Raw genomic sequence first — 114,484 nt, forward strand, 5'->3', positions numbered from 1 at the left:
GTGGACGGGGGTTCCCGGGTGTGGCCCGATAGGTGGACGGGCGTTGCCGGGTGTGGCCCCAGAGGTGGACGGGGGTTCCCGGGTTTGGCCCCGAAGGTGGACGGGCGTCGCCGGTTTCGGTCCGATAGGTGAGTAGGCGTCGGTTATGCCAGTTGGGACTCGATGCGGGCCGCGCTCGCTGCCAGTGCTTCGCCGACGGCGGCCTGGTCCTGTTCCCGGCGGATGTAGACGACGGCGATGGCCGCGGGCCGGCCGCCCGGTACATGGATGGGGGCGGCCAAGGAAGACAAACCGGCGATGACCTCGTCGTGGCTGGCCGCATAGCCGAGCCTGCGGGCCTCGACCGCTTCGGGCCGATACGGCAGGCCCGGCACGCGGGCTGCCCACTCTTCTTCGCTCATGGTGGACTGGATCGCGATGCCGGGTGCCCCGATATTCACAGGGTGGCGCGTGCCGGGATGCTGCGCGAGGGTTGCCGCGGAGTGGCGGGGCTCCACCGTGACCAGGGTGACGCAGTCCTGATGGTCCCACACCGCTACGAAGGCCGTCATGTTCAGGGCGTTGGCGAGCTGGGTCAGCTCCGGAAGGGCGGCCGTCTGGAGATCGCGGGAGACGCCGCGGGCCAGCACAGCAAGGCCGGGACCGGGCTGAACCCGGCCGGCGTCGTCGCGGACCAGGAGCGAGTGGTCTTCCAAGGTGCGCAGGATCCTGTACGCCACGGAGCGATGGACGCCTAGGGCGGCGGCGAGTTCTGCGATGGTCAACGGGCGCTCGGCAGCCGCCAGGATTTCCAGGGCCTGGATTCCGCGGGAGAGCGTCTGCGACGGCGAGACAGTCGCCTTCGTGTCCTGCAGGCTTTTCGCGGCGCTGGGAGACATCATGCGCTCCATCCTATGCTGGGGCCTGACGGCACTGTCCGGCTATCTTGTGCAATAGCACACAAAAGACTAGGGTTCTGTATGAGAATTTGTTGTTCAAATATAGAACAAGTTCAAATATAGAACAAATTTACGCACGGAACAATCTTCACCCAGGAATCCACGATGATCGCCAAGTCCGGCAAAGATGCGGGAACAGGCTCTCCCAGCCGAACCACGCGGCCGAGGGCCCATCATTTCCGCGGCAGCCTGGGCCGTTTTGCTACAGGTGTCGCCATCGTGACGTTCGACGGCGTCACCAAGCGCCACGGGATCACCGTCAATTCCTTCACTTCGGTATCGATGGAGCCTCCCCTGGTTCTCGTCAGCATTGCCCGCAACTCCAAGGCCCACGACGAGCTTGCGGAGCGGCCATTCACCGTCAATATTCTCGGCGCGGAGCAGCAGCAGCTCGCCCTGCACTTCGCGGGCCGTCCCGGACCCGAACCGCGGTGGGTTGAAGGCGACACGGCTCCGCGGCTCGCAGGCGTCCTCGCCTATTTCGAGTGCAAGCCGTGGGCGGCGTACGACGGCGGCGACCACACCCTGTACGTGGGCGAAGTGGTCGATTTCAACTATCGCAACGGCGATGCGCTCGCGTTCGCCAACAGTGCTTTCACCACTATCCCGGAAAGCCAATTGGGAATGGAGGACCTTCTATAGCCGCACGCCGTACCCGGCCGCGCGGCATCCATCACACGCAATGCCGTTTCAGCGCAACCATCATTGGAGACAGCCATGGGAATCCGGACCGGACAGCAATACCTGGACAAGCTCAACTCGATGAATCCCCACGTCCTCATCGACGGTGAAATGGTCACCGAAAAGATCGCCGACCACCCGTCCTTCAGGAACGTCGCCCGCACGTACGCGAAACTCTTCGACATGCAGCATGACCCGAAGTACGCGGACGCCCTCACCTACGAATCTCCGACCACCGGGGACCGCGTCAGTACTTCTTTCCTCGTTCCGCGGAGCAAGGAAGACTTGGAGCACCGGCATGCGGCGATCCGCACGTGGGCCGAGTATTCCCACGGATTCCTGGGCCGCACTGGCGACTACATGAACGGGGCCCTCACCGCGCTCGCAGCCGCGGAAAAGTGGTTCGCCCAGGCCGATCCGATGTTCGGCGAGAACATGCGCAGGTATTACGAGCATTGCCGGGAAAACGATCTGCTGGCCACCCACACCCTGATTCCGCCGCAGGTCAACCGCTCGGTGTCGGGCTCCGAACAGCTCGGCGGCCAGCTTTCGGCGAGGGTCGTGGAAGAGCGCGACGACGGCATCGTGGTCCAGGGCGCACGCATGCTTGCCACTATTGCGCCTATCGCCGACGAACTCCTGGTGTTCCCTTCGACCCTCCTCCGGTCGACGCCGGAAGACGCCCCGTACTCGTATGCGTTCGCCCTTCCCAATGACGCGCCGGGCATGCGCTACTTGTGCCGGACCTCCATGCACCACGGCGGAAGCACCCACGACGAACCACTTGCAAGCCGCTTCGAGGAGATGGACGCCGTCGTCGTTTTCGACCATGTGTTCGTCCCCAATGAGCGCATCTTCATGCTCGGCCACCCCGAGTTGTGCAACGCCTTCTATTCCGAGACCGGCGCCGGCGCCCTCATGACCCACCAGGTTGTCACACGGACCATCGCCAAGAGCGAGTTCTTCCTGGGCCTTGCCTCGGAGATCGCCGCTTCCATCGGGATCGACGGTTTCCAGCACATCCAGGAGGACATCGCGGAGCTGATCGAGACCGTCGAGATCGAAAAGGCCCTCATGGTGGCCGCGGAGGCCCAAGCCGCTCCCAGCCCGGACGGCGTGTTCCTGCCGCACTGGCCTACGTTGAACGCGGCCCGCAACTGGTATCCCAAGGTTGCCCAGCGCTTCCCGGCAATCATCCGCAAATTCTCGGCGTCAGGACTCATGGCCCTCCCCGGAGAGGCCGACGTGGCGAGCGAGGCGCTCCCGGACATCGAACTGTACCTGCAGGCGAAGGCCCTGACAGGTCCGGAGCGGATCCGCCTCTTCAAGCTGGCCTTCGATGCGAGTATTTCCTCGTTCGCAGGACGCCAGGCCCTCTACGAATACTTCTTCTTTGGTGACCCGGTCCGCATGGCCGGCGCTCTCGTGAACAGCTACGACCGCGAACCGGTCCGCGCCCGCGTGCGGGAATTCCTCGAACGCACGGACTGATGGGGGCGCTCCACGCGGAGATAACGACGGCGGCTTCCGCCGTCGTTGTCATATGTTGCGCGTGCATTGTCATCGTTTCGAGTGGTCGAAGGCATTGCAGGCGCGGCGGCCGGCGTGCTGATCTTGGTATAGAGACCGCTTGCCGTCCCCGATGACAAGGGAGATTGACCGAGTGAAATCAGGCCAAAGGATGATGCTCGCACTGTGCGCGATGTTGGGGCTTTCGGCCTGCGAGCCGTTGAACACATCGCAACCAACGGAATCCCCTTCACTCAAGACGCTCACATTGGCGTCGAACCTCGAGTGCCCCGACGCGTTTAGCGCAGACGCCGATCACCAGCCGGAACCTCCTGCATTGGACACGCCCCGAGCGCTAGGAGTCTCGGCGAGCTCCTGGGCCGGCAGCCCGCCGAGTTTTGCGTGGCCGATCACCGACGACCTGAACGGTTTCGCTGTCACCATCGCGGGCATCAAGTACGGCGGATGGAAAGCGCCTATCACCCTGGAGCCAGGGATTGGCGAGCGCATTGTGAGCATTGACGGGCCGGACGACGCTGTCCTCATGGTTGTCTCCAGCAGGGATTGGGGAACCAATCCTGCCTTCCAAGAGGGGAACCTGGGTGTCCACCGGTCCTACTCCGTCAAAGGGTGCCAGAATCGTCGAACACAGTTTCCGGGGATGATTCTTGTGCGCGGACCCGCCTGCGTTGTAATCAGGGTTAGCGACCCCCTGGCAGAGACAACATCCACCATTTCAGTGCCGATGTACGGGGGCGCATGCAACTGAGCTAAGGAAGGCGGCTTGGGTTTTGCAACTACCCCGTCCGCTCCAGAAGCCGCACGGCGTCGTCGTCAGTCAATTGTTCGAAGTGCTCGTAGAACGCGCCGACGGCGTGGAACTTGCCCGGTGTGTGGAGGCACATCATGAAATCGCACACGCGGCTGATGGACTCCTGCGCTTCGATAGATGACACGGGGACGGCGGCCACCACAGTCTCCGCGCCTCCCGCCCGGACCGCTTCGACGGCGGCACGCATGGTCGCTCCGGTGGCGAGTCCGTCGTCGATGAGCACAACGGTTTTGCCGGAGAGGTCGAAGCTGATGCCCGGGTAGGCCTTCACCCGCCGCAGGAGTTCTCCGCGCTCGCGGGCTTCCACGGCGTCGAGCGAAGCCTGGGTGATTCCATGCCGCAGCATGCGTTCGGCGAGCGGCCGGTTGACGATGCGGACAATCCTGCCGTTGGACCAGGCAAGGGCGCCGAACGCTGTTTCTTCGCGCCCCGGGATGCCGAGTTTACGCACCAGAATGGCGCCGTAGGGCTGGTGCAGTTCGCCGGCGGCAGCGGCCGCCACCGGGACTCCACCGCGGGCGAGGCCCAACAGGATGGTGTCCGGGCGTTGCCGGAGCTGCGGAAGCCCTGCTGCCACACGGCGTCCGGCGTCCGCACGGTCCTTGAAGCGCATGCCCATTCGTCCCACTTCCACCTTATCCAGAGCTGAATCAAGCCTACCTTCCTTGCCGGGACCGCTCGGCGCTGCCACGATGGGCCGTGTGAACAAGCCCATCGGTTACTGGACCAAACGCCTGGACGCCGCTTTGGAGGCGCATCTGGACCGTACTTTGGCGAGGTTGAAACTCAGCCGGAGGCAGTGGCAGACCCTCAATGTCCTGGCCGAGACACCCCTGAGTCCGGAGGACCTTGACGGAATACTCGACCCTTTTTGGGGTGGCGACAGGCGACGCCGCGAGAACGAACTCGGCGCTCTGGTCGGCCGCGGCATGATCATTATGGTGGACGACCGCATCACCCTCAGCGAACTGGGCCACGCAAAACATGCCGAAGCCCAACAGCTCGTTGAACAAGCCCGGCATGACCTCTCCATGGGGATTGGTATCGACGAATACGCCATGGCCGTCAGCGTGCTGGAGCGCATGACCCATAACGCGGAGCGGCTGGCCCGCTAACGCCGCCGAGCCGCCCCGAGCCGCCGCCGCAGCGCCGCCGAGCCGCTCCGCACCTAGACGCCGAGGAAAGCCACCGCGGCGTCCTTGAACGCCCTGCTCGTGATGGCGTTGCTGTGGTTCCGCCCCGGCACAATCAGCTGTTCCACCATGCCGCCGGCGCGGGAAGCGATCGAAGCGAGCTCCGGCATGGTGACCGCCCGCTCGTCCTTCTCGCCCGCCACCAGGAGCATAGGCATGCGGGGCACGGCTTCGGCGGGATCGAACGGTTCGCCCTTGACGGCTTCGATGAGCGACAAGAGCGCAAAAAGATCGTTGCTCGGCAAGAGCTGTGCCATCTTGAGCAACCCGGCCGTGGACTCGTCCTCAATCGGAGTCCCGTCCGCGAGGTAGCGCTGGGCTGCCTTGAGGTCAAATGATGCGAGGGGGTCTTCCTTGTTCGGGCCGCCCAGCACCAGCCGGTGCACGAGTTCGGGCTGGGTTGCACCGAATTCCCAAGCGAGCCGGGAGCCTAAGGAATAGCCGATGAGGTCGAGCCCGCTGGAGGGGTCACCGGCCCGCACTGGGCGAGCACCGGCGTCGGCGACTATCTGGAGCAGGTCCGCGCGGATCCGGCTGGGGGAGTAGGAGTCCAGATCCTCGGGCGAACTGCTCCGGCCGTGCCCCGGAAGGTCCACTGTGATGACGCGCCGGCCGGCGGACTTGAGGGTGGAAATCCAGCCTGTGTCGCCCCAATTGAGTTTGCTGGACGAGGAGAAACCGTGCAGCAGCAGGACAGGGCGCAGCTCCGCGTCGGTGCCTTCGGCAGGTTCATGGATCTCCACGAACAGGTGCGGATCTGTTCCTTCCACCGTGTGGATGTGCTCTTCCGTGTGCCTGCCGCTCATGGTGTCAGTCCTCATCAAGTACGGCGCTCAGGCGGACCCGGCGCTTCGGTGCGTCATCCTTGGGAACGGTGCCCACGATACCGGCAGTATTGTCCGGCACCTCGAACACCACCAGCGGCTCACCGACGTTGATGGTCTCGCCCGGCGCGCCGTGGATACGGATCACTTTACCCGCCTGCGGGCTAGGCAACTCGAGGGCGGATTTGCTCGTTTCCAGCTCCACGAGCGGCTGGTTCCGTTCAACCTGATCGCCGGGGGACACGAGCCAGTCCAGGACGGTCGCTTCGATGAGGCCTTCGCCAAGGTCGGGCAGGGGAAAGCTGATTTCAGCCACGTCGATACTCCAATACTCGTTGGATCCCCAGGAGGATGCGGTCAATGTTCGGAATGTACTCATCCTCCAGGTCGCCGGAGGGATAGGGCACGTCAAAACCGGTGACCCGTTCGACGGGCGCCTTGAGGGTGTCGAAGCAGCTTTGGGTGATCAGCTGGGCCACTTCGGCTCCCAGCCCCGAGGTCAGCGGAGCTTCGTGCACGACGACGGCGCGCCGCGTCTTTCCGACGGAAGCCGCCAGTGCCTCGGCGTCGATCGGCTTGAGCCAGCGCAGGTCGAGGACTTCGACGTCGATTCCGTCCTCAGCCGCGAGTTCGGCAACCTGCAGGCACCGGGCTACCATCGCACCCCAGGCGACGAGGGTCAGGTGGCGGCCCGGCCGGACAACGCGGGCGCCGGTGAGGGTGCCGCCGTCGGATGTTTCGACGTCGCCCTTCTGCCAGTAGCGCGACTTCGGTTCCATGAAGATCACCGGGTCCGGCCGCGAGGCCGCGTACTTGAGCAGGTGATAGGCGTCGTGCGGGTCCGACGGCGAAACAACCTTGAGGCCCGGAACGTGCGCGAAGAGCGCCTCAAGGCTTTCGCCGTGGTGTTCGGGCGCCCGGATGCCGCCGAAGCTGGGCACCCGGAGCGTGATGGGCATCGGCAACGTCCCGCGGCTGCGGTAGTTCATCCGGGCGATCTGGCACACGATCTGGTTGATGGCGGGATACGCGAAGCCATCGAACTGGACTTCCGGGATGGGGTGGAAACCCGCCATGGCCAGGCCCACCGACATGCCCAGGATGCCTGATTCCGCGAGCGGCGTGTCAAAGACCCGGGATTCGCCGTGCTTGGCCTGCAAGCCGTCGGTGATGCGGAAGACTCCGCCCAATCGGCCGCAGTCCTCGCCGAAGACAACCGTTTTTGGGTCGGTGGCGAGGATCTCGTCCAAGGCGCGGTTGAGTGCCTGCTGCATGGAAAGCCTGACGGGCCGGGTCCCGGCCACGGCCGCGGCTTCGAGGGTGGCGGTGGTGCTCTCAGACATGTTCGGACTCCTCTCGCCAACGGGTGGCCTGGTTTTCAAGGGCGGGGGTGGTTTCCTGGAAGACGAACTCGAACATTTCGTTGCCGGGCCGCGGGCCGAGGACTTCGATTCCGGCGCGGATGGCTTCTTCTTCCGCGCGGGCTTCCTGTTCGGCGGCCATGAAGAATGCCTCGTCGGCTGCGCCTTCTGCGAGCAGGCGCCGGCGGAGGCGCTCCAGCGGGTCCTCGCCGGCGTCGATGCGCTCCTCGTCGAGGCTCCGGTAGCGGCCGGGATCGTCGGCGGTGGAGTGCGGACCGCGGCGGTATGTCATGGCCTCGACCACCACCGGACCGTTTCCTGCGCGGCAGTGGGCGAGGGCGTCGCGGGTGGCCCTATAGACGGCGACCACATCGTTGCCGTCCACCTGGATACCCGGGATCCCGTACCCCACGGCTCGTGCGGCTACCGAACCGCCGGCCACTTGGCGCTCTGTAGGCACGGAAATCGCCCAGCCGTTGTTCTGGACGAAGAAGACAACGGGTGCTTTCATCACGGCGGCAAAGTTCATGGCTTCGTGGACATCGCCCTGTGAGGATGCGCCGTCGCCAAAGTAGCTGAGCGCCACTCCATGCCCGCCGCCCAGGGTCTGGCCGTGGGCCCACCCAACGGCGTGGAGCACCGAGCCTGCCACGACGGCCTGGATGGGCGCGAGGCGGCTTGCCACGGGGTCATACATTCCGCCGTGCCAGGTTGCCTTGTGGGTGGACATGTACGCCACCATGTCCACGCCCATGGTCCTGGCGACGCCCATCTCGCGGTACGTCGGAAAGGCGAAGTCGAGGGTCGTATCGAGGGCATAGGCGCTGCCGACCTGGGCCGCTTCCTGCCCGAGCTCCGGTGCGTAGCCGGGGATGATTCCCTGGCGCTGCCAGGCGACGGCTGCCGTATCGAGGTGGCGAACGGCAGCCATCAGGGAGTAGAGCTCCCTGAGCTGTCCGGGGGACAGGGGCGCGGCGCCGGCCGTGGCTACTGCGGGAAGAGATGAGTCCATGGACGTGACCGTAGTCACTGGGTGGAGCATCGGCAATCCGCCTATTCGCGGCTCGGCAAACTGCCAAGAACGGCCAGCGGAAGAGCGCGATCGCCTAGCAGTTTGTGCACCCTTCTCAGGCGTTTCGTGCGGCCTTGGCCTTCGCACCGATCCGGCAGGCCACGGCGATGCACGCGATCAACAGGAACGTACCGAGCAGTTGGACGGCGCTCTCGGGATTTGAGAAGCCCACGGCGAAGATCAGGCCAAGCAGGGCCAGTCCGAAGACCGTGAGGAAGGGGAACCCCTTCATCCGAAGCGGCAGTTCGGTTCCGTCGCGGTCCGCACGGCGGCGCAGGATCAACTGGGACACGAGTGCCGTTCCCCAGACCACGAGGCAGGTCGATCCGACGAGGTTGAGCAAGGCCGGCAGGACGTGCTCGGGGAAGAGCAGTTCCAGGATGGTCGCGATGAACCCGAAAGCAACGGAAACCCCGACGGCGGCCATGGGCACCTGGGCGCCGCGCAGCCGCGACAGGAAGGCAGGCGCTTCGCCGCGTTCGGACAAGGAGAAGACCATGCGCGAAGCGCCGTAGAGGTTCGCATTGAGCGCGGACAGCAAGGCTACGACGGCAACGAGGGTAATGGCCGCGCCGGCTCCCGGGATACCGGCAACGTCCAAGACGCCGGCGAACGGGGACTTCAAGCGGTCGGAGTCGGCGGGCAACACTGCGGCAATGACGAAGACCGAACCGATGTAGAAAACGAGGATGCGCCACACCACCGTGCGGATGGCTTTGCCGACGCTGTGCGCCGGATTCTCCGTCTCCGCCGCGGCCACGCTCACGATTTCGGTGCCGCCGAAGGCAAAGATCACCACAAAGAGCGCAGCCGCAATTCCGGACCAGCCGGACGGTGCAAAGTTGCCGCCCAGGTTGGCGAAGCCGGGGGAGGCAGCCGCGGGCAGCAAGCCGAACAGCAAGGCAACGCCGATGACGAGGAAAATGATGATGGCGGCGACCTTCAGGACGGCGAACCAGAACTCGAACTCACCGAAGTTCCGGACCCCCGCGAGGTTGATCGCGGTGAAGGCCACCATGAATGCCAAGGCCAACGCCCACACGGGAACCACAGGCCAGACGGAAAACAGCAGCCCTGCCGCCCCGAGCGCCTCCGCTGCGATGACCACCACCAACTGCAGCCACCACAGCCAGCCGACCGTGGACCCGGCCGTCTTGCCCATGGCCTTTTCCGCGTAGACCGAGAAGGCGCCGCTGTTCGGGTTGGCGGCCGCCATCTCGCCGAGCGCCCACATCACCACGATGATCAGGGTCCCCGCCACGAGGTAGGAGATGAGCACTGCAGGGCCGGCCGCGTGGATTCCGGCGCCCGAACCGAGGAAGAGTCCCGCGCCGATGGCGCTGCCCAAGCCCATCATGGTGAGCTGGCGCGGCTTCATCGAGTGGCCAAGGCCTCGCGAAGGAACGGCGGGTCGAACAGCGGTGGACTTCGTTGTCATTCGTGTCGCCTTCTCGTGGATGGGTTGTTCGCTGGTCCTCGTGGGACTTGTCGAATTTACCGCTTCCATCGGGAAGTGGCGAAAAACACTCGTGAGAGGATTGTTGCAAGTTGGAGCAGGAACTGGACATGGCGTAGCGATTTGTTCAGCTCATGGGATGAAGTAGGAAAAACTGATGGTTGTGGACGCGTTGGATGCCAAGATTGTCCGATTTTTCACCGACTCCCCGCGGGCGTCCGTCCTTGAGGCGTCCAGGGTCTTGAAGGTCGCCCGCGCCACGGTCCAGTCAAGGCTGGACCGGATGGCCGAGCGCGGGGTGGTTGCCCCCTGGGTCCCGCAGCCCGATCCTGCCGGCTTCGGCTATCCCGTGGTCGCCTTCTGCTCGCTCACCATCAACCAGGATCTGGGCCACGACGCCGTCGTCGAAGCCTTGGCGGCGATTCCGGAGCTCATTGAGGTCCACACCGTTTCCGGTAGTTCGGACCTGATGGTGCGGGTGGTGGGCAAGTCGAACTCGGACCTGCAGCGCGTGCTGGACAAACTCATTGCCACCAAAACCGTGCTCCGTTCGTCCTCGGTGATCGTGCTGAATACGCATTTCCAAGGGCGCACTTTGCCCCTCCTGGAAGCTGCGGCCAAGGAGAATGCCGGCTGAAACATTTGGACACCGTCCGCAGACAGTCGTACCATTAGTTTTAGTCACTTTGACTTTAACTAATTTCCTTACGGCAAAGAAGCGGGGTGAACACCGTGTACGCCAACTCCGCGAATGTCGCAGAGCGCAGGCTCGCCCCGCCGTCGTTGGCCATTTCCAACGTAATTTTCGCGCTCCGCCCCAGCGAAAGCTCCGGCCGTCCCACGCTGTGGCTGCCGCTCGTGCGTCGTATCCGCGAACCGTACAAAGGCATGTGGGCACTCCCCGGCGGTCCGCTCCAGCATGACGAATCGCTCCAGGATGCCGCCTCCCGGAACCTCCGTGACACCACGGGGCTGGCTCCGCAATACCTCGAGCAGCTGTATGCCTTCGGGGGCCTGCACCGGTCGCCTGCCCAGCGCGTGGTCTCGATTGTCTACTGGGCCCTCGTGCGGCCCACCGAGGCTGCCCTGGCCGACGAATCAGAGAACGTCCGGTGGTTCCGGGCCGACAAGCTCAGCGAATTGGCCTTCGACCACAACGCGATCGTGGACTACGCCCTGTGGCGGCTGCGCAACAAGATGGCATACGGGTCCATCGCCTACCACTTGCTGGGGGAGTTTTTCACCTTGGCACAGGTCCGCGAAGTTTACGAGGCTGTCCTGGACCGTCAGCTGGATCCGGCGAACTTCCGTCGGCAAATCAAGGGAACACCGGAAATCGAGGAGACCGGTGAATACCTCCAGGGCGGAAAACACCGCCCGCCCCGCCTCTACCGCTTCACCGGCACGCCCGGCCTCGGGCCAGACAACAGGAGTACACCATGAGCAGCGTCAATACGGCTATCCAGCTGATCACGCGGGAGGAAGCCGAAAGCGGCCGTTCCGCCGCAGGCTCGACGTGCAGCCCCGCCTTGGCCAAAGGCCCATGGGAGTACGACCTCGCCGAAGCGCTCGCCGGTGTCCCCGCATACGGCCCGGGTGCTTCCAGCTCCGATGCCGCGCCCCGGGCCACGCCCCGGCAGGGCCAGCTTCCCGAGGAATACAAGCTGGCCAGCGACGCCGAACTCGACGCCCGGATCCGCGCCGCCAAGGAGACCCTTGGCGACAGGGCCGTCATCCTGGGCCATTTCTACCAGCGCGACGAAGTGGTCCAGTACGCGGATTTCGTGGGCGACTCCTTCCAGCTCGCCAACGCCGCGCTGACCAAGCCCGACGCCGAAGCGATCATCTTCTGCGGCGTGCACTTCATGGCCGAGACGGCCGACATCCTGTCCAACGAGGAGCAGGCCGTGATCCTGCCGAACCTGGCCGCCGGTTGCTCCATGGCTGACATGGCGGACGAGGACTCGGTGGAGGAATGCTGGGAACAGCTCGAAGAGCTCTTCGGGACTACGCCTGATTCCGACGGGCGCGCCCCGGTCATCCCGGTGACCTACATGAACTCCTCCGCCGCGTTGAAGGCGTTCTGCGGACGCAACGGCGGCATCGTCTGCACGTCCTCGAACGCCAAGACGGTGCTCGAGTGGGCCTTCGAGCGCGGCCAGCGGGTGCTCTTCTTCCCCGACCAGCACCTTGGCCGCAACACGGCCAAGGCACTCGGCGTCCCGCTGGAGCAGATGCCCATGTGGAACCCGCGCAAGGAACTCGGCGGAAACGACGAACAGGCCCTGCTGGATTCCCGCGTCATCCTCTGGCACGGCTTCTGCTCCGTCCACAAGCGTTTCAACGTGGGCCAGATCGAGAAGGCGCGGGCTGAATACCCGGGCGTGAACGTCATTGTGCACCCCGAGTGCCCCATGGAGGTTGTTGACGCTGCAGACGGCGCAGGCTCCACCGACTTCATCAAGAAGGCCATCGCCGCCGCAACCGAGCCCACCACCTTCGCCATCGGCACCGAGATCAACATGGTGAACCGCTTGGCCGCGGAGAACCCGCAGCACACCATCTTCTGCCTCGACCCGGTGATCTGCCCGTGCTCCACGATGTACCGCATCCACCCCGGCTACCTCGCCTGGGTGCTTGAGGAACTGGTGGAAGGCCGTGTGGTCAACCGCATCACGGTGGATGACTCCGTCAAGGACAACGCCAAGATCGCCCTCGAACGCATGCTCGCAGCACGGCCGCTCTAGGCCGCGCCCCGTACCAACCAGTCGAATCGAACCTCATGAGCGCAGAACACATTCCCGGCGGCCCGCTGCCGCGGCGGCTCGTCGTCGTCGGAAGCGGCATCGCCGGCCTCTACTCCGCACTGCTGGCCGCCGAGTCGGGCGCAGAGGTGGTCCTGCTCAGCAAGGCCGCGCTGGCGGACAGCAATACCTTCTTCGCCCAAGGCGGGATTTCGGCGGTGCTCGAGGAACCGGCCCCCGGCGATACCGTCGCCGCGCACATCACCGACACCCTCAAGGCCGGCGCCGGCCACTGCAATGAGGAGGCCGTGCGGGTGCTGTGCACCGAGGCGCGCCTCGACATCAGGGGGCTGGAGCGTTTTGGTGTCCGTTTCGACGCGGACGACGACGGCGATCCCGCCTTGGGGCTCGAAGCCGCCCACTCTGCGCCGAGGATCCTGCACGCCGGCGGAGATGCTACCGGTGCCGGAGTCGCGAAGGCACTCATCCTGGCGGTCCTTGACGCCCAGGACGCCGGGAAAATCCAGGTGCTGGGTCATGCCCAGGCAACGTCCCTGATCCAGTCCGAGGGTCGGGTGACGGGCGTTGAATTCCTGCGGAATGGCCGCCTTGAGAGCGTATCCGGCGATGCCGTGCTGCTGGCCACCGGCGGGGCCGGGCAGCTGTTCGCCCAGACCACCAACCCCGCGGTAGCGACGGCTGACGGGCTCGCGCTCGCATGGCGGGCGGGCGCCGAACTCGCGGATCTGGAGTTCTTCCAATTCCATCCCACGAGCATGGTCTTCTCCGCTGCCGGAAAACCAGCTCCCTTCGGCGCCGATCCGCTCCTCATTTCCGAAGCCGTCCGCGGCGAAGGAGCCATCCTGGTGGACGCGAACGGCGAACGGTTCATGCCCCGTTACCACCCCGACGCCGAACTCGCTCCGCGCGATGTTGTCTCCCGCAGCATCGCCCTGCACCTTGCGGCACTGGGCGATCCCAACGGCCACGTCTTCCTTGACGCGCGCGTCGTGGAAACTGACAAGGGGCCGGGCTTCCTTGAGAAGCGCTTCCCGACCCTCAGCGCCCGGACCCGCGACGCCGGCGTCGACTGGACCCTTGAACCCGTTCCGGTTGCCCCTGCCGCCCACTATTGGATGGGCGGCGTAGTGACGGACCTCCACGGCCGGACCTCCGTGCCCGGGTTGCTCGCCGCCGGCGAAGTCGCGTGCACCGGAGTCCAGGGCGCCAACCGCTTGGCCAGCAACTCTTTGCTCGAAGGGCTGGTCTTTGGGCGGCGGGCTGTTGAAGGGTTCCTTGCTGACCCCACCACCGGGTCACCTTTGGGGTCGTCTGACGGCATCCCTCTGCGTGCTAACTCGGCCGCGGGCGGCCTCGCCTTTACGCACGCTGCCGGGACACCGTCAGACGGAAGTCACCTCACCCCGTGGCAGCCTCGGGCACTCACCCCCTGGCAGCCTGAACTGGTCCCTGAGCCCTTCTCGCGGGCTGCCCTTCGGCGGCTGATGACTGCCAAGGCAGGAGTTCTCCGCAGTGGTGTGTTGCTTCGGGAGGCGGCAGAGGCGCTCGGCGCGTGGGCCGACGTCGTGCTTCCTGAGGGTGTTCCTGATTCCGGGGATGCGCTGGTGCATGAAGATGCCAATCTGCTCCTCGCCGCGCAATTGCTGGTGCGGGCTGCGGGGGCGCGACGGGGGTCGCTCGGGGCGCATTACCGGAGCGACGCCGTCGCCGGAACCGACACAGAAGAGCCAAGCCAGAGATACACCATCCGCCGGAAAGCGAGCCTCGTCCATGACTAGCCTGACCCTCCCCGCAGCACCCGTCCGGGACATCCTGGAGCGCGCATTCGCGGAGGACGCGCCAAGCGGCGACATCACCTCGCAACTGCTCATTCCCGCCGAAGCGCGCGCCACCGCAGTGCTCAATGCCAGGGTCCCGGGGGTCTTCAGCGGCGGAACCGTGTTCCGTGACGCCATGCTGCTCGTCGACCCGGACACCGAAGTGGAGCTGCTGCTCGCCGACGGCGAAGCGTTCGACGCCGGTACGCACCTGGCGCGGGTCAGCGGCCGGGCCCGCTCTGTGCTGCTCGCCGAACGCGTCGGGCTCAACCTTGCCCAGCGGATGAGTGCCATTGCCACGAAGACGGCGGAGTTCGTCAAGCTGGTCGACGGCACCAAGGCCCGCATCACCGACACACGGAAAACAACCCCCGGCCTCCGGGTGCTGGAACGCTACGCGGTGCGCTGCGGGGGCGGAGCCAACCACCGCTACAGCTTGTCGGATGCCGTGCTGGCCAAGGACAACCACCTGGCTGTGATGACCGGTGGCGATTCCGCCAAGCTCACCGCACTGCTCAAAGCCGCCAAGGCGCAGCTGGGCCACACCACCCACTTCGAAGTGGAAGTGGACCGCGCGGAGCAGATCGAACCCGTGCTGGCGGCCGGCGTCGACACGATCATGCTGGACAACTTCTCCCTCGAGGAGCTCCGCGCCGGCGTGAAGCAGGTGGGCGGCCGCGCCGTCGTCGAGGCGAGCGGCAACGTCAATGTCAACACCGTGGCGGACATCGCCGCCGCGGGAGTCGACGTCATTTCGATCGGTGGACTCACCCACAGTGTCAACGCCCTGGACCTTGGCCTGGACGTGACGCTCGACGTGACACCGGGACCGTCCCTGGCCCTCGGCTGACGTCATGATTTTCCTCGACGCCGCGGCCACCACACCCGTCCGCAGGGAAGTCCTCGAAGCGATGTGGCCCTATCTGACGGGGGAGTTCGGCAATCCCTCGAGCCATCACAGCCTGGGGGAGGCGGCTGCGAACGCGTTGTCCGGGGCCCGCGCGTCGGTCGCGAAGGTCCTGGGTTGCCGGGCCGGGGAGATCACTTTCACGTCCGGGGGCACCGAGGCGGACAATCTGGCGGTGAAAGGAATCGCCCTTGCGAGGCGAGCTGCGGACCCAAGCCTGAATCGCATCGCCATCAGCGCTATCGAACACCCGGCCGTCGAAGAATCAGCGCTCTACCTGCGGCGGGTCCATGGGTTCGAGGTGGACGTGATCCCTGTGGACCGGGACGGCATGGTGACAGCCGGAGCGCTCAGGGCTGTGCTGGGTCCACGGACGGCACTCGTCAGCGTGATGTATGCGAACAACGAGATCGGTACTGTGCAGCCAGTGCGGGAACTCGCGGAAGTGGCCGCTGAACACGGCGTGCCGTTCCACACGGACGCCGTCCAGGCCGCCGGCTGGCTGCCGATCGGCGTCAAGGAACTGGGAGTGGACGCCCTGAGCATCTCGGGCCACAAGCTCGGCGCACCGAAGGGCAGTGGTGTCCTCTTTGCGAAGGGAAGGCTGCGTCTTGAGCCGTTGGTCCATGGCGGCGGTCAGGAGCGGGGCAGGCGCTCGGGAACCGAAAACGTGGCGGGAGCCGTCGCGCTGGCCACGGCGTTGACTCTTGCCCACGCCGGACAAGGCGGACTTGCCGGGCGAGTCTCCGAATTGCGGGATACCTTCATCCGCGCTGTCCAAGGGGCCGTGCCCGGTGCCATGTTGACCGGCCACCCCTCGCAGCGCTTGCCGTCCGTCGCGTCGTTTTGTTTCCCCGGCACCAGCGGAGAGTCGGTCTTGCTGGAGCTTGAGCGGCTAGGGGTGGTGTGCTCAAGCGGGTCTGCGTGCGCCGCGGGATCCGACGCCCCTTCGCCCGTCCTGGTGGCGTTGGGGATTGAGCCCGAGCTGGCCCACACCGCTGTCCGTTTCAGCTTCGACTCCACGGTGACGCCTGCGGAGCTGGAGCAAGCCGCCGAAGCCGTGGCTGCCGCCGTCGGGAGCGTCCGGGGGATCGGTCGCCGCTGACTGTCCCCATTCAACCGGCAGCCCCCATTCAACCGGCAGCGGGGAGTCAAACGTGGCGGGCCCGGCGGAAAATCCAGTGCCGCAGCATGGTGAACCGCACGGCCGTCGCGACGAATCCGGACAGCGTGGTGGTCCAGAGGTCTTCCTCAAGCGTGGCTTCGGGCCGTAACGCATGCAGCACGCCAAGGCTCCCGCCGGTGATGACCAATGCCACGCCGATCACGATCAATCCGTTCAGGTGGTCACGGGCTCTCTTCCGGTTGCCGCTGATCTTGAAGGTCAGCCGTCTATTCAGCGCGGTGTTCATGAGCGAAGTGATGATCAATGCTGCGGCGTTGGCTGGCTGGGGTCCCAGCCACGGCCGGAAAAGCGCGTACAGGGCCAGCGAGGTGACAGTGCAGATGATCCCGACGCCGGTGAAGCGGATGAGCTGCCTGACCACAGGAAAGCGAAGAATACCTTTGTGGCGCTTTCTTGTTATCGGCCTGGCAGGGGACGTCTGCCGCGTCTCAATTGTCGGCACGGCAGGAGGCTCCATGGCTCAAGCCTGTCACATCAAGCTGGGAAATTTCTCCCAGGACGCTTCGAGAACGGGGTTGCTGAGCTCTCCGATACCTTCAACACGGCAGGTCACAAGGTCTCCGGGCTCGATCCTGGCGCATTCGGCCGGGAAGCCCGTGAGGACCAGGTCTCCCGGGTGCAGGGTCATGAACGAGGTGAGGTAGACAAGGATCTCGTCCACTTTCCATCCGAGGTCGGCGGTGCTGGCTGTCCGCAATTCCGTGCCGTTGTGCACGATACCGATCGAAAGGTCGCTGTCGTCGAGGTCAGTGACGATCCACGGTCCCGCGGGGGTGAACGTGTCCTGGCTTTTCGCGCTGATCCACAGTTCGTCGGTCTTCTGCAGGTCCCGCGCCGAGACGTCGTTGCCGATCGTGAAACCGAGGATGGCGTGGCGCGCGTTCTCGAGCGTGAGCCCGCGGACCTTGCGCCCGACGACGACCGTAAGTTCCGCTTCCGGGTCCACGTGTCCGACATCGGAGGCGAGCTCGATGGCGTCGCCGGGGCCGATCACGCTCGTGGCTGCCTTGTGGAAAGCCTGCGCGGGAAGGTCCCGGCCCCGCTGCCCGGTGTTGTGGGCCATGCCGAACACATTGGCGGGGACGGACGGCGCCAGGAACGTGAACGCATCTTCGGAGACCTCGGACCCCGTAACCCAGCCCGGCCGCTCCGGGCTGCCGCCGTTTGCCGGCGAGCCGGGGAACGGGCTGTCCACCACCGTCCAGTTCCTGCCTTCAGCTGAAGCGAAGTCGACTGCGTCGTTCGCGACAAAGAACTGTTCATGCGGAGAGGCGGGGGAGAGCGGCCGGACGCGGGCGATCCGGCGTGCACGTGAGGAAGTCATGAAGACATCCTACGTCCTTGAACCGCTTCGGCGGCCCGGGTAGGCCTGCAGGGCCAGTGCGCGGGGTCAGGAGGGCAGGTAGAGCTCTCCCACGGGGATATCCGCGGCCAGTCGGTTCGCAGGCCCGGCCAAGGGGCAAGCCCAGGCCTCGTTGTAAGCGCATGACGGGTTGTAGGCGAAATTGAAGTCGAGTACGAACTCCTTTTGCCCGGATCCCCGAAGGCCGTGGAAGGCTCCCTTGATGGTGTCCAGCAAGTAGCGGCCGGCACCGTAGCTTCCGCCGGGCTTGCCGGCAGTGGCATCGCGGAAAGGCACGAAAATGCCGCCGCCGTAGCTGCGCAGGCGCCACACTGCCAGTGAGCCAAGCTCGTCAAGGTCGAAGGTGCCGAGGCGGACAAAGGGCACCACGCCGTCGGTTCCGGTCTGGACATTCATCTCCTGGCCTGCGCCCTCGGGCGAGAGGGAGGCATAACGGCGAAACCGGGCATCGTAGTCGGCGGTGCGCAAGCCCGAAAAGGTCTGCTTGCTTGCCGGAGTCAAGGCCGAGGCCGGGTGGGTTCCGAACATGCGGTCCCGTTCCTGCCGCCAATAGACATGGGCTTGGAAGGGGTCGTCGACGGCGATCTTGCGGACATTGTCGTACAAGGCAAACGTGCGCAAACGCCAGTCCGCGATGTCCAGCGCGGAGATGTCAGCGACGCTGTTTTCGTCCTCATCAAACTGATCGGGAGCCATGGGTCCAGCCTAGTCCCTACCCTGCGGACCGGGCGGCCCGACGTGCGTCGGTGGCTTAGAACCGGCGAAACGCCGATCCGATCCAAGGGGCAGCGGCTTGCGCCGTTAGGCTGGTGCGCATGAGAGCAAAGCGGATCCCGTTGAAGTTTTCAGTCGCCGTCCTCGGTGCGCTCATCCTGGTCGCATCGGCCGGCTGCAGTTCCGAGGGCAAGGGCGGTGCGGTCTGGACAGCCGGATCCAACAGTGCGACGCCCGGGAGCGCCACGCCGTCGGGGTCCGGTACGGCCACGCCGACGGGCGGTGCCACTGCTTCGGGGGGCCCTTCCGCGCCAAGCACGGCGACGGCGGGGGCCACCGCTTCGGCGTGGAAGACGTACTCGGACGCGGCCAAGAAGGTCAGCTTCGATCTTCCAAGTGACTGGATTGCCCAATCGGTCACCCCTGACGCCGGTTCCATGCCGGGGGCCTTGAAGATCGAGGTCAAAGATGCCAAGGGCGCGTACAAGGCGACCCTGCACACCGGACTGCCCTCGGCCAATCCGGCTGACTGCGATCCGGCCGCCAAGCGGCCCTACACGGTGGTCAGCAGTGTGCCTGTTGACCTGCCCCATGCGGACGGTGATTCCATGATCCCGCCCCACGTGGTGTTCCGGGTCATCCAGGGCTACAAATTCTTTGGTTCGTACGGCATCACCAACCTCGTGGCCGGATCTGACGGTAAGGCCTGCCAGCTGCGGAATGTTGTGGTGGGGCCCGCAGGAAAGGGGAACTACTACTTCGGGGACGTTCCCGCCGTGCACGCCTTCGCCACGGACGAAGTAGTTGCTCCCGCGAAGTCCTTTGACACCTTGGACCAGGCCGCGAAGTACGTCAACGAGAGTTCGGAATTCGCCAACGTCCAGCGGATGCTATTGTCTCTGAAGGTCAATCTGTAGAACCACGGTTGACAGAAGCCCGTCGGCGCCAGCTACGCATAACTTGCGGGTTGTCCAGCCGCAACACTCCGGAGATCCATGGAACGCAACGTGGCTGCCCAGCTCGTTTTCAAGACCGTAGCCAACACCAAGGTAGCAATGGCAATCGCCGTGGCCCGCAATCCTGGCTATGAATCGCTCACCGAAGAGCTGTCAGTCACGGTGGAAGGCGAAGCGGTTCCGCTGACCGAGTTGACGGACCATCACGGTGGACGTTTCCAGTACATGGAGTTCGCCGAACCCAGCGAGGTAACGGTCGATTACCGCGCCTCGGTGACGGGCCTGGGTGTCCCCGATGAGTCTTCCCGGATGGAGCTCATCCGCTACGTGCGGCCCAGCCGCTATGCCGAGTCCGATCGGCTCCTTCCGACGTCTTATGCCGAGTTCGGCGGGCTGCACGGCGTCGAGCTGTTGCAGGCGGTCCGGAGCTGGGTCCACGATGAGCTTCGCTATGTCAGCGGATCCTCGCGGGGGACGGACGGAGCTGTGGAAACGCTCCTGCACCGCAAAGGTGTGTGCCGGGATTTCGCCCACCTTGCCATTGCCCTCTTGCGCTCGAAGGACATTCCTGCCCGGCTCGCCGCGGTGTATGCGCCAGGTTTGAGTCCGATGGACTTCCATGCCGTGGCTGAGGCCCACATCGACGGGACGTGGTACGTGGTCGATCCCACCGGCCTTGCTCCGCGCGAGTCGATGCTTCGCATCACGGCCGGGCGCGATTCCTCGGACACCGCGTTCTTGTCCACGGTGGGCGGCAGCCTGTCGTTGAAGAGCCTGAAGGTCACCGCCGTGGTGGCCGACGAGCTGCCGGAGGAAGACCCGGCAAAGCTCGTCGTCCTCCGCTAGCTTTCGCGGGGCTGCTTGTGTGCGACGAACGCTTGCAGCTTTTCGGTCAGGCGAAGAAGCTCGCGCTGCTCCTCGGCTGTCAGGGCCGGAGCCACAAGTTCGGCGATGTCGCGGACGTGCTCGCGGCCGATCTCCTTCTGGAGCTCGTGGCCGGCCGCTGTCAGGCCCAGCAGGATCCCGCGGCCGTCGTCGGGAGCGATGCTGCGCTCCACGAGTCCGCGCTTTTCCAATCTGTCAACCAGCCGGCTGAGGCTGGACTGGCTTAGCAGGACGTGATCGTTGATCTCGTTCAGCCGCAGCTTGCCCGTGGGGCAGCGGGAAAGGGTGAACAGGACGTCGTACTCCTTGATGGGCAGCTTCTTGAACGCCTGCCCGGCCTGGAGGCGGCGCATCACCGCCACCTGGGAGCGGAACAAGGACTCCCAGGTTTCGGCGGCGAGGCGCACGGCGGACGAAGAGGGTGCGGTGGTGGTCACTGGATCCGCCCGCCGGAATCGGCAACCGCCTCGGCGGCCGAGGCGGTGACGGACGCCGCGACCCTGGATGCATGGGTGGGTGCGTCAGGCACGTGGGCGGGCTTGCGGGCCTCGAATTCCTTGCGGAGGACGGGCAGCACTTCTTCGCCGAAGAGGTCCAGTTGCTCCAGGACGGTCTTGAGCGGCAGTCCGGCGTGGTCCACCAGGAACAGTTGGCGCTGGTAGTCGCCGAAGTACTCGCGGAATGTCAGGGTCTTTTCGATGACTTCCTGCGGACTGCCTACGGTCAGGGGCGTCTGGGATGTGAAGTCCTCGAGCGAGGGTCCGTGGCCGTACACCGGCGCATTGTCGAAGTAGGGGCGGAATTCCTTCACGGCGTCCTGGGAGTTCTTGCGCATGAAGAATTGGCCGCCGAGGCCCACGATGGCCTGATCCGCGGCACCGTGGCCGTAGTGCTCGTAGCGTTCGCGGTATAGGCCGATGAGCTGCTGGTAGTGCTCCTTGGGCCAGAAGATGTTGTTGGCGAAGAAGCCGTCGCCGTAGTACGCGGCGAGTTCGGCGATCTGCGGGCTGCGGATGGAGCCGTGCCAAACGAAGGGCGCGACGCCGTCGAGCGGGCGCGGCGTGGAAGTGAAGTTTTGCAGCGGGGTGCGGAACTTGCCGCTCCAATTGACGGTGTCTTCATCCCACAGCCGGCGGAGCAGGGAGTAGTTTTCCACCGCGAGTTCAATCCCGTCCTGGATGTTCTTGCCGAACCAGGGGTAGACGGGGGCGGTGTTGCCGCGTCCCATGATGAGGCCAACCCGGCCGTCCGCCAGGTGCTGGAGCATCGCGAAGTCTTCGGCGATCTTGACCGGATCGTTCGTGGTGATCAGGGTGGTGGACGTCGAGAGCGTAATGCGTTCGGTCTGAGCTGCGATGTACGCCAGCGTGGTGGTGGGTGACGAGGAGAAGAAGGGGCGGTTGTGGTGCTCGCCGATGGCGTAGACGTCCATGCCGATCTCTTCGGCCTTCTTGGCGATCGCCACGGCGGCCTTGATGCGCTCGTTCTCCGTGGGGGTGTGGCCCGTGGTGGGGTCAGTGGTGATGTCGCTGACGCTGAATACGCCGATCTCCATGATGTGCCTTTCTGCCTGCCTGGATGGTGTCCGGGCTATGTCGAACAGTCTATCCCAAGATAGATGCATTTGCATGTATCACTGCCTGCAACAGGGTACGGCATCATTTTGTTCCCGGTGTGTCTAGCCCTACTCGGCGGGGCCGGAAGCGGATCGGCGCCCGGTGACTTTGGGAACCATTCCGGTGGTCCAGTCCGGGTACTCGCCCTCACCATGGCCGGCGATGCCATCGTGTGCGACGTCGGTGCGTTGCGTGAGTGCCCGGAGCAGCGCCTTCTTCTCCCGCCGGCCTTCGACCAGTTTGTAGAGGACCGGCACCAGGACGAGAGTCAGGGCAGTGGAGGACACCAGCCCACCGATGACAACAATCGCGAGCGGCCTGGAAATGAACCCGCCGCCTCCCGTGAGGCCCAAAGCCATGGGTGTCAGCGCGAATACGGTGGCGAGGGCCGTCATGAGGATGGGACGCAGCCTCTGCCTGGCCCCGTGGGTGATGGCGTCCGCGACGCTCATTCCGGGGCTGCCATCGTGCGGCTTCCGGTATTGGTTGATGAGGTCGATCAGGACGATCGCATTGGTCACCACAATTCCCACCAACATGAGCATGCCGATCAGCGAAGGCAGTCCCAATGGAACGCCCGTGACCAGGAGCAGGGCGATGGCGCCGGTGGCCGCGAAGGGCACGGAAACCAACAGGATGAGCGGCTGGATGAGGGACTTGAAGGCGGCCACCATGATGACGTAGACAATGGCGACGGCGGCCAGGAGCGCGAGGCCAAGCTGGCGGAAGGAGTCCGCCTGCTGCGTAGTGGCTCCGCCGATCGTGGCGGTGGCGCCCGCCGGAAGCTGGACCGAGGCCAGCCGCTGGCCAACTGCAGTGCTGACGGCACCAAGGTTGGAGCCCGACGGCGTGACGGTCACCTTCGCGCTCCGCTGGCCGTTGCTGCTGGTGATGGAGACAGGGGTGTCCACCTGGTCGACGGAAGCTATGCTCGACAGCGGAACTGGGCCGGCGGGGGTCGGGAGACTAATGCTCCTGACGTCGGCGATGCTGCTGAAGTGCGTGCCTTCGCCGATTTGCACCGGGAAGTCCGTGGTGTCGATACGGACGGTGCCGGCCGGGACGGGGCTGACCGTGGAGGCCAGGACGCCGGCGACCTGTTCTTCGTTCAGCCCGGCAGCGACGGCCTTGGCACGATCAACCTTTACTTGGACGACTGACTGGCTCGCGTCCAGGTTGGTGGCGACTTCGGAACTTCCCGGGACGCCGTCCATTGCCTTCGCCACCGCGTCGCTTGCGGCCTTGAGGTCCGCGGAGTTGGCCGCGTTGATGGTGATGTCCACGCTGGAAGAGGTGCCCAAGCCGCCCTGCTGCGCACCCACAGTGATCTTGCCGGGAGCCGAGGCGCTGGCGAGCCGGGACCGGACCGTGTCCTGCAGCTTTTGCTGGTCGGCCTTGTCGTCCGTCACCACGGTGAACGTTGAGTTGGAGGCGCCGCTCGAAGTGAGCGCGGCGAATCCCGTTTGGGCGTTGCCCGACGTGACCTGGACATCTTTGATGCCGTCGATCCCGCGGAGGACCGATTCCACCTGCGCGGCTGCAGCGTCGGTCTGCGCCAAGCTGGTGCCGCCGGGAAGGACCTGGCGGACGGTCATGCTGTTCTGGCCCGAGTTACCCAGCAAGTCGGTGGCGAGCAAGGGGGACATGGCGGCAGTCCCGCCAAGGACCAGGACGGCGGCGACGATGGTGATGACAGGATGCTTCTGGGTCTTGGCCAGGATGGGCAAATAGCCGCGCTGCAGGCGGCTGCGTTGCTCTGCCTCGTGCGCGGCCGCGCGGGCTTGCTCCGCAACGGCGGCGCCGGCCGATGCCGGTGACTTGAGGAACCAGTAGGCCAGCACAGGAACGATCGTGAGCGACACGAGCAACGAAGACAGCAGCGCGATGGTCACCGTCAGGGCAAAGGGCCGGAAGAGTTCGCCGGCGAGGTTGCCGACGAATGCGATCGGCAGGAAGACGGCAACCGTGGTCAGGGTCGATGCGGTGATGGCGCCGGCGACTTCACGTACCGAATTGAGGATGGCCGCGAGCTTGTGTTCGCCGTAGCTGAGGTGGCGCTTGATGTTCTCGATCACCACGATCGAGTCGTCCACCACGCGGCCGATCGCGATGGTCAATGCGCCGAGGGTGAGGATGTTCAGGGAGTAGTGGGTCGCCGATATTCCGATGAAAGTGATCAGGAGTGACAACGGAATGGAGACCGCCGTCACGAGCGTCGAGCGCACGGACATGAGGAATACGAGGATGACCGCTACCGCGAAGCCGAGCCCAAGAAGGCCTTCCGTCGTGAGGTCCTTGATGGATTTCTCGATGTACGGGGCTTGGTCGAACACCGGGGTGAAATGCGCATTGGAGCCGAGTTCGGCCTCCATCCGGGCGATGGAATCCTTGACGGCGTGCGAAATGGCGACCGTATCGGCGTCGGGCTTCTTCGTGATGGACAAGGCCAGCGTCGGTTTGCCGTTGGTCCGGGTGATCGAGGTGGCGGCGTCATCCTTGATGCTCACGTCGGCAACAGTGCCGATCGTGGCTCCGTTCCGGGCGCCGCTCAGCGGCAAGCCCTTGATGACGTCGAGCGAGTCCACCGGGCTGCCGATCTGCAGCGAAAGCGTCTTCCCCTGATCCTCGATGGTTCCCGCCGGGACGAGTGTTCCGTTGTTCTTCAGGGCATTGGTGAGCGACTGGATTGTGGCGCCGTTCGCGGCCATCGCCGGCGCTTTGGGTTGGATGAGGATGTGCTGGGTGGCGCCGCCTGTCACGTCGGCGCTGCGGACCCCGTCCAGTTTCTGGAGCCGGGGAACGCTCAATCGCTGCAGGTCCGTGTTGAGCTCGCTAAGGGGCTTGTCCGACGACACCGCGAGGTACACGATCGGGAAGTCGCTGATGCTGCCGGCAAAAGACCGCGGCTCGGCGTCGGCGGGCAACACACGCTTCGCGTTGGAGATGGCGCGGTCGATCTGGTTGCGGGCGCGGTCCAGGTTCGAACCGTAGGCGAACACCATGGAGATCTGGGAAACACCGCTCCGCGATGTCGACGTGGTCGATTCCAACCCCTCGACGCTGTTCAGCGCCGCCTCGAGCGGTCGGCTGAGTTGCTTGTCGACGACCTCCGGGGACGCGCCCGGCATTGACGTGATCACCGAGATCTGCGGAAACTCGATCGAGGGAATGAGTTCCTGCTTGAGGGACGACATGGTGATCACGCCGAACACCGCCGCCAAGACGGTGATCAGCGCGATGAGTGCCCTGTTCGCCAGTGAAAGTTTTGCCAGCCGGAACATTGCACTGTCTCCTGGGATCTACGGTCTGTCTCGTGTTTTCAACCGGCCGCGGCCCGGACGGTTGCTAGTACTGGACGGCGTCGGCAGGCTCAAGTTGCAGCGAACGCGCGGTGCTCGCTTCCAACTCGGCCGCAAGCTCCGGGTTGTCGTTCAGTTTGACGCCGTAGCCCGGCATCATTTCCTTGAGCTTGGACTGCCAGCCCTTGAAGTTCTTCGGGAAGGACCGCTGGAGCATTTCGATCATGATCGGGACGGCGGTCGAGGCGCCGGGGGAGGCGCCGAGCAGTGCGCCGATGGAGCCGTCACGAGCGGTGATGACCTCCGTGCCGAACTGCAGCACGCCACCCTTCTTGGAGTCCTTCTTGATGATCTGGACCCGCTGGCCTGCCGTGATGAGCTCCCAATTGCCGCCGTCGGCCTCGGGGTAGTACTCGCGGAGGGACTCCACCTTGGCGTCGTGGCGCTTGGCCACTTCCTTGATCAAATAGGCGGTCAGGTCCACGTTGTCCTTGGCCACGGCCAGCATCGGGATGATGTTGCCTGGACGGATGGACAGCGGCAGGTCAAGGTAGCTGCTCGTCTTGAGGAAGTTGGTGGAGAATCCGGCGTAGGGGCCGAAAAGCAGGGAGCGCTTGCCGCCGACGTAGCGGGTGTCCAGGTGCGGGACGGACATGGGCGGGGCGCCCACGGAGGCCTGGCCGTACACCTTGGCGCTGTGCTGGCTTGCGATGGCCTCGTCGGTGCAGCGGAAGAACTGTCCGGATACCGGGAATCCGCCGTAGCCCTTGCCCTCCGGGATGCCCGAGGCCTGGAGCAGGTGGAGTGCGCCGCCCCCGGCGCCGACAAAGACGAACTTGGCGTGGATCCGGCCGTGTTCGCCGGAAGCGGGGTGCTTGAGCGAAAGGTCCCAGCCGCCGTCGGACGCTTTGCTCACATTGGTGACGTCGTGGCCGTAGTTGACCTCAACGCCGTTGGCGGCGAGGTAGCCGGTCAGTTCGCGGGTCAGTGCACCGAAGTCGACGTCGGTGCCTTCCACTGCGCGGGTGGCGGCAACGCGCTGCTTGGCGTCGCGGCCTTTGACGATCAGCGGAGCCCATTCGGCGATCTGTGCCTGGTCCTCCGTGTATTCCATGCTGCGGAAGAGCGTGTTGGGCTTGAGTGCCTCGTAGCGGGTCTTGAGGAAGTCCGCGTGCTTGTCGCCGATAACGAAGCTCATATGCGGAACAGTGTTGATGAATCCCTTGGGGGAGCCGATCAATTTGTTGTCCACAAGGTGGGACCAGAACTGCCGGGAGAGCTGGAACTGCTCGTTGATGTGGAGGGCCTTGGAAGGGTCGACCGAACCGTCCTTGGCTGCAGGCGAGTAATTAAGCTCACAGAGCGCCGCGTGCCCGGTGCCCGCATTGTTCCACGGTCCGGAGCTTTCCAAGCCGACATCGTCGAGTCGCTCAAAGAGGGAGATGGTCCAGCTGGGTTCGAGTTGCTTGATGAACGCACCGAGGGTTGCGCTCATGATTCCGCCCCCAATGAGGACGACGTCAGCGTGGTGTGTCTTGGAAATGAAGGTCACGATCTATCTCCGATAGCGGCGGCACTGGCTGTCACAGAATATCCCCGCGTGGGCACATAACTGAAATTGCGGCGGGACGTCAAGACTTCAGGCGAACGTTCGTAAAAACTTCGTTTAAGACAGGCGATGCCGGGTACTTCTCGACGCGGTCGGAAAGGGCCAAGGCCGAGATCGGAAAGGCGATGGGCACGGCCGGGACGGTGGCTGCGATCTGGGCGTTGATGGTCTGGTACTGCGAGTTCCGGTCAGCGCCTTCGGGGAGTCGCCGTGCCCGGTCGATCTTTGAGAAGACCTGTGGATCGCTGTAGCCGAACTCGCCGTTGCTTTCACCGAAGAGGGTTCCAACGAAGTTGTCCGGGTCGGAGGAGGCGCCATTCCAGCCAAGCAGATGCAGCGCATGGTCACCGGAGGATTGGACCTTCTGGAGGTAGCCGTCGTCCCAGTTCACGGGCACCGGCTTGATGTTCAGTCCGATGGCGGTGAGCTCCGCGCTGATTTCCGCGTAGATCTTCTCCGGGGTGGGAAGGTAGGCACGGGTGACATTGAGCGGGTAGTAGAACTTGAGTTCCTCGCCTTTGTAGCCGGACTTTGCCAGGAGCTGCTTGGCCTTTTCGGGGTCGTACCCCAGGGCCGGTGCGTTGTTGTTGAACCCGCTCAGCTTGGGGGGAACGAACTGGGTCGCCGTTGAGGTGTTGTCGATGAAGAACTTGTGGATAAGGGTGTCTTTGTCGATGGCCATCTCGATTGCCTGGCGCACCCCGACATTCTGGAGGGGCGCCACGGACTGGTTCATTCCCAGGTACATCACGGAGAACGGATCCCGTTGGACGATTTGCATGCCCTTCTTGACCAGTTGGTCGAAGGTTCCCGCGGTGACGAGGTCGTATCCGTCGATCGTTCCGGCCAGCAGGGCCTGGAGCCGGGCCTGCGGATAGTCGAACGGTATGAAGTTGACCGTGGCTATCTCTCCCCGGTCGCCCCAGTAGCCCTTGTAGCTGGTGAGGGTAATGCGGTCCTTGCTCCAGGAGGAGAAAACGTAAGGGCCCGTGCCCACGGGGTGCGAAGCATAGGCCGACGCCGGCTGGCCTGACAGGGTCTTGTCCAGGACGTCGGCCTTGCCATCGGCCATGGCTTTCGGGGAGGACATCGCGAACGCCGGAAGGGTCAGGGCTTGGAGGAAACCAGTGAAGGGCTTGGTCAGGTTGATTTGGACATGGTCGGGGGAGGCCGCCTTGCAGTTCTTGAAGACCGAAAGCGAAGGGTCGTCCGCAAAGGATTTGAAGACACTCTTGAAGGCGATGCCCGGAGCCTGCTGACGCACGGTCGCCGGGAAGTTGAACCAGCGGTTGAAGTTGCTGCAGACGGCGGCGGCGTCAAAGACTGTGCCGTCATGGAAGGTGACTTTCGAGCGCAACGTGAAGTCGTAGCTGAGTCCGTCATTCCCTTGGGACCAAGAGGTGGCGAGCAGGGGAGTTGGTTGGCCGGTGGACGGGTCGACGCCCACCAGGCCCTCCATCACCTGCCGGGTGATGCGATAGGCCTCGGAGTCGTTCGTCACAGCGGGATCGAGCCCAAGCGGCATGGACGGGGTACCGAAGTTGAAGGTCTTGGCGGGCTCTGCCGCGGGGCCGCCCGCCGTCGTCGTCGAGGGTGCCGGTCCGGGACTGACCGTGCACGATGTCAGGGCCAGGGCCAGAAGGCCTGCGCCGATATGTAGCTTGATTCGGCGACGCTTGCTTCTTACCAATCTTGTCCCCTCAAGGCAGTTGGACGGGCTGGGGCCAGCGGCAGCAGGACCGCGGTCCAGTCTAGTTCAGGGCCCCGGGGCCCGGCTGGAAACTGGAAGTGCCCTGGCCAAGGACCGGGGCACTTCCTGAATGTGCGCAAGGGGGGACTTGAACCCCCACGCCCGAAGGCACAGGAACCTAAATCCTGCGTGTCTGCCAATTTCACCACTCGCGCCGGTGTCGGTGACCTGACCGGAGTCCAGGGATTCCCGCTCCGGTCATATACCGGCCTCCATTGTACCTGCGGTTCCACGCCATCACTTTCCGCCGCGCCCGTGCCTCGCCTATGAGACGGCTACGTGTCGAGTTTGAGGTCCCTGCGCAGTTTGGCAACATGACCGGTGGCCCGCACGTTGTACTGGGCCAAAGCCACCTTGCCTTCGGAATCCACCACGATCGTTGAGCGGATCAGCCCTTCGTAGGTGCGCCCGTAGTTCTTCTTTTCGCCCCACGCCCCATAGGCCTCGGCCACGTGGTGCGCTTCGTCGGAGAGTAAGGGAAAGGTCAGTGATTCTTTGGCGGCGAACTTCTCCAGGTCCTTCACGGTATCCGGAGAGACGCCAAGGACGTCATAACCGGCAGCCTGAAGGCTTGCGAGGGAATCGCGGAAGTCGCAGGCCTCCTTGGTGCATCCAGGGGTGGAAGCCGCGGGGTAGAAGTAGACGACTGTATTGCGGCCGCGGTGCGAGGCCAGGCTGACCTCTGCACCCGTGTGGTCCTTGAGGGTGAAGTCCGGGGCGGTGTCGCCCGGAACGAGTCGTTCAGCCATTGTGTGCTCCTTGCTAGCGTTCGCGATCCTCCAGCTTAATGACGGGCCGGCCGCTTCACGAAATGCACTCCGGTCCTGATCTGGGCGTTGCGGTCTATATACTGGCCTTTATGCCTGATATGGAACGGTGGCCCACCGGCCGCCTGCTCTCCACCGCCGCGCGACTGGTGGAGCACGCCTGGAACGAGAAACTGCGCGGTATGGACCTGACCCATGCCGGGGTCATTGTCATGGAAGTACTTGCCGCGAACGGACCCACAACGCAGTCGATGCTCGCGCAGATCGTCCGTGTTCAGGCGCAGACCATGGGTAAGACGCTCACCAGGCTGGAGGCCCATGGCTACGTCAGCCGCGTGCGCAGCGTGTCCGACCGCAGGAGCCAAGTGGTCAGTTTGACCGCGTCGGGGGAGCGCACACTAGGGCTCGCCGCGCAGCTGGAACGCGAAGTGCTTGCACCCGTGCCGGTGGACACCGCCAAGCTCCGGCGCGAACTTCAGTCCCTGGTACGCGAACTGGCGAACAATCACTCCCCGGCAGTCGTAAACGACATCGTGGCCGCAGCCGATTAGGCGCGGCGCGGGCGGCGCCGCGTGGCGCCTCCGAGAAAGCAAAAAGATCCCTGGACAGCCATTCAGCCATCCAGGGATCTTCCCTTTGGTGCACCCCCCGGGACTTGAACCCGGAACCCATTGATTAAGAGTCAATTGCTCTGCCAATTGAGCTAGAGGTGCAATTGTTTGTTGCCACAACGCAAAGAAATAACCCTTGAGCGGCTGTTGCCGCTCAAGGGCCCTTCCCTTTGGTGCACCCCCCGGGACTTGAACCCGGAACCCATTGATTAAGAGTCAATTGCTCTGCCAATTGAGCTAGAGGTGCATTTGTCGATTTCGACCAGCTGGGGGCTTTTCTTCCCTCGTTGATCTCCGCAACGACATGTAACTCTACACGACAGTTGCCGAAGTGTGAAATCAGCAGGGGCCTTGCGCGCGTCACGGGTGTGGAGGCTTCAGGACCAGCGCAAAGTCGGGGTTTTCGTTGTTGCTGAGGACCCAAAGTGTGCCGTCAGGTGCCAGTGAAACGTCCCTCAGCCGACCGTACCGGCCTGTGAGGTATGCCACGGGTGTGCCCGCCGTATCTCCACTCAGCGGCACAGTCCACAAGCGCTGCCCGCGCAGTGCGACTACGAACGCTGTTCCGTTCACGATTTCCAGACCGCTTGGCGAGGCATCCGCCGTCGAGGGCCAGACCACCTTGGCATCGATGTACCCCGGACGGCCGGGCGCCCCGGTGACTCGTGGCCAACCGTAGTTGCCGCCCGGCTCGATCAGGTTCAGTTCGTCGTTGACGTCAGGCCCGAATTCGCTCTCCCACAGCCTGCCGGAGGCGTCCCACGCCAGCCCTTGCACGTTGCGGTGTCCATAGCTGTAGACCGGGGTGTTGCCGAACGGGTTCCCCGGCGCCGGCTTCCCGTCAGGGGTAAGCCGCAGGATCTTCCCGCCAAGCGCATTGCGGTCCTGTGCTTGCTCTGGTTGCTGCGCATCTCCCGTGCCGACGTAGAGGAACCCGTCGGGGCCAAAGCGGATTCGGCCGCCGTTGTGGGTTGCGGCCTTGGGAATACCGGAAAACACAAGTTCGGGCGTGCCGAGGCCCAACCGCCCGTCCCCGGCCTGCTCCAGGCGGACACGGGAAACCCTATTGTCCGATGCAGCGGTGAAATAGGCGTAGAGCAGGCGGTCGCGGGCGAACGTCGGGGAGAGGGCCAGCCCCAACAGTCCGCCTTCGCCACCGGGCACGACGCCGGGAAAATCACCTACCGTCGTGGCCTGGCCGTCCCGGATCGATTTGATCAGCTTGGTGTCGCGTTCGGAGACGATGCCAGTACCGTCGCCGAGGAACACGATGGACCACGGGAGAGCCAGATTGAGGTCGAGCTTCCGGAGCAACTCGGGTCCGTTGCCCGGGGAAGGCCCCGCACCGGGGGCGTTCCCTGTGCAGGCGGCCAGCAGCAAAACCACGAGGCAGGCTGCCGCAATCTTGGCCCGGACCATAACCCACGCGTCCAGGTCCCTGTGGTCCTCAGCGGCGGTTCCTGCGGGGCGGCCGGAAGCCGGCCGCCTCAGCATGGGCGCTCGAAATGAACCAGACCTCGGCTTTGGCCTCGTCGTAGGACGGGCTGTCTTCATCGTGGTACGTCATGGTGTCCGCGTTGCCTTTGACGGTGTAGCCCTCGGGGCCGCTCCCGTCAGGGCCGGCCGCGGCGGAGCCTTCACCGTACGGCTGCTCGGCGGCAAGATGCCCGCCCCGCGCCGATGTGGCTTGGCCCGGTTCGCCATCGGACTCGGCTGCCTCGGCTGCCTCGGCTGCGGCGGATTCGGCACCGGGGAGCGTTGGCGCGTGCGCGTCGGTGTATTCACGGTGGTGGACCGGAGCCGGAGCGGTGGCCGCCGGGACGCCGCCTTCGCTCCAGGTGGCTTCCCACTCGGCGCTGTCGGCTGCCGTAACGTCGTCGGCGGTCACGCCGCCTTCAAGCTCCTCGGAGACCGCGTCCTCTGACAGTACGGGTTCCGAGAGCCTGGGCTCCTCGACCACAGGCTCGTTCAAGGAGGTTCCGGCCGCGGAGGACTCTTCCCGGGCGGCCGTCCCGGCTTCGAGCGGAGGAACGGGGCGCTCCCAGTCGTCGACGTCGAGTCCGTTCGACTTGCTTGACCCTTTCGGCCCGGGCTCGGGCTCAGCCTGCGGTTCGAGTTCGGGTTCGGGCTCCGGTTCGGGCTCGGCAGCTCGCGACTCGGCTAGCTCTTGATCGGCGGTCGCGCTCGCGGCGACCAGCGGGGCGGAGCCGGTCAAGGCGGCTGCGGCGACGTCCATTTGTGGCGAGGAGGCGGCCGGCGAGGAGGCTGCCGGCGACGCCGAGGCCTTGGATGCCGACGAGGACTTCGCATTATTGCGGCTCAGGAGCCACCAAACAATCGCGACGATCAGCACGATGACGATGACCCAGATCAACCAATCCATGGGAGGAGCCCTTCTGTCTTTTCGGGTGGCGCAGTTGTCGTGATTTGACGTTACGTCCGCGTCACGGGGCTGTCTAGGTTCGTCAATCGATTGGTGGCCGTCGGCGCGCCAGTGATTCTGTCAGCTGGGATCGCGGCGGACAGCGAGACATATGTCTCATATATTGAGATCGGCGTCCATTATTTGAAAGAAATATTGGCTGAAATAAGGCCAAATTCGCCTTAACCCGGCAATGATGTTCGTTGGCCGCAGTGCAGGAGTCATAGACTCGTGCCCATGAGTGACCACACCCCAATTGCGACAGACAACCAGCCGGACATCAAGCCACGCAGCCGGGTCGTAACGGACGGCATCCACGCCGCGCCCGCGCGAGGCATGTTCCGGGCCGTAGGCATGGGCGATGACGACTTCGCCAAGCCCCAGATCGGCGTCGCGAGCTCGTGGAACGAAATTACCCCCTGCAACCTCTCGCTCAACCGACTCGCCCAGGGCGCCAAGGAAGGCGTTCATGCTGGCGGCGGTTTCCCCATGCAGTTCGGCACCATCTCCGTTTCGGACGGCATCTCCATGGGCCACGAGGGCATGCACTTTTCCCTTGTTTCGCGCGAAGTCATTGCCGACTCCGTGGAAACGGTAATGCAAGCGGAGCGCATCGACGGCTCCGTTTTGCTGGCCGGCTGCGACAAATCCCTCCCGGGCATGCTGATGGCGGCCGCCCGGCTCGACCTTTCCAGCGTTTTCCTCTACGCCGGTTCGATCATGCCGGGCTGGGTCAAGCTCGAGGACGGTTCGGAGAAGGAAGTCACCCTCATTGACGCCTTCGAAGCCGTGGGCGCGTGTGCTGCCGGCAAGATGAGCCGCGAAGACCTCGACCGCATCGAAAAAGCCATCTGCCCCGGCGAAGGCGCCTGCGGTGGTATGTACACCGCCAACACCATGGCGTGTATCGGTGAGGCACTCGGAATGTCCTTGCCGGGCTCGGCCGCCCCGCCCTCGGCAGACCGCCGTCGTGATGACTTTGCCCGCAAGTCCGGCGAGGCAGTGGTCAACTTGCTCCGTCTCGGCATCACTGCCCGCGACATCATGACCAAGAAGGCGTTCGAGAACGCCATCGCCGTCACCATGGCGTTCGGCGGTTCCACCAACGCCGTCCTGCACTTGCTCGCGATCGCCCGCGAAGCCGAGGTCGAGCTGACCTTGGACGACTTCAACCGCATCGGTGACAAGATCCCGCACTTGGGCGACCTCAAGCCCTTCGGCCGCTATGTCATGACGGACGTCGACAAGATCGGCGGCGTGCCGGTCATCATGAAGGCGCTCCTCGACGCCGGCTTGCTGCATGGCGACTGCCTCACGGTCACGGGCAAGACCCTTGCCGAGAACCTGGCCTCTATCAACCCGCCGGACCTCGACGGCAAGATCCTGCGCGCGCTGGACAACCCGATCCACAAGACCGGCGGCATCACCATCCTCCACGGTTCCATGGCACCCGAAGGTGCGGTTGTGAAGAGCGCCGGCTTCGACGCCGACGTCTTCGAAGGAACCGCCCGCGTGTTCGAACGCGAGCAGGGCGCGCTCGACGCCTTGGACAACGGCGAGATCAAGGCCGGCGACGTCGTCGTCATCCGTTACGAAGGACCCAAGGGCGGCCCGGGCATGCGTGAAATGCTCGCCATCACGGGCGCCATCAAGGGCGCCGGACTCGGCAAGGACGTGCTCCTGCTGACTGACGGCCGCTTCTCGGGCGGCACCACCGGCCTCTGCATCGGGCACGTTGCGCCTGAAGCCGTCGACGGCGGACCCATCGCCTTCGTCAAAGACGGCGACAAGATCCGCGTGGACATCGCCGCACGTTCATTCGACCTCCTGGTGGATGAGGCCGAGCTTGAGTCCCGCAAGGTCGGCTGGGAGCCCCTCCCGGCCAAGTTCAGCAAGGGTGTCCTCGCGAAGTACGCCAAGCTGGTGCACAGCGCCTCGACGGGCGCCTACTGCGGGTAATTCCTACCTGGCGATGCGGCGTGGCCGCCGCATCGCCAGGGCTCCCCGGAATCCGCCAAAAAAGCGAGCATGCCCAGTCCGTGGACAACGAGGTCCACATGGTGAGATAGCCTGTCACTTGTTTGACACCTATCTCACTGAGAGGGAACACTGAACGCATGATCGCATTCGTTACAGTCGGCGCCACCGTGGGCACTGTCGTACTTACCAAGCGCGTGGCCTCCTAGCCCGACTGGTAACGAACCGTCACGCGCAACCCCTCGAAGAGCCGCAAGGCTGAGGGGTTTTTTTATTGCCGACGGCAGGGCAACCAGCGATCGCAGCAGTACCCAAGCAGTACCTTTCACTAATTGAAGATCCCCAAAGGAAGAGTCCGATGAGCAAAGGATCGCCGATCAGCCCCTCGCTGATGGCTGCAAAGTCCGCTGGAGCCCCCAAGGCTCCGGAAAAGGTCGACCGTCCGGCTGACGCCGTCGTCGACAATGCTGCAACTCTCTCTCCTGTACTCGGGCCGAACAACGTTGTACCCCCAACGGTGATGACCGGCTCGGAAGCTATTGTCCGCTCGCTCGAAGAACTCGGCGTGGACGATATTTTTGGTTTGCCCGGTGGCGCGATCCTCCCCACCTATGACCCTTTGATGGCCTCCAAGATGAATCACGTCCTGGTCCGTCACGAACAGGGAGCCGGCCACGCAGCGCAAGGCTACGCCATGGTTACCGGACGGGTTGGCGTGTGCATCGCCACCTCGGGCCCCGGTGCCACCAACCTCGTTACCGCCATCATGGATGCCCACATGGACTCCGTGCCCCTCGTGGCCATTACCGGCCAGGTATCGGCGTCCGTCATCGGCACCGATGCCTTCCAGGAAGCAGACATCGTCGGCATCACCATGCCGATCACCAAGCATTCCTTCCTGGTGACGGATCCCAACGACATTCCGCACGTCATGGCCGAGGCATTCCACCTTGCGAGCACCGGTCGTCCCGGTCCCGTCCTGGTGGACATCGCCAAGAACGCCCAGCAGGGGACCATGACCTTCTCCTGGCCGCCCAAGATCGATTTGCCCGGCTACCGACCGGTGGTGCGCGGACACAACAAGCAGGTCCGCGAGGCAGCCCGGCTGATTGCTGCCGCAAGCAAGCCCGTCCTTTATGTCGGAGGCGGCGTGGTCAAGGCCCATGCTTCCGCCGAACTCCGCGAGCTCGCCGAACTGACCGGCGCGCCCGTCGTGACCACACTCATGGCCCGCGGCGCCTTCCCGGATTCCCACCCCCAGCACGTCGGCATGCCCGGCATGCACGGCACGGTTTCCGCGGTTACCGCTTTGCAGCAATCCGATCTGCTGATCACCCTTGGGGCGCGCTTCGACGACCGGGTGACCGGTGTCCTCAGCACCTTCGCTCCGCATGCAAAGATCATCCACGCGGACATCGACCCCGCGGAGATCTCCAAGAACCGTGTGGCGGACGTTCCGATTGTCGGCTCCGTCAAGGAGATCATTCCGGAACTTAGCGAGGCCGTGCGCAACGCCTTCGAACAGTCCGGCACGCCGGACCTCGACGGCTGGTGGGCGTTCCTGAACAACCTCCGCGACACGTACCCCCTTGGTTGGACCGAGCCGGAAGACGGACTTAGCGCTCCCCAGCGGGTGATCGAACGCATTGGTGCGCTCACGGGTCCGGAAGGCGTCTACGTTGCAGGCGTTGGCCAGCATCAGATGTGGGCCGCCCAGTTCATCAAGTACGAGCGTCCCCACGCCTGGCTCAACTCCGGCGGGGCAGGCACCATGGGTTACGCCGTGCCGGCCGCCATGGGCGCCAAGGTCGGGGAACCCGACCGCGTTGTCTGGGCGATCGACGGCGACGGCTGCTTCCAGATGACCAACCAGGAACTGGCCACCTGCGCCATTAATAACATCCCCATCAAGGTTGCCATCATCAACAACTCCTCGCTGGGCATGGTGCGCCAGTGGCAGACCCTCTTCTATGAAGGCCGCTACTCCAACACCGACCTGAACACCGGCCACGACACCATCCGGATCCCGGACTTCGTCAAGCTGGCGGAGGCCTACGGCTGTGCCGCATTGCGCTGCGAGCGGGACGAGGACATCGACGCCACCATCCAGAAGGCCTTGGAAATCAATGACCGCCCCGTGGTCATCGACTTTGTGGTCAGCCCGAACTCAATGGTGTGGCCGATGGTCCCCTCCGGAGTCTCGAACGACCAGATCCAGGTTGCCCGCAACATGACCCCGGAATGGGAAGAGGAGGACTAGACATGAGCCGCCACACACTGTCCGTTCTGGTCGAAGACAAGCCCGGCGTGCTGACCCGCGTGTCCAGCCTGTTCGCCCGGCGGGCCTTCAACATCAACTCCCTGGCCGTCGGCCCCACCGAGGTTTCCGGGATTTCCCGGATGACCGTCGTCGTCGACGCCGATGGCGACCTCATCGAGCAGGTCACCAAACAGCTCAACAAGCTGATCAACGTGATCAAGATTGTCGAGCTGACTTCAGAATCTTCCGTGCAACGTGACCACATCCTGGTCAAGGTACGTGCGGATGCCGCGACACGCCTGCAGGTCACCCAAGCTGCAGACTTGTTCCGTGCCTCAGTGGTTGACGTGTCCACAGACTCGGTGGTCATTGAGGCAACCGGTACCCCGGAAAAGCTCGCAGCGCTGCTTTCAGTGCTCGAGCCGTTCGGCATCCGCGAAATAGTGCAGTCCGGCACCTTGGCCGTCGGGCGGGGATCCCGCTCCATGAGTGACAGGGCGTTGCGCTCCGCTTAAGAGACCGCCTAAGACACCGTCTTAGGCGCTGCTTAAGGACTACGCAATGCCCGATACCGAACCACAGACAATATCTACAAAACCACTCAAGAGGAGTTACGCAAGTGACTGAAATGTTCTACGACGACGATGCAGACCTGTCGATCATCCAGGGTCGCAAGGTCGCCATTGTCGGCTACGGATCCCAGGGCCACGCCCACGCGCTGAACCTTCGCGACTCCGGCGTCGAGGTTGTCATCGCGCTTAAGGAAGGCTCGAAGTCGATCGCAAAGGCCGAGGACGCGGGCTTCACGGTCAAGAACGTTGCCGACGCCGCCGAATGGGCCGACGTCATCATGATCCTGGCACCGGACCAGCACCAGCGCGCAATCTACAACGACTCCATCAAGGACAAGTTGACCGAAGGCAAGGCCCTTGCCTTCGCCCACGGCTTCAACATCCGCTTCGGCTACATCGAGGCTCCCGAAGGCGTTGACGTCATCCTGATCGCCCCGAAGGCTCCCGGCCACACCGTGCGCCGCGAGTTCGAAGCCGGCCGCGGTATCCCGGACATCATCGCCGTCGAGCAGGACGCTTCCGGTTCCGCTTGGGAACTGGCCAAGTCCTACGCGAAGGCGATCGGCGGCACCCGCGCCGGCGTCATCAAGACCACCTTCACCGAAGAGACCGAAACCGACCTCTTCGGCGAGCAGGCCGTCCTGTGCGGTGGCGTCTCCCAGCTGATCCAGTACGGCTTCGAGACCCTGACCGAAGCCGGCTACCAGCCGCAGATCGCCTACTTCGAGGTTCTGCACGAGCTCAAGCTCATCGTTGACCTCATGTGGGAAGGCGGCATCGCCAAGCAGCGCTGGAGCGTTTCCGACACCGCCGAGTACGGCGACTACGTTTCCGGCCCGCGCGTCATCACCCCCGAGGTGAAGGAAAACATGAAGGCCGTCCTCGCCGACGTCCAGTCCGGAGCCTTCGCGAAGCGCTTCATCGAGGACCAGGACAACGGAGCCGTCGAATTCAAGGAGCTGCGCGCCAAGGCGGAGCAGCACCCGATCGAGGGTGTCGGCCGTGAGCTGCGTTCCCTGTTCTCCTGGCAGCAGCAGGACGAGGACTACGTCGAAGGCTCTGCGGCCCGCTAGTCAAGGCATCGTTGAAGCCGCGGCAGGGGCCGTAGCAATTCAACACAGAACGCCGTTCGGGATAGGCTCGAAATGAAGCCGCCCGGCATGGAGGCCGGACCCGGTATACCGGGCCCGGCCTTCGTCGTCACAGAATCGTTTCACCAAAACCCCACCTGAAAAAGAGAGCTAAAGAGGTCACCGGTGACTAGCACCAAGCCAGTAGTACTCCTCGCTGAGGAACTTTCCCCCGCCACGATCGAGGCCCTTGGCCCGGACTTCGAAATCCGCCAAACCGACGGCGCGGACCGCTCCCAGCTGCTCTCCGCAATCGTCGACGTCGACGCCATCCTCGTGCGTTCAGCCACCCAGGTGGACGCCGAGGCAATTGCCGCAGCCAAGAACCTCAAGATCATCGCGCGTGCCGGCGTAGGCCTGGACAACGTGGACATCAAGGCCGCCACCCAGGCCGGTGTCATGGTGGTCAACGCCCCGACGTCGAACATCGTCTCCGCGGCCGAGCTGACGGTCGGCCACATCCTCAGCCTTGCCCGCCACATCCCGCAGGCCAGCTCCGCCTTGAAGGGCGGGGAGTGGAAGCGCTCCAAGTACACGGGCATCGAACTCTTCGAGAAGAAGATCGGCATCATCGGCCTCGGGCGCATCGGAGCGCTCGTCGCCGCCAGGCTGCAAGGCTTCGAGACCGAGATCCTCGCTTACGACCCCTACATCACCTCGGCCCGCGCGGCCCAGCTCGGCGTCAAGCTCGTCACCCTGGACGAGCTGCTGGAGAAGTCCGACTTCATCACCATCCACATGCCCAAGACCCCGGAAACCGTTGGCATGCTGGGCGCCGATGCCTTCAAGAAGATGAAGGAAACGGCCTACGTCGTCAACGTTGCCCGCGGTGGACTGATTGACGAAGAAGCCCTCCATGAGGCCTTGGAAGACGGCCAGATCGCCGGTGCCGGCATCGACGTCTTCGTCAAGGAGCCAAGCACCGAGCTTCCGTTCTTCGGCTTGGACAATGTCATCGTGACGCCGCACCTTGGTGCCTCCACGGACGAAGCCCAGGAAAAAGCCGGCGTCTCGGTAGCGAAGTCCGTGCGCCTCGCCCTCGCCGGCGAACTCGTCCCCGATGCGGTGAACGTTGCCGGTGGCGTGATCGCTTCCGACGTTCGCCCTGGAATCCCGCTGATCGAAAAGCTCGGCCGGATCTTCACGGCCCTGACACACGCCTCCCTGACCCAGATCGACGTCGAGGTGGCGGGCGAAATCTCCAGCCTGGACGTGAAGGTCCTCGAGCTGGCAGCGCTCAAGGGCGTGTTCGCCGACGTCGTGACCGAGCAGGTCTCCTACGTCAACGCACCCGTCATCGCCGAGCAGCGCGGCATCAACACCCGCCTGATCACGACGCCGGAAGCCGAGGACTACCGCAACGTCCTGACCATCCGCGGCGCACTCAGCGACGGCTCGCAGATCTCCGTGGCCGGCACGCTCACCGGACCCAAGCAGGTCCAGAAGCTCGTGGGCGTCAACGGCTACGACGTCGAGATCCCGATCAGCGAGCACCTCGTGGTCGTTTCGTATGCGGACCGTCCCGGCGTCATCGGAACCATCGGCCACATCCTGGGCATGAACAACATCAATATCGGCGGCATGCAGGTGGCGCGCCAGAGCGAAGGCGGCCAGGTCCTGGCGCTGCTCACGATCGACACCTCGGTCCCACAGCAGGTCCTTGAGGCCATCAAGGCAGGCATCGGTGCCGACATGGTTCGCGAAGTCGACCTGGAAGACTAGCATCCGAACCGTTTGAGCTAGAGAAGTGTGCCGCACTTCACATCGGCCACATATTGTTGGCCGGTCTGCCTACAATAGCTTGGTCCGAAATCCGGAACCGGCGGCAGGCCGGCCAATGACTCTCGCACGCACCCGGTGGATCCCTACTGCCTCGGCATGGTTCCAGGGACAGCAGTGTGCACACCCGCAATCCAGGACTCAGGGAGCCCTATGAACGCCGTCCAGAGGTTCATCCGAAGCCGTGTGCTTCTGTTGACCGCGGCCATTTTGATCGTCGCCATGTGTTTGTCCGTATTCATCCAGAGCCAGTCGCAGGCCGCACTGAACCGGACAGTGGATGAGAACTCCCGCGGCCTGTACGACATCCTGGTCCAGGCCAAGCCGGCGAATGCCAAGGACGGCGGGGCACTCCTCCAGCCGGACATCGCGAACGGCCAGGGCGGCATCAGCTTCCCGCAACTCGAGCAGATCCGCGGGCTGAGCGGCGCGGCAGTCGCGGCGCCCATCAGCCTCGTTTCCCGGGTGACGCAGAACCTGGAAACCCCGCGCCTCAACGCAATGGATTACCTTGGCTACAACGCGGGTCTGGCCGGCGGAGCCACCGCGGGGGATCCGACCGGGACGGACTCCAAGAGCTGGCCCGCGCCGGAATCCGTGCTTCCCGCGCAGCCCAAGAAGTACCGTTTGACCGCCACCGCCGTGAGCTCCGACGGAGTATCCCAGCAGACCCTCTTCCAGACCAGCGCTGAAGGCACCCTGGGCAAGGGGCAGGTCGTAGAGCAGCAGACTGCCGGTGGCAAGAGCATCCGGATCGCCGGACCCGCGGGGGAGACCGGCATCAAGTTTCCTGCCCCTGCCGGCGGCTCGGAACACAACCTCTTCAACCTTTCAGTAGCCCTGCCCATGGCTCCGCAGGTCACCGAGTCGGTCGTCGCCGTCGACCCGACCGCCGAACGCGCCCTTTTGGGCTCGGCCGGAGACTTCCTCGCACCGCTGCAAAAGGCGCCGCCGGCCGACACCCGCAACGCCGGCGCGATCGGCCGCTACTTCGAACAACTCTTCGCCAAGAGCCCTACCCAGCAGGAACTCCAAGAAGGCCCGGATTTCATGGGTGTCAAGCTCAAATACTGGGCCCCCCTCATGACCCAGTACCAGCAGGCAAAGCTGTCCGGCCAGATCACGGATGCCTCGCAGGCCATTCCTTTGATCGTCCGGCAGGGAACCTCGCTGGACTTGAAGTACTCGGTCCAGATCCAGGAAATCGATGCTTCGGGCAAGGTCGTCAATGACGTCGGCACCGTATCGCGCTCCTTGGACAAGGACTACCTGCCCTTCGTGTCGAAGTCGCCGTTCTCCTTGTCATGGCCAGGATCCACCGACCACAGCCAGCTGCTCGGTAACACGGGCAACTTCAGCCAAGGCCTGTACCAGCCGGCGCAGTGGAGCACGGACTTCGCCGCCGCACCCAAGTACAAGGACGGCGAAAAGTCCGCGAATGGCGCCGTCGGCAAGTCCGCCACCCCGGGAGACTGGGTTACCGTCAACAAGCTGCCCGAAAAGTCGGCCTTCGGGGCGATAGTCGACCAGAGCCAGCGCAAGCCGGTCGACGAGCGTTCGTACCGCGAGAACCTTGCCACCGGATCGAAGCCCGCGACCCCGCTGCCGATGGTCTACGGCACGTTCGATCCGGCCCAGATCCAGAAGGCAGCGGGCGACGTCAACAAACTGCCGTTGGGTGGCTACGACCCGGCCCCGATGACCCTCACAAAGGACGCTTCGGGTAATGACACAGCAGCCAAGGGCCTCAAGCCCTCGCTGAGTGCCACCGGCCTGGTCAGCCAGTCCGCAGGCGCCATCACCGACTACTACGGCCTTGCCGCAGCGCGCGGTTACGATTCCAACGCCAACGTCATCGACGCCGTCCGCGTCCGCGCCAGCGCGCCGGGCAACTGGAAGCAGGCCCAGCCCGAAGTCGACAAGCTCGCAGCCAAGATCCGCGACATGGGTCTCCAAGCCACTGTCGTGGCGGGCTCCGCCCGCGAAGACGCCAACATCTTCGTTCCGGGATACTCCAAGGACGACGCCGGCAAGGAATCCGCCCTGGGCACCGTCCAGCAGTCCTGGGTCCGGCAGGATGCCGCCGATGCCGTCTCCGGCTCCCTGACCGGCACAAATATCACGCTCCTCTTCCTGACGCTCTGCGGGGCCACCCTCCTGACCGGCGCTTCCACCGTCAGCTATATCCGCCAGCGGCGCAGCGAGGCCGGAATTCTCCGCGCCATGGGCTGGACCCAAAGGAAGATCCGACGTTGGGTCCTTGAAGAGTTCGGCATCGGAGCGGGCATCGTTGCGGTGGCAGGCATCGCGCTGAGCCTTTTGAGCTGGAACCTGGCCACTGTTATCGTTTCCGCGTCCGTGTTGCTCATTTACTGCGCTGCCGCCTACATCGCGGCCCAGCAATTGCGGCACCGCGACGTGGTCGACCAGGAACCCCAACACGATGAACGCCTGATCGCGGTGGATTCACCCCTCACGTTCGCGTACCGCCAACTGGTCACAAACCGTTTCAGCTCGGTGGCCCTGGCGATTGCCGTGGGTGTGTTCGGGGCTGCCGTCGGTGCGCTGATCGCCTTGCTCATCGACATCCCGCGTGCCGCCGGGGCCAGTGCCCTCAGCGGGCTCGCCTCCGCCACCATCGCTTTGCCGAGCATCATCCTGGCGGTGAGCGGTGTGCTCGTCGGCCTGGTCCTGACCTTGGTCACCGGTCGCTTCGAGCTCCGGTCCAGGCGCGAACAGCTTGGCACGCTCCGGGCCATGGGCTGGAACCCGGACATGCTGGGGCAGGTCCGCTTCTTTGAAAATGCCTTGGTCGGTGCAGCGGCCCTGATCCTGGGCGTCGTGGGGGCGCTGGGCCTGGGCCTGTTGCTCGCTCCTTATGCCGCACTTTGGGCCGCTTTGGCCGGAGTGGTGGCCGTCATCTGCTGGATCCCCATTGCAACGAAAGTGGTCAAATGACTGACAACCTCGAACCCGATCTGACCGCGACCACGGAATCCACCGAGGAGTCGTTCCAGACCCGCGCCAACACCATCGTGCGGTCCGCGGACCACGGGATGCCCCTTCAGTTGAGCAACATCACCATCCGCTATGGCGGCGACAAGGGCGGGGCAGAGCCGGTCACCGTCGTCGAGGACTTCAGCCTGACCCTGCACGCCGGTGAGATGCACTGCGTCGCCGGGCGAAGCGGCTCAGGCAAGACCAGCATCCTGACAGTGGGGGCGGGACTGACGCTTCCGACGTCGGGCAGGGTCCTGTGGGAGGGAGTCTCCCTCGAGACGATGGGCGATGACGAAATCGCCGACCGCCGCCGCGCGCTGATCGGGTACGTGGACCAGGGCGGCGCCCTGATCGACGGCATGAGCGCTTTGGAGAATGTGCTGTTGCCGGCCGTCCCGGACGGTGAAGTGGAGCAGCGCACCGAGATGGCCAAGGACCTGCTGGACCTGGTGGGGCTTGGCCGGCGCATGCGCCACCGTCCTGCGCAGCTGTCCGGCGGTGAGCGCCAGCGTGTCGCCATCGCCCGGGCCTTGATCCTGGGTACGCGGGTCCTGGTGGTGGATGAGCCGACGGCGAGCCTGGACCGCACTTCGGCCAACCGCATCATCAGCATCCTGAAGGACACCACCAGCGACGGTATCGCGGTACTGGTCGCCTCGCACGACCACGAGCTTGTCAGGCTCAGCGATACGCTGACTGAATTGAACTAAAGCCGATGCGTCCGGACCGGCCGTCACATGCGGCCGGTCCGGTCTTTCCATCTCCAAGAGAAGGTAACTTCGTAGAGTGACGTCTCCAGATAAACCCCCGTTCTACATCACGACCGCCATTACGTACCCGAACGGCGAGCCGCACATCGGGCATGCCTACGAGTACATCGCCACCGACGCTATGGCCCGGTTCAAGCGCCTCGATGGTTATGACGTGATGTTCCTGACCGGCACGGACGAGCACGGCATGAAGATTGCCCAGGCGGCGGAGAAGGAAGGGATCACGCCCAAGGAACTCGTCGACCGGAATGCCGAGATCTATAAGGCCGCCCACTCTGCGTTGGGGATCTCCTACGACCGGTTCATCCGCACCACGGATGCCGACCACTATGCTGCCTCCCGGGCCCTCTGGAAAAAGATGGAGGCCAAGGGGGACATTTACCTGTCCAAGTACGAGGGCTGGTATTCGGTCCGCGACGAGGCTTACTACACCGAGGACGAAACGGTACTGAAGGACGACGGCGTCCGCTACTCCCGCGTTACCGACACCGAAGTGACGTGGACCGCCGAGGAGAGCTATTTCTTCCGCCTGTCCGCCTACCAGGACAAGTTGCTGGCCTTGTACGAGGCGCAGCCGGAGTTCGGCGCCCCCCAATACCGCTTCAACGAAGTCATCAGCTTCGTCAAGCAGGGCCTCCAGGACTTGTCCATCAGCCGGACAACTTTCGACTGGGGTGTCCCGGTGCCGGGCAACGACAACCACGTCATGTACGTGTGGGTTGATGCGCTGACCAATTACTTGACGGGAGTCGGGTACCCGGATGCCGATTCGGAGGCGTTCCGTAAGTTCTGGCCCGCGGACGTCCACATCTTCGGCAAGGACATCTCCCGGTTCCATGCGATCTTCTGGCCCGCCTTCCTGATGAGCGCCGGCTTGGAACTGCCGAAACGCGTCATGATCCATGGCTTCCTGACCAACAATGGCGTCAAGATGTCCAAGTCCCTCGGCAACGTGGTGGCCCCCAAGGACTTCGTAGAGCAATACGGCCTGGACCAGGTCCGCTTCTTCTTCCTCCGCGAGGTTCCCTTCGGAGCCGACGGCAGCTACAACCACGAGGCGATCGTTGGCCGCATGAACGCCGACCTCGCGAACAACTTCGGCAACCTCGCACAGCGTTCGCTGTCCATGGTGGCCAAGAACTGCGAAGGGAAGGTCCCGGTCCCCGGAGAGTTCTCGGACGAGGACTCCGCACTGCTGGCCCAGGCCCGCGGACTGCTGGAAGTGGCTCGCGCCGCTTTCGACAAGCAGGAATTCAGCCGAGCCCTCGAAGCAATCTGGGCCGTCCTGGGCGACACCAACGCGTATTTCGCCGAGCAGGCCCCGTGGGTGCTGCGCAAGACCGACCCCGCCCGCATGAACACGGTCCTCTACGTCACGCTGGAGGTTGTCCGCATCGTGGCGATCCTCGCCCAGCCGGTCATGCCGACGTCGGCCGCCAAGCTCCTTGAGGTGCTGGGACAGCCCGACGGCGAGGCCCGCCAGTTCGCGGCCATCGCCACGCCGATCGTCCCCGGCACAGAGCTCCCGGCCCCGGTCCCGGTTTTCCCGCGTTACGAAGAGCCGGCTAACGCCTAGACCCCCGGCTGACTCCTAGACGCCCGGTCACATAGGGCGCCTTTTGGCCGGACCCCCGGTCACCTAAGGCCCCTTTTGGCCGGACGCCCGGTCACCTATGGCGTGTTTTGGCCGGACGCCCGGTCACCTATGGCGTGTTTTGGCCGGACGCCCGGTCACCTATGGCGGCTTTTGGGCGGACCCCCGGTCACTTATAGCGTGTTTTGGGTGGACCCCCGGTCACTTATGGCGCCTTTTGAGCGGACGCCCGGTCACCTAAGTCGCCTTTGCGGCAAACGCTCCCTCACCCTGCCGGGTGAGGGAGCGCTCCATTTAACCGTCGGGCCGGCTGGGGCATGGAGCCGCCCGATCGACGGTTCCAAGTGGTCCTGACGTACGGGCGAGTGCGGGTCCGCCCCTTGCAGGTAGCAGCCCGGACATGACGCCTCGGCCCCCGCATTTAATCGCGTAGCCGCCACTCGCGTTAACCAGACGCCCGAAACCTAGCCTGAAAGCAAGCGAATTGATGGCACTTTCTGGGGAGTAACTGTCAAAATTCATCTCGCTGGTTGAGGTCTCCCGTACTTGCTTTGCCTGGGTCTCGGAGACAGTTACTCCGCAAAGTCCGGTCAGTTCGAACCTGATGTGGTTGGAGGGACCGAAATGAAAAGAACTATTGCGACCCTGGGGGTCGTGGGCCTGGGCTTGCTGGGTGCCACGGTGTCGGCAAACGCTGCTCCCTCAGGCAAGATCACCATCTGCCATGCCACGCACTCGGCGTCGAACCCTTACGTAGAGGTGACCATCAGCTTGTCCGCGCTATCCGAACATACTACGGATACCAAGGACATCGTTCCCGCAAATGACGGCGAGTTCATGCCCCATGGACAAAACCTCACTCCGGAAAACATTGCCATCCTTAATGCTGGTTGCCGGGTGGCTGGCCTGCCGCCGGTCATTCCGCCGGTTATCAGTCCGACGAGTCCGCCGGTTATCAGTCCGCCGAGCCCGCCCGTGGATCCGGTGACGAGTCCGCCCGTGATAAGTCCGACAAACACGCCCGTGGATCCGGTGACGAGCCCGCCCGTGACTCCAAGTAGTCCGGCGGGTCCTGTCGAGCGAGTGGAGCCAGCGACGCCGGTCGTCAGTCCGGCAGTCCCGCCCGCCGCTGCGCCCACGACGCCGGTGCCGGCAGCCATAACTCCGGCAGCGCCCGCTGCGGCCGCCAACCCCGGGGCGGCCGGAGCCGCATCCGGCACTGCAGCCGCGCCCGAGGTTCCCATGACCAACGCGGGCTACAACGTCCAGACGGCCGTTGGCGGGAGGGCCGACGCAGGCATCCCCGCTTGGCTTGCCGGTCTGACTGGCCTCTTCGGTGCAGGAGCCGCGGTTGTAGTCGTAAGGAGCGGTGTGCGGGCACGAAAGGCCAGCCACTAAGCAAGCTCCTCAGGGTGCCGCAAGTCAGTGTGCGGCACCCTCCACCTGATCTGCTATCTCCGGGAGTGATCATGGCCCATCACCGCTTCGCGCGGCTGTCCCGCCCCGTGGCCATCCGTGGGCTGCTGATCACTTCAAGGGACCTACTCCTGTTGGCCCTTTGTATCGGGGGTCTGCTTGCATCCTGGCTGGTCTACGGCGTATCCGGTCCGGGGAATCCGGCTGTATCCGGCCTAGGGCGGAGTGCGCTTTCGACGGCGCCTCCGGCGAGCAAACCCGGGCCGGACAGCGCGCCAATCGGCGCTGCCGCCGCTGCTGAGGGAACACCCTTACCTGCGGCGTCGGCCCCGGTACGGGTCACCTACCCGGCGGTTGGCCTGGACGTGGCGGTTCATCCGCTGCGACCAGACCCTGCCAGCGGAGCCAGCATCGAGCCGCCGGAGACCTTGGACGGGTATTGGCTTAGCCCCTTCGGAACCCCCGGAGCGGGGTCGACGAATACCACGTACGTCATTGGGCACAGTTGGGAAGGGCTGGACGCGCCGTTCAACCACTTGAGCTCGGCGGCCGCCGCCGGCGACGTGCTCGACGTCGCCACCGCAACCGGGGTGATGACGTACAAGGTCGACTCCGTCACGACGTACACAAAATCGATGTTGAAAGACAGTCCGGTCTGGACGGCCATGCCCAACAGATTGGTCCTGATCAGCTGCTACACGCAGGATCTCTGGGGCAAGAACATCGTAGTGATCGCATCGCCCGTCACCGCACGGCAATCCCTCCTGAAAGCCGCGCCCGCCGGGAGGGGTTTTATGTGAGTGGGGGTCTGGTCGGGTGGGGTTTTATGTGAGTGGGGGTCTGGTCGGGTGGGGTTTTATGTGAGTGGGGGTCCGTCCGGGAGGGGTTTTATGTGATCGGGGGTCCGTCCGGGAGGGGTTTTATGTGACCGGGGGTCCGGTCGGGTGGGGTTTTATGTGAGTGGGGGTCCGGCCCGGAGGGGTTATATGTGACCGGGGGTCCGGCCCGGAGGGGTTTCATGTGATCGGGGGTCCGGCCGGGAGGGGTTATATGTGATCGGGGGTCCGGTCGGGAGGGGTTTTATGTGGCCGGGGGTCCGGTCGGGAGGGGTTATATGTGAGTGGGGGTCCGGCCGGGAGGGGTTATATGTGAGTGGGGGTCCGGCGGAGAAGGGTCGTGCTCGAATCGTGAGACGATTTTGACCAAAATGTGGATGCGTTGGCAATCTGAAACCATGAGCGCAACGCAACCCTCCGCAACGATCAACCTGGCTGTCATTCCCGGCGACGGCATTGGCCCCGAGGTCATTGCCGAAGCCCTCAAGGTCCTTGAAAAGGTTGTCGCCGAAGAGGGCGTGGCCTTGGAACAGACAGAATACAAGCTCGGAGCCCAGCACTGGCTTGAAACCGGCGAGACCCTCCCGGACGAGGTCCTGGCAGATCTGCGCACCCGGGATGCCATTCTGTTCGGCGCAGTGGGTGCAGCGCCGGGGGACACCCGCATTCCGTCCGGAATCATCGAACGCGAGCTGCTGCTCAAGCTCCGTTTCAGCCTCGACCATTTCGTGAACCTGCGCCCCTCGCGGCTCTACGGCACGGTGGGCAGTCCGCTGGCCAACCCTGGAACCATCGATTTCATCGTGGTCCGCGAAGGCACCGAGGGCCCGTATGTCGGCAACGGCGGCACGCTGCGCGGAGGGACGCCCCACGAGGTTGCCACCGAGGTCTCGCTCAACACGGCCCACGGCGTCGAGCGCGTTGTCCGCGACGCCTTCCGCCGCGCCAGCGAGCGTCCCCGCAAGCACGTCACCCTTGTCCACAAACACAACGTCCTGGTCTTCGCAGGCCACTTGTGGAAGCGCACTGTCGAGGCCGTGGCCAAGGAATTCCCCGAGGTCACCCACGACTACCTGCACATCGACGCTGCGACGATCTTCATGGTCACTGATCCTTCGCGCTTCGACGTGATCGTCACCGACAACCTATTCGGCGACATCATCACCGACCTCGCCGCGGCCATCACCGGCGGCATCGGGCTGGCAGCCTCGGGCAACATCAATATGGACCGCACCGCGCCCTCCATGTTCGAACCCGTCCACGGCTCCGCCCCGGATATCGCCGGACAGCAGAAAGCGGATCCAACCGCCGCCATCCTTTCCGCCGCCTTGTTGCTGGACCACCTCGGCTACACGGGCGCCGCCCGCAGGATCGAAGCCGCCGTCGTCGCCGACGTCGAAAGCCGCAACGGTGAAAGCCGCAGCACCGCTGCCATCGGTGATGCCATCGCTGCCGCGCTTTAGGGTCCGTACTGGCATCTGAGGGTCTGCGCCCGGGCGTAAGCTTTACTTGAATTATTTACTGCTGCCGTGGTCCGTCGCTGAACCATATCCTCCAAGAGATGGTTCGCTCTGCCTGGTAGCCGACTGGAGGAAACATGACTCAGACTGCCCACGGCGTCGAATTCAGCCAGCAGCTCTCGGAGACCCCGAAGTCTGCTGAGGAGCGTGCAGCTATCCTGGCAAACCCGGGATTTGGCGACTACTTCACCGACAACACCGTCATCGTCGACTACAGCGTTGACGCTGAGGGCAAGGGCGGCTGGCACAGTGCCCGCGTCGAGGCCTATGGACCGATTTCCCTGGATCCCTCGGCAGCAGTCCTGCACTACGGCCAGGAGATCTTCGAGGGCCTGAAGGCATACCGACACGCCGACGGCTCCATCTGGACGTTCCGTCCCGAGGCCAACGCCGCCCGCCTGAACAAGTCCGCACGCCGCTTGGCGCTCCCGGAGCTGCCGGAGGAGTACTTCCTCGGTGCCATCCGCGAACTGGTGCAGGCAGACAAGGAATGGGTTCCGTCCGGCGACGGCGAAGCCCTGTACTTGCGCCCGTTCATGATCGCGACGGAGGCGTTCCTGGGTGTCCGCGCCGCCCGCGAGGTCTCCTTCCGGGTCATTGCTTCTCCAGCCGGCAACTACTTCGGCGGCGAGCTCAAGCCTGTGTCCATCTGGATCTCGCGTGAATACGCACGCGCCGGGCGTGGCGGCACCGGTGCAGCCAAGTGCGGCGGCAACTACGCCGCGTCCCTGATTGCCCAGATGGAAGCCGAAGAGAACGGCTGCAAGCAGGTCCTCTTCCTGGACCCGTTCAACGACGACGCCGTCGAGGAACTCGGGGGCATGAACGTCTTCTTCGTGATGAAGGACGGCTCGCTCGCCACTCCCGCCCTCACCGGAACCATCCTCGAGGGCGTGACCCGCTCTTCCGTCATCCAGGTGGCGAAGGACATGGGCCGCGAGGTTTCCGAGCGGAAGATCACGCTGGACGAGTGGCGCGACGGGGTGGCCTCCGGCGAAATCGCGGAGGTCTTCGCTTGTGGAACCGCGGCCGTGATCACTCCGATCGGCGTGCTCAAGGACAAGACCGAGTTCATCGGCTCCGAGGACGCCAAGGCGGGCGAAACCACCATGGCCATCCGTGAGCAGTTGCTCGGCATCCAGACCGGAAAGGTCGAGGACAAGCACGGCTGGCTCACCCGCCTGGCCTAAGTCCCACCGGCTCCCAAGAAAGTGTCCGACGGCGGCCTCCCACTGCGGTGGGCGGGTCGCCGTCGCGGGTTAACCGGCAAGGGGGCTAACCGGCGAGCGGGCTAGCCGGTAAGCGGGCTGTTGCTCGGCTTGTCTTGCTGGATCCTCGGTCCAATGAGCGCTTCCATCTTGGCCTGCAGATACTGCTGGCCCGCGGCCGATGGGTGGTCGCCGTCGGGACCAATGAGGTCGGGGGCGTCGTTCATGATCCAGCCGAGGTCGATCGGATCAACGAACTCGGCGCCCGCTCGCAGTGCGGCCGCCTTGTCCTGGTCGCGGATGTCGAGCCTTTCCGGTTCGGGCGTGCTCGTGTATGACGGCGGCCCAACCACCACGATGTCGGCCTGGGGAGCGCGGGACTTGACCGAGGCGAAAGCCCGTGCAGCCGCAGCCTCGGTTTCTCCCGGGGAAGTGCCCATGTCGTTTTCGGAACCGAAGAACAGTACTAAGCGCGTCCCGTCCGTGACGGCCTCGTCCACTTGGGAACCGAAGGTTGATCCGTCCTCGCCTACGCTGACATAGCCGGCGCCATCCCGTGCGGCATTGACAATGGTCGTGTTGAACTGTCGAAAGCCGGGATCGTTCTCCACCAGCTTGGGCCAGGCGTCGAAAGGGGAGGTCCCGTGTCCGGTGCTGAGGGAATCTCCGATGATCACCACGGTGGGCCGGCCCGCGGACCGGGGTCCAGCATCCGAGGAACAGGCGCTGTAGGTGCCTAGAACGGAGAAGCAGACGATGGCGATCGCCATTGTCCGCAGGGATCTTCTTCGTCGGGTTCGGGTCTGCAACACTTCGCCTCCTCCTCCGCAACTGTCCCCATGTATCCGTACCGGTTCCTCTTCACCATGCTACGTCGTATGGCGTGCCCGCTTCGTGGCCCCGGGCATTCGTCCAAGGTCAGGCCGATTGGCGTGTGCCAAGATTGAGACGTGAATCCGGTCAATGACGCCACCTTGCACAACAGCAGTCACCTCACCCGCTCACTGCTTGCGCCCAATCCGGGTCCCATGAGCCTCGAGGGCACCAACTCGTACGTTATTTCCGCGCCGGGCGCTGCCGGGGTGGTCGTCGTCGATCCCGGCCCGCTCGATGAACCACACCTCGCCGCCCTGGCCGCCGCCGGAACAGTGGAACTCGTTCTCATCACCCACCGCCACAAGGACCATACCGAGGCGTCCGCCCGCTTCCACGAGCTCACCGGAGCACCCGTCCGTGCCGCGGATCCGGCCCACTGCCACGGCGGCGAACCGTTGCGCGACGGCGAGGTCATCGAGGCCGTCGGCGTTCAGATCCGGGTGCTTGCCACGCCGGGCCACACGTCGGACTCAGTCTGCTTCCACCTTCCGGGCGACGGGCCCGATGGCTCGGTGTTGACGGGCGATACCATCCTGGGGCGCGGCACCACCGTTCTGGACTATCCCGACGGTCGGCTGGGGGACTACCTCGCCAGCCTGGACACGCTTGAGAAGCTCGGTCCCGCGACGCTGTTGCCGGCGCACGGCCCCGTCCTGCCGGCCGTCGACGCCGTGTGCCGGGAGTACCGGGCGCACAGGGAGATGCGCCTGGACCAGATCCGGGAAGCCTTGGCGCGGCTCGGTGCGCAGGCCGGGGTCCAGGCCGTCACTGATGCGGTGTATCCCGACGTCGATCCTTCCGTGCGGTGGGCAGCTGAAACGTCGGTGGCGGCCCAACTGGACTACCTGCGCGGCTGACCGCGCGGGCTGCCCCGCGCGAGCCCGCAGCTCGCGGACGGTAGGCTAGCAACCATGCGTATCGCCCGGTTTGTTGTTGATTCTGATCCCGTCTACGGCGTCGTCGAAGGGGAGCCCGGCAGTGAAGTGATCACTGTCATCCACGGCGACCCTTTCTTCAACGGCGTCGAGCGGACTTCGGTCCGCCACAAGCTCGAAGACGTGCGCCTCCTGGCGCCCATCATTCCCCGCAGCAAGGTGATCGGCGTCGGACGGAATTTTGTCGAGCACGCCAAGGAGCTCGGCAACGAGGTGCCGCAGCAGCCGCTCCTCTTCCTGAAGCCGAACACCTCCGTCGTCGGCCCGAACGATCCGGTCGTGCTGCCCGAGTTCTCCGACGAAGTGTCGTTTGAAGCGGAACTGTGCGTCGTTATCGGGCGCATTTGCAAGGACGTCCCCGAAGACCGGGTGGACGACGTCATCTTCGGCTACACCTGCGGCAACGACCTGACGGCCCGCGATGTCCAGAAGACCGACCTGCAGTGGACCCGGGCCAAAGGCTTTGACACCTCCGCGCCGCTCGGACCCTGGATTGAGACCGAACTCGACCCCGAGGACCTGGCCATCAAGGGCTGGCTCAACGGCGAACTGCGCCAGGACGGCAGCACCAACCAGATGATCCGCGGCGTGCGTGAACTGGTGTCGGTGGTTTCGCAGGCGTTCACTCTGCTCCCGGGCGACGTCATCATGACGGGAACGCCCGCCGGCGTCGGGCTGCTCCAGGAGGGCGATCGCTACGAGATCGAGATCGAAGGCATCGGGCGGCTGTCCAACCCAGTGGTCCGCCGCTAGGCGATCCGAAGCGGAAGGTACGACGGCGGCCACTCACCTCTTTGGTGAGTGGCCGCCGTCGGGCGTTTCCGGCGGAGAAAGCGGAAGGGTTCCACGCGGTAAAGTTGGAACCACTATGACTACTGTTGCTGAGCCGAACTCTGCCGCCATTCCCGCCGTGAACGCCGAAACCCCGGTCCGCGTCCGGTTTTGCCCCTCACCTACGGGAACACCGCACGTTGGGCTGATCCGCACGGCCCTCTTCAACTGGGCCTACGCGCGGCACACCGGCGGCAAGCTGATTTTCCGGATCGAGGACACTGACTCGGCCCGCGACAGCGAGGAGAGCTACCACCAACTGCTTGAGGCGTTGAAGTGGCTCGGCATCGACTGGGACGAGGGCGTGGAGGTCGGCGGCCCGCACGAACCGTACCGCCAGTCGCAGCGCAGCGACATTTACCAGGACGTCATCGCCAAGCTCAAGGCCGGCGGTCACATCTATGAGTCGTACTCCACCCCGGAGGAGATCGAAGCACGGCACCGCGCCGCCGGCCGGGATCCGAAGCTTGGCTACGACGGCTTTGACCGCCACGTCACCGAGGAACAACTCGCCCAGTACAAGGCCGAAGGCCGCAGCGCCGTATTGCGCCTGCGCATGCCGGACGAAGACCTGACTTTCAACGACCTCGTGCGCGGGGAAATCACGTTCAAGGCCGGATCCGTGCCGGACTTCGCCGTGGTGCGCGCCAACGGGGCTCCGCTGTACACCCTCGTGAACCCCGTGGATGACGCACTCATGGGCATCACGCACGTCCTCCGCGGCGAAGACCTGCTCAGCTCCACCCCGAGGCAGATCGCCCTCTACCGGGCCCTTTACGCGATCGGCGTGGCTGAGTACATGCCAGAGTTCGGCCACCTTCCCTACGTCATGGGCCAGGGAAACAAGAAGCTTTCCAAGCGCGATCCGGAATCCAGCCTGTTCCTGCACCGCGAACGTGGCTTCATCCGTGAAGGACTGCTCAACTACCTCTCACTCCTGGGCTGGTCCCTGAGCGCTGATGAAGACATCTTCACCGTGGAGCAACTCGTGGCAAACTTCGACATCCACGACGTCCTGGGCAACCCTGCGCGCTTCGACCTCAAGAAGGCCGAGGCCATCAACGGCACCCACGTGCGGATGCTCGCGCCGGAAGATTTCCGCGAGAGGCTCGTGCCTTACCTGCGGGCCGCCGGCTTCGTGGGGGAGATCCTTACTCCGCGGCAGGAAGAGATTCTTGCCGAGGCCGCGCCGCTGGTCCAGGAACGGATCACCCTGTTGGGCGAAGCTCCCGAGATGCTCGCGTTCCTATTCAAGGCCGACGACGCGATCGACATCGCCGACGACGCACGCAAGGGACTCCCTGAGAATCTGGGCGAGGTCCTGGACGCCTCGCTCGCTGCGCTGGAACCCCTTGAGGACTGGACGGCAGAAGGCATCCAGGCAGCGCTCAAGCAAGCCTTGGTGGAGGATCTCGGACTCAAGCCGCGCCTCGCGTTCGGCCCGGTGCGCACAGCGATCTCCGGCCGCCGGATCTCGCCGCCGCTGTTCGAATCCATGGTCATCCTGGGCAAGGATTCCTCCCTTGCCCGCCTGCGCTCGTTCCGCGGCTAGTCCAGGCACACCGCGATGAGCGTACTGCACGAGTCATTCGGCACGGTCCGGGGTGTTCTCTTCGACATCGACGACACCCTGGTTGACCTTGAATACGCGATGACCACGGCCTTGCGTGATGTGAGCGAACACCTCCTGCCCGGCCTGGACCAGGCCGGGTGGGAGAAGTTCGGACGGATCTTCACGCATGAAACCACGCATTTCTATGACCGGTACCTCGCCGGCGAATTGACGTTCAACGAGCAGCGACTCCTGCGTGGCCGCGCTGCGCTGGGGCATTTCGGCGTGGAACTCGGGGGAGAGGACTCCCACACCTGGCTCAATGATTACTCGCGGCTGCAGCCGAGTTATGTCAGGGCCTTCAGTGATGTCGTGCCGGTCCTCGACGCCTTGGACGCTGCAGGCATCCCCTATGGTGCCGTGAGCAACAATGTCCACGATTACCAGCGGGTCAAGCTCGACAGCGCCGGACTCGCACGGGTCTCCGTCCTGGTGGGAACGGACACCGTCGGTGTGCCCAAGCCGGACCCTGCCATTTACCTGGAAGGGGTCCGGCGCTTGGGCTCCACTCCCTCGGAGACCCTCTTTGTCGGAGACAACCGCCTTCTTGACGCCGACGGCGCGAACGCGGCCGGGTTGCAGGGCATCTGGCTGAACCGTACCGGCGAGCTGGCCCCCGATTTTTCCGGGCGCGAAATAGATTCCCTGACCCGGCTGCTCGCCTGAGGCTCCTCCGGCTGAACGCCCACACGGCCGCGGTCAGGTGCGGATCGGGCGGGCACGCGGCGGGTGCGTTCGATTTGTGCGCATCGGAAGTCTCGGGTAAAGTAATTACTCGTGCTGAGGGGCACGGAGCGCAGGTTTAGGCCAGCGAATCCGGCCTAAAAGCGCCAATGGGATATGGTGTAATTGGCAACACTACGGTTTCTGGTACCGTCATTCTAGGTTCGAGTCCTGGTATCCCAGCTCTAAATAATCCGCGGATTTATGCGGGAATTTGGAGTTTCAAAACGGCTTGCCGATTTGAAACAATGCTGATTGTGTGAAATACTCATTCAGCTTGAATGCCGGAATCGGTATTCAAAAAGCAGCAGCAAAGTGCAAGGCCCCATCGTATAGCGGCCTAGTACGCCGCCCTCTCACGGCGGTAACGCGGGTTCGAATCCCGCTGGGGTCACCAATGAATCCCCCGGAACCAACAGGTTCCGGGGGATTTTTTGTTTCGCGATATCGGGGCGCCGTAGCTTTCTCCCCGGGTTTGGCGCACAAAAGCCCTGGAATGGGGCAACACGCAGTGTCGCCGGGCCCTTTCCTCGGCAAAGGTGGGGAGAATCGTGCGGCGGGCTAGCTGGTCTTCCGGAGAGCTTCTGCGGCGTCCCTGACCTTGATCAGCGTCCGGAGGTTCCGTGTGGTGGTACTCGCCTTGTAGCGGGCCTTCGAGGAGAGCTTGCTGAAGGGGCTGTCCAACGTTCCTCCCGCCGGGGCAAGCCACGCCGACGCCTCAGGACCTAGCCGGACTTGCTCGACGCCGCCATCACCAGGGGTGCCGAGGGCGGCGCCGGCGTCGAACAACTCGTCCAGCATGGCCTTGTCCGAGGTGAGGGTGACGTAGCTGTGCGTGGCTTTATCGTCGGCGGGATAGGGGCAGGCATCCACCAGTTGGGCTATCCTTTCGGCGGTCAGGACCACCACCCAGGCGTCATAGCCGAATGCTTCCCGCAGGCACTTTTCGAACTGTTCCTTGACTCCCGCGGCGTCGAGCGCGCTCCGGAGCACCACGTTGCCGCTGGCCAGCAAGGTCTTGACGTCGGTGAACGGGTACGCCTTGAGGGCTGCCTTGAGGTCCGCCATCTTGATGTTGATCCCGCCCACGTTGATCCCGCGCAGGAACACGGCAAAGCTCTCCATGCGCCCACCCTACAACGGCGGTAGGGCCGAAGGCGCCAGGGGTTGTTATCGCGCTCAGTCGTTGTTCTTGCGCAGGGCTTCGGTGAGTATCCGGGCGGCGTTGCAGACGACTTCGGCATGCAGGCGTCCGGGCTGGCGGGTCAGCCGCTCGATCGGGCCCGAGATGGACACCGCGGCAATGACCCGGCCGGACGGGCCGCGGACGGGTGCGGAGACCGAGGCGACGCCGGGCTCGCGTTCGCCGAGGCTCTGTGCCCAGCCCCGGCGTCGTACTCCTGCCAGGACCGTCGGCGTGAACCGGGCATTCTGGAGTCCGTCCAAGAGGCGGTCGTGGTCTTCCCATGCCAGCAGGACCTGGGCGGCGGAGCCGGCCTTCATGGAAAGCTGCGTGCCCACGGGGATCGTGTCACGCAGGCCGATCGGGCGTTCGGCTGAGGCAACGCAGACGCGCCAGTCGCCCTGGCGCCGGAAAATCTGGGCGCTTTCTCCGGTGGCGTCGCGCAACTGGATGAGGACGGGGCCGGCGGATGCGATGAGCCGGTCTTCGCCCGCCGCCGAGGCGAGTTCGACAAGGCGGCTGCCGAGGACAAAGCGCCCTTGGATGTCGCGGCTCACGAGCCGGTGGTGGACCAGTGCCAGCGCCAAGCGGTGCACCGTGGGGCGGGCCAGCCCTGTTGCTGCCACAAGTTGCGCCAAGGTGGTTGGCCCCGCCTCAAGTGCGTCGAGCACTTGGGCCGCTTTATCGATGACACCGACTCCACTAGAATTGTCCATGTAATGATATTGCCGTCTCAATATCTGAGATGCAAGTTGTTTCGCTGGCGCAGTCCGGCTCGCTGATGTTCAGTTGAAGTAGTCAAGCCAACCGCAGTGAAGGGAGCAGGCCGTGGGAAAGACACTGGCCGAGAAAGTCTGGGACGCGCACGTGGTGCGCAAGGGCGACGGCGAAGGAGCCAACGCCCAGCCCGACCTTCTGTTCATTGACCTGCACCTCGTGCACGAGGTGACCTCGCCGCAGGCCTTCGAGGGCCTTCGCCTGGCGGGCCGCCAGTTGCGCCGCCCCGACCTCACCATTGCCACCGAGGACCACAACACGCCGACGCTGGACATCGACAAACCGATCGCCGATCTGACCAGCCGCACGCAGATCCAGACCCTGCGCAACAACTGCAAGGAGTTCGGCGTCCGCCTGCACTCGCTCGGCGACGCCGAACAAGGCATTGTGCACGTTGTCGGCCCGCAGCTGGGCCTCACCCAGCCCGGCATGACGGTTGTCTGCGGAGACTCCCACACCTCCACCCACGGTGCCTTCGGAGCACTCGCGATGGGAATCGGCACTTCCGAGGTAGAACACGTCATGGCCACCCAGACGCTGTCCCTCAAGCCGTTCAAGACCATGGCCATCAATGTTGAAGGCACCCTGCGCCCGGGGGTTTCGGCGAAGGACATCATCCTCGCTGTCATTGCCAAGATCGGCACCGGCGGCGGGCAGGGCTATGTCCTGGAGTACCGCGGCTCGGCGATCCGTGCGCTGTCGATGGAGGCGCGCATGACCATCTGCAACATGTCGATCGAGGCCGGCGCCCGGGCGGGCATGGTGGCTCCGGACGAGACGACCTACGCGTACATGTTGGGCCGCCCGCACGCCCCCCAGGGCGCCGAGTGGGACGCCGCCGTCGAGTACTGGAACACCCTGCACACCGACGAAGACGCCGCTTTCGACGTCGAGGTGGACCTCGACGCCGACACCTTGGAGCCGTTCGTGACGTGGGGGACTAATCCGGGCCAGGGCGTTTCGCTCAGCGAGGCGGTGCCGTTCCCCGAGGACTTCGCCGACGAGAACGCCAAGCTGGCGGCCGAGCGGGCACTGCAGTACATGGGACTGGAAGCAGGGACGCCGATGAAGGACATCCGGGTGGACACGGTCTTCCTCGGATCCTGCACCAACTCGCGAATTGAGGATCTCCGTGCGGCCGCCGATGTCATCCGCGGACGTGAAAAGGATCCGAAGGTCAGGATGCTGGTGGTTCCCGGCTCGGCGCGCGTCCGGCTGGAGGCCGAAGCAGAGGGTCTGGACAAGGTCTTCAAGGAATTCGGCGCCGAATGGCGCTTCGCCGGCTGCTCCATGTGCCTGGGCATGAACCCGGACCAGCTGGAACCGGGGGAGCGCTGCGCCTCCACCTCGAACCGCAACTTCGAGGGCCGCCAGGGCAAGGGCGGCCGCACCCACCTGGTTTCGCCGGTGGTCGCCGCAGCCACGGCAGTACGGGGAACGCTGAGCTCGCCCTCGGACTTGGAACCCGCCTCTGTCTCCGCATCCACCACCACCGACGCCGCCTAGGAGGGCCCCATGGAAAAGTTCACCACCCACACCGGCATCGGTGTCCCCCTGCGCCAGAGCAATGTGGACACGGACCAGATCATTCCCGCGGTCTACTTGAAGCGGATCACCCGTACCGGTTTTGAGGACGCCCTGTTCTCCGCTTGGCGCAAAGACCCCGCCTTCATCCTGAACCAGGAACCCTTCAACGCCGGCTCCGTGCTCGTGGCCGGACCCGATTTCGGTACAGGTTCATCCCGCGAGCACGCAGTCTGGGCGCTGAAGGACTACGGTTTCAAAGCCGTCCTCTCCTCCCGGTTCGCGGATATCTTCCGCGGCAACTCGGGAAAGCAGGGCCTCCTTGCCGCCCAGGTGGCACAGGACGACATCGAGCTGATCTGGAAGGAGCTCGAGAACCACCCGGGCACCCAGGTCAAGGTGGACCTCGTGTCCAAAACCGTCGAGTGCGGGAACATCGTGGCTCCCTTCGAGATCGACGACTACACGCGCTGGCGCCTTCTGGAAGGCCTGGACGACATCGGACTGACCCTCCAGCATGAGGAAGACATCACGGCCTACGAGGCCACACGGCCTTCCTTCAAGCCGAAGACCCTCCCGGCGCGCACCCAGTAAGCCCAAACGCACCCAGTAGCTATCGCACCATCTAAAGACTGGCGCACCTTGTAAGGACCGGCGCACCCGAACGAGCGGGTGCGCCGGTCCTTTTGATGTGCTTTTCCGGTTTCGGCGGGTTCTGTTCATGGTGTGATCCCCGCGTTGCGCAGCTTAGACAAGAGCTCGGCCCCGTCTTTCGCCGCGGGCCACATCCATCGGACCACGGTCAGTCCCGTTGCCCTTAGACGGTCCTCCCGGATCTTTTCGGCCTTCAGCACGTCTTCCGGGCTGCGTCCGGCCAGGAACTCGCCCCGACTATATTTCGCCCAACCATCGAACTCGCCCACGACGCCATGGTCCCGCCAGTAGAAGTCCGAATATCCGATCAGTCCTTGTGCGTCGCGATGCGCCGCCTGCAGCTCGGGCTTAGGAAGTCCGGCCAGTATCATCACCGCACGGCTCAGCGATTCTCCTGGCGAACCGGACGCGGGATCAGCTGCCGCAAGTATCCGCTGCACTCGCCGTTGCTTAACATTGCTCAGACCACGGAGGCGGGAAAGGACTCTTTCGCCGAATTCTTCCGGCGACCGTCCCGATTGCCTCCAGAATGATGCTGCACGATCCGCGGCGGGCAAGGATCCAGTAAGGGGCAACATGGCGGCCAGGTTCCCGATGGTCTGCTCCATGGAGGTAACCCGGAGGCCGTGCAGCATCACAACGTCGCACTCATCCGGCACGGCCAGGCGGCGCCTGATGCCATTCCGGGACCTGCCGCCGCCTGGACCCGGCATGACCAGCGTCTCGACTTCCTCGGGCACCTCGATCAGCGGGAGGTCCCACACCGACGCTGCTGATTGGCCGCAGAAGAGCGGTGGCTTGCGGGCAGCGTCGTTCACGGCCTGGATTTTGACGCGGAACTGCTCCCACGGTTCCAACTCCGTCCAGCGGCTGGCCGGAAGGTACAAGCCCCGGCGGATCCGTACCAGTTCGTTGCGCCGGGCCATTCTTGCAACCGTGCGCCCTCCGTGGTCGTCGTTCGGGTCGGAATGCGGGGTTATCCATGGATCGGGCCGGAAAGGTGGCATGGCTCCAGCATTGCGGGCACCACGCCCGGTCCCCAGCCCGCCGTCGTCGTATGTGGAAAAGTCCCGCGAACATCGACGTTCCCGCGCCCGCCCGAGCCACATCCGGCACCGCGAAACCCGTCCACGCCACGCCCCGCCATTTCGAATCGGTAACGTCAGCTTTTATGCTTAGCTGGAGCCTTCGTAAGTGTGGGGGCGTCAACTCGTGAGGAAACCGGTATAGATGAGTAGTGTTCTGACAATCCGCGGCGGCGTCCCTTTGACTGGCCGTGTCACCGTCAGAGGTGCCAAGAACCTTGTTCCCAAGGCCATGGTGGCTTCCCTCCTCGGCAACGAACCGTCGGTGCTGCGGAACGTCCCGGAAATCAAGGACGTCGAGGTAGTCACCAGCCTCTTGCAGCTCCACGGTGTGACTGTGCAGAAGGATCCCGTCACCGGCGATCTCACTCTGGACCCCAAGAATGCGAAGACGGCTTCGAGCACGGCGATCGACGCCCACGCCGGCGACTCCCGCATTCCGATCCTTCTGTGCGGTCCGTTGATCCACGCCATCGGCGAAGCATTCATCCCCGATCTGGGCGGCTGCAAGATCGGCGACCGGCCCATCGACTACCACCTGAACGTGCTCCGCCAGTTTGGCGCCGTCGTTGAAAAGCGCCCGGGTGGCATCCACATCGCCGCTCCCAAGGGCCTCCACGGCGCCAAGATCTCCCTTCCGTACCCGTCGGTGGGAGCCACGGAACAGGTCCTGCTGAGCGCCACGCGCGCCAAGGGCATCACCGAACTCAGCGGTGCCGCCACCGAACCCGAGGTCATCGACCTCATCGCGGTGCTACAGAAAATGGGCGCCATCATCAGCGTCCAGACGGACCGCACCATCAGGATTGAGGGCGTCAAGGACCTGGGTGGCTACGACCACCGGGCACTGGCAGACCGCAATGAATCGGCATCGTGGGCTTCGGCGGCCTTGGTGACCCGTGGAGACATCTTCGTGGAGGGCGCTTCCCAGCGGGACATGATGACTTTCCTCAACACCTACCGCAAGGTGGGCGGCGGAATGGATATCCGCGAGGACGGCATCCGTTTCTACCACCCTGGCGGAAAGCTGACCCCGCTCGTCCTTGAGACGGATGTGCACCCCGGCTTCATGACCGACTGGCAGCAGCCCCTGGTGGTCGCCCTGACCCAGGCTGAAGGCGTGTCGATTGTCCACGAAACCGTGTACGAAAACCGATTCGGCTTCACCGATGCGCTGACCCGGATGGGCGCAACGATCCAGGTCCACCGCGAATGCCTTGGAAGCGTGCCGTGCCGCTTCGGCCAGCGCAACTTCCTGCACTCCGCCGTCGTCTCGGGACCCACTCCGCTCAAGGGCACAGACATCGACATCCCCGACCTCCGTGGCGGATTCAGCCACCTTATTGCGGCACTCGCCGCGACCGGCACCTCCAGGGTGACCGGGATCGACATCATCAACCGCGGCTACGAGCGATTCACCGAAAAGCTCGCCGGCCTGGGCGCCGATTTCGACCTCACCGAATCCAAGTAACGGGGGATACCTTGAAGGAACCGGCCCAGAGCCGAGCCATGTTCGCTGTTCTTGCGGGAATCGCACGACCAATCATGAACATCCTCATGGCAAAGAAGTGGGAGGGGACCGAAAAGCTCCCCGCAGGCGGCTTCATCGCTGCTCCGAACCACTGCACGGAGATCGACCCCATCGTTGTAGGGCACATGCTCTACAACATGAAGCGCCCGCCGCACTTCCTCGCGAAGGCCGGACTCTTCAAGGCTCCAGTCCTCGGCACCCTGTTGCGCGCCACGAGGCAGATCCCCGTGGAGCGCTCGACGACGGGTGCGAACCGTTCGCTGCAGGCCGCCCAGGAAGTGGTGGATGCAGGCGGCGCCATCATCATCTATCCGGAGGGTACCCTGACGCGCGATCCGGATCTGTGGCCGATGAAGGGCCACACCGGCGCCGCCCGCCTGGCAATCCAGACGGGCGCCCCAGTGGTTCCCATTGCCCATTGGGGTGCCCATGAGGTGTTCCCCCGCTACGCCAAACGCTTCCATGTGTTCCCGCGGAAGACCTCCCGCATCCTGGTAGGCGATCCCGTGGACCTCAGCGCTTTCCAGGGCCGGCCGCTGGACCGGGCCACCCTGATTGAGGCCACGGACATCATCATGGATGCCATTACGGATCTCCTTGCTTCCTTGCGCGGGGAAGAACCGCCCAAGGAACGGTGGGACCCGGCCGCCCACAACCAGGCGAAGCACGGCCGCTTCCAAGCGACTGAAGGAAACCCGGGCACCAACGGTACGGACGGGCCGAAGTGACGTCCGGGGAAGACCTTGTCGCCGACAAAGGTGCCGACAAAGGTGTTGTGGCCGTGCTCGGCGCGGGATCCTGGGGCACTACATTCGCAAAGGTCCTGGCGGATGCCGCACACGCGACCGGTGCGGAGCGGGCTATCCGCATTTGGGGGCGCCGGGAAGAAGTAGTTGCGCAGATCAACGCGGAGCACCGCAATGCGCAGTACTTGAAGGACGTTCCGCTGCCCGACTCCATCACGGCCTCGACCGATGTGGCCGAGGTCCTCGCGGGTGCCGGGGTGGTGATCCTGGCTGTGCCGGCGCAGTCGCTTCGGCTTCAACTGCGCAAGTGGAAACCACTGGTGGCCCCCGGCGCGGTGGTTGTTTCCCTCATGAAGGGGCTTGAACTCGGTACCGATTCGCGCATGAGCCAAGTCATTTCCGAGGAACTCGACATTCCGCAGGAACGCGTGGCCGTCGTTTCGGGCCCCAACCTGGCAATGGAGATCGCGCGACAGGAACCGACGGCGTCCGTCGTGGCCTGCAGCGACGAAGCGACAGCTGCATCGTTCGCGCTCTACTGCACCGCACCGTACTTCCGCCCGTACACGAGCAACGACGTGGTGGGCGTCGAAATCGGTGGAATCGTGAAAAACGTGATCGCCCTCGCCGTCGGGATTTGCGAAGGCAAGCAGATGGGCGACAACACCAAGGCCTCGGTGATCACGCGCGGCCTCGCGGAGACTACGCGGCTGGCTCTTGCCCTTGGCGGCGAGGCGCACACCATGGCCGGCCTGGCCGGACTGGGCGACCTCGTTGCCACCTGTTCCTCGCCGCTCTCGCGGAACCACACGGCCGGCCGTTTGCTGGGCGAAGGCCACACCCTCGAGCAGGTCACCGAGCGCATGACCCAGACGGCGGAAGGCATCAAATCCGGGTACGCTGTCTACGAACTGGCCGGAAAACTCGGTGTCGACATGCCGATCACCGCGGCCGTAGTAGCCGTCCTCGAAGGCAAACTGTCCGTTGATGAACTTGGGCCCAAACTCCTGGCCCGCTCCCTGAAGTCCGAAGGCGATTACTGACTGTGACCGAAGAATCCCTCCCTGCCGGAACCGCTGAGTCCGCCGTCCCTGCCGCATCCTCGGAGCCGGCCGAACCCCGGCGGCCCCGCGTCGCCGTGCTCTTTGGCGGCCGATCCAGCGAGCACGCGGTCAGCTGCGTGACGGCGGCCGGCGTCATGGGCGCCATCGACAAAAACAAGTACGACGTCGTCCCCATCGGGATAGCCAAGTCCGGCCAGTGGGTGATCCCCTCCGCCGACGTCAGCCAGTGGTCGCTGAGCGCCTCGGCCCTGCCCGAGGTGGAGCCTTCCGGCAGGACCGTCACCCTCGCTGAGGTCGGCGGAGCACACCAATTGATCGTGACGGAACCGAATGCGGTGCCTGAGGAGCTGGGCTCCGTGGACGTCGTGTTTCCCTTGCTGCACGGCCCGTGGGGCGAAGACGGCACCATCCAAGGCCTCTTGGAGCTTTCGGACACCCGCTACGTGGGAGCAGGAGTCCTCGCGTCCGCCGTCGGCATGGACAAGCACTTCATGAAGGTAGTTTTCGAGGCCGCCGGGCTGACCGTGGGACCGTATGTCGCGGTCACGGACCGTGAATGGATCAACGACGCCGAAGCGGTGCGCAAGCGCGTGGACCGCCTCGGCTTTCCCGTCTTCGTGAAGCCCGCCCGCGCCGGCTCCTCGATGGGAATTTCCAAGGTGGACTCGATGGATGGCCTGGACGCCGCCATTGACGAAGCGCGGCGGCACGACCTCAAGCTGGTGATCGAGGCCGGCATCGTTGGCCGCGAAATCGAGTGCGCCGTCCTTGAAGGACGCGGCACCGCCGCCCCGCGGACCTCCATGCCGGGCGAAATCGCCGTCGCTCCGGGCGAACACGAGTTCTACGACTTCAACGCCAAATACGTGGAGGACGGCGCCGCGGCCCTCAGCTGCCCGGCAGACATCCCCGACGAAGCGATCGCGCGCGTCCGTGAGCTCGCGGCCGCCGCGTTCGATGCGGTCGGGGCTGAAGGCCTCAGCCGCGTGGACTTCTTCTACACCCCGGACGGCGAGCTCATCATCAACGAGATCAACACAATGCCCGGGTTCACCCCGAAGAGCATGTACCCGCAAATGTGGGCGGCTTCCGGGCTGGGCTACGCCGAGTTGATCGACGAACTCATCTACCTGGCACTCAACCGCAAGACCGGCCTGCGCTGACCGCGGGCTGCGGCCGCTGACCGCGGGCCGCCGCCGCTGACGGCCAGGGCTGAGCCCTGCTACTTGCCCGGCGTGCTCGTGGGCAGGTTCTGCAGCAGCTCAGGCTGGCCGATGCACTTGCGCGTAGCCTTGATTTTCGCGGCGGCCGGTGCCAGGTCGGCAAGGACCGTCGCGGAGCTGATCTTGTTCGGGTCCATAAGGATTTCGGTGGCAGGCTCGCGCCCGTAAGTGGTCAGGGTCCATACCGGGTCGCCTTCCTTGATGACCCAGTCGACGTCGTTGACGGTGACGCAACGATCGGTGGTGGGGCCGGGCACGTTGACGCCGCAACGCAGAATCAACACAGCCGGATCTCCCCAGGCCGCCGTGGCCTGGCTATTGGTCTTCCGCAGGGCGGCGTCGCCGATGGTGTCCGGAAGCGACACCATCATGGGAGCACAGGCGGCGTTCGCTGCATCAGCCGCGGGCTTCACGTCGACGACGGGGGAGCAGGCTGAGAGGGTAAGGACCGAAGCCGCCGCTGCTGCCACGGAACAGAGGGCGCGGACGTACCCGGCGGCTTTCGTTTGTTGCATTGATTAAGCCTATCGCGGCGCGGGCGTTCCCAAGATCGGGTGACTGTGGCCATGGGCCAAGCCCCTGTGTTGTCGGTGGTTCGCGATAGCGTAGAGCTGTGTCCATAGAACAACAGACCGTCGGCGAGCTGTCCGAGGGAGAGCTCCTCAGGCGCATCCTTCCGCGCCTGAACCACAGCAACAGCGTGCTGCTCGGGCCGGGGGACGATGCCGCCGTCGTCGCCGCCCCGGATGGCCGGACCCTCATTTCCATCGACACCCAGACCCAGGACCAGGACTTTCGCCTGGAATGGAACAACGGATACCGGACTACTGGCTATGACGTCGGATGGAAGTCGGCAGCGCAGAATCTCAGCGACATCAACGCGATGGGAGGCACCGCCGTTTCCCTCGTGGTCAGCTTGACCATGCCGCCGGGTACTCCGGTCCGGTGGGTTGAGGACTTTGCGGACGGCCTGTCGGCCGGCATCGTCGGCCTGGGGGCTGCCGATTGTTCGGTTGCCGGGGGAGACCTGGGCCGTGGACGCGAAATCGCGGTGACCGTCGCGGTCGTCGGAACAATGCATGGGCTCCCTGCCGTGGTGCGCTCCGGGGCCTGTCCGGGAGACGTCCTGGCCCTTGCCGGAACTGTGGGACGAGCGGCAGCCGGCCTGGCCCTGCTCGAAAGCACCATACCCGTCGGCACGCTGAACACCGCCCAGCGCGCACTCGTGGACACCCAGTGTCGGCCGCAGCCACCCCTCGGCGCGGGGCCGCAGGGCGCCAAGGCAGGAGCAACAGCCATGATGGACGTTTCCGACGGGCTCTTGCGCGACGGCGCCCGCCTCGCCGAAGCCAGCGGCGTCGCGGTGGACCTGGACCCGATCGCCCTCAAGGCCCTCGCCACCCCCTTGGAAGCTGCCTCGTCTCCCCTTGGCCGCGACCCCATGGACTGGGTGCTGGGCGGCGGAGAGGACCATGGCCTGTTGGCGACTTTTCCGGCAAGCGTTCAGTTACCTTCCGGCTTCACTGCGATAGGCTCGATCCAGGCCGTTGCCGAAGGACAGCACAGCGGCGTCCGGATAGCGGGGATGCCCGCTGACACCGTGGGATGGGATCACTTTGCAGACTAAGATTGCCGCCAATGCGCACGCCATGAAGCGGTGGCTGGGCAAAGCTGAGACGACGCTCGGGAACCACAGCGACCGCCTGAACGCCATCAACATCTTCCCGGTGGCCGATGGAGACACCGGCACCAACCTCTACCTCACCGTCCGCTCCGCCGCGGCATCGCTCGCCGATCGTTCCACAGCCGACGAACCGGTGAACGACGTCGGCGCCGTCCTGGCCGCGGCCGGACGGGCGGCCATGGAGCAGGCCCGGGGGAATTCCGGAACGCTTTTTGCCGTCTTTCTGTGCGCAATGGCCGAGCCGTTGGCGGGCCACACCCGCCTCAGCGCTCCCTTGCTCGCCGCCGCCCTGAACCGGGCCCAGATTAGGGCATGGTCTGCCTTGAGCGAGCCGGTGCCGGGCACCATGCTTTCCGTCCTCGAAGCCGCCGCCAGGGCAGCAGGGGAATGCGACAACGCCCACAACGGCGACGACAGCAACCAGGCGCTCGGGCTTGCCTTGGACGCCGCCGTCAACGCCGCGGTGGATGCCGTGGTGCAAACGGAGGACCAACTCGCGCTGCTGCATGCCGCGCACGTAGTGGATGCGGGCGGAGTGGGCATGTTGCTGATCCTGGACTGCCTGCGTTCGGCTGTGCTTGGCGAGGAACTCCAGCACGAGCTGCTGGACGGGCTGCACGGTTACGACGTGCAGGATCCGCACATCCATGCCGGAATGCCCGACGACGACGGTGTCGAGGTCATGTGCACCATCAGCCTTTCACCGCTGGCAGCCGCCACACTCCGCCAACGGCTCGACGAACTCGGCGACTCCGTCATCATGAGCCAGGTGGGCAGCGCAAGCCAGGGGCCCGGCTCGTCGGGACGGACTGACGCCGAGGACAACGACGACGAAGACTCCGCAGAGGCGAGCTACCGCTGGCGCGTGCATGTCCATGTTCCGGATGCCGAACCCGCAGTGGCCGTCATCCGGTCACTCGGCGAGCCCACCGACATCTCCGTCAGCCAGCTCTCGGTGCCGCGCGACCCGGGCCTTCCGGCAGGCCAGCACGGGCATGAATACTGAGCTTCACCTTCCGCTCGAGCGGAGGATCGGCAAACGCTCGGCGTCCGTCATCGGGAAGCACCTTGGCCTGGACACTGTCGGGGAACTCCTGAACTACTTTCCGCGTCGCTACCTGAGCCGCGGGGAGCTGACGCCCATCAGCAAATTGCCGCTGGACGAAGAGGCCACCCTCATCGCCAGGGTGTTGTCCAATTCAACCCGGCAAATGCGGGCAAGACGGGGGTCGTTGACCGACGTCGTTGTCACGGACGAGGCCAGCGGCGAGCAGGTTCCCGGAACGTTGAAGATCAGTTTCTTCAACGGCTTCCGCGCCCGGAATGAGCTTCAACCCGGCCGCAGGGTGATGTTCTCCGGCAAGGTCAGCCGCTACGGCGGATCCTTGGGCATGACCAATCCGGACTTCATGCTGCTCGACGAGGACCCGGAAGTCGCCGGTTCCATCGATCCGGAAAAGCTCGCGGCCATGCCCATTCCGGTGTACCCGGCCACGGCGAAACTCACCAGTTGGTCCATCCATAAGGTCATCACCACGCTGCTGGACACCATCGACGTGGACCGCATCGAGGATCCGCTGCCCGCCGAAATCACGTCCAGGGAGAAATTCCTGGGGGTTGGGCAGGCGTACCGGCTGATCCATTCTCCGGAGACGGCAGTGGACTGGCAGCGCGCCCGTGACCGCTTCCGCTACCAGGAGGCACTGGTCCTGCAGACTGCGTTGGCGCGGCGGCGGGCCCAGCTGGCTGCCGAGGAGGCCACCGCTCGCCGGCCCGTGCCCGAAGGGCTCCTTGCCGCCTTCGACCGGCAGCTTCCCTTCACGTTGACGGCCGGCCAGGCCGCTGTCGGAAAGACACTTTCCCACGAGCTGGCACAGGACTCGCCGATGAACCGCTTGCTCCAGGGCGAAGTGGGTTCCGGAAAAACGATCGTCGCCTTGCGGGCCATGCTGCAAGTGGTGGATGCCGGCGGCCAAGCCGCGCTGCTTGCCCCCACCGAGGTCCTCGCGGCTCAGCACTTCGAGTCCATCCGGAGGACCTTGGGCCCGCTGGCCCGCGACGGTTTGTTCGGAGGTGCCGGGATGCTCGGCGGGGCAGGATTGTTGGACGCCGATGCCGGGAACGGCCCCGGGTCGGTCCAGGTCGCCTTGCTGACCGGGTCCATGCCAACTGCTGCCCGCAAACAGGCCATGCTGGATGCGGCTTCGGGCAACGCCGGCATTGTGATCGGCACCCATGCGCTGCTCAGCGACAAAACCTCATTCCAGGACCTCGGCCTGATCGTGGTGGACGAGCAGCACCGCTTTGGAGTGGAGCAGCGCGACGCCCTGCGTGCCAAGGCCAACCGGCCGCCCCACCTGCTGGTGATGACGGCCACCCCGATTCCGCGCACTGTTGCCATGACTGTCTTCGGCGACCTCGAGACGTCCGTGCTTGACGAACTCCCTGCGGGCCGGGCGCCCATCTCCACGCACGTCGTCGGACTCGCCGAAAACCCTGGCTGGGCGGCGCGGATCTGGAAACGTTCGCGGGAGGAGATCGATGCCGGCCACCAGGTGTACGTCGTGTGTCCCAAGATCGGAGACGACGACGACGGCGACTTCAGCCCGGGCGAAGCGGAACCAAGCGATGCCGACCTTTCGGAGGAGGGCTCCGCTCGCGAGCTCGCCTCGGTGACCGCCGTCGTCGAAGCACTCAGCCAGGAGCCCGCCCTGCGCGGCGTCCGGGTAGAGCCCCTCCACGGGCGGCAGGATCCGGCACTCAAGTCCGAAACCATGGGCTCGTTCACCACCAACCAGACCCAAATGCTGGTCTCCACGACGGTCATTGAGGTGGGTGTGGACGTCCATAACGCCACGCTGATGGTGATCCTTGATGCTGACCGTTTCGGCATTTCGCAACTCCACCAGTTGCGCGGGAGGGTAGGCCGCGGCGGCCTTCCGGGCACCTGCCTGCTGGTCACGACGCTTGAACCCGGCCATCCGAGCCGTAGGCGCCTTGACGCCGTCGCGTCCACCACCGACGGTTTTGAGCTGTCCCAGGAAGACCTCAAGCTGCGCCGCGAAGGCGATATCCTCGGCGCTTCCCAATCCGGTGGGCGCTCCACGCTTAAGCTGTTGCGGGTCCTGGAGCATGAGGACGTGATCGCCCGGGCCCGCAACGATGCCCAGTTGCTCGTCGCCAGCGATCCCGGGCTGGAGGGCCAAGGGGCCTTGGCTGCCGCGATCGACGAATATCTGAACCCCGAGAAGGAGGCGTTCCTTGAACGCGGCTAAGGAATCGATCCCTGACGGCACAGCTGTGTGCGCCGCCCCGGGAGTTCGCCGGTGAGCCGGATCATAGCCGGCGTGGTGGGTGGCAACCCGCTGGTCAGCGTCCCCGGAAACGCCACGCGGCCCACGACGGACCGCGTCAAGGAAGCGTTGTTCTCGCGGCTCGAGGCACTCGACGCCATCGACGACGCCCGCGTTTTGGATCTTTACGCAGGCTCAGGATCGCTCGGCATCGAAAGTGCCAGCCGGGGCGCCCGCTCTGCCGAACTCGTGGAGTTCGACGCACGCGCCTCGGAAGTTTGCCAGCGGAACGCCGACATGGCCAACCAAGGGCTGGGGCGAAGGACCGTCTCGGTGGTCCGTTCCAAAGTGGAGTCCTTCCTGGAACGTGCCGCGGATGACGTGCTCTGGGACCTGGTGTTCCTGGATCCGCCATACCCCTTGGATGAGGCTTCCCTCAAGGCTGTCCTCGCCAAGCTCGCCTTCCACCTCGACGAAGGCGCGGTGGTGGTCGTCGAGCGTTCTTCGCGGTCCCCGGAACCGGACTGGCCGGAGACCCTGGAACGGTTCGCCGACAAGAAGTACGGCGAAACGAAGCTCTGGTTCGCCGAACCCGTCTAGGATCCGGACAACCGGTCCAGATCCACTCCGCTCAGCACGGCCGCCGGATGCGGCCCCCGGGCCAGGAGTTCGGCCGTCCAGTCGGCCGGCCATGGCCGGCGCGTTCCCACCAGGATGATGTTGCCGGGGTAGCGGCCGGCGAACATGCCGCTTTCGGCGAAGGCGGCAACGTCCGGCATCGCCCGGCGCATCGCCGCGGTCTGGCTGCGGACCAGGGTCAGGGCGGCTTCGTCGCCGACGTTGACGATCAGCACTCCGTCTGGCCGGAGCCGCGCCGCAGCCTCCTCGTAGAACTCCTGGCTGGCGATATGCGCCGGAGCCTCGGGACCGGAGAAAATGTCGAGGATCACGACGTCGAACTCGAGGTCCGCGGGCAGCTCGGCGAGGGTTTCGCGCGCGTCGCCGATGTGGGTCTCCAAGCGGGTGCCGTCCGGCATTGGCAGCTTCTGCAGGACGAAGTCGAGCAATTCACGTTCGAGTTCGACGGCGTGCTGTTCCGAACCGGGCCTCGTCGCCTGGATATACCGGGCCAGGGTCAAGGCCCCCGCGCCAAGATGAAGCGCGGTAATGGCTTTCCCGGCCGGGGCGACCAAATCCACGACGTGCCCGATCCTGCGCAGGTACTCGTAGAAGATCTCCTGCGGTTCCTCGAGATTGACGTGGGATTGCTCGGCGTCGCCGATGCGCAGGATGTAGGCGCCGTCAATCAGCGTGTCGGCTTCGATTGCTGCATGCTGGCCAGTGGTCCGCAGGAAGCGCCGTCCCTCGTGATACCGCCCGGCTGACGCGGTCAGAGCTTGTCCCGCAAGGTGGCGAGCCTGGCGGCCGCTTCTTCCAATACTTCGGTTTTCTTGCAGAACGCGAACCGGAGAAGGCTTCGCGTCCTTTCGGCACCTTCCGGGTGGCAAAACACCGGCACCGGGATGGCGGCCACTCCTACGAGCCCCGGAAGCCTTCGTGCCAGGTCCACCGAGTCGCTGATGCCAAGGGGAGCGGTGTCCACGTTGATGAAGTACGTTCCCTGCGGCGTGTAGACGCCAAAGCCGGCGGCCCGCAGCCCCTCGGCCAGGATGTCCCGCTTGTGCTGGAGGGCGGCCGCGATGCCGCTGAAGAACTCGTCCGGAAGGGCGAGGCCAGTTGCGATCGCAGTCTGGAAAGGTGTGCCGGAGCTGTAGCTGAGGAATTGTTTGACTGTGCGGATCGCCGCCACAAGGTGGGCCGGTCCGCTGAGCCAGCCGATCTTCCAGCCCGTGAACGAGAAGGTCTTGCCGGCCGAGGAAATCGTGACACTCCGTTCGGCTGCCCCGGGGATACCGGCGACCGGAAGATGCCGGACCCCGAAGGTGAGGTGCTCGTAGACTTCATCGCTGAGGATCACTGCATCATATTTGCGGGCGAGTTCCACGACGCGTTCGAGCACGGCGCGGGGGAAGACAGCGCCAGTGGGGTTGTGCGGGTTGTTGAGCAGTACAACTTTGGTCCGCTCACTGAATGCCGACTCGATGGCGTCCAGATCCGGAAGGAAGTCCGGCGCCAGCAGGGGAACGGTCACGTGCGTGGCGCCGGCAAGTCCGATGATGGCGCCGTAAGAGTCATAGAAGGGCTCGAAGGTCAGCACCTCATCGCCGGGTTCTACGAACGCGAGCAATGAGGCGGCGATGGCTTCAGTGGCGCCCGTGGTCACAATCACTTCCGTCTGCGGATCCACGGTAAGGCCGTAGAAGCGTTGCTGGTGTGCTGCGACGGCCTCGCGCAGTTCAGGGATGCCTTTGCCGGGAGCGTACTGGTTGGCTCCCGCTGCAATGGCCGCCTGCGCTGCCGCCTTGATTTCCGCGGGGCCGTCCTCGTCCGGGAATCCTTGGCCCAGGTTGATGGCGCCGGTGGACATGGCCAAGGTGGTCATTTCTTCGAAGATGGTCACCCCGAGGCTGCCGTCGGGCGAAAGCAGGTTGGCGCCGCTGGCGGCTCGCTGCCAAGGTGCGGCGGACGTGTTCTGGCTGAGGGAGGCCGGGCTCGTCACTGTGGGGCTGCCTTTCCTGGGTGCTGGCTTCCGGCTCGTCCGGCCCGCCGTTCCAGCCATGGTATCGCCATAGTGCCTGCGGCCCCGGATGGGGTAGGTTCAAACCATGAGACGCGCTGTGTGCCCTGGCTCCTTCGACCCCATCCACAACGGACATTTGGAAGTCATCGCACGGGCCGCCGGCTTGTTCGATGAAGTCGTCGTGGCGGTGTCCACGAACTACGCGAAGAAGTACCGATTCAGCCTCGAAGAACGCATGGATATGGCCAGGGAGACCCTCGCGTCCTTGCGGGGCATCATCGTGGAGCCGATGGGTGATGGACTGCTCGCCGAGTACTGCCGGCATCGGGGAATCTCGGCGATCGTGAAGGGCTTGCGCTCGTCCTCGGATTTTGACTATGAACTTCCCATGGCCACCATGAACCGCCAGTTGTCCGGCGTCGAGACCGTATTTCTTCCGGCGGAGGCCCACTACCTGCATTTGTCCTCGACGCTCATCAAGGAAATCTTCGTCCTGGGCGGCGACGTCTCGGATTTCGTGCCTAAATCGGTGCTCAAGAGGCTTCTCGCTGGCGGGTCGGCAGCGGAGCGGCCCCGCACCGGGTAAGCTGGATCGGTACCTCGGGCGGAACGTGTCTTAACTGAGCCGGTTTGAGTCAGCTGGCGCGTTCAGGCTAAGATGGTACGTCGGTCATATGTTCTACAGGAGTTCTCATTAAGCGAGATGCAAGTTCGCCTTTGACGCTTGACGTCAAGGATCTCGGACGTAGTCCGGGTAGCACGCGGACCTTCACGGAACATGTACCCGCGCCAAGTGACCTTGGCGTGGCGCTCATTGGCGTTCAGGAAGGCTCGGATATCGAGCTCGACCTGAGGCTTGAGGCCGTACACGAAGGAATTCTGGTATCTGGAACTGTGTTCGCTGAAGTCAAGGGCGAATGCGGACGATGCCTGGATCCCCTTGCGTATGACCTTGAGGCCAATGTGCAAGAACTTTTCTTCTATGAGGGCGTCGAGCTTTCGGACGAAGAAGACGATGAAGAGCAACGTCGAGTCGAGCACGATCTAATCGATCTTGAACCGGTGTTGCGGGACGCGGTTGTAACCATGCTGCCGTTCCAGCCGGTGTGCCGGGAAGACTGCCAGGGCCTTTGCTCAGAATGCGGAGTGCGTCTGGAAGACGAGCCGGGGCACCACCACGAGGTCCTGGATCCTCGCTGGGCTGCCCTAGCCGAACTGGCTAAGACCGACCGGCAAACTGATTAGTAAGTGTTGACTAAAAGAGAAATGAGATAGCCGTGGCTGTTCCCAAGCGGAAAATGTCTCGCGCGAATACACGCGCCCGCCGTGCCCAGTGGAAGGCAACTGCCCCCAACCTGGTCAAGACCGTCGAAAACGGCCAGGTTGTTTACAGCCTGCCGCACCAGGCAAAGGTCGTCACCGACTCTGCCGGGACCGCGCTGTTCCTTGAATACAAGGGCCGCAAGGTCGCAGACGCCTAAATCCGCCACAAGGCTGACAGGGATGTCTTCAACTGAAGAGCTTCTGAAGCGTCTCGGTGTCTCCATTGACGCCGAGACGCTTCGTCTTGCTCTGACACATCGTTCATACGCGTATGAAAACGGCGGGATTCCCACCAATGAGCGCCTCGAATTCCTGGGCGACTCAATCCTTGGCTTTTCCGTGACCGATTCGCTGTACCGCGACAACCCGGAACTCCCGGAAGGCGAACTGGCTAAGCGACGCTCCGCCGTCGTCAGCACCCGCGCACTGGCGGGTATCGGCCGGGATCTTGGCATCGGCGAATTCATCTACCTCGGGCAGGGCGAAAGGCTCACCGACGGTAAGAACAAGTCATCAATTCTTGCCGACACCATGGAAGCGCTCATCGGCGCCACCTATCTTTCCAACGACATTGAGACTGCCCGGCAGCTCGTCATGCGCCTCGTTGGACCTTTGCTCAAGGATGCGGCAGCCCTCGGCGCCGGCACCGACTGGAAAACCAGCATGCAGGAGCTTGCCGCGAGCCGCCAGCTGGGATCCATCTACTATGCAGTCGAAGGCTCGGGTCCGGACCACGCGCGCAGCTTTGAAGCAGTGCTCCAGATCGGCGGCACCGCCTACGGCAAAGGCACCGGGCACTCCAAAAAGGAAGCCGAGCAGGAAGCCGCCGCGGATGCGTGGCGCACCCTGAACAGCAAGCTCGCGGCGAGCAGCAAAGCCGGCTCGCAGGCTGATGCCGCGCACAGCGCCTGACTCTCCAGATGCCTGAACTGCCCGAAGTCGAAGTGGTCCGCCGCGGCCTGGCCCGTTGGCTGCGCGGCCGGACCATCACGGCCGTGGAGGTACTCGACCCCCGTTCCATCCGCCGCCACGCTTTGGGCACCGAAGACTTCATCGGCAACCTCGAGAACTCCACGGTCTTGGATGTGGTCCGCCGCGGCAAGTTCCTGTGGATGCCCCTGCGGAGCGAGGAACCCCTCGGCGAGGCCGCGCGCGGCGAAGTGATGCCCCGCGTAGCGCTCATGGCGCACCTTGGCATGAGCGGGCAGCTCCTCATGCAGGATCCCGCGGTCCCCGACGAGAAGCACCTCAAAGTCCGTCTCCACCTCAGCAGCTCCGACGGTATGCCCGCGCAATTGCGGTTTGTGGACCAACGGATCTTCGGAGGATTGTTTGTCACCTCCCTTGTGCCGACCTCCGACCGCGGCCCCGGCGGCCAAGGCGAGACGCCCCTGCCGGAAATCGCCGAAGAGGCCTCGCACATTGCCCGGGATCCGCTGGACCCGCACTTCTCCTTCGACGACTTCTACCGCAAGGTCAGGGCCCGCAAGACCGGCCTCAAGCGTGCCCTCCTGGACCAGGGAGTCATCTCCGGAATAGGCAACATCTACGCCGATGAGGCGCTCTGGCGGGCCAGGCTGCACTATGCCAAACCGACGGACACCCTCAAGCGGGCCGATGCCGTGAGGCTCATCGACGCCGCGAAGGAAGTCATGAGGGACGCCCTCGCGGCCGGCGGGACGAGCTTCGATTCGCTTTACGTCAATGTCAACGGAGCTTCCGGATATTTCGCCCGGTCCCTTGATGCCTACGGACGTGCGGGCGAGCCGTGCAGGCGCTGTTCCGCCGTAGGGCTTCCGGGTGTGATCAGACGCGAGCAATTCATGAACCGGTCCTCGCACACGTGTCCCGTCTGCCAGCCGAAGCCCCGCAACGGCCGCTGGTAGAACCGGTTCGCCCGTTTGGCCCGAAAATCCGGGGATTTCCGCCGTCGGGCAGTAGATTTAGGCCGTATAGCAGCCACTGCCGCCACTGAAAGTGATCCGAACCACCTTGCATTTGAAAAGTTTGACTGTCCGGGGATTCAAGTCGTTCGCGTCGGCCACGACGTTCGACTTCGAGCCGGGCGTCACCGCCGTTGTTGGTCCCAACGGTTCAGGCAAGTCCAACGTGGTGGACGCGCTGGCCTGGGTCATGGGCGAACAAGGCGCCAAGACCCTGCGCGGCGGAAAAATGGAAGACGTCATCTTCGCCGGCACATCGGGGCGTCCGCCCCTGGGACGCGCGCACGTTGCCCTCACGATCGACAATGCCGACGGCGCCCTGCCGATCGAATACAGCGAAGTCACCATCTCCCGCACGCTGTTCCGGACCGGCGGTTCCGAGTACGCCATCAACGGCTCGCCATGCCGCCTCCTGGATATCCAGGAATTGCTCTCCGACTCCGGCCTTGGTCGGGAGATGCATGTGATCGTGGGGCAGGGGCAGTTGGACCGGGTCCTGCACGCCACGCCCGAGGACCGCAGGGGATTCATTGAAGAAGCCGCAGGTATCCTCAAGCACCGGCGCCGCAAGGAAAAGACGGTCCGCAAGCTGGAAGCCATGCAAGCGAACCTGCAACGCCTCGGTGACCTCACGGCGGAAATCCGCCGTCAGCTCACGCCGCTGGGCAAGCAGGCCGAGGTAGCCCGCCGCGCCCAGACCGTGCAGTTCGATGTCCGTGACGCCAAGTCCCGGCTCTTGGCGGACGATCTCGTCACGCACACCCGCGCGTTGGAGAAGGACGTCGCCGACGAGGCGGCACTGAAAGAGCGCCGCGAAGTGGTGGAAGCGGAACTCGGCGCAGGCCGCCAGCGCCAGATCCGCCTAGAGCAGCTCGCCGCTGAGGCGACGCCGCGGCTCAATGCAGCCAGGGACAATTGGTACCAGCTGTCCGCAACGAGGGACCGGCTGCGCGCCCTGGGATCGCTCGCGACCGAACGCCGCCGCCTCCTCGGCGCCTCCGATGCTGCCCCGGATTCAGGCCGCGACCCGGACCATCTGGACCGGCAGGCCGCCCGGGTCCGGCAGGAACAGGCGGAACTTGAGCACGACATCCTGGCGAAGCAAGCGGCCCTGCTCGAGGCCACAGCAGCGAAGCAAGAAGCCGAGAACTTGGCTGCGGCCGAAGACAAGCGCCTGACGGCCGTGCTGCGGGCGGCCGCCGATCGCCGTGAAGGGCTTGCGAAACTCGTCGGTCAGTTGACCGCCGCACGCTCCCGGGCCGAGGCGGCCGAGGCTGAGCGTGGCAGGCTCAGGGAATCGCTGGCCGCTGGCGAGGAACGCCGTCGCCAAGCGCAAATGGAGTTTACGGCGCTCGAGTCGCAGGTGGCAGGCGTTGAAGACGGCGAAGAAAGCCTGGACGCCGAATACGAAGACGCCAGCGCCCTGCTTGACGAGATCAATACCGAGATCGAAGCGTTGAAAGCCGCCGAAAGCGATGACCTGCGCGAACGCGACGCGCTCACCGCCCGCCGCGACGCCTTGCAGCTTGGCCTCAACCGCAAGGACGGCTCCTCGCGGCTTTTGTCCGCCGACCACCCCGGGGTGCTGGGTTCGCTGCCTTCCCTCCTGACGGTGGAACCCGGGTACGAGACGGCCGTGGCCGCGGCACTGCGCAGTGCTTCCGACGCCGTCGTGGTGGCGGACAGCGCGGGGGCCGTCGCCGCGATGCGGTTGTTGAAGGACGCCGACGCCGGACGCGCTTCGCTCCTGGTGGCGGGCGCCGTGCCGGCTGCCGGGCCCGAGGCCGGCCTGCCGGAATCGCCCGCCCTGCCTGACGGCGCGCGCTGGGCTGCCGAGGTGGTTACGGCCGACGCCCCCGAAGCGCGGGGCGCAATGGCCCTCCTGGCGTCCACCGCCGTCGTCGACGACTTGCACGCGGCGGCCAGCCTCGTCGCCGGCAACCCCGGGCTTACAGCAGTGACCCGCGAAGGTGACGTCTTCACGGCACTGACGGTGGACGGTGGATCGGCCTCGGCGCCGTCGCTCCTTGAAGTCCAGGCCGCAGTGGACGACGCCGACACCCGGCTCCGCGAGCTTGCCGCCCGTCTCGAGCGGGGAAAGTTCGCCTTGGCCGGAGCCCAAGCGCGCCGGGCGGAAGCCCAGGAACGGACGAACGCGGCGCTCGACAAACTCCACGATTCGGATGCCCGGCTGGCTGCCGTCGCGGAACGGCTTGGCCATTTGAATTCCCAGTTGCGCAGCGCAGTGGCGGAGCGCGATCGAATGGCGGAGTCCCTGGCCAAGGCCGAACTGAACATCGCGGTGGCAGAGGAGTCCCTCGAGGTTGCTGCGGAACGGCTGGCGGCAGCAGAAGAGGCCCCGCAGGAGGAAGAGCCTTCCACGGAGTACCGCGATGCCCTGGCCAGGGCCGCTACCGAAGCCCGGTCACGCGAGATGGAGGTCAGGCTGGGCTTGCGGAGTGCTGAGGAGCAGCTCGCGGCCACCAGCAACCGGGCCGCCTCCCTGGAGCGGGCCGCCGCGAGCGAACGGCGGGCGCGCGAGGAAGCCGCGCGCAGGGCCCTGCGCCGCAAAGCCCAGGCCGAACGGGCTTCCGCCGTTGCTTCCGCCGTCGAACAGGCAGTGCGTTTCGTTGACGTGTCCGTGGACTTGGCGGCCCGCGCGCGCGACCTCGCCGAGGCCGTCCGGGAGCAGCGCGAAAAGGAACTCGCCGAGGTCCGGAGCAGCAATGAGAAGCTCGCCCAGGAGCTGGCGGGACTGACGGATTCCGTCCACCGCGATGAACTCGCGCGGGCCCAGCAACGGCTCAGGATCGAGGCGTTGGAAGCCCGGGCGATCGAGGAGCTTGGCTTGTCGGCGGAACAACTCGTGGCCGAGTTCGGTCCGGATCAGCCGGTTCCCGTGCCCGCCGCTGCCGCTGACAAGTGGGCCGAACTCCGCGCGCCGGTGGACGAGAACGGAAACGCCATCGTCGAGGGTGTTCCCTTTGTCCGGGCCGAGCAGGAGAAACGGCTGCGCAAGGCAGAACGGGACCTCGCCGCCCTGGGGAAGGTGAACCCCCTGGCGCTTGAGGAATTTGCCGCACTCGAGGAGCGCCACCAGTTCCTGAGCACGCAGCTGGAAGACCTCAAATCCAGTCGCAAGGACCTTCTGGACATCATTAAGGAAGTGGACAACCGCGTCCAGCAGGTCTTTGCCGAGGCCTTCGCCGATACCTCCAAACAGTTCGACCACGTCTTTGCCCGGCTTTTTCCCGGCGGTGAAGGCAAGTTGGTGCTGACGGACCCCGATGACATGCTGACCACCGGCATCGAGGTTGAGGCAAGGCCCGCCGGCAAGAAGATCAAGCGGCTGTCCTTGCTTTCGGGTGGCGAACGGTCGTTGACGGCGGTCGCGCTGCTCGTGGCGATTTTCAAGGCGCGGCCGTCGCCGTTCTACGTCATGGACGAAGTGGAAGCCGCGTTGGACGACACGAACCTGGGCAGGCTCATCACGATTTTCGAAGAGCTGCGCGAGAGCAGCCAGCTGATTGTCATTACGCACCAGAAGCGGACCATGGAAGTCGCGGACGCCCTCTACGGAGTGACCATGCGGGGAGACGGCGTGTCCACCGTCATCAGCCAGCGGCTCGGTGCCGAGGTCTAGCTTTGTGAGAAGCTAGGGGAGTGAATGATCTCCTCCCCATTATTTTGTCCATTGTCGCTGCCATCGTGGTGGTCGGAGGGCTGATTCCTGTCCTGCTCAAGGCGCGGAAGTCCTCCTCGACTTACGTTGGAACGCGCGACGCCAACGACCCCGCAGACCAAGCGCCGGCAGGCGGCGGAACGATCATCGAGGACGCCCCCGGGCCTGCGCCGGAGCGCACGGCGCCCCGGCCCGGCGTCGACCCCGCCGACCTCGCCGTACCTGAGACCGACGTTCCGGACGACGCTGCCGGACTGGAACTTATCCAGGTGGAGACTCCCGCGCCTGTCGAAGGGCGCCTCAACCGGCTTCGCGCGCGGTTGGTCAAATCGAACAGCATTCTCGGCAAGGGCCTCCTGGCCTTGCTTTCGAGCGACAAGATCGACGAAAACGTCTGGGACGAGGTCGAAGAGACGCTCCTTCTTGCCGACCTCGGTACCGAGCCCACCATGCAGTTGGTCGATGCCCTGCGGGCACGGGTCAAGGTCCAGGGAACCCGGGACCCGGAGGACGTCAAGGCACTATTGCGCGAGGAACTCATCAAGCTCGTGGACCCCACCATGGACCGCAGCCTGAACGTGGAACGCAAGGGCGCCCACCCGTCGATCATGATCGTCGTCGGCGTCAACGGGGTGGGCAAGACCACCACCGTCGGCAAGCTGGCGCGCGTTCTCGTCGCCGAAGACAAGGACGTCCTGCTGGGCGCGGCCGATACCTTCCGCGCGGCGGCCGCCGAGCAGCTCGCTACGTGGGGCCAGCGGGTGGGCGTCGCGACCGTCAGGTCGGACATCGTCGGCGCAGACCCGGCGTCCGTCGCCTATGAAGCCGTCAAGTCCGGGATTGAGCAGGAAGCGGATGTCGTCATGATCGACACCGCCGGCCGCTTGCAAAACAAGGTCGGCCTGATGGACGAGCTCGGCAAGGTCAAGCGCGTCATCGAGAAGCTGGCCGAAGTGGACGAAGTCCTGCTCGTACTGGATGCGACCACCGGGCAGAACGGCCTGAACCAGGCGAAGGTCTTCGCCGAGGTGGTCAACATTACGGGAATCGTGCTCACGAAGCTGGACGGCACCGCGAAGGGCGGCATCGTCGTCGCGATCCAGAAGGCCCTCGGTGTGCCGGTCAAGCTTGTCGGCCTGGGCGAAGGCCCGGACGACCTCGCGCCGTTCGAGGCCGAAGCCTTCGTCGACGCCCTGCTCAACTAAGCCCGCCTGGCTTGCAGTTGATGCCGTTTCGAAGCCCCTTAACGGCATCAACTGCGAATCAGTCTGGGGAGTCGATCGGTTCCGGGCGGCTCGGCATCGGCTCACGCGCCGCGGACCAGCCGAGGGCGGCGAGCAGGAGGATGCCGCCGGTTGCGCCAAAGGCCCAGCCGTAGCCGACACCGTCAGCCACGAAGCCGACGAGGACCGGGCCCACGATCGCTCCGGCGTCGGAGGCCATCTGGAAAGCCGCCAGCACCTTGCCTCCGGAGCGGCCACGGCCGATGATATCCCCGACCGCGGCCTGCTGGGCCGGATTCAGCAACCCTGAGCCGAAGCCGGCAGCCGCAGAGGCAGCGAAGAACGCAGGAAGATTGCCGGTAAGCCCGATGCTCGCGGTGGCGAGGCCGGTGACCGCCAAGCCCAGCAGCATCATGGGCTTGCGGCCGAAACTGTCAGCCATGCGGCCCGAGAAGCTCAGGGCAAGCGCGTTCCCTCCCGCGAAAACCGCCAGCGCCCAACCCGCCGAGGCGGAGCCTCCGGCCAGTACAACCACTGCGAACAGCGGGACAGTAGCCATTCTCACGCCGAAGGTCGCCCAGCCATTGCTGAAGCTGGAGAACAAGGCGGCCCGGTAGGCAGAATCACCCAGCGCCTCCTTCATGCCCACTGCCGGCCCGGCCGCGCCGCCTTGCCTCGCTCCCGCTGAACTCCCCGTCAGCTGCGTGCGAACAACCAAGGCCGCCAGGACCAACGCTGCCGCGTAGGCGAGGAACGGGACGCGCAGGCCGAAACCGGCGAGCAACCCGCCAACCACGGGCCCCAGGACGCTGCCGATCAGGAATGCCGAGGCGTACGCGCCGGAGACCCGGCCGCGGCTTTCCGGCGGGGCGAGCCTGATCAAGAGGCCCATCGCCGCAACCGTGAACATCACGGAACCGGCTCCGCCAAGGCCCCGGAAGACCAGCAGCTGCCAATAGTTCTGCGCGAAGGCGCAGGCAGCGGTCGACGCGGCAACAATCAGCAAGCCCGCGATGTAGACAGGGCGCTCGCCGAAGCGGCCCATGAGGGCGCCCCCGGCCGGAGCGAAGACCAACCGCATGAGGGCGAAAATACTTACGATCACCGCGGCGGCCGTTGCCCCGACGTCGAATGTCGTGGCGAACTGGGGGAGAACCGGCGCGACGAGGCCAAAACCCAGTGCAATCAGGAACGCGGCCGCCAACATCACCTTGATGTCGCGTGGCAATGCAGCCTTCGCGGCCCTCGCCCCTTGATTGGCGCGGGATTCGGGGCTTGCCGTCATGGTGTCGGGGTCCTCTGGGTAGTACGAACGCGGAGAATGCGGAACTGACGAAACATATCCGTAACAAGGGTGATATGCACCATTTACCTTCGAGAAGTTCTTGTAACAGCTTCGCAATCTAAAACCTTCGCAGGTGAAACACTGCCCCGCAAAACTCTTATGCAGAACGCAAATGCGTTGGGACAGGCGGCTCAGCCCGCATCTAAAGCAGAGAGGACGCAGACATGGACTTCACCGCCGGTCTCGTTTGGCTCCTGGTCGCGTCAGCATTCGTGCTGTTCATGACCCCGGGCCTGGCATTCTTCTATGGCGGCATGACCCGTGCCAAGGCCGCCCTGAACATGATGATGATGAGCTTCATCGCCATCGGCACTGTGACCCTCGTATGGGTCCTATGGGGCGCCTCGATGTCCACGAGCAACACGGACAACTTCTTCGAGATCTTCGCGAACCCGTTCAGCCACTTCGGCCTGCATAACTTCACCGATCCGGCAGACCTCCTCCACGTCGGATACGCGGTGACGTTCGCGATCATCACTGTGGCACTGATTTCCGGAGCCATCGCGGACCGGGCAAAGTTCTCGGCGTGGACGCTCTTCACCCCGATCTGGGCCACCCTCGTCTACGCTCCGATGGCCTACATGGTCTGGGGCGGCGGCCTCTTCTCGTCGACCGGCTGGTTCGGCCAGACCTTCGCTCCCGTCATCGACTTCGCCGGTGGAACCGTGGTGCACATCAACGCCGGTGTGGCTGGCCTCATCCTCGTCCTGATCATCGGCAACCGTAAGGGCTTCGGGAAGGACCCGAACCACCGCCCGCACAACGTGCCTTTGGTCATGCTCGGTGCGGCCATCCTCTGGTTCGGCTGGTTCGGCTTCAACGCCGGTGCTGCGGCAACCGTGCAGCAGGCCGGCCTGATCTGGATCAACACGCTCGTCGCACCGGCTGCCGCCATGCTCGGCTGGCTGATCGTGGAGCGCATCCGTGACGGCCACCCCACCTCCCTCGGAGCCGCTTCGGGCGTCGTTGCCGGCCTGGTTGCCATCACCCCGGCCTGTGCCAACGTGTCCCCGCTCGGCGCCATCGCCCTCGGTGTTGCCGCCGGCGTTGCCTCGGCCCTCGCTGTCGGCCTCAAGTTCAAGCTCGGCTACGACGACTCGCTCGATGTTGTCGGCGTCCACCTCGTGTCCGGCATCATCGGCACCGTGGCCATCGGCTTCCTCGCCACACCCACGCAGGGTCCTGCGGGCCTGTTCTACGGCGGAGATGCCACCCAGTTGGTCGCACAGTCCCTGGCGGCGCTGTGCTCGATCGTCTTCACCGGCGTCATGACGTTCATCATCGCCTACCCGATCCACAAGCTCATGGGCTTCCGCATCTCCGAACGCCAGGAGGTCGCCGGTGCGGACCTCAGCCTGCACGCCGAGACCGCTTACGAGTTCGGCGTCGGCGCCCACGGCGGAAGCTTCCAGCCCCTTCACGACCTCATCACCGGCAAGGTATCGTCCGAAGCAGCCGACGAAGCATCCGTACCAGGCAAGGAGAGTGTCCAGGCATGAAACTCATTACAGCGATCGTCCGCCCGGAGAAACTCGACGCCATCCGCGAGGGCCTCGAAGCATACGGGGTACAGGGACTGACGGTCAGCGCGGCCAGCGGCTACGGCCGGCAGCGCGGTTACACCGAGGTGTACCGCGGCGCCGAGTACAACGTGGATCTGCTTCCCAAGATCCGCGTGGAGGTCCTGGCCACCGATGAGCAAGCAGACGACATCCTCGATGTCCTGATTGCTTCTTCGAATACCGGCCGTGCCGGTGACGGCAAAGTCTGGACCGTGGACGTTTACGAAGCTGTCCGTGTCCGCACGGGCGAGCGAGGCGCAGCAGCCATCTAAGGCCGATGCGAAAGGCCGATGCACAAGAGGGGCCGGGTACCTGGAAAGGTGCCCGGTCCTCTTGCGTGCGTGCTTCCGCGGAAAGGTGGCCGTCTGATTTAGCCCCCGACGGCGGTGGGCCAGTCCGCGGGACCGGGCCCGCCGGCTTTGTACTCTTCGAGCGGCACCGAATCCTTGGCCCAGGCCTGGATCACGGGCTCAATGATCCGCCAGCAGTCGACTGCGGTATCGCCGCGGACCGAGAGCAGCGGATCACCTGTGATGACGCCCTCCAGCACTTCTCCGTAGGGCAGCAGATCGGACGTGTTCAGTTCTGCATTGAGCGTCACGCGATCGAGGGAGAAGATGTTTCCGGGACCGTTGACGTCGACGTCGAGCTGCAAAGTGTCGGGACCAAAGCCGATGCGCAGCTGGTTCGGGGCGTCCACGCCCTCGAATCCGGTCGGCAGGTGCGGAACAGGCCGGAAGGTGACGATCGCCTCTTTCCGCGCCGAACCCAATGCCTTCCCGGAGCGGAGGAAGAAGGGGACGCCTTTCCAGCGCCAGTTGTCGATTCCCACTTCGACCTCTGCGAGCGTCTCGGTTTTCCGGTCAGGGTCCACGCCCGCTTCGGCGACATAGTCCGGGACGTCCCGGTCACCGATCCGGCCGGCTGTGTACCGCGCCCGTCGGGTGGACTTCTTGTAGGGTGCGTTGATGCTGCTCGCCCGCAGCACGGTTGAAATAGCGTCGCGGAGGTCGCGCTCGCCGATCGTGGATGGCGCATCGAGGGCCAAGAGGGCCATGACGTGCAGCAGATGGCTCTGGATCATGTCCTTGAGGGCGCCGGCCCCGTCGTAGTAGCGCGCACGCCCTTCGAGGGCGAGGTCTTCGTCGAAGATGATCTCCACCTTCTCGATGTGGTCCCGGTTCCACACCGGTTCCAGGAAGCTGTTGGCGAAGCGCAAGCCCAGGATGTTGAATACGGTGGCCTTGCCGAGGAAGTGGTCCACGCGGTGGATGCGGTCTTCGGGGACCAAAGCGGCGAGGGTCTTGTTGAGTTGCCGGGCGGATTCGGAGCTGGATCCGAAGGGCTTCTCCATCACCAGGCTCGTTCCGGGCGGAAGCTGCTTTGCGGTGAGGACCTCGCAGGCCTTCTGGCTGATGTGCGGAGGCAAAGCGAAATAGATGGCGATCGGTGCTTCAAGCCCGGCAAGGAGCGTCCCGAGCTCGCCGTCCGCCGTCACATCCACCTGATGGTATTCGGTACTTTCCTCCAGTGCGGCGATCGCCTTCTTGCCTTCGGCATTCGCTGCCTTGGCTGCGTCCTCGAAGGCGCCCCCCACCCGGTCTTTCCATTGTTGGGCCGTCCAGGGGTCGGATCCCGCCCCGACGAGCTTCAGGCCGTCCGCGCGGCCGCTTGCCACGAGCCTGGCAAGGCCCGGCAACAGCAATCGGCCCGTGAGATCTCCGGAGGCACCTAGGATGAGCAACGTTTTCACTGTCGTTTTGCTGGTCACTGTGCCAGCATGCCATCTTGCAGGCGCGTCTTGGTACCCTAGATAGTCGAGTCCCTCAGTTGAGTCAGATTTTTTGGGGCAGGAATCGTCAAGACATTGGTGTGTCGGAACGGCCGCCATTCGTAGACCATTGAAAGAAGTGCACGGCGCGTGTTCAATTCACTCTCTGACCGGTTGACAGCAACCTTCAAGAATCTCCGTGGCAAGGGCCGCCTCACCGCGGCCGACGTCGACGCCACCGTCCGGGAGATCCGGCGCGCCCTTTTGGACGCCGACGTTGCCGTTCCCGTGGTCCGCGAGTTCGCCGGCCGCATCCGTGAGCGTGCCCTGGGCGCCGAGGTTTCCGCAGCCCTGAACCCGAGCCAGCAGATCGTGAAGATCGTCAACGAGGAGCTCCAGGAGATCCTCGGCGGCGAGACCCGTCGTATCCGCTTGGCGAAGACCGGCCCCACCATCATCATGCTCGCCGGCCTGCAGGGTGCCGGTAAGACCACCCTCGCGGGCAAGCTTGCCAAATGGCTCAAGGCGCAAGGTCACAGCCCCGTGCTCGTTGCCGCCGACCTTCAGCGGCCGAACGCCGTGACGCAGCTCCAGATTGTCGGTGAACGCGCCGGCGTCCCCGTATTTGCCCCGCACCCCGGAACCACCTCGGACCTGGATGTTCCCACGGGCGACCCGGTCGCCGTCGCGCGCGCCGGCGTTGACGAAGCCCGCCAGAAGCTGCACGATATCGTGATCGTGGACACCGCGGGGCGCCTCGGTGTCGACGCCGAAATGATGGACCAGGCGCGCCGGATCCGCCAGGCCATCATCCCGAACGAAGTGCTGTTCGTGATCGACTCCATGATCGGCCAGGACGCGGTCAACACGGCCGTTGCCTTCGACGAGGGCGTCAACTTCACCGGCGTCGTGCTGTCGAAGCTCGACGGCGATGCCCGCGGCGGTGCCGCCCTCTCGGTCGCGTCCGTCACGGGCAAGCCGGTCATGTTCGCATCCACCGGCGAAGGCCTGGACGATTTCGAACTGTTCCACCCGGACCGCATGGCCTCCCGCATCCTCGACATGGGTGACGTCCTCACCCTCATCGAGCAGGCCGAGAAGAACTGGGACAAGGAAGAAGCGGCCCGGATGGCGAAGAAGTTCGCCGACCAGGAAGACTTCACCCTGGACGACTTCCTCGCCCAGATGCAGCAGATCCGCAACATGGGCTCCATGAAGAAGATGCTCATGATGATGCCGGGTGCGCAGAACATCCGCCAGCAGCTCGAGCAGTTCGACGAGCGCGAGATCGACCGCGTAGAGGCGATTGTCCGCTCCATGACTCCGCACGAGCGTCTGGCCCCGAAGATCATCAACGGATCCCGTCGTGCCCGCATCGCCCGCGGTTCGGGTGTCCACGTCTCGGAGGTCAACGGCCTCCTGGAGCGTTTCGCGCAGGCCCAGAAGATGATGAAGAAGCTGGCCCAGGGCGGTGGAATGCCCGGAATGCCCGGGATTCCCGGGATGCCCGGCCTCGGCGGCGGTTCCCGCAAGGCCAAGAAGAGTGCGCCGAAGAAGAAGGCCCGCTCCGGAAACCCCGCGAAGGCAGCCCAGGAACTGCGCGACGCCGAAAGCAAGCGGGCTAACTCCGTTCGCACCGGCGCGGCATTCGGCCAGCCTTCGGGAGACTTCGACCCGTCACAGTTGAACCTGCCCAAGGGCTTCGACAAGTTCCTCGGCGGCAAGTAGCCGTCCCGCGCCCCGCCGTCGGCTACCCTGCGGCGGGGACTGGCCGGGTTGTCGGTCCTCTGCCATAGGCTGGAAGAATGCAAAATCAGCGCGTCGTGTTTGTCCACGGAGCAGGCACCTTCGGCGCCGCCGCTTGGCCGAAGCAGCATGGCATGGCGCTTGCGTACGATGCGCTGTTCCTGAAACGCCATGGCTTTGACGCGCAGGCCGAGCCGTTGGAATCCGATGTTGCCGCCGACGTGGAGATCATCCTCGAGTGCCTCGGGGCCCGGGAGCTTGCGCCGGCCCCAGGCTCCGCCCGCGGAGGCCATGTGGTGGCACACTCGCAGGGCGCGATTTCAGCCATGCTGGCTGCTGTGGAGCGGCCGGACCTTGTACGGTCCCTCGTGCTGGTAGAACCGGCTTGTCTTTCCTTGACGGCTGAATTGCCCGCCACGGCGGCTTACCGGGCACTCATGGAACCCTTGTTCCGCGTCCGGCACGATCTCAGCGACGACGACTACCAACGCGAATTCGTCCGCAGGGCATTTTCTTCAGAGGCGGCTGTGCTCGACACCCCGGAAGCCCGTCGTACCGCTCGGCGCCTTCGCTTGCAGGCTCCGCCGTGGGAAGCGCCCCTGCACATCGTGCCGGGAGTCCCTACCCTCGTCCTGACCGGTGGTTGGGAACCCCTTTACGAAGAAATCGCCGGCTACTTGCAGGAAACCGGTGCCCTCCACCGCGTTGCGGCCGGAGGGCACCGGCCTCATGACTCGGTTGAAGGAGACCGGATCATCCGCTCCTTCATCGCGGATGTCAGCCGCGCCGGATCAGTACAAGCTTCCTGATCAGCTCAGGTTTCCCGGCGTCGCCCCGGGTTTTCCGGCGGGAACCCCGAGTTCGGGCAAGTAGACCTTGCCTCCGGAGGCCAGGAACTCCTCGCTCTTTTCGCGCATTCCGCTGTACATTTCCGCGATCGCCGCTTGGGAGTCCGCCGAGCCGTATTCGTCGCGGATGTCCTGGCTGATGCGCATGGAGCAGAATTTCGGCCCGCACATGGAGCAGAAGTGCGCTGTCTTCGCAGGCTCCGCCGGGAGCGTCTCGTCGTGGAAGGCTTCGGCCGTGACCGGGTCCAGCGATAGTGCGAACTGGTCACGCCAGCGGAACTCGAAGCGGGCCTTGGACAGCGCATCGTCGCGTTCGTGCGCGCCGGGATGCCCCTTGGCGAGATCCGCGGCGTGGGCTGCGATCTTGTAGGTGATCACACCGGTTTTGACGTCGTCCTTGTTGGGCAGGCCCAAGTGTTCCTTCGGAGTGACGTAGCAGAGCATCGCGGTTCCGTACCGTGCGATCTCCGTGGCGCCAATCGCGGAAGTGATGTGGTCGTAGCCCGGCGCAACGTCGGTGACGAGGGGGCCCAGGGTGTAGAACGGGGCGCCCTTGCACAGTTCCTGCTGGCGTTCCACGTTCTCCCGCACCAAATGGAACGGAATGTGGCCCGGGCCTTCGACCATGACCTGCACATCGTATTCCCAGGCGCGTTGGGTCAGCTCGGCCAGCGTGTCGAGCTCGGCGAACTGGGCGGCGTCGTTGGCGTCCGCCGTCGCGCCCGGGCGAAGTCCATCGCCGAGCGAGAACGCGACGTCGTACTTGGCGAAGATCTCGCAGAGCTCGTCGAAGTGGGTGTAGAGGAAGTTCTCCTTGTGGTGGGCAAGGCACCAGCCGGCCATGATGGAGCCGCCGCGGGAAACGATGCCCGTCACCCTATTTGCGGTCAGCGGCACGTACCGCAGCAGCACGCCGGCGTGGATGGTCATGTAGTCCACGCCTTGCTCGCACTGTTCGATGACGGTGTCGCGGAAGATTTCCCAGGTGAGCTTGTTGGCTTCGCCGTTGACCTTCTCCAAGGCCTGATAGATGGGTACGGTGCCGATCGGCACGGGGGAGTTGCGGATGATCCATTCGCGGGTGGTGTGGATATCGTCGCCCGTGGACAGGTCCATGACGGTGTCGGCGCCCCATTGCGTGGCCCACTGCAGCTTGTCTACTTCCTCGGCGATTGAACTGGTGACGGCCGAGTTGCCAATGTTGGCGTTGATCTTCACCAGAAACGCCTTGCCGATGATCATCGGCTCGGATTCGGGGTGGTTGATGTTGTTGGGGATGATGGCGCGGCCAGCGGCGACTTCGCTGCGGACGAGTTCAACATCGCAGTTCTCGCGAAGTGCCACGAACTGCATTTCCGGGGTCACGATGCCCTGCTTGGCGTAATGCATCTGGGTCACCGTCCTACCCTCGACGGCGCGGCGGGGCACCGGCTGTGCCCCCTTCCACTCCGCGGACGCGGCGCCGCGGCGCACCGCCGACTTGCCGTCGTCGAGCAGGTTCCGTTCGCGGCCACTGTAGGCCTCAGTGTCGCCGCGGGCTGCGATCCACTCGCTGCGGAACGGTTCGAGGCCCACTACGGGATCACTCCCTGGTCCGGCGGTCCGGTACACCTGGAAAGGGGCGTTGGCCTTGCCGTTGGGGGACGGTTCGAGGGCGATTTCAGTCACCGGAACTCGGATTCCCGTTTCGGCATCCTCCAGGAACGCGAGGGAATGGGACTTGAGTGACTGGGTCACCGCTTGGTCCGATCCGTTTTGGGCGGTTTCATTTTGGGCAGGGCTCAGCTGTGTTTCTTGGGTGCTCAATTGAATACTCACTTCCTTCGCCGGCATTACCCGGACAGGTTCGACGGTCGCAGGCAGCGTCAGCCTGATCTCAGCCCTTGCGAGGGCCCCCGTGTGGTCGTAGACGAAGCTACCACAGCCGTCAGTGCTGATGACAGATGTGACCGGGACGGCACCGACGGCGGGGTCTAGGGTGGAATCATGGCGGAAATTATCGAATTCAGCGGCACCGTCCTCACGGGTCCGGGCGAGGAACTGCGCGGCCTCTGGGCGGTCGACGGACGGCTGACTTTCCTGCGGCCGGCGGCCGCGCCGGACGCCGTCCTGGACGGCTGGGTGTTGCCCGGGCTGGTCGACGCGCATTGCCACGTCGGCTTGGGCAAGGGCGGTGCCGTCGATGAGGAGACTGCCCGCCTGCAGGCGGCGGCGGACCGGAACGCCGGGACTCTTTTGATCCGCGACGCCGGATCCGCGAGCGATACGCGCTGGCTGCAGCGCCGGGAGGATATGCCGAGGATTATCCGGGCGGGCAGGCACATAGCGAGGGTGCGCCGGTACCTTCCCGGGCTCGCCGAAGAGGTCGAGCCGCAGGACCTGGTGGAGGCGGTCCGTAAGCAGGCGCGGTCTGGAGACGGCTGGGTCAAGATCGTGGGGGATTGGATCGACCGCTCCGCCGGGGACCTCGGCCCCTCCTTTCCGGCCGCCGTCGTCAAGGACGCCGTCGCTGCGGCGCACGACGAGGGTGCACGGGTGACTGCCCATTGCTTCGCCGAGGGGACAATCGGTGACATGCTCGACGCCGGCATCGACTGCATCGAGCACGCCACCGGATTGTTGCCGCACCACATTCCCCGGTTGCTGGACCAGGACGTGCCGATTGTCCCCACGCTCATCAACATTGCGACCTTCCCGGACATTGCCAAGCAGGCAGAACGCAAGTTTCCGCGCTACGCCGCCCATATGACCGCGTTATGGGAGCGCCGGCATGAACGGGTCCTTGAGGCGTTTGAAGCGGGGGTGCGGGTGTACGCGGGAACGGACGCCGGAACCGTCATCAAACATGGCCGGATCGGCGAGGAGGTTCTGGAACTGCATCGGGCGGGCCTTCCGGCGGCCTCCGCCCTCGATGCCGCCTGCTGGTCCGCCCGCGAGTGGCTGGGTGCCGACGGCATCAGCGAAGGCGCCAGTGCCGACGTCGTTCTCTATGCAGCGGATCCCCGTGCGTCACTTGAGACCGTGTTGCGGCCGCAATGCACTGTTTTGAGGGGACACCTTTCCAGAATCGCCGGGCATTAGGAATAAATTGAAGCTTCAAGTAATTTAGATATGTAGAGGTTGCCGAAAGGCGGCGCCACAACGAGCCGGGGAGTTTCACATGACCACCACATCCAGCCAGGATCTCCTTCCTGCCGAACTCACCATGGGCACTGTCATGCTCAAAGTGGGGGACATGAAGCTCATGGGCGACTACTACCAGCGGGCGTTGGGACTGGACGTCGTCGCCGAACAGGACGGCGGGCTCTACTTCGGCCGGCTGGGCAAGCCGTTGGTGCACCTCGCCCCCGCCTCCGGGCTCCAGATCCCGGGCCGCGGCGAGGCCGGACTCTTCCACACCGCGTTGCTCTTCGAAGACCAATCCTCGCTCGCTGCAACCGTTGCCTCGGCCGCGCAGTACGAACCCCACGCCTTCGTCGGCAGTGCCGACCACTTAGTCAGCGAAGCCTTCTACTTCACCGACCCGGAGGGCAACGGGATCGAGCTCTACTACGACAAGCCGCGCGCCGGATGGGAGTGGAACGGCAGTTCGGTCGTCATGGACAGCCTGCCGCTCCCGCCGCAGCGCTACCTCCAGCAGTACCTGAGCGAAGCTGCCGTGACGGGACAGCATGAGGCGGGCGCCGGCGTCGGGCACGTCCACCTCCAGGTAGGCGACGTGCGGACCGCGCACGATTTCTACGTCGATACCCTGGGCTTCGAGCAGACCGCCGGCTGGCACGGGCAGGCCCTCTTCGTTTCCGCGGGCGGCTACCACCACCACATGGCCATGAACGTCTGGAACAGCCGCGGTGCGGGTCCGCGCAAGGACACCCTCGGCCTCGGCGAGGTGGTCATCGAAGTGCCGTCAGGAGACGACGTCGGCGCGCTCGCCGACCGCCTCAAGGTTGCCGGTATCGCATCCCACCACACCGGCCAGGAGTTGCGTTTCGAGGATCCTTGGCGCAACCGGCTGCGCGTCGCCGTCCGCTAGCGTCTGACTTTCGCAAGTTAGCGTCTAACTTGCTCCCCAACTTCGCTTCGCTCAGCCGGGGACCCCTCGCAAGTTAGACTTAGCGCTGACGGCGTGGCGCGTACTTTGCTGCTTCGCCGCCGCCCCGTTGGCACGAACGAATGAGAGTACTTTCCATGGGCTTTGCTGAAATCTTTGTTGCCACCCACGATGAAGCACTCAAGAGGGCCGCTGCCCTGGAGAAGGGCAGTGACGTATCCGGCGCCGCGGTACGGATCCCCGGGATCAGCGATTTCGAAGTAGAACAACTTGGCGACCTCGCAGGCACGGCCGTGCACGCGGGCGGCGCCGACTATGAGCTTGCCTTGGTGGACGTCACCAGCGACGCCTTGCTGGGCGTACCCGAAGCCATGGTGCGTGCCTTGTCTGAGCTCCTGAGCTATGAGACCGAAGGGGAGGGAAACATCCTCGACGACGTCGCCGAACGTTGGGCCGCCCAAGAGGATATGCCTTTCGATGCCCAGCAAGCCCGCCAGTACGTCCAGCAGTTGGCGGCCCTCGCGAGCGACGTCGAAAAGGCTGAGCGGGGCGGCCTCTACGTCTGGTCTGCCGAGCAGTAACCCCGCAGGAAACCGCCGCGCGGGCCGCGTGTTCGAATTACTGTCCGCCATCTGGCACAATGGACAGGTACTCGATCCGCGCGGCCCCTCTCTCCGTGCGTGCATCCTGTCCTTGGAACCCTCAAGTATGGCCCGCCCCACGGGTGCAGAACGCGGGGTTCAACCCCGTTTCAGAAACAGGAGTGACCACAAAAGTGGCCGTAAAGATTCGCCTTAAGCGCTTCGGTAAGATGCGCGCACCGTACTACCGCATCGTTGTCATGGACTCCCGCGCCAAGCGCGATGGCCGTGCGATCGAAGAAATCGGCAAGTACCACCCCACCGAGGAGCCCTCGTACATCGAGGTAGTCTCCGAGCGTGCACAGTACTGGCTGTCCGTCGGCGCGCAGCCGACCGAGCAGGTTGCCGCGATCCTCAAGATCACCGGTGACTGGCAGAAGTTCAAGGGTCTCCCGGGCCAGGAAGGCACGCTGAAGACCAAGGTCGAGAAGCCTGCTTTCGTTGCACCGGAGAAGGGTTCCGTCATCATTCCGGAAGCCATCACCAAGAAGGCCAAGCAGTCGGAAGCAACCGAAGCTGACGCTGAAGCAGAGACCACCGAGGCTGAGTAAGTTGCTGGCAGAAGCGCTCGAGCACTTGGTCCGTGGGATCGTTGACAGCCCTGAGGACGTCAAGGTCAGTGCCAAGAACAACCGCCGCGGGGAATCCCTCGAGGTGCGCGTTCACCAGGACGACCTCGGACGGGTGATCGGCCGCCAGGGTCGCACCGCACGTGCTTTGCGCACTGTGATTGCGGCATTGGCGGGCGGCGAGCAGGTCCGGGTCGACGTCGTCGACACCGACCGTCGCCGGTAAACGCGCTCAGCAATACTTGTCTTAGATCCGGCCCCTTCACCAGATTATGGTGGAGGGGCCGGATTGTTTTACGAGCAAACCCAGCCTTGGGCCCCGAGACCGGCCCCAGGGAAGAAATCAGAGGAACCCCATGCAGCTCCAGGTTGCCCGAATCGGCAAGCCACACGGAATCCGCGGCGAAGTCACTGTCCAGGTGCTCACCGATGCCCCCGGCGATCGCTTCGTCCCGGGCACCGAATTCGTGGTCGAACCCGCGAAGGCCGGTCCGTTGACAATCAGCAGCGCTCGGTGGAACAAAGACATCCTGTTGCTCGGTTTCGAAGAGATCTCCACGCGCAACCAGGCGGAGGAAATCCGGGGCGCGAAGCTGTTCATCGAGACCGAAGAGCTGGAGGAGGACGACGACGAAGGCTGGTACGAGCACGAGCTCGTGGGCCTTGAGGTCCGCGTCGGCTCGCAGACCGTTGGCAAGGTGACCGCGCTGAACACCATGCCCGTCCAGGACCTGCTGGTCATTGAAGACGCGCAAGGCGCGGAAATCCTGGTGCCCTTCGTGGAAGAGATCGTGCCTGAGATCAACCTCGAGGACGGGTACGTGGTGCTCACGCCTCCGCCCGGGCTCTTCGAACTGAACACCGACGCGTCCGGTTCCGACGCGGAAGAGGACGACGCTGAGACCAAGGATGACGCCTAGATGCGCATTGATGTCGTCAGCATCTTTCCCGAGTACCTGGCGCCACTGGAGCTTTCGCTCATAGGCAAAGCCCGTCAGGACGGACTCTTGGAGCTCAACGTCCATGACCTGAGGACCTTCACCACGGACAAGCACCGCACGGTGGACGACACCCCGTATGGCGGCGGCGCCGGCATGGTCATGAAGCCCGAACCCTGGGCCCAGGCCTTGGAGTCCATTGCCGCAGCCGGGGGCGCCGACACTGAGGGCGGATCGCATGGACCAACGAAGAAGCCGGTCCTGATTGTTCCGTCGCCCGCGGGGGAGCGCTTCAACCAGGCGCTCGCTTGCGAACTCGCCGAGGAAGAGCAGCTTGTCTTCGCGTGCGGCCGTTACGAAGGCATTGACGAGCGCGTCATGGAATGGGCGGCAGGGCATTTCACCGTCCGTCCGCTCAGCTTGGGCGACTACGTCCTCAATGGCGGCGAGGTCGCAGTCCTGGCCATGGTCGAGGCCATCGGACGCTTACTCCCGGGTGTCGTCGGCAATCCCGAATCCCTGGTGGAGGAATCCCACTCGGACGGCCTGCTTGAGTACCCGGTCTACACGAAGCCCTCATCATGGCGCGATCGTGAGGTGCCCGCGGTCCTTTTGAGCGGCAACCACGGCAAGATCGCCCAGTGGCGCCGCCACGAACAGTTCCGGCGCACGGCCGAACGCCGCCCTGACCTCCTCGAAGAGTTCGACGCCGGAAACCTGTCACGCGCGGACCGCGCGGCTTTTGGGGAACTCGGGTACGACGTCGTAGATGGCCGGTTGCGGCGCCGCCCGGACGGCGGGCTCCCGGACTGAGCCGGCCGCCGTCGGGCACTGCATCGGCCGTCCTGCCGCAAAAATCGGGCCGGTTTCGCGGGATTCGCCGGAATTCGCGGGGTGTGGCAGAATTAACCCTTGTGTCTACTGGGTTCGCGCCTGCCACAGGGGGAGCGTTACCAACAGCCTGACACCCCGGAGCCGCCAATCAGTGGCGGTCCGGATCTGAAAATCTTCGGCGGTAATTTCCGGCCGGCCTCGCGCCCCGGGCTTGCCCGCCGTGACCCAAAGTGGATGACCTGTGGCGTTCACCAGGAGTGGATCAATGCATATCCTCGATAGCGTAGATGCAGCTTCGCTGCGCAACGATGTTCCCGAGTTCCGCGCGGGTGACACCATCAAGGTTCACGTGAACATCATCGAAGGCAAGAACACCCGTGTCCAGGTCTTCCAGGGCTTCGTCATGGGCCGCCAGGGTGACGGCGTTCGCGAAACCTTCACGGTCCGCAAGGTCTCATTCGGTGTCGGCGTAGAGCGTACCTTCCCGGTTCACTCCCCGATCATCGAGAAGATCGAGGTCGTCACCAAGGGTGACGTCCGCCGCGCCAAGCTTTACTACATGCGCGCCCTGCGTGGTAAGGCCGCGAAGATCAAGGAAAAGCGCGACTTCGCCGCCGGCAAGTAGTTCTTTCGAGCAACAGCGGGTCCTGGATTCGTGTCCGGCCTGCGCCGGAGAGATCCGCAACGCAACAGGAAACGAATCATGGACCATGCAGAACGCCAGCCCCGTAAGAGGGGCTGGCGTTTTGTTTTGCTCGCGCTTTTCCTGGCCGTAGCCATCAGCGGGCTTGTCCGGTCCTTATGGCTGGATGTCTACTTCATCCCGTCCGAGTCCATGGAACCGGTCCTGGGCACGGGGGACCGCATCCTGGTGTCCCGGACCGATTTCAGCGCAGAACCTATTCGCCATGGCGACATCGTGGTCTTCGACGGGAGGGGAACCTTCGCTCCGCTGAGCAGCGGCAAGGGACCGCTTGCCGACGCCATTGCCGCCGGTGGCCATTGGCTGGGCCTGACGGGAAGTGACACGACATACGTCAAGCGTGTCATCGGGCTTCCCGGAGACCACGTCACGTGTTGTGGCACCGACGGAAAACTCACAGTCAACGGTCAGCCGCTTGAGGAACCCTATCTGTATCCGGGCGACACGCCGAGTGAACAGAAATTCGACGTCATCGTTCCGAATGACCGATTGTGGCTCATGGGGGACCATCGCTCACGCTCGGCCGACTCGCGCGGCCTTCTGGGTGCGCCCGGCGGAGGGATGGTGCCGCTGGAACGTGTCATAGGGCGTCCGGTCCGGATTATCTGGCCGCTTGATAGATTTGCAGAACTGCCTCGCCCTGCGAAGGCCGCTACAACCTCGAAGAACGGACAATAGATGCCCGACACAACTCCCGGCACGCCGGAACGGCACGACGGCGACGCCCGGCCCCTGGACGGACCGTCCGCTCCCGCCATGGATCTTGGCGCCGGTGACGGCGAGGCGTCCCAGGGGAGCGCGGCTGGCTCGACGGCGGCCCGACCGGAGCACGAGTCGCCGCGCCGCGCCGCCCGGCAGGGTTCGGGGGTGGAATCGGGCGAAAGCGGTCGGACCGAAGCTGCCGCTAAAACCCACGGCAGTCCTTTCCTCGGCTGGCTCAGGGAAATCGGCACGGTGGTGGTCATCGCCATCGTCTTGTCCTTCCTCATCAAGACTTTCCTGTTCCGTGCGTTCTTCATTCCCTCGGAGTCGATGGTCAACACCCTTGACGTCGACGACCGGATCTTCGTGAACCTCCTGGTCCCGAAACCTTTCGCTCTGGAGCGCGGCGACATCGTGGTCTTCAAAGACACGAAGGGATGGCTGCCGCCCACGGCGAAGACCACGGCCGGACCCTTCAAATGGTTCCAGGATGGACTGGTCTTCGTCGGGCTGCTTCCGGACGACACCAACCAGCACCTCGTCAAGCGCGTGATCGGGCTGCCTGGCGACAGGGTTTCCTGCTGCGACAGTTCCGCGCGGGTCAGCGTCAACGGCACGGTCCTCAATGAGAATTACATCAATCCTGCGCAGGTTCCCACCGCCAAGTCTTTCGATGTAGTGGTCCCTGCTGGGAAAATTTGGGTTATGGGTGACAACCGCAATAACTCGGCCGACTCCCGCGAGCACCAGTCCGTCAATGGTGGTTTTATCGACATTTCCGATGTCGAAGGAAAAGCCACGGTTATTGCGTGGCCCATCAACCGTTGGCGGATCCTCGACAACCACTCCGAGGTCTTCCGCAACGTTCCTGCGCCGTCGCCCCAGAACACTGCTTCACCCACGGCTCCAGCGGGCAAATGATGGTTCCGGCAGGAGCAGGAGCGGCTACGCCGGTTCGAACGCAGCGGAAGACCGCAGCGCGGGCGAAGTACGCTCCTGAGGTCCCCACCCTGGACATCGAAAAGGGTTTCCTCGCTCCAGGGGTCACGCTCCTGGCCGGTGTCGATGAAGTAGGCCGCGGCGCCCTAGCGGGACCGGTGTCGGTGGGAATCGCCGTCGTCGACCTCAGGGACCACGGTTTGATCGCCGATGTCCGCGACAGCAAGCTCCTCAAGCCGGAAGACCGCGAGCGGTTGGAGCCGCTGGTACGTGAATGGGCAGTGGGGTCGGCGGTGGGCCACGCAAGTTCGGCGGAGATCGATGCGTTGGGAATCATCGGCGCCTTACGGCTGGCGGGGACGCGTGCCTGGTTCGAGATCCTCGCGTCTGGCATACAACCGGACCTGGTCCTCCTTGATGGGAGCCATAACTGGCTCTCGCCGCAGGACCAAGGTTCCTTGTTCGACGTCGAGACGTCTGTGCCCGCGTGCGAGGCGCCGGTGCACACCAGGGTGAAGGCGGACATGAGCTGCCTCAGCGTGGCGGCCGCCAGCGTGCTTGCCAAGGTGGCCAGGGACCGCATCATGGTGGGGCTGCATGACGAATACCCGGCTTTCGGCTGGAACGAGAACAAGGGCTATGCCACGTCCTTCCACCGCGAAGCCCTCCGTCTGTCCGGTCCGACGCCTTACCACCGGACAAGCTGGAACCTGCTGTAGCATCCGCTTTCGTTGCCCGCTTACGCCGGCCGCTTACTGCTGTGGCGGCGTGGGCGCCCTCCATGGTGCAAGATGGATCTATGAGTGCCGAGGATCTTGAGAACTACGAAACCGACATGGAGCTGCAGCTCTACCGCGAATACCGCGACGTCGTTGGTTTGTTCAGCTACGTTGTCGAGACCGAACGCCGGTTCTATCTGGCGAACCACGTTGACTTGCAGGCCCGCAGCGCCGACGGTGAGGTTTACTTCGACCTGACCCTCCAGGATGCCTGGGTTTGGGACGTCTACCGTTCGGCCCGATTCGTGAAGAACGTCCGGGTCATTACGTTCAAGGACGTCAACGTCGAAGAGCTGCCCCGCAGCGAGGAGCTCTCCTTGCCGAAGGACGGCGACCTGGGAGATCTCGGCAACCTGGGCAACTAGGAACTGGGCAACTAGGACCCGCGACCTCTTTTCCTCCACATAGGCTCTTTGGCGGAGTTTCCCACATAGCGCAGCTGGCCTCTGACTTTGGGTTCCCGCCACCTCCAGGCTGGTACTGGAGGTGGCCATGAAAGCCAAAGACTTGCTGGGCCGGCACGGCGAAAAGCTGGCCGCCGGGTTTCTCGAAACCCAGGGAATGCGGATTATGGACCGCAACTGGAGATGTCCCCAGGGCGAAATCGACATCGTGGCGCTCGACGGCGACACGTTGGTGATCGCCGAGGTGAAGACCCGGAGGAACCTCGAATACGGGCATCCGTTTGAAGCCATTGGAGCTGCCAAGCTCGCGCGGCTCCACCGGCTGGCTTTGTCGTGGTGCCGTGATCACGAGGTGCGCGCCGCGCGCCGTCGCGTGGACGTGGTGGGTGTCATCGACGACGGGGTGGGGGAGCCGCAGCTCGAGCACCTCAGGGGTGTGGGCTAGTGGGCGTGGGCCGGAGCTACTCCATCGCTTTGCTGGGCTTGAACGGCTACATCGTTGAGGTCGAAGCGGACATCGGCCAGACACTCCCAAGTTTCGTGCTCCTGGGGCTGCCGGATGCTTCCCTGAACGAGGCAAAGGAGCGCATCCGTTCTGCGGCGCAGAATTCGGGCATCCCGCTGAGCCGTCGAAAAATCACCGCGAACCTGATTCCTGCTTCGCTGCCGAAGCGAGGTTCAGGGTTCGACCTCGCGATCACCATGGCAGTATTACGCGCTGCTGGTGATATCCGTTCCACTGAAGGCACGGTCTTTATCTCCGAATTGGGCCTGGATGGCAGGTTGAGGCCGGTCCGTGGGATTTTGCCAGCGGTCATGGCCGCGGTCCAAGCGGGCCATCCGGAGATTGTGGTCGCCCAGGCAAATGCCGCCGAGGCGGAGTTGGTTCCGGGCGCGGTGGTCCGCGGCTACAAAACCTTGGCCCGCCTCGCCTTCGATTTCGGGGCAAACCCGCAGGACCTGGCCTTGGATTATGAACCGGCCGACGGTGACGTTGCCGGAGATCAGGACGTCGGGGCCGCGGTTGCTCCGGATCTTTGTGATGTTTCGGGACAGGGCGATGCCCGGCGCGCCTTGGAGGTAGCGGCGGCCGGGGCGCATCATGTGTTGCTTTGCGGTCCTCCCGGTGCGGGCAAGACCATGCTTGCCGAACGGCTCCCGGGGCTGCTGCCGGATCTGGGGGACCGGGAAGCCATGGAAGTCACGGCAATCCATTCGCTGTCGGCAGTCCATGTTGACTCGGTGCAGCTTTTGCGCCGGCCGCCCTTTGAGAATCCGCACCACAGCGCCACGGCCGCCGCAATCATCGGTGGTGGTTCCGGTCTGCCGCGTCCCGGGGCGGCATCACGGGCGCACCGCGGCGTCCTATTCCTTGACGAGGCGCCCGAGTACGAACGCCGTGTCCTGGATGCCCTGCGGCAACCACTCGAAAGCGGTGAATTGGTCATCCACCGTTCGGCGGGGACTGCCGCTTATCCGGCCCGGTTCCAGCTGGTCCTTGCGGCGAATCCGTGCCCTTGCGGGAAAGCCACGGGCAGAGGAGTCGACTGCACCTGCACCCCGGTGATGCGGCGCCGCTACTTCGGGCGCATGTCCGGGCCGCTGCTGGACAGGGTGGATATCCAACTGCAAGTGGAACGTGTATCCCTCGCGGACTTTGGGCAGTCCGGCACCGAGGAAGACACCGCTACCGTCGCCGGGAGGGTCCAGGCCGCCCGGGCGCGGCAACTCGAACGCCTTGGGAGTTTAGGAATGGAAACCAATTCGCAGGTTCCCGGGCGCGTACTGCGCGGCGAGCTGCGCCTCCCTTCTGCGACCACCAAAATCCTGGACACCTCGTTGGAGCGCGGAATCCTCACGGCGCGCGGCTATGACAGAGTCTTGCGCTTACCCAGGATGCTAGACTAGCAGATGTGAAAGCCTTTGTGTACCTCCGAATTTCCCAGGACCGAACCGACGAACGCTCAGCGGTGGATCGGCAGGGCGAGGACTGCCTCAAATTGGCATCAGACCGGGGATGGGAAGTTGTGGCAACTGAGGTGGACAACGACCTGAGTGCCGCTGGCAAGAAGCGCCGAAAGGGATTCGAGGCCATGCTGACGGCGGTTGAGTCCGGGCAGGTTGGCGTAGTGCTCGCGTGGGCGCTCGACAGGCTGCAACGCAACCGGCGCGATGAACTGAGGCTCTACGAGCTTTGCCAGCGAAAGAATGTTGTACTGGCCTTCGTGAAGGGTCCGGAACTCGACTTTTCTACCGCTGCGGGACGTTTGGTTGCAGACCAGTTAGGGTCCGTGGCGAGGTTCGAGATTGAGCAGAAGTCAGAGAGGCAGGTGCGTGCAGCGGAACAGGCGGCGAAGCAGGGGCGCTGGGTTGGTGGCCGTCGCCCGTTCGGCTATGAACCTGACGGGCTGACGGTTCGGCCCGCTGAGGCTGCGGCCATTCAGGCTGCCTACGATTCGGTCCTCTACGGTGCCTCGCTGCGGGAGGTCGCCAGGACGTGGAATAGCCAGGGGTTCACGACCGGACAGCGGAGATACAAGGCGGGACATGAAGGTGAACCATCACTATGGCGCGCAGATTCCGTCAGGGTTGTTCTCCTGAATCCCCGAAATATCGCCAAGCGCGTCTACAAGGGCGAGATAGTGGCAGATGCCAAATGGCCGGCCATCGTTTCGGAGGAACGATTCGCTGCTGTCACGGCCGTGCTGAAGAATCCGGCGAGAGTGTCCGGCAAGGCTGGCGGACGCTATCTGTTGTCCGGGCTGGCCCGCTGCGGCGTCTGTGGTGCTCCTGTTCACGCAGGTGGCGCTTCTCGTCGGGGTGTGCGCGCATACCGCTGTTCGGCGTCAATGGGGCATTTCGCACGCCGTGCAGAGCCCGTTGAAGAGTACGTGGAGTCGGTTGTCGTGGGTATCTTGTCCCGCCCGGACGCTGCACGGCTGATGCAGGATGACAACCGTCCTGACGCGGAAGAGTTGCGGGCGCAAGCGGTGGGGCTGCGGGAGCAGCTCGACGCGGACGCGGTGGACCTCGCGAACGACCGGATGAGCAGAAGCCAGTTCCATGCGGTGACGGCGCAGAGACGGGCAAAGCTCGCCACGATTGAGTCCATGCTGGCCGACGCTGGCCGACTGGACGTTCTGGGGCCGCTGTTGGCGGCTGAGGATGTGCGGGCAGCGTGGGAGTCGCTTAGCGTGTCCCGCCAGCGGGCCGTGCTCCATATCCTCATGCGGATTGTCATTCATCCGCCTGGAAGAGGCGTCCGCAAATTCGATTCTTCAACCGTCGAACTCATCCCTAAAAGGAGAGATGATGCAGGACGACATTGAGATGAAATTCATCTGCACTGATAAAAGGGGCCACACTTCGCGCGAGCTCTACACAATCACCCTTACACCGGATCGCGGTCAAGGGTCGAACCTGGTGGAGAACGCCATGGAACGCCTGAAAATACGCGGTATCCGGCCCGCAAAGCGCGGGGGATGGGTGCCTGGTGGTAGTGACCCCATTGTGATACTTCCATCCGGAGAGTTGGCCCCGACTATCCCGATGAAGTGTCCAACCTGCCCCCGTAAAAGAGACTTGCCATACGTGGATGTGGTTTTCATCATGGAGAAGCTGCACGCGGACGGAGTGTCCAAAGTCGATTTGTCCTACCTACCTGATAAGCTACGTAGGTAGCTAGGAGACGAACGTTTCCTAAGAGTTATCGCGGGTCGTGAACTGCTTCAAGCAAACACGGGCAAGTCGGGTCTCCAGCCCGAGCAGTAGTTATGCCCGGAGGTTCACCCTCAAATGTCCGCGATTTCCAAGCCCGTCGCCGCAGCACGCGGCCGTGTAGCCGCACTTTCCCGCTCGCGTCCGGATGATGATCCGGAATTCATTGCAGCACGGCAGAACCTAAAAGCGCTCTCGCTTGAAGAGCAGATCCAGCGCACCGTTAATAGCTGGCCCGAGTTGACCACCGATCAAATGGCGCGGTTGTCCGGGCTATTCCGTTCTGCGCGCGGTGATGCAGCATGAAAAACACAACGCGCCCAGCTGGGGGGCCGGGCGCGTTGCTAGGTCTTGGGGGTGACCCAACTGTTGACTATGCCATTAATCCGGCTCCGACGCCAGAGCAACACGCCGGAATGCCGGCCGTGGAGCGCCCGCATTTGCCTAACGGACGCTCCACCAGACAATTGTCGCACGAGGCACTGACCGTCGCCCGGAACTTGCCGCCCGCCGCCATTTGGGCTGAGGTCCAGGCGTTCGCCGCTACATGCGGGTACGTCGTCTGTGGCAAGTGCCGCGAGTGCGGTTCACCCATCAGCGGAGCCGAATCACTCCACTCCGGCTTGGGCCGCGTCTGCCGACGCTGGGCACGCAAAGCCGCGCGGGAGCAGGTGACACGATGACTTGGCCGAAGTTCTCTGATGATTACGGAGACGACTGCTGGGGCCTGACCGACGCCGCTTTCCGGCTCCATACGGAGGCTCTCGTTTGGAACGGCCGCAAGCTGCTGGACTGCCGGATACCTAAGGAGGATCTGCCAAGATTCAGCAAGCGCCCAGAGGCTGCAGGTGAGCTTGTTGAAAAGGGCTGGTGGACCGACTTTGGCTCCTATTACGAGATCCTCCACCACGCGCAATACCAGCCGACCGCCGAGCAGGTTATGAGGCGTCAAGCCATTAGCCGGAAGAACGGGAGCAACGGCGGGCGTCCGAAAAAGAACCGGGAGACGTGGGCACGGCCAGAAACCCAGTCGGGAACCCAAGACGAAACCCAACAGAAAACCCAGCAGAAAACCAACATGGGTTTTGAAGGTGGAAACGACGATCAGGCCACCGAAACCAAAAACCCCGGAATTTCGGGGAGGAAAAACCCAGCTGGGAACCCATCTGGCAACCCAGAGGGACTGGAAGCCTTTAACAGAAGTAGTTCCTCGGTCGGTTCTGTGAATCCCGAGGTTGAGAGGCAGTGGGGAATGACAGACGTAAGTCCTAATCGACCGCTGGTGGAAGGGGACCCCTGCTCGAGTCCCGGCTGCAATGGACGGTTGAGTCAGGGGCAGGCAACTAAAGGTTCGGCAATCTGTCTGGACTGCGAGTGGAACGCAAGCAAGTCGCGAGTTCCAGAAACCGTGTGATCTTCCAAGGAAAGGAAATTACTTCATGATCACCACACCAGCAGACCGAGGCGGGTCTGAACCCATTGCACTTCCAGCCGACGACTACCGGCGAGTGATCGCGCTGGCACGCGCATTGTGCACGGCCGACGTTGACGGCTTCGTGGCACTTCAGCCCACCGAGCCAGGGCAAGCACACTCCATGATGCTCGCGGCCGTTTCGGTCATCGCCGCGTTGGCCAGTGATGACCGGCTCAACGGGGCCGAGACCGAGCTAGCACGGGTCCTTGCCGCCACGTTGAAGCTTGAAGCAGGGAACACACCATGACCCCGCACATCACGGTGCACGGACTCGACCTTGGGGGAGATTTCCGCGAACACTGCGGACCGAGAGGCTTCCCGTTTTTTGAGGCAGGGCGAACGGACGACCGCGCCGTCATCCGTTCTCTCTCTCCGAAAAATCGCAAAAATGTTGTGGCGGGGTGGTTTCCGTGGAGCGTGTGATCCGTACGGAGCCGGGCTTCAAGCATGGTGCTACGGGGTACCGCAATGGTTGCCGTTGCGATACCTGCCGTGCCGGGCACCGGGAGCGGAACGCGGCCGGCCGGGCGAAGGCAAAGGCGGCTTTGCCTAGTCCCGTCCGGGGGCCGGTCGAACGGGTGGTGCGGCGCGAGTTGAACGAATCTGCGGCGTTCACGCCGCCTTGGTCGGGCACGTTGCGGGCTTTGGCGATCCGAACGGCCAGGGCTGTCGATAACGCGCCTGCTGAACGGCTATCCCCGCTCATTGCACGATTGGTGCGGCTTCTGGGGCAGATCCGCCCTGATGGTGCCGTTTCTCGTGTTCCTGAGCCGAGATCCGTGGGTGATGAGGCTGAGGATTTCGTCAACGGGCTACGCAAGTTTGGGAACCAGTGACTAATCACATAGTTGTCATTCGAAAGAGTAGAAAGAGTAGAATATGAGGCAAGAGAAGGCCGAAAGTCCGGCGGATCGGGGCAGCGCGAAACGCACCCCTCCCGGATTTCTTCTTGAGTCGCAGCGGCGGATGCAGGGGCGAGGCCACCTTCCCACCGTGGCGCGGCAACTAGTGAGCGGCACTAGCAGGCAGCGCGAAACGCACCTGGGACCACCAGTGGCACGTACGTGCCAAATTTCCCCATCATTTATGGTGCCCCCGTTGCGTGTGCACTCGTTTTGAAAGTGTGATTCCAATGCCCAAGACCATGCGTGAAATGCTGAACGAGCGAAAGGCAGAGCTTAAGGCTGCTGCGGCCGCTCTGATCGAAACGGCCGAAGCGGAGAAGCGAGAGCTTTCTGACGCGGAAGAGGCCGAGTTCCAACGGATTATGGAAGCTGGCGACTCGATTGAGCGGCAGTTGGACCGTGCCGCCGAGTTCAACGAGCAGTACCGCCGTGCCCAGGAGACCTTTGCCGGTGGCGGCACGGAAGCCCGGGCGGCCAAGTTTGTGAATCTGGGCACTGGGGCCCCTGCTCTCCGGTCGAACCAGTTGTTCGGTGAGCATGAACTGGTTATGGCGCACCGCGAGAACCGGCGCTTGGGCGACGAGGCGGCAATGGCCACGTTTGGCGGTCCCGCCGAATTCCTGCGCAGCCTCTCGACAACCGGCGCTTCGGCCGTTGTGCCTACCGTCTGGTCCTCGCAAATCATCGACATCGCCCGGAACAACGCGGCGGTCCTAAAGGCCGGGGCCACGCTGCTGCCGATGGATGCCAACACGGTCCAGGTTGGGCGCCTGACGGGCGACGTTACGGCCGCGTTCCGCGCTGAAGGTTCGGCTATCGCGGCTTCGGACCCCACATTCGATAACGTGACGCTCACCGCGAAGTCCATGAACGCGCTTGTCACGATGTCCCTGGAATGGTTCGAGGATGCCCCGAACGCGGATCAGCTGGTGCTCAACAGCATCGGCAAAGCGATTGGCCTGATGCTGGACAAGGTGGCGCTGTACGGCGGTATCACGTCGGGTGCTGGTTCGATCAACCTTCCGACGCCGCCTAACCCGCGTGGCGTCCTGGCTGCGCTCAACGCAAACCGGCCGGCCAACGTGCTGGGCGGCGGTGCTGCGAACGGCACGACGATCACGAGCTATGACGAGCTTATTGATCTCGATTTCACGGTCGAGAACCTCAACGAGCAGCCTACGGGGCTGATCTTGCCGACGCGTCTTCAGCAGAAGTATGCCAAGTTCAAGGACACTACGAACCAGCCGCTGCGTGTGCCGGACGCGCTCCGGGATCTTCCGTTTTACGCGTCCAATCAAGTCGCCAGCGGCATGACCCAAGGCACCATGACCGGCATTGCCGCTGATGCGTTCGTTGGGGACTGGACTGAACTGATCATCGGGCAGCGCATGGAGCTTCGGATTCAGTTCCTTCAAGAGCGGTACGCGGAACTTGGCCAACTTGGTTTCGTTGCAACATGGCGCGGCGACGTGCAACCGGCCCGCACGAGCGCGTTTGCCGTTTACCGGTACCTCGGAGGCTTGTAAGCCATGACATTGCGCGTGTGGCCCGTCCACAGCTTCCCGGACCTACCCGGGGATCTGCGGAATGAGGCAATCAGCGAACACGAGCGGGTGCGGTTGCGCAATGGCACGCCCATTGTTGACCCGCCCCCGAAGAACGCCCGCCGCATCATGAACCTGACAGACCCGAACGGCAAACCCGTGGTGTTCATGCCCGGCGAAACGCTGCCGGCATGGGCGTTGCCTTACAGGTAGGAGAAGAGAGCGAATCATGCTGAAAAACGATGACCTGGCTGACGGTGTTCCGTTCAAGGGCAGGAGCATTGCGCGGGACTACGTCTATTGTGTTCACCCTGAAACCGGCCTTGAAGTCGTGTTTGTGCCCGCTGAGGCTCTTCCTGATTTCGCGGCGGCGGTCCAGGAAGCCAACGGGCAGGGCAACAGCGAACTTGTTGCTTCTGAAACCAAGCCCGTGGCACCAAAGGGCAACCGGCCCGTGAGGGACGGTTAAGGGGGCGTCAACGCCGCCGTGTGTCGGGCGCAGACATCCGGCACACGGAACGATGGCCCAATAAACGGGCGGACTCTTTCACCGCTCGGGCCAGCGCCTCGAACAAGGCAGTGCTGCCCGTGTAAGGGTCTCCACGGGCGGCACTGCTTTGGGTCTGGGCGAGTTAAGAAAGTCAGCGTACGGTCGGGCTTGTATGGACCGAGCCGTCCTTGCCTCGTTCGACAACACAGTCGATACGCCGGAAGCTTCCGCCCGTGTTGAGGTCAACGAGCGTTACTTTCCCATCAAGCGCAATGCGCGTGTCGGTTCGTGACGTCACTGTGAAGTCTTCGGTTCTGCCGACGATGTGCTTGCCGTGAGCTTGGTACTCCAATTGCAGTTCCCCGATGCAACTCCCGGCAGCGGCCCCGTCAGTCATATCCAACGGGGTTTTGCTGGGGTCTTTGGCAAGTGCGATTGAACACTGGGCCACCAAGACCGCGATCAGCGCCGCCACGGCCACGAGTAACCATCTAAGCGTGCTGTTTCGTTTGGGCCGCGCGCTGCCCCCAATTGCAGTCATGGCCATATCATAGGGCGACGGTGCACCATGCGAAGGCGCGGGGAACGCGGTTTTTTGGATCTGTAGCCCAAGGCCTAAAGTTTTGCCTATGTCGAATGCCGCGCCGCGCCCACCGATGAAGCTCTCTCGCGTCTTTCTGTTGGGTTTCTTGGCCTCTGTGGGTACGGTTGGTGCCCTGATTTGGGCTTTCGCGGCGTATGAAGCAAAGGATCTCATCCCCTTCTTCCATAGCCCCCGGATGAGCCAGGAAACGTGGTTTGAGATAATCCGAAACGCCGTTACGACCGGCGCGGCCCTGGGCGTCGGGGTGACGCTGTTCTTCTCATACCGGAGGCAGCAGACCGCAGAAGAGACTCAGCGGATCGGTGCCGAGGCTCATCTAACTGCGTCGAAAGCACAAGAAACAGCAGCGAAGGCCCTCGAACTAGCAAACAAGCAGCATGGTTTGGACCAGGACCGGCGCAGGGACTCCGTGACGGCTGAGCTGCGCTCACGGTATGTCAAGACTGCGGAACAGCTGGGTTCGGACCACTTGGCGATCAAGCTCGCCGGCATTTATAGCTTGGCGGCCTTGGCCGACGACTGGGCGGAGATTGGTAACCATGACGAGCGCCAAGTTTGTATCGACCTTCTAGCCGCATATTTCCGTTCCGCCCACCCTCTTCAGTCTGATGTCAGGACGACAACCCTAGATGTGCTAATGGCGCGCCTGCAGGGCGACACACCCGAAAAGAAATATTGGGGACGGTCGTCGATTACCTTGACCAATCCTGGGGAGATGCCGAGCATCAAGGGAATAACGCTGCGCGAAGGCGGCCAGCTGACGATTAGCCAGGCGTCGAAGGGCTCACGGTTCGTTGCGATTTCGCGTGTCGTGCTCGACGGCGGATCCCTTTCACTGGAGAACTTTCTCAGCTTCAAGGGAACGCTTCATGTCGGTGATGCCACGCTCAGTAGCGGTAAAATGAGACTCTCCCTTGGCAGCCCGGCAATTCAGGTTCAGCCTGAGGAACGCGGCTCAATTGTATTCCGGCGCGTAACGCTTGACGGATCAGACCTCACAATTGTTACGAATGGCCATGCGGTTAAATTCATTGAATGCGTATTCAATTCCGGGAATCTTTTTGTCAGCGCTGGCGATGGGCCGGTCCTTTTCCGAGAATGCCGTTTCGAGGGCAACGTGTTCGAGCGAGCAGACTGGATGGGATCTGGCCGCCCCGTGTCCACTACTGTCCTGGCGGTCGAAAATTGCAGCTTCCGACCGAGTGTTCCCATCCTTGAGCCGCACAGCGGGCTTGCAAGTCCTGAGAGCTAACGTCGTCTTCCTAGTCTGAACGACAAACCGGGCAGGATGCGGATGGTTACCCGGCCGCGACTGCTGATGGTCACTGGACCGACACGTTCCGAGACTGACGCGCCAGACTTGGACAGATTCACGGCGGTATTTTTCCCGGCCTTGATGCGCTTGCGGAAGACGAAACCCATGGCTCAGCCTCTCAGCGCGTGATGGAGTTGTACAGCCCCTGCCGTGGCGGATTTGGCGAGGGTTGCCAGTTCATGCGTATTTAGCGGCCGGCGGTCATCTCCGACGTACAGGTAAACGGCCGGTTCGCCTATGTGCAGCTCGCCTGCGGGGTCGGCCCAGTCCGTCTGTTCGAGAATCAGCTCGAACGCTGTGGTTCTGGGGGAGATCCGCATTTCATGGGTGCAGACATCGCCGGTTTCGTCGCTCAGTGAATAAGTGCGCGTCGCCCAGGCGGGGCGGGGCGTGCGAAACAGGAATCCGGGCTGAACGACCATGAGAATTCCGTACCTCTCCCGGCCGGTCATGGCTTGGAGTCGCGACGTTGATATTTGGGCGTAAGCCCGAAGGATGTTCCAGCCCAACGAGTTGCGCTCAATCTCACGGTAAGGGCTGGATTCAGCCCATTCCCTGGCGTTGGCGATGAACATCGTGGCGCGTTCGATGTCCAAGCCGTAGTCCGCGCCGGGATCGACAAAATTGCTGGTTTGCTGGGTGGTGTCCATGGCCTTGTCCTTCTTTGTCCATTGGGTAATTATCTGCTGATTTAGTGTCCTTGCTTTGGCATGGACGCTCGCCGACCTTGGGACACCGGGACCAGCCCGGCAGCGACGACATTGGGCAAGCGCTCGGCTTGCGGCAGGCGGTTGCTGCCGCATGAAAGGACACTCCATGACTAAACATTGCCAACCGTTCACTACGGACGCGCCGGAACGGAAAAGGGAGCGAATGGCCCGCGCGGCACTGTCGCGGTTGATGGAGCCGCAGGATGCTGCCGGGCTGGCGCTGGTTCAAGCAGCAGGGGCCATTGACGGTCTCAGAGTTGCGACCGGCGAGATTGCAGCAGGGCCGGGTCTTGGGCAGGAGGTGGCCTCCCTGCTGGTGGACAGCGGGCTTTCTGCCACCGGGGCTGAATTGGCTGCGGCGTTACGCCGGTGGGCGCCAAGGATCAAGTACCTGGCCCCGGAACGGGACCTCGCCACCGTGCACCGCCTTGGTGGCCGCATGATCATTCCGGACGACCCGGCCTGGCCAGCGCAGATGACTGATCTCGGCCTGCACGAGCCGTTGTGTTTGTGGTCGCGCGGACATGAATTGGACTTTCCACCCGCTCGGCGGGTCGTGGCCCTTGTCGGCTCACGGGACAGCACGAGCTACGGCGCCTCGGTAACGGGCGACTTCGCCTACGGCCTCGGCCAGCGCGGCTACACCGTCGTCTCGGGCGGCGCGTACGGGGTGGATGCCCATGCGCATCGCGGTGCCTTGGCCGGGGGCACCATAGACATGCCGACCATCGCTGTCATGGCCGGGGGAGTGGACAGGTACTACCCCTCCGGGAACGAGGATTTGCTTCGTGCGGTGGCAAACCAGGGGGCGGTCATCGCAGAGGTTCCGCCGGGCTCTGCGCCCACGCGCTACCGGTTCCTCCAACGCAACAGGATCATCGCAGCATTGGCGGCTGTCACCGTTGTGGTTGAGGCCCGCTGGCGTTCGGGCGCGCTCAATACCGCACACCACGCCGAATCCATCGGCAGGACCGTCGCAGCCGTTCCCGGCTCCATTCACTCCGCCAACTCCGCGGGCTGTCACCGGCTTCTGCGGGACGGCGCCGCCGTGTGCGTCACCGACGTCGGCGAGATCGCTGAACTGGCCGGAACGAGCGGCGAGGGGCTCGTCGGCGACAAGGACGGGGCCGCCTCGGACCACGACGGACTCACTCTTGAGGACCTGATCCTGCTGGATGCCCTGCCCGTCCGTTCAACCAGCTCGGTAGAGAAGCTCGCGGTCGTGGCAGGGCTCAGCCCCGAATCCGTCAGGGCCGGGCTCGGACGCCTGGGCCTGTTGGGTTTGGCGGTCTCAGTGAGCGGCGCGTGGAAAAGATCGAAGAAACAGGACTAAATCATTGGTAGTCGACTATCAGTTAGCGCCAAGTTTGCGTAGGGTCGTTTGCATAGGGTCGATCGGGCACCATAGGGACCGTCCCTTCTGTGGATAGTCGCCCTGGACCCGTCCATCGAGAAGGGATGATGTGCATATGACGAAGTCGACGGCGCAGCCCGCGAGGTTCGTGATCGGACAACAAATCGGTCTCCTTCTGATCGCCGGGGCCGTCCTGTTCGTCCAAGGCGGCCATGTCCCGGTATGGCTTTGGGTGCTCTTCGCGGTCTGGCAAGGCTTGCTGCTGTGGCTGTACTACAGGATGTACAAGTCCATACGTCAACGGTGACGATGGCCAGGATCGTGCCAGCCGAAACGCCACCAGTCGTGAGGGACGAAACGCCACCAGCCGTGTCGGCCGGAACGTGGCGATGCCGGCCGCTCGGCCTCGCGGCTGGCACAGTGGAAGGGTGCAGGACAATCCGCTCCCCGAAGCATTCAGCCGGACCATTCAGGACTTCCGGCGCTACCTCGAAAGCGAACGGGCCAGGTCGGCCCATACTGTGAGGGCATACATCGCCGACGTCGAGAGCCTGCTGCGCTTCGCTGCCGCGGAGGGCGTAGGACAGCTCGCAGATCTGGAGCTCGGCACCCTCCGCCGTTGGCTGGGGGCACAAAGCGAATCCGGCCGGTCCAGGGCAACGCTCGCGCGGCACGCCGCGACGGCCCGCGCATTCACGTCCTGGGCGCTGCGGGAAGAACTCATCGCGTCGGACCCGGCGATCCGTCTTCAAGCCCCCAAGCGGGACCACACACTCCCTGGAGTACTTCACCAACAGCAGGTGGCCAGGATCTTCGACAGCCTGTCCGAGGCAGCAAAGGATGGTTCGCCGATGCCGTTGCGAAACCGCGCCGTCGTCGAACTGCTTTATGCAACAGGGATCCGCGTCGGCGAGCTTGCCGGCCTGGACATCGATGACCTCGATCAGGACCGCCGCACCCTGCGTGTGCTCGGCAAGGGCAATAAGGAGCGGACCGTTCCGTACGGCGCTCCGGCTGCGCTCGCCGTCGACGACTGGCTTCGCCGGGGGCGCCCACGCGTGGTGACCGAGCGAAGCGGTCCGGCGCTCTTCCTGAGCTCAAGGGGCAACCGGATCGACCAGCGCCAGGCTCGGAGCGTGGTCAACGATCTCCTGACGGCCTTGGGGGACACCGCGGCGACAGGACCCCATGCATTGCGCCACACAGCTGCCACCCATTTGCTCGACGGCGGGGCCGACCTCCGTGCGGTGCAGGAAATTCTTGGTCACAGCAGCCTCGCAACAACCCAGATTTACACCCATGTCTCCGTCGATCGGCTGCGCAAAAGCTATCAACAAGCCCATCCCCGCGCCTAGGGATCCGGAAACAATACACCACTTCGAAGGGCCCGAACGAGGAAATCCATCCGTCCATGAATCGCACTGGCGTAATTCCGGTCCGTACGGCAAAATGAAAGCATTGCGGGGAAACTTTCAACCAAGACTTGAATGTTCTTCCCGCGCGGAAAATCATAGATAGGCAGGGAGGCCGGAACAGCGCGTCACGGCGCAGCACTATTTCATCCAGGCGGAGGTCGTTGGGGAAGACGTACCTACAGCTATGGAGGATGGAATGTCTGTTGCAATAACCCGCGGTGTCCTGTTCGTGCATTCGGCCCCTACTGCGTTGTGCCCTCACGTTGAGTGGGCCATCGGATCGGTCGTTGACAAGCGGACCGATCTTGAGTGGACCCCCCAACCTGCCGCGCCCGGAATGTTCCGTGCCGAGCTCTCTTGGGCGGGAGTCCCCGGGACGGGCGCCCAGCTGGCGTCGGCACTGCGAGGGTGGGCACACCTTCGCTACGAAGTGACCGAGGAGCCGAGCCAAGGCGTGGACGGCGGGCGCTGGTCGCACACGCCGGAGCTGGGTATCTTCCATGCCGTCACCGATGTCCACGGCAACATCATGGTGACAGAGGACCGTATCCGGTACGCCTACGAGGCAGCGGCCGGTGATCCTGCCGCTGTTTACCATGAGCTTTCCTTGGCGCTCGGCGAGGCCTGGGACGAAGAACTCGAGCCGTTCCGGCATGCCGCCGAGGGCGCTCCCGTGCGCTGGCTCCACCAGGTCGGTTAGGGGACGCCGGCCCGGCTAGCGGACGCCAGCCGGCAAGGGAAAACCCCAAGACCGTTTCTCCATAGCAAAGAGGAGGGCCCCACCGCGGTGGGGCCCTCCTCTTGTGCCTCGAGGTCGCTGCGACTGTCAGACGCTGCGGACGGCGATGACGGCGTTGTGGCCGCCGAAGCCGAAGGAGTTGCTCAGTGCGACGATGTCACCGGCAGGCAAAGAGCGTGCGGAAGTGACGACGTCGAGCGGGATCTCCGGATCCTGGTTCTCAAGGTTGATGGTCAACGGAGCCTGGCGCTCGTACACGGCAAGAACCGTCAGTACGGCTTCCACGGCCCCGGAGGCACCCAGCAAGTGGCCCATCTGCGACTTGGTGGCGGAGACCGCCACATTGTCGACCTGGGCGCCCAGCGCGGCACGGAGCGCCGTGTACTCGGGCTTGTCGCCGACGGGCGTCGAGGTGGCGTGGGCGTTGACGTGAACCACGTCTTCGGCCTGGATGCGTCCGTCGAACATGGCGGCCTTCAAAGCCCTGGTTGCACCCAGGCCTTCGGGGTCCGGCGCCGTGATGTGGTAGGCGTCAGCCGTGACCGAGGTACCAGCGAGCTCGGCGTAGATCCGCGCTCCACGGGCGATTGCGTGCTCTTCGGCCTCAAGGACCAAGGCGCCGGCGCCTTCACCCATGACGAAGCCGTCGCGGTCGCGGTCGTACGGCCGAGAAGCGTGCTCTGGATCGTCATTGCGGCGGGAGAGGGCCTGCATCGAGGAAAACGCGGCGAGCGGCATCGGGTGGATGGCGGCTTCGGCGCCGCCGCAGACGACGACGTCGGCCTTTCCCGAGCGGATGAGGTCCAGGCCGAGGTGCATCGCTTCGGTGCCCGATGCGCAAGCAGAAACCGGGGTGTGCGCACCGGCGCGGGCACCAAGGTCAAGGCTGACAGCGGCGGCGACGCCGTTAGGCATGAGCATGGGGACCGTCATGGGAAGGACGCGGCGGGGGCCCTTCTCCTTCAGGGTGTCCCAAGCGTCGAGGAGCGTCCAGACACCGCCAATGCCGGTGGCGAATGCCACAGCGAGCCGGTCGTGGTCGATTTCGGTGAGACCGGAGTCTGCCCATGCCTCGCGCGCGGCGATGACGCCGAACTGGGTGGAGGGGTCCATGCGCTTAGCTTCAACACGGCTCAGGACCTCGAGGGCCGGCGTCGAGCACCGGGCGGCAAAGTGGACCGGAAGGTCATACTTGGCGACCCACTCATCCTCGAGTGTGTGGGCACCGGAGACCCCT

The 114,484-nt window shown here is 64.4% G+C and carries 108 protein-coding genes, 5 tRNA genes and 1 riboswitch (1 of these 114 cut by a window edge); of the genes, 78 read left to right on the forward strand and 35 right to left on the reverse strand.

Annotated features, from left to right (window positions below):
* Positions 1–143: 143 nt before the first annotated feature.
* Positions 144–878, reverse strand: coding sequence for an IclR family transcriptional regulator (locus L0B83_RS08935; RefSeq protein ID WP_234758162.1), 735 nt, complete (start codon positions 876–878; stop codon positions 144–146).
* Between the two features lie 165 nt (positions 879–1,043).
* Here L0B83_RS08935 and L0B83_RS08940 point away from each other — a divergent pair, with 165 nt between their 5' ends.
* The 3 genes from L0B83_RS08940 (at position 1,044) to L0B83_RS08950 (ending at position 3,897) form a co-directional block, all read left to right on the forward strand.
* The gene (locus tag L0B83_RS08940) at positions 1,044–1,580 is read left to right on the forward strand and encodes a flavin reductase family protein (protein WP_234758061.1); all 537 of its coding nucleotides are present in this window, start codon (positions 1,044–1,046) and stop codon (positions 1,578–1,580) included.
* Between the two features lie 75 nt (positions 1,581–1,655).
* Positions 1,656–3,110 (forward strand): 4-hydroxyphenylacetate 3-monooxygenase, oxygenase component, encoded by a 1,455-nt coding sequence (hpaB, locus tag L0B83_RS08945; RefSeq protein ID WP_234758062.1) that lies wholly within the window; start codon positions 1,656–1,658, stop codon positions 3,108–3,110.
* A gap of 355 nt (positions 3,111–3,465) precedes the next feature.
* Positions 3,466–3,897 (forward strand): hypothetical protein, encoded by a 432-nt coding sequence (locus tag L0B83_RS08950; protein ID WP_234758063.1) that lies wholly within the window; start codon positions 3,466–3,468, stop codon positions 3,895–3,897.
* Between the two features lie 28 nt (positions 3,898–3,925).
* On the opposite strand, the gene L0B83_RS08955 is transcribed toward L0B83_RS08950, so the two are convergent.
* Complete coding sequence (locus L0B83_RS08955) at positions 3,926–4,579, reverse strand: phosphoribosyltransferase (protein WP_234758064.1); 654 nt, start codon at positions 4,577–4,579, stop codon at positions 3,926–3,928.
* Positions 4,580–4,652: 73 nt separating this feature from the next.
* Here L0B83_RS08955 and L0B83_RS08960 point away from each other — a divergent pair, with 73 nt between their 5' ends.
* Positions 4,653–5,075: a winged helix DNA-binding protein gene (locus tag L0B83_RS08960; RefSeq protein ID WP_234758163.1), complete on the forward strand. Its 423-nt coding sequence runs from the start codon at positions 4,653–4,655 to the stop codon at positions 5,073–5,075.
* Between the two features lie 53 nt (positions 5,076–5,128).
* On the opposite strand, the gene L0B83_RS08965 is transcribed toward L0B83_RS08960, so the two are convergent.
* From L0B83_RS08965 to L0B83_RS08985, 5 genes are all read right to left on the reverse strand, one after another.
* Positions 5,129–5,959, reverse strand: coding sequence for an alpha/beta fold hydrolase (locus L0B83_RS08965; protein WP_234758065.1), 831 nt, complete (start codon positions 5,957–5,959; stop codon positions 5,129–5,131).
* A gap of 4 nt (positions 5,960–5,963) precedes the next feature.
* Complete coding sequence (locus L0B83_RS08970; protein WP_234747729.1) at positions 5,964–6,293, reverse strand: biotin/lipoyl-containing protein; 330 nt, start codon at positions 6,291–6,293, stop codon at positions 5,964–5,966.
* Positions 6,286–7,320, reverse strand: coding sequence for an alpha-ketoacid dehydrogenase subunit beta (locus L0B83_RS08975; protein ID WP_234758066.1), 1,035 nt, complete (start codon positions 7,318–7,320; stop codon positions 6,286–6,288). The genes L0B83_RS08970 and L0B83_RS08975 overlap by 8 nt, the downstream gene beginning before the upstream one ends.
* The gene (locus L0B83_RS08980; protein ID WP_234758067.1) at positions 7,313–8,350 is read right to left on the reverse strand and encodes a thiamine pyrophosphate-dependent enzyme; all 1,038 of its coding nucleotides are present in this window, start codon (positions 8,348–8,350) and stop codon (positions 7,313–7,315) included. The genes L0B83_RS08975 and L0B83_RS08980 overlap by 8 nt, the downstream gene beginning before the upstream one ends.
* 115 nt (positions 8,351–8,465) lie before the next feature.
* Positions 8,466–9,848, reverse strand: coding sequence for an amino acid permease (locus L0B83_RS08985; protein WP_234758068.1), 1,383 nt, complete (start codon positions 9,846–9,848; stop codon positions 8,466–8,468).
* A gap of 175 nt (positions 9,849–10,023) precedes the next feature.
* On the opposite strand from L0B83_RS08985, the gene L0B83_RS08990 reads away from it, so the two are divergent.
* The 6 genes from L0B83_RS08990 to L0B83_RS09015 all read left to right on the forward strand — a co-directional run bounded on the left by L0B83_RS08990 (position 10,024) and on the right by L0B83_RS09015 (position 16,460).
* On the forward strand, positions 10,024–10,503 hold the full coding sequence (locus tag L0B83_RS08990) for an Lrp/AsnC family transcriptional regulator (RefSeq protein WP_234758069.1): 480 nt from the start codon (positions 10,024–10,026) through the stop codon (positions 10,501–10,503).
* A gap of 86 nt (positions 10,504–10,589) precedes the next feature.
* On the forward strand, positions 10,590–11,309 hold the full coding sequence (locus L0B83_RS08995; RefSeq protein ID WP_234758070.1) for an NUDIX hydrolase: 720 nt from the start codon (positions 10,590–10,592) through the stop codon (positions 11,307–11,309).
* The gene (gene nadA / locus L0B83_RS09000) at positions 11,306–12,613 is read left to right on the forward strand and encodes a quinolinate synthase NadA (RefSeq protein ID WP_234758071.1); all 1,308 of its coding nucleotides are present in this window, start codon (positions 11,306–11,308) and stop codon (positions 12,611–12,613) included. Before L0B83_RS08995 ends, nadA begins: the two co-directional genes overlap by 4 nt.
* 35 nt (positions 12,614–12,648) lie before the next feature.
* Positions 12,649–14,409, forward strand: a complete 1,761-nt coding sequence (gene nadB / locus L0B83_RS09005) for an L-aspartate oxidase (protein ID WP_234758072.1) — start codon at positions 12,649–12,651, stop codon at positions 14,407–14,409.
* Complete coding sequence (nadC, locus tag L0B83_RS09010; protein ID WP_234758073.1) at positions 14,402–15,298, forward strand: carboxylating nicotinate-nucleotide diphosphorylase; 897 nt, start codon at positions 14,402–14,404, stop codon at positions 15,296–15,298. The genes nadB and nadC overlap by 8 nt, the downstream gene beginning before the upstream one ends.
* Before the next feature lie 4 nt (positions 15,299–15,302).
* Entirely contained in the window at positions 15,303–16,460 is a 1,158-nt protein-coding gene (locus tag L0B83_RS09015) for a cysteine desulfurase family protein (protein WP_234758074.1), read from the forward strand.
* Positions 16,461–16,506: 46 nt separating this feature from the next.
* On the opposite strand, the gene L0B83_RS09020 is transcribed toward L0B83_RS09015, so the two are convergent.
* The 3 genes from L0B83_RS09020 to L0B83_RS09030 all read right to left on the reverse strand — a co-directional run bounded on the left by L0B83_RS09020 (position 16,507) and on the right by L0B83_RS09030 (position 18,600).
* Positions 16,507–16,902, reverse strand: a complete 396-nt coding sequence (locus L0B83_RS09020) for a GtrA family protein (protein WP_308193972.1) — start codon at positions 16,900–16,902, stop codon at positions 16,507–16,509.
* 108 nt (positions 16,903–17,010) lie between these two features.
* Entirely contained in the window at positions 17,011–17,865 is an 855-nt protein-coding gene (locus tag L0B83_RS09025; protein WP_234758076.1) for a fumarylacetoacetate hydrolase family protein, read from the reverse strand.
* A 66-nt stretch (positions 17,866–17,931) separates the two neighbouring features.
* Entirely contained in the window at positions 17,932–18,600 is a 669-nt protein-coding gene (locus L0B83_RS09030) for a DUF1684 domain-containing protein (protein WP_234758077.1), read from the reverse strand.
* A 119-nt stretch (positions 18,601–18,719) separates the two neighbouring features.
* On the opposite strand from L0B83_RS09030, the gene L0B83_RS09035 reads away from it, so the two are divergent.
* The gene (locus L0B83_RS09035; RefSeq protein ID WP_234758078.1) at positions 18,720–19,535 is read left to right on the forward strand and encodes a hypothetical protein; all 816 of its coding nucleotides are present in this window, start codon (positions 18,720–18,722) and stop codon (positions 19,533–19,535) included.
* Between the two features lie 78 nt (positions 19,536–19,613).
* Entirely contained in the window at positions 19,614–20,420 is an 807-nt protein-coding gene (locus L0B83_RS09040; protein ID WP_234758079.1) for a transglutaminase-like domain-containing protein, read from the forward strand.
* On the opposite strand, the gene L0B83_RS09045 is transcribed toward L0B83_RS09040, so the two are convergent.
* The 7 genes from L0B83_RS09045 to bcp all read right to left on the reverse strand — a co-directional run bounded on the left by L0B83_RS09045 (position 20,417) and on the right by bcp (position 29,482).
* Entirely contained in the window at positions 20,417–20,896 is a 480-nt protein-coding gene (locus tag L0B83_RS09045) for a MarR family winged helix-turn-helix transcriptional regulator (RefSeq protein ID WP_234758080.1), read from the reverse strand. The genes L0B83_RS09040 and L0B83_RS09045 overlap by 4 nt on opposite strands.
* Positions 20,893–22,014 (reverse strand): LLM class flavin-dependent oxidoreductase, encoded by a 1,122-nt coding sequence (locus L0B83_RS09050; protein WP_234758081.1) that lies wholly within the window; start codon positions 22,012–22,014, stop codon positions 20,893–20,895. The genes L0B83_RS09045 and L0B83_RS09050 overlap by 4 nt, the downstream gene beginning before the upstream one ends.
* A 129-nt stretch (positions 22,015–22,143) precedes the next feature.
* On the reverse strand, positions 22,144–25,356 hold the full coding sequence (locus tag L0B83_RS09055; RefSeq protein WP_234758082.1) for an efflux RND transporter permease subunit: 3,213 nt from the start codon (positions 25,354–25,356) through the stop codon (positions 22,144–22,146).
* A 64-nt stretch (positions 25,357–25,420) separates the two neighbouring features.
* Positions 25,421–26,926: a malate:quinone oxidoreductase gene (locus L0B83_RS09060; RefSeq protein WP_234758083.1), complete on the reverse strand. Its 1,506-nt coding sequence runs from the start codon at positions 26,924–26,926 to the stop codon at positions 25,421–25,423.
* 79 nt (positions 26,927–27,005) lie between these two features.
* A complete protein-coding gene (locus L0B83_RS09065) occupies positions 27,006–28,673 on the reverse strand; it encodes an ABC transporter substrate-binding protein (RefSeq protein WP_234758084.1) in 1,668 nt (555 codons plus the stop codon).
* Between the two features lie 133 nt (positions 28,674–28,806).
* Positions 28,807–28,888 (reverse strand) — tRNA-Leu (locus L0B83_RS09070).
* A 120-nt stretch (positions 28,889–29,008) separates the two neighbouring features.
* Complete coding sequence (bcp, locus tag L0B83_RS09075) at positions 29,009–29,482, reverse strand: thioredoxin-dependent thiol peroxidase (RefSeq protein WP_234758085.1); 474 nt, start codon at positions 29,480–29,482, stop codon at positions 29,009–29,011.
* A 110-nt stretch (positions 29,483–29,592) separates the two neighbouring features.
* Here bcp and L0B83_RS09080 point away from each other — a divergent pair, with 110 nt between their 5' ends.
* Entirely contained in the window at positions 29,593–30,051 is a 459-nt protein-coding gene (locus L0B83_RS09080; protein WP_234758086.1) for a MarR family winged helix-turn-helix transcriptional regulator, read from the forward strand.
* An 86-nt stretch (positions 30,052–30,137) separates the two neighbouring features.
* On the opposite strand, the gene L0B83_RS09085 is transcribed toward L0B83_RS09080, so the two are convergent.
* The 4 genes from L0B83_RS09085 to L0B83_RS09100 all read right to left on the reverse strand — a co-directional run bounded on the left by L0B83_RS09085 (position 30,138) and on the right by L0B83_RS09100 (position 32,494).
* Positions 30,138–30,213: transfer RNA gene (locus L0B83_RS09085), tRNA-Lys, on the reverse strand.
* 69 nt (positions 30,214–30,282) lie between these two features.
* Positions 30,283–30,358: transfer RNA gene (locus L0B83_RS09090), tRNA-Lys, on the reverse strand.
* A 113-nt stretch (positions 30,359–30,471) separates the two neighbouring features.
* The gene (locus L0B83_RS09095; RefSeq protein WP_234758164.1) at positions 30,472–31,530 is read right to left on the reverse strand and encodes a PQQ-dependent sugar dehydrogenase; all 1,059 of its coding nucleotides are present in this window, start codon (positions 31,528–31,530) and stop codon (positions 30,472–30,474) included.
* Positions 31,531–31,558: 28 nt separating this feature from the next.
* Complete coding sequence (locus L0B83_RS09100; RefSeq protein ID WP_234758087.1) at positions 31,559–32,494, reverse strand: sunset domain-containing protein; 936 nt, start codon at positions 32,492–32,494, stop codon at positions 31,559–31,561.
* A gap of 276 nt (positions 32,495–32,770) precedes the next feature.
* Here L0B83_RS09100 and ilvD point away from each other — a divergent pair, with 276 nt between their 5' ends.
* From ilvD to L0B83_RS09160, 12 genes are all read left to right on the forward strand, one after another.
* Positions 32,771–34,492: a dihydroxy-acid dehydratase gene (gene ilvD, locus L0B83_RS09105; RefSeq protein ID WP_234758088.1), complete on the forward strand. Its 1,722-nt coding sequence runs from the start codon at positions 32,771–32,773 to the stop codon at positions 34,490–34,492.
* Between the two features lie 376 nt (positions 34,493–34,868).
* Positions 34,869–36,770 (forward strand): acetolactate synthase large subunit, encoded by a 1,902-nt coding sequence (locus L0B83_RS09110; protein ID WP_234758089.1) that lies wholly within the window; start codon positions 34,869–34,871, stop codon positions 36,768–36,770.
* A gap of 2 nt (positions 36,771–36,772) precedes the next feature.
* Positions 36,773–37,285: an acetolactate synthase small subunit gene (ilvN, locus tag L0B83_RS09115; protein WP_234758090.1), complete on the forward strand. Its 513-nt coding sequence runs from the start codon at positions 36,773–36,775 to the stop codon at positions 37,283–37,285.
* Positions 37,286–37,389: 104 nt separating this feature from the next.
* A complete protein-coding gene (gene ilvC / locus L0B83_RS09120; protein WP_234758091.1) occupies positions 37,390–38,415 on the forward strand; it encodes a ketol-acid reductoisomerase in 1,026 nt (341 codons plus the stop codon).
* 183 nt (positions 38,416–38,598) lie between these two features.
* Complete coding sequence (gene serA, locus L0B83_RS09125) at positions 38,599–40,194, forward strand: phosphoglycerate dehydrogenase (protein WP_234758092.1); 1,596 nt, start codon at positions 38,599–38,601, stop codon at positions 40,192–40,194.
* Between the two features lie 210 nt (positions 40,195–40,404).
* Positions 40,405–43,209, forward strand: coding sequence for an ABC transporter permease (locus L0B83_RS09130; protein ID WP_234758093.1), 2,805 nt, complete (start codon positions 40,405–40,407; stop codon positions 43,207–43,209).
* The gene (locus L0B83_RS09135; protein WP_234758094.1) at positions 43,206–43,961 is read left to right on the forward strand and encodes an ABC transporter ATP-binding protein; all 756 of its coding nucleotides are present in this window, start codon (positions 43,206–43,208) and stop codon (positions 43,959–43,961) included. The genes L0B83_RS09130 and L0B83_RS09135 overlap by 4 nt, the downstream gene beginning before the upstream one ends.
* A 76-nt stretch (positions 43,962–44,037) precedes the next feature.
* A complete protein-coding gene (metG, locus tag L0B83_RS09140; RefSeq protein ID WP_234758095.1) occupies positions 44,038–45,597 on the forward strand; it encodes a methionine--tRNA ligase in 1,560 nt (519 codons plus the stop codon).
* A 642-nt stretch (positions 45,598–46,239) separates the two neighbouring features.
* Positions 46,240–47,013: a hypothetical protein gene (locus tag L0B83_RS09145; protein ID WP_234758096.1), complete on the forward strand. Its 774-nt coding sequence runs from the start codon at positions 46,240–46,242 to the stop codon at positions 47,011–47,013.
* Between the two features lie 71 nt (positions 47,014–47,084).
* Positions 47,085–47,831 (forward strand): class F sortase, encoded by a 747-nt coding sequence (locus L0B83_RS09150; protein WP_234758097.1) that lies wholly within the window; start codon positions 47,085–47,087, stop codon positions 47,829–47,831.
* A gap of 434 nt (positions 47,832–48,265) precedes the next feature.
* Complete coding sequence (locus L0B83_RS09155) at positions 48,266–49,330, forward strand: 3-isopropylmalate dehydrogenase (RefSeq protein WP_372461179.1); 1,065 nt, start codon at positions 48,266–48,268, stop codon at positions 49,328–49,330.
* A 134-nt stretch (positions 49,331–49,464) separates the two neighbouring features.
* Complete coding sequence (locus tag L0B83_RS09160; RefSeq protein ID WP_234758099.1) at positions 49,465–50,577, forward strand: branched-chain amino acid aminotransferase; 1,113 nt, start codon at positions 49,465–49,467, stop codon at positions 50,575–50,577.
* Between the two features lie 101 nt (positions 50,578–50,678).
* Here L0B83_RS09160 and L0B83_RS09165 read toward each other — a convergent pair whose 3' ends face one another.
* Positions 50,679–51,365: an SGNH/GDSL hydrolase family protein gene (locus L0B83_RS09165; RefSeq protein ID WP_234758100.1), complete on the reverse strand. Its 687-nt coding sequence runs from the start codon at positions 51,363–51,365 to the stop codon at positions 50,679–50,681.
* 180 nt (positions 51,366–51,545) lie between these two features.
* On the opposite strand from L0B83_RS09165, the gene L0B83_RS09170 reads away from it, so the two are divergent.
* From L0B83_RS09170 to L0B83_RS09195, 6 genes are all read left to right on the forward strand, one after another.
* Positions 51,546–52,328, forward strand: a complete 783-nt coding sequence (locus L0B83_RS09170) for an MBL fold metallo-hydrolase (RefSeq protein ID WP_234758101.1) — start codon at positions 51,546–51,548, stop codon at positions 52,326–52,328.
* 54 nt (positions 52,329–52,382) lie between these two features.
* A complete protein-coding gene (locus tag L0B83_RS09175; RefSeq protein ID WP_234758102.1) occupies positions 52,383–53,159 on the forward strand; it encodes a fumarylacetoacetate hydrolase family protein in 777 nt (258 codons plus the stop codon).
* A 115-nt stretch (positions 53,160–53,274) separates the two neighbouring features.
* On the forward strand, positions 53,275–54,789 hold the full coding sequence (gltX, locus tag L0B83_RS09180) for a glutamate--tRNA ligase (protein ID WP_234758103.1): 1,515 nt from the start codon (positions 53,275–53,277) through the stop codon (positions 54,787–54,789).
* Positions 54,790–54,804: 15 nt separating this feature from the next.
* The gene (locus tag L0B83_RS09185; protein ID WP_234758104.1) at positions 54,805–55,515 is read left to right on the forward strand and encodes an HAD family hydrolase; all 711 of its coding nucleotides are present in this window, start codon (positions 54,805–54,807) and stop codon (positions 55,513–55,515) included.
* Between the two features lie 168 nt (positions 55,516–55,683).
* Positions 55,684–55,755, forward strand: a tRNA-Gln gene (locus tag L0B83_RS09190).
* A gap of 138 nt (positions 55,756–55,893) precedes the next feature.
* A tRNA-Glu gene (locus L0B83_RS09195) sits at positions 55,894–55,969 on the forward strand.
* A gap of 164 nt (positions 55,970–56,133) precedes the next feature.
* On the opposite strand, the gene L0B83_RS09200 is transcribed toward L0B83_RS09195, so the two are convergent.
* On the reverse strand, positions 56,134–56,697 hold the full coding sequence (locus L0B83_RS09200) for a DUF1697 domain-containing protein (protein WP_234758105.1): 564 nt from the start codon (positions 56,695–56,697) through the stop codon (positions 56,134–56,136).
* A 54-nt stretch (positions 56,698–56,751) separates the two neighbouring features.
* A complete protein-coding gene (locus L0B83_RS09205; protein ID WP_234758106.1) occupies positions 56,752–57,471 on the reverse strand; it encodes an IclR family transcriptional regulator in 720 nt (239 codons plus the stop codon).
* Positions 57,472–57,583: 112 nt separating this feature from the next.
* On the opposite strand from L0B83_RS09205, the gene leuC reads away from it, so the two are divergent.
* Positions 57,584–59,038 (forward strand): 3-isopropylmalate dehydratase large subunit, encoded by a 1,455-nt coding sequence (gene leuC / locus L0B83_RS09210; protein ID WP_234758107.1) that lies wholly within the window; start codon positions 57,584–57,586, stop codon positions 59,036–59,038.
* A gap of 9 nt (positions 59,039–59,047) precedes the next feature.
* Positions 59,048–59,650: a 3-isopropylmalate dehydratase small subunit gene (leuD, locus tag L0B83_RS09215; protein ID WP_234758108.1), complete on the forward strand. Its 603-nt coding sequence runs from the start codon at positions 59,048–59,050 to the stop codon at positions 59,648–59,650.
* A gap of 125 nt (positions 59,651–59,775) precedes the next feature.
* Here the strand turns inward: leuD and L0B83_RS09220 are convergent, their stop codons facing one another.
* On the reverse strand, positions 59,776–60,636 hold the full coding sequence (locus L0B83_RS09220) for a hypothetical protein (protein WP_234758109.1): 861 nt from the start codon (positions 60,634–60,636) through the stop codon (positions 59,776–59,778).
* Between the two features lie 304 nt (positions 60,637–60,940).
* Between L0B83_RS09220 and murA the strand changes: the two genes are divergently transcribed.
* Genes murA through L0B83_RS09240 form a run of 4 tightly spaced genes read left to right on the forward strand, consistent with a single transcriptional unit; the run spans position 60,941 to position 65,299 of the window.
* The gene (gene murA / locus L0B83_RS09225) at positions 60,941–62,266 is read left to right on the forward strand and encodes a UDP-N-acetylglucosamine 1-carboxyvinyltransferase (protein WP_234758110.1); all 1,326 of its coding nucleotides are present in this window, start codon (positions 60,941–60,943) and stop codon (positions 62,264–62,266) included.
* Positions 62,267–62,277: 11 nt separating this feature from the next.
* Positions 62,278–63,054: a lysophospholipid acyltransferase family protein gene (locus L0B83_RS09230; RefSeq protein WP_234758111.1), complete on the forward strand. Its 777-nt coding sequence runs from the start codon at positions 62,278–62,280 to the stop codon at positions 63,052–63,054.
* Positions 63,051–64,115 carry an NAD(P)H-dependent glycerol-3-phosphate dehydrogenase gene (locus L0B83_RS09235; RefSeq protein WP_234758112.1) on the forward strand — a complete coding sequence of 355 codons (1,065 nt, stop codon included), beginning with the start codon at positions 63,051–63,053 and terminating at the stop codon, positions 64,113–64,115. The genes L0B83_RS09230 and L0B83_RS09235 overlap by 4 nt, the downstream gene beginning before the upstream one ends.
* Positions 64,116–64,117: 2 nt before the next feature.
* Positions 64,118–65,299 carry a D-alanine--D-alanine ligase family protein gene (locus L0B83_RS09240; protein WP_308193973.1) on the forward strand — a complete coding sequence of 394 codons (1,182 nt, stop codon included), beginning with the start codon at positions 64,118–64,120 and terminating at the stop codon, positions 65,297–65,299.
* A gap of 59 nt (positions 65,300–65,358) precedes the next feature.
* On the opposite strand, the gene L0B83_RS09245 is transcribed toward L0B83_RS09240, so the two are convergent.
* Positions 65,359–65,874, reverse strand: coding sequence for a DUF3515 family protein (locus L0B83_RS09245; RefSeq protein WP_234758113.1), 516 nt, complete (start codon positions 65,872–65,874; stop codon positions 65,359–65,361).
* 98 nt (positions 65,875–65,972) lie between these two features.
* On the opposite strand from L0B83_RS09245, the gene thiL reads away from it, so the two are divergent.
* The 4 genes from thiL to rsmD are packed head-to-tail and all read left to right on the forward strand — an operon-like array spanning position 65,973 to position 70,936.
* The gene (gene thiL, locus L0B83_RS09250) at positions 65,973–66,986 is read left to right on the forward strand and encodes a thiamine-phosphate kinase (RefSeq protein ID WP_234758114.1); all 1,014 of its coding nucleotides are present in this window, start codon (positions 65,973–65,975) and stop codon (positions 66,984–66,986) included.
* A 22-nt stretch (positions 66,987–67,008) separates the two neighbouring features.
* Positions 67,009–68,049, forward strand: a complete 1,041-nt coding sequence (locus L0B83_RS09255) for a DAK2 domain-containing protein (RefSeq protein WP_234758166.1) — start codon at positions 67,009–67,011, stop codon at positions 68,047–68,049.
* Positions 68,039–70,318, forward strand: coding sequence for an ATP-dependent DNA helicase RecG (locus L0B83_RS09260; RefSeq protein ID WP_234758115.1), 2,280 nt, complete (start codon positions 68,039–68,041; stop codon positions 70,316–70,318). Before L0B83_RS09255 ends, L0B83_RS09260 begins: the two co-directional genes overlap by 11 nt.
* A 51-nt stretch (positions 70,319–70,369) precedes the next feature.
* On the forward strand, positions 70,370–70,936 hold the full coding sequence (gene rsmD / locus L0B83_RS09265; RefSeq protein WP_234758116.1) for a 16S rRNA (guanine(966)-N(2))-methyltransferase RsmD: 567 nt from the start codon (positions 70,370–70,372) through the stop codon (positions 70,934–70,936).
* On the opposite strand, the gene L0B83_RS09270 is transcribed toward rsmD, so the two are convergent.
* Positions 70,933–71,730, reverse strand: coding sequence for a spermidine synthase (locus tag L0B83_RS09270; RefSeq protein WP_443627139.1), 798 nt, complete (start codon positions 71,728–71,730; stop codon positions 70,933–70,935). The two genes, rsmD and L0B83_RS09270, sit on opposite strands and share 4 nt — an antisense overlap.
* A complete protein-coding gene (locus tag L0B83_RS09280) occupies positions 71,727–72,956 on the reverse strand; it encodes an aminotransferase class I/II-fold pyridoxal phosphate-dependent enzyme (protein WP_234758117.1) in 1,230 nt (409 codons plus the stop codon). The genes L0B83_RS09270 and L0B83_RS09280 overlap by 4 nt, the downstream gene beginning before the upstream one ends.
* 106 nt (positions 72,957–73,062) lie before the next feature.
* On the opposite strand from L0B83_RS09280, the gene coaD reads away from it, so the two are divergent.
* From coaD to ftsY, 7 genes are all read left to right on the forward strand, one after another.
* The gene (coaD, locus tag L0B83_RS09285) at positions 73,063–73,563 is read left to right on the forward strand and encodes a pantetheine-phosphate adenylyltransferase (RefSeq protein WP_234758118.1); all 501 of its coding nucleotides are present in this window, start codon (positions 73,063–73,065) and stop codon (positions 73,561–73,563) included.
* Positions 73,564–73,694: 131 nt separating this feature from the next.
* On the forward strand, positions 73,695–74,222 hold the full coding sequence (locus L0B83_RS09290) for a YceD family protein (RefSeq protein ID WP_234758119.1): 528 nt from the start codon (positions 73,695–73,697) through the stop codon (positions 74,220–74,222).
* 32 nt (positions 74,223–74,254) lie between these two features.
* Positions 74,255–74,458 (forward strand): 50S ribosomal protein L32, encoded by a 204-nt coding sequence (gene rpmF, locus L0B83_RS09295; protein ID WP_234758120.1) that lies wholly within the window; start codon positions 74,255–74,257, stop codon positions 74,456–74,458.
* A gap of 22 nt (positions 74,459–74,480) precedes the next feature.
* Complete coding sequence (rnc, locus tag L0B83_RS09300; protein ID WP_234758121.1) at positions 74,481–75,212, forward strand: ribonuclease III; 732 nt, start codon at positions 74,481–74,483, stop codon at positions 75,210–75,212.
* Positions 75,213–75,220: 8 nt separating this feature from the next.
* On the forward strand, positions 75,221–76,186 hold the full coding sequence (gene mutM, locus L0B83_RS09305) for a bifunctional DNA-formamidopyrimidine glycosylase/DNA-(apurinic or apyrimidinic site) lyase (RefSeq protein ID WP_234758122.1): 966 nt from the start codon (positions 75,221–75,223) through the stop codon (positions 76,184–76,186).
* Positions 76,187–76,292: 106 nt separating this feature from the next.
* Positions 76,293–79,886 (forward strand): chromosome segregation protein SMC, encoded by a 3,594-nt coding sequence (smc, locus tag L0B83_RS09310; RefSeq protein ID WP_234758123.1) that lies wholly within the window; start codon positions 76,293–76,295, stop codon positions 79,884–79,886.
* A gap of 20 nt (positions 79,887–79,906) precedes the next feature.
* A complete protein-coding gene (gene ftsY / locus L0B83_RS09315; RefSeq protein WP_234758124.1) occupies positions 79,907–81,130 on the forward strand; it encodes a signal recognition particle-docking protein FtsY in 1,224 nt (407 codons plus the stop codon).
* A gap of 58 nt (positions 81,131–81,188) precedes the next feature.
* On the opposite strand, the gene L0B83_RS09320 is transcribed toward ftsY, so the two are convergent.
* Positions 81,189–82,433 carry an MFS transporter gene (locus L0B83_RS09320; protein WP_234758125.1) on the reverse strand — a complete coding sequence of 415 codons (1,245 nt, stop codon included), beginning with the start codon at positions 82,431–82,433 and terminating at the stop codon, positions 81,189–81,191.
* A gap of 224 nt (positions 82,434–82,657) precedes the next feature.
* Between L0B83_RS09320 and L0B83_RS09325 the strand changes: the two genes are divergently transcribed.
* Positions 82,658–83,992 carry an ammonium transporter gene (locus tag L0B83_RS09325; RefSeq protein WP_234758126.1) on the forward strand — a complete coding sequence of 445 codons (1,335 nt, stop codon included), beginning with the start codon at positions 82,658–82,660 and terminating at the stop codon, positions 83,990–83,992.
* A complete protein-coding gene (locus L0B83_RS09330) occupies positions 83,989–84,327 on the forward strand; it encodes a P-II family nitrogen regulator (RefSeq protein ID WP_028264639.1) in 339 nt (112 codons plus the stop codon). The genes L0B83_RS09325 and L0B83_RS09330 overlap by 4 nt, the downstream gene beginning before the upstream one ends.
* A gap of 98 nt (positions 84,328–84,425) precedes the next feature.
* Here L0B83_RS09330 and L0B83_RS09335 read toward each other — a convergent pair whose 3' ends face one another.
* Complete coding sequence (locus L0B83_RS09335; protein ID WP_234758127.1) at positions 84,426–85,826, reverse strand: glucose-6-phosphate dehydrogenase; 1,401 nt, start codon at positions 85,824–85,826, stop codon at positions 84,426–84,428.
* A gap of 150 nt (positions 85,827–85,976) precedes the next feature.
* On the opposite strand from L0B83_RS09335, the gene ffh reads away from it, so the two are divergent.
* A complete protein-coding gene (gene ffh, locus L0B83_RS09340; protein ID WP_234758128.1) occupies positions 85,977–87,554 on the forward strand; it encodes a signal recognition particle protein in 1,578 nt (525 codons plus the stop codon).
* A 77-nt stretch (positions 87,555–87,631) separates the two neighbouring features.
* Positions 87,632–88,381, forward strand: a complete 750-nt coding sequence (locus L0B83_RS09345; protein ID WP_234758129.1) for an alpha/beta fold hydrolase — start codon at positions 87,632–87,634, stop codon at positions 88,379–88,381.
* Here the strand turns inward: L0B83_RS09345 and thiC are convergent, their stop codons facing one another.
* Entirely contained in the window at positions 88,382–90,226 is a 1,845-nt protein-coding gene (gene thiC, locus L0B83_RS09350) for a phosphomethylpyrimidine synthase ThiC (protein WP_268820749.1), read from the reverse strand.
* Positions 90,222–90,329: riboswitch (TPP riboswitch) on the reverse strand. (Overlaps the previous gene by 5 nt.)
* Positions 90,330–90,406: 77 nt before the next feature.
* Between thiC and L0B83_RS09355 the strand changes: the two genes are divergently transcribed.
* The 21 genes from L0B83_RS09355 to L0B83_RS09455 all read left to right on the forward strand — a co-directional run bounded on the left by L0B83_RS09355 (position 90,407) and on the right by L0B83_RS09455 (position 107,089).
* Complete coding sequence (locus L0B83_RS09355) at positions 90,407–91,501, forward strand: amidohydrolase family protein (protein ID WP_234758130.1); 1,095 nt, start codon at positions 90,407–90,409, stop codon at positions 91,499–91,501.
* A gap of 79 nt (positions 91,502–91,580) precedes the next feature.
* Positions 91,581–92,453, forward strand: coding sequence for a VOC family protein (locus tag L0B83_RS09360; RefSeq protein ID WP_234758131.1), 873 nt, complete (start codon positions 91,581–91,583; stop codon positions 92,451–92,453).
* Between the two features lie 155 nt (positions 92,454–92,608).
* On the forward strand, positions 92,609–93,052 hold the full coding sequence (locus L0B83_RS09365; protein WP_234758132.1) for a hypothetical protein: 444 nt from the start codon (positions 92,609–92,611) through the stop codon (positions 93,050–93,052).
* Between the two features lie 194 nt (positions 93,053–93,246).
* Entirely contained in the window at positions 93,247–93,663 is a 417-nt protein-coding gene (gene rpsP / locus L0B83_RS09370; protein WP_234758133.1) for a 30S ribosomal protein S16, read from the forward strand.
* 1 nt (position 93,664) lies between these two features.
* A complete protein-coding gene (locus L0B83_RS09375; RefSeq protein WP_028267532.1) occupies positions 93,665–93,907 on the forward strand; it encodes an RNA-binding protein in 243 nt (80 codons plus the stop codon).
* A gap of 130 nt (positions 93,908–94,037) precedes the next feature.
* Entirely contained in the window at positions 94,038–94,601 is a 564-nt protein-coding gene (gene rimM, locus L0B83_RS09380; protein ID WP_234758134.1) for a ribosome maturation factor RimM, read from the forward strand.
* Positions 94,602–95,432: a tRNA (guanosine(37)-N1)-methyltransferase TrmD gene (gene trmD, locus L0B83_RS09385; RefSeq protein ID WP_234758135.1), complete on the forward strand. Its 831-nt coding sequence runs from the start codon at positions 94,602–94,604 to the stop codon at positions 95,430–95,432.
* A gap of 286 nt (positions 95,433–95,718) precedes the next feature.
* The gene (rplS, locus tag L0B83_RS09390) at positions 95,719–96,078 is read left to right on the forward strand and encodes a 50S ribosomal protein L19 (RefSeq protein ID WP_234758136.1); all 360 of its coding nucleotides are present in this window, start codon (positions 95,719–95,721) and stop codon (positions 96,076–96,078) included.
* Positions 96,079–96,156: 78 nt separating this feature from the next.
* Positions 96,157–96,834, forward strand: a complete 678-nt coding sequence (gene lepB / locus L0B83_RS09395; protein ID WP_234758137.1) for a signal peptidase I — start codon at positions 96,157–96,159, stop codon at positions 96,832–96,834.
* Positions 96,835–97,779 (forward strand): signal peptidase I, encoded by a 945-nt coding sequence (lepB, locus tag L0B83_RS09400; protein WP_234758138.1) that lies wholly within the window; start codon positions 96,835–96,837, stop codon positions 97,777–97,779.
* A complete protein-coding gene (rnhB, locus tag L0B83_RS09405) occupies positions 97,779–98,516 on the forward strand; it encodes a ribonuclease HII (protein ID WP_372461181.1) in 738 nt (245 codons plus the stop codon). Before lepB (L0B83_RS09400) ends, rnhB begins: the two co-directional genes overlap by 1 nt.
* Before the next feature lie 80 nt (positions 98,517–98,596).
* The gene (locus L0B83_RS09410; protein WP_059387678.1) at positions 98,597–98,941 is read left to right on the forward strand and encodes a DUF2469 domain-containing protein; all 345 of its coding nucleotides are present in this window, start codon (positions 98,597–98,599) and stop codon (positions 98,939–98,941) included.
* 127 nt (positions 98,942–99,068) lie between these two features.
* Entirely contained in the window at positions 99,069–99,425 is a 357-nt protein-coding gene (locus L0B83_RS09415; RefSeq protein ID WP_234758140.1) for a YraN family protein, read from the forward strand.
* Positions 99,425–100,888, forward strand: a complete 1,464-nt coding sequence (locus L0B83_RS09420) for a YifB family Mg chelatase-like AAA ATPase (protein WP_234758141.1) — start codon at positions 99,425–99,427, stop codon at positions 100,886–100,888. Before L0B83_RS09415 ends, L0B83_RS09420 begins: the two co-directional genes overlap by 1 nt.
* Before the next feature lie 5 nt (positions 100,889–100,893).
* Complete coding sequence (locus L0B83_RS19890; RefSeq protein ID WP_234758142.1) at positions 100,894–102,309, forward strand: recombinase family protein; 1,416 nt, start codon at positions 100,894–100,896, stop codon at positions 102,307–102,309.
* A 466-nt stretch (positions 102,310–102,775) separates the two neighbouring features.
* Complete coding sequence (locus tag L0B83_RS09430; protein WP_234758143.1) at positions 102,776–103,003, forward strand: hypothetical protein; 228 nt, start codon at positions 102,776–102,778, stop codon at positions 103,001–103,003.
* A gap of 373 nt (positions 103,004–103,376) precedes the next feature.
* The gene (locus L0B83_RS09435) at positions 103,377–104,111 is read left to right on the forward strand and encodes a hypothetical protein (RefSeq protein WP_234758144.1); all 735 of its coding nucleotides are present in this window, start codon (positions 103,377–103,379) and stop codon (positions 104,109–104,111) included.
* Between the two features lie 25 nt (positions 104,112–104,136).
* Positions 104,137–104,418, forward strand: a complete 282-nt coding sequence (locus tag L0B83_RS09440; RefSeq protein WP_234758145.1) for a hypothetical protein — start codon at positions 104,137–104,139, stop codon at positions 104,416–104,418.
* An 885-nt stretch (positions 104,419–105,303) separates the two neighbouring features.
* Positions 105,304–106,602: a phage major capsid protein gene (locus L0B83_RS09445; RefSeq protein ID WP_234758146.1), complete on the forward strand. Its 1,299-nt coding sequence runs from the start codon at positions 105,304–105,306 to the stop codon at positions 106,600–106,602.
* 3 nt (positions 106,603–106,605) lie between these two features.
* Complete coding sequence (locus L0B83_RS09450; RefSeq protein WP_234758147.1) at positions 106,606–106,833, forward strand: hypothetical protein; 228 nt, start codon at positions 106,606–106,608, stop codon at positions 106,831–106,833.
* Positions 106,834–106,849: 16 nt separating this feature from the next.
* Positions 106,850–107,089, forward strand: a complete 240-nt coding sequence (locus L0B83_RS09455; protein WP_234758148.1) for a hypothetical protein — start codon at positions 106,850–106,852, stop codon at positions 107,087–107,089.
* Positions 107,090–107,261: 172 nt separating this feature from the next.
* Here the strand turns inward: L0B83_RS09455 and L0B83_RS09460 are convergent, their stop codons facing one another.
* Positions 107,262–107,651 (reverse strand): hypothetical protein, encoded by a 390-nt coding sequence (locus tag L0B83_RS09460; protein ID WP_234758149.1) that lies wholly within the window; start codon positions 107,649–107,651, stop codon positions 107,262–107,264.
* 88 nt (positions 107,652–107,739) lie between these two features.
* Between L0B83_RS09460 and L0B83_RS09465 the strand changes: the two genes are divergently transcribed.
* The gene (locus tag L0B83_RS09465) at positions 107,740–108,966 is read left to right on the forward strand and encodes a glycoside hydrolase family 95 protein (RefSeq protein WP_234758150.1); all 1,227 of its coding nucleotides are present in this window, start codon (positions 107,740–107,742) and stop codon (positions 108,964–108,966) included.
* On the opposite strand, the gene L0B83_RS09470 is transcribed toward L0B83_RS09465, so the two are convergent.
* Both L0B83_RS09470 and L0B83_RS09475 read right to left on the reverse strand, forming a co-directional pair.
* Positions 108,963–109,136 carry a DUF4236 domain-containing protein gene (locus L0B83_RS09470; RefSeq protein WP_234758151.1) on the reverse strand — a complete coding sequence of 58 codons (174 nt, stop codon included), beginning with the start codon at positions 109,134–109,136 and terminating at the stop codon, positions 108,963–108,965. The two genes, L0B83_RS09465 and L0B83_RS09470, sit on opposite strands and share 4 nt — an antisense overlap.
* A gap of 3 nt (positions 109,137–109,139) precedes the next feature.
* Positions 109,140–109,679, reverse strand: coding sequence for a hypothetical protein (locus tag L0B83_RS09475; protein ID WP_234758152.1), 540 nt, complete (start codon positions 109,677–109,679; stop codon positions 109,140–109,142).
* 166 nt (positions 109,680–109,845) lie between these two features.
* Between L0B83_RS09475 and dprA the strand changes: the two genes are divergently transcribed.
* The 4 genes from dprA to L0B83_RS09495 all read left to right on the forward strand — a co-directional run bounded on the left by dprA (position 109,846) and on the right by L0B83_RS09495 (position 113,208).
* Entirely contained in the window at positions 109,846–111,072 is a 1,227-nt protein-coding gene (gene dprA, locus L0B83_RS09480) for a DNA-processing protein DprA (protein WP_234758153.1), read from the forward strand.
* 136 nt (positions 111,073–111,208) lie between these two features.
* Entirely contained in the window at positions 111,209–111,400 is a 192-nt protein-coding gene (locus L0B83_RS09485; protein ID WP_234758154.1) for a hypothetical protein, read from the forward strand.
* An 82-nt stretch (positions 111,401–111,482) separates the two neighbouring features.
* Positions 111,483–112,448 carry a tyrosine recombinase XerC gene (locus L0B83_RS09490; protein WP_372461180.1) on the forward strand — a complete coding sequence of 322 codons (966 nt, stop codon included), beginning with the start codon at positions 111,483–111,485 and terminating at the stop codon, positions 112,446–112,448.
* 256 nt (positions 112,449–112,704) lie between these two features.
* On the forward strand, positions 112,705–113,208 hold the full coding sequence (locus L0B83_RS09495) for a DUF3145 domain-containing protein (protein WP_234758156.1): 504 nt from the start codon (positions 112,705–112,707) through the stop codon (positions 113,206–113,208).
* A gap of 126 nt (positions 113,209–113,334) precedes the next feature.
* Here the strand turns inward: L0B83_RS09495 and fabF are convergent, their stop codons facing one another.
* Positions 113,335–114,484, reverse strand: the 3' portion of a protein-coding gene (fabF, locus tag L0B83_RS09500) for a beta-ketoacyl-ACP synthase II (protein WP_234758157.1). The gene runs 86 nt beyond the window's last position; the window shows 1,150 of its 1,236 coding nt (coding positions 87–1,236); its start codon lies beyond the right edge, outside the window; the stop codon is at positions 113,335–113,337.

It is taken from the genome of Arthrobacter alkaliphilus, assembly GCF_021483235.1.
Taxonomy (GTDB): domain Bacteria; phylum Actinomycetota; class Actinomycetes; order Actinomycetales; family Micrococcaceae; genus Arthrobacter; species Arthrobacter alkaliphilus.

Excerpts from the sequence above, each read along its gene's own strand:
- L0B83_RS08935 (WP_234758162.1), bottom strand. The coding sequence starts at position 878 with ATGTCTCCCAGCGCCGCGAAAAGCCTGCAGGACACGAAGGCGACTGTC.
- L0B83_RS08940 (WP_234758061.1), top strand. The coding sequence starts at position 1,044 with ATGATCGCCAAGTCCGGCAAAGATGCGGGAACAGGCTCTCCCAGCCGA.
- hpaB (WP_234758062.1), top strand. The coding sequence starts at position 1,656 with ATGGGAATCCGGACCGGACAGCAATACCTGGACAAGCTCAACTCGATG.
- L0B83_RS08955 (WP_234758064.1), bottom strand. The coding sequence starts at position 4,579 with ATGGGCATGCGCTTCAAGGACCGTGCGGACGCCGGACGCCGTGTGGCA.
- L0B83_RS08960 (WP_234758163.1), top strand. The coding sequence starts at position 4,653 with ATGGGCCGTGTGAACAAGCCCATCGGTTACTGGACCAAACGCCTGGAC.
- L0B83_RS08965 (WP_234758065.1), bottom strand. The coding sequence starts at position 5,959 with ATGAGCGGCAGGCACACGGAAGAGCACATCCACACGGTGGAAGGAACA.
- L0B83_RS08975 (WP_234758066.1), bottom strand. The coding sequence starts at position 7,320 with ATGTCTGAGAGCACCACCGCCACCCTCGAAGCCGCGGCCGTGGCCGGG.
- L0B83_RS08980 (WP_234758067.1), bottom strand. The coding sequence starts at position 8,350 with ATGGACTCATCTCTTCCCGCAGTAGCCACGGCCGGCGCCGCGCCCCTG.
- L0B83_RS08985 (WP_234758068.1), bottom strand. The coding sequence starts at position 9,848 with ATGACAACGAAGTCCACCGCTGTTCGACCCGCCGTTCCTTCGCGAGGC.
- L0B83_RS08990 (WP_234758069.1), top strand. The coding sequence starts at position 10,024 with ATGGTTGTGGACGCGTTGGATGCCAAGATTGTCCGATTTTTCACCGAC.
- nadA (WP_234758071.1), top strand. The coding sequence starts at position 11,306 with ATGAGCAGCGTCAATACGGCTATCCAGCTGATCACGCGGGAGGAAGCC.
- nadB (WP_234758072.1), top strand. The coding sequence starts at position 12,649 with ATGAGCGCAGAACACATTCCCGGCGGCCCGCTGCCGCGGCGGCTCGTC.
- nadC (WP_234758073.1), top strand. The coding sequence starts at position 14,402 with ATGACTAGCCTGACCCTCCCCGCAGCACCCGTCCGGGACATCCTGGAG.
- L0B83_RS09015 (WP_234758074.1), top strand. The coding sequence starts at position 15,303 with ATGATTTTCCTCGACGCCGCGGCCACCACACCCGTCCGCAGGGAAGTC.
- L0B83_RS09025 (WP_234758076.1), bottom strand. The coding sequence starts at position 17,865 with ATGACTTCCTCACGTGCACGCCGGATCGCCCGCGTCCGGCCGCTCTCC.
- L0B83_RS09030 (WP_234758077.1), bottom strand. The coding sequence starts at position 18,600 with ATGGCTCCCGATCAGTTTGATGAGGACGAAAACAGCGTCGCTGACATC.
- L0B83_RS09035 (WP_234758078.1), top strand. The coding sequence starts at position 18,720 with ATGAGAGCAAAGCGGATCCCGTTGAAGTTTTCAGTCGCCGTCCTCGGT.
- L0B83_RS09040 (WP_234758079.1), top strand. The coding sequence starts at position 19,614 with ATGGAACGCAACGTGGCTGCCCAGCTCGTTTTCAAGACCGTAGCCAAC.
- L0B83_RS09050 (WP_234758081.1), bottom strand. The coding sequence starts at position 22,014 with ATGGAGATCGGCGTATTCAGCGTCAGCGACATCACCACTGACCCCACC.
- L0B83_RS09055 (WP_234758082.1), bottom strand. The coding sequence starts at position 25,356 with ATGTTCCGGCTGGCAAAACTTTCACTGGCGAACAGGGCACTCATCGCG.
- bcp (WP_234758085.1), bottom strand. The coding sequence starts at position 29,482 with ATGGCTGAACGACTCGTTCCGGGCGACACCGCCCCGGACTTCACCCTC.
- L0B83_RS09080 (WP_234758086.1), top strand. The coding sequence starts at position 29,593 with ATGCCTGATATGGAACGGTGGCCCACCGGCCGCCTGCTCTCCACCGCC.
- L0B83_RS09095 (WP_234758164.1), bottom strand. The coding sequence starts at position 31,530 with ATGGTCCGGGCCAAGATTGCGGCAGCCTGCCTCGTGGTTTTGCTGCTG.
- L0B83_RS09100 (WP_234758087.1), bottom strand. The coding sequence starts at position 32,494 with ATGGATTGGTTGATCTGGGTCATCGTCATCGTGCTGATCGTCGCGATT.
- ilvD (WP_234758088.1), top strand. The coding sequence starts at position 32,771 with ATGAGTGACCACACCCCAATTGCGACAGACAACCAGCCGGACATCAAG.
- L0B83_RS09110 (WP_234758089.1), top strand. The coding sequence starts at position 34,869 with ATGAGCAAAGGATCGCCGATCAGCCCCTCGCTGATGGCTGCAAAGTCC.
- ilvN (WP_234758090.1), top strand. The coding sequence starts at position 36,773 with ATGAGCCGCCACACACTGTCCGTTCTGGTCGAAGACAAGCCCGGCGTG.
- L0B83_RS09130 (WP_234758093.1), top strand. The coding sequence starts at position 40,405 with ATGAACGCCGTCCAGAGGTTCATCCGAAGCCGTGTGCTTCTGTTGACC.
- L0B83_RS09135 (WP_234758094.1), top strand. The coding sequence starts at position 43,206 with ATGACTGACAACCTCGAACCCGATCTGACCGCGACCACGGAATCCACC.
- L0B83_RS09145 (WP_234758096.1), top strand. The coding sequence starts at position 46,240 with ATGAAAAGAACTATTGCGACCCTGGGGGTCGTGGGCCTGGGCTTGCTG.
- L0B83_RS09150 (WP_234758097.1), top strand. The coding sequence starts at position 47,085 with ATGGCCCATCACCGCTTCGCGCGGCTGTCCCGCCCCGTGGCCATCCGT.
- L0B83_RS09155 (WP_372461179.1), top strand. The coding sequence starts at position 48,266 with ATGAGCGCAACGCAACCCTCCGCAACGATCAACCTGGCTGTCATTCCC.
- L0B83_RS09160 (WP_234758099.1), top strand. The coding sequence starts at position 49,465 with ATGACTCAGACTGCCCACGGCGTCGAATTCAGCCAGCAGCTCTCGGAG.
- L0B83_RS09165 (WP_234758100.1), bottom strand. The coding sequence starts at position 51,365 with ATGGCGATCGCCATCGTCTGCTTCTCCGTTCTAGGCACCTACAGCGCC.
- L0B83_RS09175 (WP_234758102.1), top strand. The coding sequence starts at position 52,383 with ATGCGTATCGCCCGGTTTGTTGTTGATTCTGATCCCGTCTACGGCGTC.
- gltX (WP_234758103.1), top strand. The coding sequence starts at position 53,275 with ATGACTACTGTTGCTGAGCCGAACTCTGCCGCCATTCCCGCCGTGAAC.
- L0B83_RS09185 (WP_234758104.1), top strand. The coding sequence starts at position 54,805 with ATGAGCGTACTGCACGAGTCATTCGGCACGGTCCGGGGTGTTCTCTTC.
- L0B83_RS09200 (WP_234758105.1), bottom strand. The coding sequence starts at position 56,697 with ATGGAGAGCTTTGCCGTGTTCCTGCGCGGGATCAACGTGGGCGGGATC.
- L0B83_RS09205 (WP_234758106.1), bottom strand. The coding sequence starts at position 57,471 with ATGGACAATTCTAGTGGAGTCGGTGTCATCGATAAAGCGGCCCAAGTG.
- leuD (WP_234758108.1), top strand. The coding sequence starts at position 59,048 with ATGGAAAAGTTCACCACCCACACCGGCATCGGTGTCCCCCTGCGCCAG.
- L0B83_RS09220 (WP_234758109.1), bottom strand. The coding sequence starts at position 60,636 with ATGGCCCGGCGCAACGAACTGGTACGGATCCGCCGGGGCTTGTACCTT.
- murA (WP_234758110.1), top strand. The coding sequence starts at position 60,941 with ATGAGTAGTGTTCTGACAATCCGCGGCGGCGTCCCTTTGACTGGCCGT.
- L0B83_RS09245 (WP_234758113.1), bottom strand. The coding sequence starts at position 65,874 with ATGCAACAAACGAAAGCCGCCGGGTACGTCCGCGCCCTCTGTTCCGTG.
- L0B83_RS09255 (WP_234758166.1), top strand. The coding sequence starts at position 67,009 with ATGAAGCGGTGGCTGGGCAAAGCTGAGACGACGCTCGGGAACCACAGC.
- L0B83_RS09260 (WP_234758115.1), top strand. The coding sequence starts at position 68,039 with ATGAATACTGAGCTTCACCTTCCGCTCGAGCGGAGGATCGGCAAACGC.
- coaD (WP_234758118.1), top strand. The coding sequence starts at position 73,063 with ATGAGACGCGCTGTGTGCCCTGGCTCCTTCGACCCCATCCACAACGGA.
- rnc (WP_234758121.1), top strand. The coding sequence starts at position 74,481 with ATGTCTTCAACTGAAGAGCTTCTGAAGCGTCTCGGTGTCTCCATTGAC.
- mutM (WP_234758122.1), top strand. The coding sequence starts at position 75,221 with ATGCCTGAACTGCCCGAAGTCGAAGTGGTCCGCCGCGGCCTGGCCCGT.
- L0B83_RS09320 (WP_234758125.1), bottom strand. The coding sequence starts at position 82,433 with ATGACGGCAAGCCCCGAATCCCGCGCCAATCAAGGGGCGAGGGCCGCG.
- L0B83_RS09325 (WP_234758126.1), top strand. The coding sequence starts at position 82,658 with ATGGACTTCACCGCCGGTCTCGTTTGGCTCCTGGTCGCGTCAGCATTC.
- L0B83_RS09330 (WP_028264639.1), top strand. The coding sequence starts at position 83,989 with ATGAAACTCATTACAGCGATCGTCCGCCCGGAGAAACTCGACGCCATC.
- L0B83_RS09345 (WP_234758129.1), top strand. The coding sequence starts at position 87,632 with ATGCAAAATCAGCGCGTCGTGTTTGTCCACGGAGCAGGCACCTTCGGC.
- L0B83_RS09355 (WP_234758130.1), top strand. The coding sequence starts at position 90,407 with ATGGCGGAAATTATCGAATTCAGCGGCACCGTCCTCACGGGTCCGGGC.
- L0B83_RS09360 (WP_234758131.1), top strand. The coding sequence starts at position 91,581 with ATGACCACCACATCCAGCCAGGATCTCCTTCCTGCCGAACTCACCATG.
- L0B83_RS09365 (WP_234758132.1), top strand. The coding sequence starts at position 92,609 with ATGGGCTTTGCTGAAATCTTTGTTGCCACCCACGATGAAGCACTCAAG.
- rimM (WP_234758134.1), top strand. The coding sequence starts at position 94,038 with ATGCAGCTCCAGGTTGCCCGAATCGGCAAGCCACACGGAATCCGCGGC.
- trmD (WP_234758135.1), top strand. The coding sequence starts at position 94,602 with ATGCGCATTGATGTCGTCAGCATCTTTCCCGAGTACCTGGCGCCACTG.
- rplS (WP_234758136.1), top strand. The coding sequence starts at position 95,719 with ATGCATATCCTCGATAGCGTAGATGCAGCTTCGCTGCGCAACGATGTT.
- lepB (WP_234758137.1), top strand. The coding sequence starts at position 96,157 with ATGGACCATGCAGAACGCCAGCCCCGTAAGAGGGGCTGGCGTTTTGTT.
- lepB (WP_234758138.1), top strand. The coding sequence starts at position 96,835 with ATGCCCGACACAACTCCCGGCACGCCGGAACGGCACGACGGCGACGCC.
- rnhB (WP_372461181.1), top strand. The coding sequence starts at position 97,779 with ATGGTTCCGGCAGGAGCAGGAGCGGCTACGCCGGTTCGAACGCAGCGG.
- L0B83_RS09410 (WP_059387678.1), top strand. The coding sequence starts at position 98,597 with ATGAGTGCCGAGGATCTTGAGAACTACGAAACCGACATGGAGCTGCAG.
- L0B83_RS09415 (WP_234758140.1), top strand. The coding sequence starts at position 99,069 with ATGAAAGCCAAAGACTTGCTGGGCCGGCACGGCGAAAAGCTGGCCGCC.
- L0B83_RS09430 (WP_234758143.1), top strand. The coding sequence starts at position 102,776 with ATGTCCGCGATTTCCAAGCCCGTCGCCGCAGCACGCGGCCGTGTAGCC.
- L0B83_RS09435 (WP_234758144.1), top strand. The coding sequence starts at position 103,377 with ATGACTTGGCCGAAGTTCTCTGATGATTACGGAGACGACTGCTGGGGC.
- L0B83_RS09440 (WP_234758145.1), top strand. The coding sequence starts at position 104,137 with ATGATCACCACACCAGCAGACCGAGGCGGGTCTGAACCCATTGCACTT.
- L0B83_RS09445 (WP_234758146.1), top strand. The coding sequence starts at position 105,304 with ATGCCCAAGACCATGCGTGAAATGCTGAACGAGCGAAAGGCAGAGCTT.
- L0B83_RS09450 (WP_234758147.1), top strand. The coding sequence starts at position 106,606 with ATGACATTGCGCGTGTGGCCCGTCCACAGCTTCCCGGACCTACCCGGG.
- L0B83_RS09455 (WP_234758148.1), top strand. The coding sequence starts at position 106,850 with ATGCTGAAAAACGATGACCTGGCTGACGGTGTTCCGTTCAAGGGCAGG.
- L0B83_RS09460 (WP_234758149.1), bottom strand. The coding sequence starts at position 107,651 with ATGACTGCAATTGGGGGCAGCGCGCGGCCCAAACGAAACAGCACGCTT.
- L0B83_RS09465 (WP_234758150.1), top strand. The coding sequence starts at position 107,740 with ATGTCGAATGCCGCGCCGCGCCCACCGATGAAGCTCTCTCGCGTCTTT.
- L0B83_RS09470 (WP_234758151.1), bottom strand. The coding sequence starts at position 109,136 with ATGGGTTTCGTCTTCCGCAAGCGCATCAAGGCCGGGAAAAATACCGCC.
- L0B83_RS09475 (WP_234758152.1), bottom strand. The coding sequence starts at position 109,679 with ATGGACACCACCCAGCAAACCAGCAATTTTGTCGATCCCGGCGCGGAC.
- dprA (WP_234758153.1), top strand. The coding sequence starts at position 109,846 with ATGACTAAACATTGCCAACCGTTCACTACGGACGCGCCGGAACGGAAA.
- L0B83_RS09485 (WP_234758154.1), top strand. The coding sequence starts at position 111,209 with ATGACGAAGTCGACGGCGCAGCCCGCGAGGTTCGTGATCGGACAACAA.
- L0B83_RS09490 (WP_372461180.1), top strand. The coding sequence starts at position 111,483 with ATGCCGGCCGCTCGGCCTCGCGGCTGGCACAGTGGAAGGGTGCAGGAC.
- L0B83_RS09495 (WP_234758156.1), top strand. The coding sequence starts at position 112,705 with ATGTCTGTTGCAATAACCCGCGGTGTCCTGTTCGTGCATTCGGCCCCT.